The organism is Promicromonospora sp. NPDC110617, assembly GCF_055598465.1.
Genome location: NZ_JBVKBM010000005.1, coordinates 165,467 through 278,204 on the forward strand (window position 1 = coordinate 165,467; position 112,738 = coordinate 278,204).

Annotated in this window: 100 protein-coding genes, 2 pseudogenes and 1 riboswitch (2 of these 103 cut by a window edge); of the genes and pseudogenes, 38 read left to right on the forward strand and 64 right to left on the reverse strand. The window is 73.1% G+C overall.

The genetic code is table 11. The annotated features are described in order from the left end of the window. On the forward strand, positions 1 to 690 hold the 3' portion of the coding sequence (locus tag ACZ7LE_RS24780; protein ID WP_470405880.1) for an FAD-binding oxidoreductase. The gene continues 66 nt to the left of window position 1, outside the view; only the last 690 of its 756 coding nucleotides appear in the window; its start codon lies beyond the left edge, outside the window; its stop codon occupies positions 688 to 690. Here the strand turns inward: ACZ7LE_RS24780 and ACZ7LE_RS24785 are convergent. The 5 genes and pseudogenes from ACZ7LE_RS24785 to ACZ7LE_RS24805 all read right to left on the reverse strand — a co-directional run. After that, positions 685 to 1,335: a TetR/AcrR family transcriptional regulator gene (locus ACZ7LE_RS24785; RefSeq protein WP_470405881.1), complete on the reverse strand. Its 651-nt coding sequence runs from the start codon at positions 1,333 to 1,335 to the stop codon at positions 685 to 687. The two genes, ACZ7LE_RS24780 and ACZ7LE_RS24785, sit on opposite strands and share 6 nt — an antisense overlap. Positions 1,336 to 1,356: 21 nt before the next feature. Beyond that, complete coding sequence (locus tag ACZ7LE_RS24790; RefSeq protein WP_470405882.1) at positions 1,357 to 1,869, reverse strand: hypothetical protein; 513 nt, start codon at positions 1,867 to 1,869, stop codon at positions 1,357 to 1,359. Between the two features lie 140 nt (positions 1,870 to 2,009). Beyond that, positions 2,010 to 2,624, reverse strand: a complete 615-nt coding sequence (locus ACZ7LE_RS24795; protein ID WP_470405883.1) for an RNA polymerase sigma factor — start codon at positions 2,622 to 2,624, stop codon at positions 2,010 to 2,012. 217 nt (positions 2,625 to 2,841) lie between these two features. Next, positions 2,842 to 3,171 (reverse strand): hypothetical protein, encoded by a 330-nt coding sequence (locus ACZ7LE_RS24800; protein ID WP_470405884.1) that lies wholly within the window; start codon positions 3,169 to 3,171, stop codon positions 2,842 to 2,844. Between the two features lie 224 nt (positions 3,172 to 3,395). Further along, positions 3,396 to 3,734 (reverse strand): annotated as a pseudogene (locus ACZ7LE_RS24805) (transaldolase family protein); the annotation flags it as partial. A gap of 303 nt (positions 3,735 to 4,037) precedes the next feature. On the opposite strand from ACZ7LE_RS24805, the gene ACZ7LE_RS24810 reads away from it, so the two are divergent. From ACZ7LE_RS24810 to ACZ7LE_RS24830, 5 genes are all read left to right on the forward strand, one after another. After that, positions 4,038 to 4,286, forward strand: coding sequence for a hypothetical protein (locus ACZ7LE_RS24810; protein WP_470405885.1), 249 nt, complete (start codon positions 4,038 to 4,040; stop codon positions 4,284 to 4,286). Positions 4,287 to 4,488: 202 nt separating this feature from the next. Further along, positions 4,489 to 4,992: a molybdopterin-dependent oxidoreductase gene (locus tag ACZ7LE_RS24815; protein WP_470405886.1), complete on the forward strand. Its 504-nt coding sequence runs from the start codon at positions 4,489 to 4,491 to the stop codon at positions 4,990 to 4,992. A 38-nt stretch (positions 4,993 to 5,030) separates the two neighbouring features. Next, entirely contained in the window at positions 5,031 to 5,753 is a 723-nt protein-coding gene (locus ACZ7LE_RS24820; protein WP_470406032.1) for an FAD-binding oxidoreductase, read from the forward strand. Beyond that, on the forward strand, positions 5,753 to 6,010 hold the full coding sequence (locus ACZ7LE_RS24825; protein WP_470405887.1) for a DUF6510 family protein: 258 nt from the start codon (positions 5,753 to 5,755) through the stop codon (positions 6,008 to 6,010). The genes ACZ7LE_RS24820 and ACZ7LE_RS24825 overlap by 1 nt, the downstream gene beginning before the upstream one ends. Positions 6,011 to 6,073: 63 nt before the next feature. Further along, on the forward strand, positions 6,074 to 6,979 hold the full coding sequence (locus ACZ7LE_RS24830) for a ferritin-like domain-containing protein (RefSeq protein ID WP_470405888.1): 906 nt from the start codon (positions 6,074 to 6,076) through the stop codon (positions 6,977 to 6,979). Positions 6,980 to 7,048: 69 nt separating this feature from the next. On the opposite strand, the gene ACZ7LE_RS24835 is transcribed toward ACZ7LE_RS24830, so the two are convergent. Genes ACZ7LE_RS24835 through ACZ7LE_RS24845 form a run of 3 tightly spaced genes read right to left on the reverse strand, consistent with a single transcriptional unit; the run spans position 7,049 to position 8,992 of the window. Next, complete coding sequence (locus ACZ7LE_RS24835) at positions 7,049 to 7,993, reverse strand: NADP-dependent oxidoreductase (RefSeq protein WP_470405889.1); 945 nt, start codon at positions 7,991 to 7,993, stop codon at positions 7,049 to 7,051. Positions 7,994 to 8,015: 22 nt separating this feature from the next. After that, positions 8,016 to 8,627 (reverse strand): uracil-DNA glycosylase family protein, encoded by a 612-nt coding sequence (locus tag ACZ7LE_RS24840; protein ID WP_470405890.1) that lies wholly within the window; start codon positions 8,625 to 8,627, stop codon positions 8,016 to 8,018. 11 nt (positions 8,628 to 8,638) lie between these two features. Next, the gene (locus tag ACZ7LE_RS24845; protein WP_470405891.1) at positions 8,639 to 8,992 is read right to left on the reverse strand and encodes a GNAT family N-acetyltransferase; all 354 of its coding nucleotides are present in this window, start codon (positions 8,990 to 8,992) and stop codon (positions 8,639 to 8,641) included. Between the two features lie 269 nt (positions 8,993 to 9,261). On the opposite strand from ACZ7LE_RS24845, the gene ACZ7LE_RS24850 reads away from it, so the two are divergent. Next, the gene (locus ACZ7LE_RS24850; protein ID WP_470405892.1) at positions 9,262 to 9,828 is read left to right on the forward strand and encodes a GNAT family N-acetyltransferase; all 567 of its coding nucleotides are present in this window, start codon (positions 9,262 to 9,264) and stop codon (positions 9,826 to 9,828) included. Between the two features lie 69 nt (positions 9,829 to 9,897). On the opposite strand, the gene ACZ7LE_RS24855 is transcribed toward ACZ7LE_RS24850, so the two are convergent. After that, complete coding sequence (locus tag ACZ7LE_RS24855; RefSeq protein WP_470405893.1) at positions 9,898 to 10,266, reverse strand: GNAT family N-acetyltransferase; 369 nt, start codon at positions 10,264 to 10,266, stop codon at positions 9,898 to 9,900. A 103-nt stretch (positions 10,267 to 10,369) separates the two neighbouring features. Continuing rightward, positions 10,370 to 10,750 carry a thioredoxin gene (trxA, locus tag ACZ7LE_RS24860; RefSeq protein WP_470405894.1) on the reverse strand — a complete coding sequence of 127 codons (381 nt, stop codon included), beginning with the start codon at positions 10,748 to 10,750 and terminating at the stop codon, positions 10,370 to 10,372. 340 nt (positions 10,751 to 11,090) lie between these two features. Between trxA and ACZ7LE_RS24865 the strand changes: the two genes are divergently transcribed. The 3 genes from ACZ7LE_RS24865 to ACZ7LE_RS24875 are packed head-to-tail and all read left to right on the forward strand — an operon-like array spanning position 11,091 to position 13,662. Further along, complete coding sequence (locus tag ACZ7LE_RS24865; protein WP_470405895.1) at positions 11,091 to 12,008, forward strand: NADP-dependent oxidoreductase; 918 nt, start codon at positions 11,091 to 11,093, stop codon at positions 12,006 to 12,008. Positions 12,009 to 12,063: 55 nt separating this feature from the next. Next, the gene (locus ACZ7LE_RS24870; RefSeq protein WP_470405896.1) at positions 12,064 to 13,272 is read left to right on the forward strand and encodes an MFS transporter; all 1,209 of its coding nucleotides are present in this window, start codon (positions 12,064 to 12,066) and stop codon (positions 13,270 to 13,272) included. Positions 13,273 to 13,320: 48 nt separating this feature from the next. Continuing rightward, positions 13,321 to 13,662: a GNAT family N-acetyltransferase gene (locus ACZ7LE_RS24875; protein ID WP_470405897.1), complete on the forward strand. Its 342-nt coding sequence runs from the start codon at positions 13,321 to 13,323 to the stop codon at positions 13,660 to 13,662. Between the two features lie 175 nt (positions 13,663 to 13,837). On the opposite strand, the gene ACZ7LE_RS24880 is transcribed toward ACZ7LE_RS24875, so the two are convergent. Together ACZ7LE_RS24880 and ACZ7LE_RS24885 are read right to left on the reverse strand one after the other, a co-directional pair. Continuing rightward, entirely contained in the window at positions 13,838 to 14,308 is a 471-nt protein-coding gene (locus ACZ7LE_RS24880; RefSeq protein WP_470405898.1) for an ester cyclase, read from the reverse strand. A 101-nt stretch (positions 14,309 to 14,409) separates the two neighbouring features. Continuing rightward, complete coding sequence (locus ACZ7LE_RS24885; protein ID WP_470405899.1) at positions 14,410 to 15,150, reverse strand: SDR family NAD(P)-dependent oxidoreductase; 741 nt, start codon at positions 15,148 to 15,150, stop codon at positions 14,410 to 14,412. A gap of 204 nt (positions 15,151 to 15,354) precedes the next feature. Here ACZ7LE_RS24885 and ACZ7LE_RS24890 point away from each other — a divergent pair, with 204 nt between their 5' ends. Further along, positions 15,355 to 15,966 carry a TetR/AcrR family transcriptional regulator gene (locus ACZ7LE_RS24890; protein ID WP_470405900.1) on the forward strand — a complete coding sequence of 204 codons (612 nt, stop codon included), beginning with the start codon at positions 15,355 to 15,357 and terminating at the stop codon, positions 15,964 to 15,966. Between the two features lie 174 nt (positions 15,967 to 16,140). On the opposite strand, the gene ACZ7LE_RS24895 is transcribed toward ACZ7LE_RS24890, so the two are convergent. Continuing rightward, the gene (locus tag ACZ7LE_RS24895; protein ID WP_470405901.1) at positions 16,141 to 16,716 is read right to left on the reverse strand and encodes a TetR/AcrR family transcriptional regulator; all 576 of its coding nucleotides are present in this window, start codon (positions 16,714 to 16,716) and stop codon (positions 16,141 to 16,143) included. A gap of 99 nt (positions 16,717 to 16,815) precedes the next feature. On the opposite strand from ACZ7LE_RS24895, the gene ACZ7LE_RS24900 reads away from it, so the two are divergent. Continuing rightward, positions 16,816 to 17,844: an NAD-dependent epimerase/dehydratase family protein gene (locus ACZ7LE_RS24900; protein WP_470405902.1), complete on the forward strand. Its 1,029-nt coding sequence runs from the start codon at positions 16,816 to 16,818 to the stop codon at positions 17,842 to 17,844. A 12-nt stretch (positions 17,845 to 17,856) separates the two neighbouring features. On the opposite strand, the gene ACZ7LE_RS24905 is transcribed toward ACZ7LE_RS24900, so the two are convergent. From ACZ7LE_RS24905 to ACZ7LE_RS24920, 4 genes are read right to left on the reverse strand one after another with little or no spacing between them, the layout of a single operon-like run. Continuing rightward, complete coding sequence (locus tag ACZ7LE_RS24905; protein ID WP_470405903.1) at positions 17,857 to 18,510, reverse strand: NADPH-dependent F420 reductase; 654 nt, start codon at positions 18,508 to 18,510, stop codon at positions 17,857 to 17,859. Next, positions 18,507 to 19,424: an LLM class flavin-dependent oxidoreductase gene (locus tag ACZ7LE_RS24910; RefSeq protein ID WP_470405904.1), complete on the reverse strand. Its 918-nt coding sequence runs from the start codon at positions 19,422 to 19,424 to the stop codon at positions 18,507 to 18,509. The genes ACZ7LE_RS24905 and ACZ7LE_RS24910 overlap by 4 nt, the downstream gene beginning before the upstream one ends. After that, a complete protein-coding gene (locus ACZ7LE_RS24915; RefSeq protein WP_470405905.1) occupies positions 19,421 to 21,295 on the reverse strand; it encodes an FAD-binding oxidoreductase in 1,875 nt (624 codons plus the stop codon). Before ACZ7LE_RS24915 ends, ACZ7LE_RS24910 begins: the two co-directional genes overlap by 4 nt. Before the next feature lie 17 nt (positions 21,296 to 21,312). Next, the gene (locus ACZ7LE_RS24920) at positions 21,313 to 22,368 is read right to left on the reverse strand and encodes an LLM class flavin-dependent oxidoreductase (protein ID WP_470405906.1); all 1,056 of its coding nucleotides are present in this window, start codon (positions 22,366 to 22,368) and stop codon (positions 21,313 to 21,315) included. A gap of 118 nt (positions 22,369 to 22,486) precedes the next feature. Between ACZ7LE_RS24920 and ACZ7LE_RS24925 the strand changes: the two genes are divergently transcribed. Then, positions 22,487 to 23,119, forward strand: a complete 633-nt coding sequence (locus ACZ7LE_RS24925) for a TetR/AcrR family transcriptional regulator (RefSeq protein WP_470405907.1) — start codon at positions 22,487 to 22,489, stop codon at positions 23,117 to 23,119. 32 nt (positions 23,120 to 23,151) lie between these two features. Here the strand turns inward: ACZ7LE_RS24925 and ACZ7LE_RS24930 are convergent. Together ACZ7LE_RS24930 and ACZ7LE_RS24935 are read right to left on the reverse strand one after the other, a co-directional pair. Beyond that, positions 23,152 to 23,718 (reverse strand): annotated as a pseudogene (locus ACZ7LE_RS24930) (dihydrofolate reductase family protein); the annotation flags it as partial. Beyond that, positions 23,696 to 25,096, reverse strand: a complete 1,401-nt coding sequence (locus ACZ7LE_RS24935) for a helix-turn-helix domain-containing protein (RefSeq protein WP_470405908.1) — start codon at positions 25,094 to 25,096, stop codon at positions 23,696 to 23,698. The gene ACZ7LE_RS24935 and the pseudogene ACZ7LE_RS24930, both read right to left, overlap by 23 nt. A 436-nt stretch (positions 25,097 to 25,532) precedes the next feature. Here ACZ7LE_RS24935 and ACZ7LE_RS24940 point away from each other — a divergent pair, with 436 nt between their 5' ends. Beyond that, entirely contained in the window at positions 25,533 to 26,258 is a 726-nt protein-coding gene (locus ACZ7LE_RS24940) for a helix-turn-helix transcriptional regulator (protein ID WP_470405909.1), read from the forward strand. Positions 26,259 to 26,399: 141 nt separating this feature from the next. Beyond that, entirely contained in the window at positions 26,400 to 29,270 is a 2,871-nt protein-coding gene (locus ACZ7LE_RS24945; RefSeq protein ID WP_470405910.1) for an AfsR/SARP family transcriptional regulator, read from the forward strand. 16 nt (positions 29,271 to 29,286) lie between these two features. Here ACZ7LE_RS24945 and ACZ7LE_RS24950 read toward each other — a convergent pair whose 3' ends face one another. The 6 genes from ACZ7LE_RS24950 to ACZ7LE_RS24975 form a co-directional block, all read right to left on the reverse strand. Continuing rightward, positions 29,287 to 29,766 carry a S26 family signal peptidase gene (locus ACZ7LE_RS24950; RefSeq protein ID WP_470405911.1) on the reverse strand — a complete coding sequence of 160 codons (480 nt, stop codon included), beginning with the start codon at positions 29,764 to 29,766 and terminating at the stop codon, positions 29,287 to 29,289. After that, entirely contained in the window at positions 29,763 to 31,709 is a 1,947-nt protein-coding gene (locus ACZ7LE_RS24955) for an ABC transporter ATP-binding protein (protein WP_470405912.1), read from the reverse strand. The genes ACZ7LE_RS24950 and ACZ7LE_RS24955 overlap by 4 nt, the downstream gene beginning before the upstream one ends. After that, entirely contained in the window at positions 31,706 to 32,275 is a 570-nt protein-coding gene (locus tag ACZ7LE_RS24960) for a TlpA family protein disulfide reductase (RefSeq protein ID WP_470405913.1), read from the reverse strand. Before ACZ7LE_RS24960 ends, ACZ7LE_RS24955 begins: the two co-directional genes overlap by 4 nt. A 33-nt stretch (positions 32,276 to 32,308) precedes the next feature. Beyond that, positions 32,309 to 32,893 carry a MauE/DoxX family redox-associated membrane protein gene (locus ACZ7LE_RS24965; RefSeq protein WP_470405914.1) on the reverse strand — a complete coding sequence of 195 codons (585 nt, stop codon included), beginning with the start codon at positions 32,891 to 32,893 and terminating at the stop codon, positions 32,309 to 32,311. 889 nt (positions 32,894 to 33,782) lie between these two features. Then, a complete protein-coding gene (locus ACZ7LE_RS24970) occupies positions 33,783 to 34,004 on the reverse strand; it encodes a hypothetical protein (protein WP_377227561.1) in 222 nt (73 codons plus the stop codon). 85 nt (positions 34,005 to 34,089) lie between these two features. Further along, positions 34,090 to 34,344 (reverse strand): hypothetical protein, encoded by a 255-nt coding sequence (locus ACZ7LE_RS24975; RefSeq protein ID WP_470405915.1) that lies wholly within the window; start codon positions 34,342 to 34,344, stop codon positions 34,090 to 34,092. 82 nt (positions 34,345 to 34,426) lie between these two features. Between ACZ7LE_RS24975 and ACZ7LE_RS24980 the strand changes: the two genes are divergently transcribed. Continuing rightward, entirely contained in the window at positions 34,427 to 35,413 is a 987-nt protein-coding gene (locus tag ACZ7LE_RS24980) for a hypothetical protein (RefSeq protein WP_470405916.1), read from the forward strand. An 85-nt stretch (positions 35,414 to 35,498) separates the two neighbouring features. Further along, the gene (locus ACZ7LE_RS24985) at positions 35,499 to 36,116 is read left to right on the forward strand and encodes a hypothetical protein (RefSeq protein ID WP_470405917.1); all 618 of its coding nucleotides are present in this window, start codon (positions 35,499 to 35,501) and stop codon (positions 36,114 to 36,116) included. A 31-nt stretch (positions 36,117 to 36,147) separates the two neighbouring features. On the opposite strand, the gene ACZ7LE_RS24990 is transcribed toward ACZ7LE_RS24985, so the two are convergent. Genes ACZ7LE_RS24990 through ACZ7LE_RS25015 form a run of 6 tightly spaced genes read right to left on the reverse strand, consistent with a single transcriptional unit; the run spans position 36,148 to position 40,590 of the window. Next, positions 36,148 to 36,462, reverse strand: a complete 315-nt coding sequence (locus ACZ7LE_RS24990) for a CHY zinc finger protein (RefSeq protein WP_470405918.1) — start codon at positions 36,460 to 36,462, stop codon at positions 36,148 to 36,150. After that, positions 36,459 to 37,055 (reverse strand): energy-coupling factor transporter transmembrane component T family protein, encoded by a 597-nt coding sequence (locus ACZ7LE_RS24995; protein ID WP_470405919.1) that lies wholly within the window; start codon positions 37,053 to 37,055, stop codon positions 36,459 to 36,461. Before ACZ7LE_RS24995 ends, ACZ7LE_RS24990 begins: the two co-directional genes overlap by 4 nt. Then, positions 37,049 to 37,735, reverse strand: a complete 687-nt coding sequence (locus ACZ7LE_RS25000; protein ID WP_470405920.1) for an energy-coupling factor ABC transporter ATP-binding protein — start codon at positions 37,733 to 37,735, stop codon at positions 37,049 to 37,051. Before ACZ7LE_RS25000 ends, ACZ7LE_RS24995 begins: the two co-directional genes overlap by 7 nt. After that, positions 37,732 to 38,859, reverse strand: coding sequence for a thiolase family protein (locus ACZ7LE_RS25005; RefSeq protein WP_470405921.1), 1,128 nt, complete (start codon positions 38,857 to 38,859; stop codon positions 37,732 to 37,734). The genes ACZ7LE_RS25000 and ACZ7LE_RS25005 overlap by 4 nt, the downstream gene beginning before the upstream one ends. Next, positions 38,852 to 39,967, reverse strand: coding sequence for a class I adenylate-forming enzyme family protein (locus tag ACZ7LE_RS25010; protein WP_470405922.1), 1,116 nt, complete (start codon positions 39,965 to 39,967; stop codon positions 38,852 to 38,854). The genes ACZ7LE_RS25005 and ACZ7LE_RS25010 overlap by 8 nt, the downstream gene beginning before the upstream one ends. Continuing rightward, the gene (locus ACZ7LE_RS25015) at positions 39,964 to 40,590 is read right to left on the reverse strand and encodes a biotin transporter BioY (RefSeq protein WP_470405923.1); all 627 of its coding nucleotides are present in this window, start codon (positions 40,588 to 40,590) and stop codon (positions 39,964 to 39,966) included. Before ACZ7LE_RS25015 ends, ACZ7LE_RS25010 begins: the two co-directional genes overlap by 4 nt. An 85-nt stretch (positions 40,591 to 40,675) precedes the next feature. On the opposite strand from ACZ7LE_RS25015, the gene ACZ7LE_RS25020 reads away from it, so the two are divergent. The 3 genes from ACZ7LE_RS25020 to ACZ7LE_RS25030 are packed head-to-tail and all read left to right on the forward strand — an operon-like array spanning position 40,676 to position 43,141. Continuing rightward, positions 40,676 to 41,311: a TetR family transcriptional regulator gene (locus ACZ7LE_RS25020; protein WP_470405924.1), complete on the forward strand. Its 636-nt coding sequence runs from the start codon at positions 40,676 to 40,678 to the stop codon at positions 41,309 to 41,311. Beyond that, entirely contained in the window at positions 41,308 to 42,261 is a 954-nt protein-coding gene (locus ACZ7LE_RS25025) for an RNA polymerase sigma factor (RefSeq protein WP_470405925.1), read from the forward strand. The genes ACZ7LE_RS25020 and ACZ7LE_RS25025 overlap by 4 nt, the downstream gene beginning before the upstream one ends. A gap of 55 nt (positions 42,262 to 42,316) precedes the next feature. Beyond that, positions 42,317 to 43,141, forward strand: coding sequence for a GNAT family N-acetyltransferase (locus ACZ7LE_RS25030; RefSeq protein WP_470405926.1), 825 nt, complete (start codon positions 42,317 to 42,319; stop codon positions 43,139 to 43,141). A gap of 14 nt (positions 43,142 to 43,155) precedes the next feature. Here the strand turns inward: ACZ7LE_RS25030 and ACZ7LE_RS25035 are convergent, their stop codons facing one another. From ACZ7LE_RS25035 to ACZ7LE_RS25090, 12 genes are all read right to left on the reverse strand, one after another. Next, entirely contained in the window at positions 43,156 to 44,712 is a 1,557-nt protein-coding gene (locus ACZ7LE_RS25035; protein ID WP_470405927.1) for a glycosyltransferase family 39 protein, read from the reverse strand. A gap of 86 nt (positions 44,713 to 44,798) precedes the next feature. Further along, positions 44,799 to 45,542: an energy-coupling factor transporter transmembrane component T family protein gene (locus tag ACZ7LE_RS25040; RefSeq protein WP_470405928.1), complete on the reverse strand. Its 744-nt coding sequence runs from the start codon at positions 45,540 to 45,542 to the stop codon at positions 44,799 to 44,801. Further along, a complete protein-coding gene (locus ACZ7LE_RS25045) occupies positions 45,539 to 47,218 on the reverse strand; it encodes an ABC transporter ATP-binding protein (RefSeq protein WP_470405929.1) in 1,680 nt (559 codons plus the stop codon). The genes ACZ7LE_RS25040 and ACZ7LE_RS25045 overlap by 4 nt, the downstream gene beginning before the upstream one ends. Continuing rightward, positions 47,208 to 47,834, reverse strand: a complete 627-nt coding sequence (locus ACZ7LE_RS25050) for an ECF transporter S component (RefSeq protein ID WP_470405930.1) — start codon at positions 47,832 to 47,834, stop codon at positions 47,208 to 47,210. The genes ACZ7LE_RS25045 and ACZ7LE_RS25050 overlap by 11 nt, the downstream gene beginning before the upstream one ends. Next, positions 47,827 to 48,495 (reverse strand): YkoF family thiamine/hydroxymethylpyrimidine-binding protein, encoded by a 669-nt coding sequence (locus tag ACZ7LE_RS25055; protein ID WP_470405931.1) that lies wholly within the window; start codon positions 48,493 to 48,495, stop codon positions 47,827 to 47,829. Before ACZ7LE_RS25055 ends, ACZ7LE_RS25050 begins: the two co-directional genes overlap by 8 nt. A gap of 74 nt (positions 48,496 to 48,569) precedes the next feature. Then, positions 48,570 to 48,655, reverse strand: a riboswitch (TPP riboswitch). 126 nt (positions 48,656 to 48,781) lie between these two features. After that, on the reverse strand, positions 48,782 to 49,777 hold the full coding sequence (locus ACZ7LE_RS25060) for a LacI family DNA-binding transcriptional regulator (RefSeq protein ID WP_470405932.1): 996 nt from the start codon (positions 49,775 to 49,777) through the stop codon (positions 48,782 to 48,784). Positions 49,778 to 49,786: 9 nt separating this feature from the next. Next, complete coding sequence (locus ACZ7LE_RS25065) at positions 49,787 to 51,208, reverse strand: Gfo/Idh/MocA family oxidoreductase (RefSeq protein WP_470405933.1); 1,422 nt, start codon at positions 51,206 to 51,208, stop codon at positions 49,787 to 49,789. 34 nt (positions 51,209 to 51,242) lie between these two features. Continuing rightward, entirely contained in the window at positions 51,243 to 54,404 is a 3,162-nt protein-coding gene (locus tag ACZ7LE_RS25070; RefSeq protein ID WP_470405934.1) for a hypothetical protein, read from the reverse strand. A 30-nt stretch (positions 54,405 to 54,434) separates the two neighbouring features. Beyond that, positions 54,435 to 55,337, reverse strand: a complete 903-nt coding sequence (locus ACZ7LE_RS25075; RefSeq protein ID WP_470405935.1) for a carbohydrate ABC transporter permease — start codon at positions 55,335 to 55,337, stop codon at positions 54,435 to 54,437. After that, on the reverse strand, positions 55,334 to 56,245 hold the full coding sequence (locus ACZ7LE_RS25080) for a carbohydrate ABC transporter permease (protein WP_470405936.1): 912 nt from the start codon (positions 56,243 to 56,245) through the stop codon (positions 55,334 to 55,336). The genes ACZ7LE_RS25075 and ACZ7LE_RS25080 overlap by 4 nt, the downstream gene beginning before the upstream one ends. Beyond that, positions 56,242 to 57,645 carry an ABC transporter substrate-binding protein gene (locus ACZ7LE_RS25085; protein ID WP_470405937.1) on the reverse strand — a complete coding sequence of 468 codons (1,404 nt, stop codon included), beginning with the start codon at positions 57,643 to 57,645 and terminating at the stop codon, positions 56,242 to 56,244. The genes ACZ7LE_RS25080 and ACZ7LE_RS25085 overlap by 4 nt, the downstream gene beginning before the upstream one ends. A gap of 75 nt (positions 57,646 to 57,720) precedes the next feature. After that, complete coding sequence (locus ACZ7LE_RS25090; RefSeq protein ID WP_470405938.1) at positions 57,721 to 58,371, reverse strand: alpha/beta hydrolase; 651 nt, start codon at positions 58,369 to 58,371, stop codon at positions 57,721 to 57,723. A gap of 155 nt (positions 58,372 to 58,526) precedes the next feature. Here ACZ7LE_RS25090 and ACZ7LE_RS25095 point away from each other — a divergent pair, with 155 nt between their 5' ends. Both ACZ7LE_RS25095 and ACZ7LE_RS25100 read left to right on the forward strand, forming a co-directional pair. Further along, positions 58,527 to 60,140, forward strand: a complete 1,614-nt coding sequence (locus tag ACZ7LE_RS25095) for a UxaA family hydrolase (RefSeq protein WP_470405939.1) — start codon at positions 58,527 to 58,529, stop codon at positions 60,138 to 60,140. Positions 60,141 to 60,271: 131 nt separating this feature from the next. Further along, on the forward strand, positions 60,272 to 61,621 hold the full coding sequence (locus ACZ7LE_RS25100; RefSeq protein ID WP_470405940.1) for an ABC transporter substrate-binding protein: 1,350 nt from the start codon (positions 60,272 to 60,274) through the stop codon (positions 61,619 to 61,621). On the opposite strand, the gene ACZ7LE_RS25105 is transcribed toward ACZ7LE_RS25100, so the two are convergent. Then, entirely contained in the window at positions 61,602 to 64,826 is a 3,225-nt protein-coding gene (locus ACZ7LE_RS25105) for an ATP-binding protein (RefSeq protein WP_470405941.1), read from the reverse strand. The genes ACZ7LE_RS25100 and ACZ7LE_RS25105 overlap by 20 nt on opposite strands. A gap of 231 nt (positions 64,827 to 65,057) precedes the next feature. On the opposite strand from ACZ7LE_RS25105, the gene ACZ7LE_RS25110 reads away from it, so the two are divergent. Further along, a complete protein-coding gene (locus ACZ7LE_RS25110; RefSeq protein WP_470405942.1) occupies positions 65,058 to 68,264 on the forward strand; it encodes an ATP-binding protein in 3,207 nt (1,068 codons plus the stop codon). A 19-nt stretch (positions 68,265 to 68,283) separates the two neighbouring features. On the opposite strand, the gene ACZ7LE_RS25115 is transcribed toward ACZ7LE_RS25110, so the two are convergent. Further along, the gene (locus tag ACZ7LE_RS25115; RefSeq protein WP_470405943.1) at positions 68,284 to 69,111 is read right to left on the reverse strand and encodes an alpha/beta fold hydrolase; all 828 of its coding nucleotides are present in this window, start codon (positions 69,109 to 69,111) and stop codon (positions 68,284 to 68,286) included. Positions 69,112 to 69,321: 210 nt separating this feature from the next. Here ACZ7LE_RS25115 and ACZ7LE_RS25120 point away from each other — a divergent pair, with 210 nt between their 5' ends. Together ACZ7LE_RS25120 and ACZ7LE_RS25125 are read left to right on the forward strand one after the other, a co-directional pair. Continuing rightward, positions 69,322 to 70,560 (forward strand): MFS transporter, encoded by a 1,239-nt coding sequence (locus ACZ7LE_RS25120; RefSeq protein ID WP_470405944.1) that lies wholly within the window; start codon positions 69,322 to 69,324, stop codon positions 70,558 to 70,560. 22 nt (positions 70,561 to 70,582) lie between these two features. After that, positions 70,583 to 72,907, forward strand: coding sequence for an FdhF/YdeP family oxidoreductase (locus ACZ7LE_RS25125; protein WP_470405945.1), 2,325 nt, complete (start codon positions 70,583 to 70,585; stop codon positions 72,905 to 72,907). Here ACZ7LE_RS25125 and ACZ7LE_RS25130 read toward each other — a convergent pair. From ACZ7LE_RS25130 to ACZ7LE_RS25165, 8 genes are all read right to left on the reverse strand, one after another. After that, positions 72,904 to 73,878: an MsnO8 family LLM class oxidoreductase gene (locus ACZ7LE_RS25130; RefSeq protein ID WP_470405946.1), complete on the reverse strand. Its 975-nt coding sequence runs from the start codon at positions 73,876 to 73,878 to the stop codon at positions 72,904 to 72,906. The two genes, ACZ7LE_RS25125 and ACZ7LE_RS25130, sit on opposite strands and share 4 nt — an antisense overlap. Before the next feature lie 112 nt (positions 73,879 to 73,990). Continuing rightward, a complete protein-coding gene (locus ACZ7LE_RS25135) occupies positions 73,991 to 75,262 on the reverse strand; it encodes a glycoside hydrolase family 99 protein (protein ID WP_470405947.1) in 1,272 nt (423 codons plus the stop codon). A 61-nt stretch (positions 75,263 to 75,323) separates the two neighbouring features. Further along, a complete protein-coding gene (locus ACZ7LE_RS25140) occupies positions 75,324 to 76,355 on the reverse strand; it encodes an aldose 1-epimerase family protein (protein ID WP_470405948.1) in 1,032 nt (343 codons plus the stop codon). A 93-nt stretch (positions 76,356 to 76,448) separates the two neighbouring features. Next, positions 76,449 to 80,396, reverse strand: a complete 3,948-nt coding sequence (locus ACZ7LE_RS25145; RefSeq protein ID WP_470405949.1) for a glycosyl hydrolase family 28-related protein — start codon at positions 80,394 to 80,396, stop codon at positions 76,449 to 76,451. Between the two features lie 64 nt (positions 80,397 to 80,460). Next, entirely contained in the window at positions 80,461 to 81,435 is a 975-nt protein-coding gene (locus tag ACZ7LE_RS25150; RefSeq protein WP_470405950.1) for an NAD-dependent epimerase/dehydratase family protein, read from the reverse strand. Between the two features lie 50 nt (positions 81,436 to 81,485). After that, complete coding sequence (locus ACZ7LE_RS25155; protein WP_470405951.1) at positions 81,486 to 82,382, reverse strand: carbohydrate ABC transporter permease; 897 nt, start codon at positions 82,380 to 82,382, stop codon at positions 81,486 to 81,488. Beyond that, entirely contained in the window at positions 82,379 to 83,362 is a 984-nt protein-coding gene (locus ACZ7LE_RS25160) for a carbohydrate ABC transporter permease (RefSeq protein WP_470405952.1), read from the reverse strand. Before ACZ7LE_RS25160 ends, ACZ7LE_RS25155 begins: the two co-directional genes overlap by 4 nt. Beyond that, positions 83,359 to 84,762 carry an ABC transporter substrate-binding protein gene (locus tag ACZ7LE_RS25165; protein ID WP_470405953.1) on the reverse strand — a complete coding sequence of 468 codons (1,404 nt, stop codon included), beginning with the start codon at positions 84,760 to 84,762 and terminating at the stop codon, positions 83,359 to 83,361. Before ACZ7LE_RS25165 ends, ACZ7LE_RS25160 begins: the two co-directional genes overlap by 4 nt. Before the next feature lie 160 nt (positions 84,763 to 84,922). On the opposite strand from ACZ7LE_RS25165, the gene ACZ7LE_RS25170 reads away from it, so the two are divergent. Beyond that, on the forward strand, positions 84,923 to 86,227 hold the full coding sequence (locus ACZ7LE_RS25170) for an enolase C-terminal domain-like protein (protein ID WP_470405954.1): 1,305 nt from the start codon (positions 84,923 to 84,925) through the stop codon (positions 86,225 to 86,227). Positions 86,228 to 86,301: 74 nt separating this feature from the next. Here the strand turns inward: ACZ7LE_RS25170 and ACZ7LE_RS25175 are convergent, their stop codons facing one another. The 4 genes from ACZ7LE_RS25175 to ACZ7LE_RS25190 all read right to left on the reverse strand — a co-directional run bounded on the left by ACZ7LE_RS25175 (position 86,302) and on the right by ACZ7LE_RS25190 (position 90,757). Continuing rightward, the gene (locus tag ACZ7LE_RS25175) at positions 86,302 to 87,507 is read right to left on the reverse strand and encodes an ROK family transcriptional regulator (RefSeq protein WP_470405955.1); all 1,206 of its coding nucleotides are present in this window, start codon (positions 87,505 to 87,507) and stop codon (positions 86,302 to 86,304) included. A gap of 113 nt (positions 87,508 to 87,620) precedes the next feature. Then, entirely contained in the window at positions 87,621 to 89,210 is a 1,590-nt protein-coding gene (locus tag ACZ7LE_RS25180) for a GH39 family glycosyl hydrolase (RefSeq protein WP_470405956.1), read from the reverse strand. 94 nt (positions 89,211 to 89,304) lie between these two features. Continuing rightward, positions 89,305 to 90,051: a DUF4118 domain-containing protein gene (locus ACZ7LE_RS25185; RefSeq protein WP_470405957.1), complete on the reverse strand. Its 747-nt coding sequence runs from the start codon at positions 90,049 to 90,051 to the stop codon at positions 89,305 to 89,307. A gap of 88 nt (positions 90,052 to 90,139) precedes the next feature. Next, positions 90,140 to 90,757 carry a hypothetical protein gene (locus ACZ7LE_RS25190; protein WP_470405958.1) on the reverse strand — a complete coding sequence of 206 codons (618 nt, stop codon included), beginning with the start codon at positions 90,755 to 90,757 and terminating at the stop codon, positions 90,140 to 90,142. 27 nt (positions 90,758 to 90,784) lie between these two features. Between ACZ7LE_RS25190 and ACZ7LE_RS25195 the strand changes: the two genes are divergently transcribed. Together ACZ7LE_RS25195 and ACZ7LE_RS25200 are read left to right on the forward strand one after the other, a co-directional pair. Continuing rightward, positions 90,785 to 91,186, forward strand: a complete 402-nt coding sequence (locus ACZ7LE_RS25195) for a winged helix-turn-helix transcriptional regulator (protein ID WP_470405959.1) — start codon at positions 90,785 to 90,787, stop codon at positions 91,184 to 91,186. A 326-nt stretch (positions 91,187 to 91,512) separates the two neighbouring features. Then, a complete protein-coding gene (locus ACZ7LE_RS25200; protein WP_470405960.1) occupies positions 91,513 to 93,693 on the forward strand; it encodes a DEAD/DEAH box helicase in 2,181 nt (726 codons plus the stop codon). A gap of 28 nt (positions 93,694 to 93,721) precedes the next feature. On the opposite strand, the gene ACZ7LE_RS25205 is transcribed toward ACZ7LE_RS25200, so the two are convergent. After that, positions 93,722 to 95,008 carry a wax ester/triacylglycerol synthase domain-containing protein gene (locus ACZ7LE_RS25205; RefSeq protein ID WP_470405961.1) on the reverse strand — a complete coding sequence of 429 codons (1,287 nt, stop codon included), beginning with the start codon at positions 95,006 to 95,008 and terminating at the stop codon, positions 93,722 to 93,724. Next, positions 95,005 to 96,879: a heavy metal translocating P-type ATPase gene (locus tag ACZ7LE_RS25210; RefSeq protein WP_470405962.1), complete on the reverse strand. Its 1,875-nt coding sequence runs from the start codon at positions 96,877 to 96,879 to the stop codon at positions 95,005 to 95,007. The genes ACZ7LE_RS25205 and ACZ7LE_RS25210 overlap by 4 nt, the downstream gene beginning before the upstream one ends. A 164-nt stretch (positions 96,880 to 97,043) precedes the next feature. Here ACZ7LE_RS25210 and ACZ7LE_RS25215 point away from each other — a divergent pair, with 164 nt between their 5' ends. Further along, the gene (locus ACZ7LE_RS25215) at positions 97,044 to 97,709 is read left to right on the forward strand and encodes a PIG-L deacetylase family protein (protein ID WP_470405963.1); all 666 of its coding nucleotides are present in this window, start codon (positions 97,044 to 97,046) and stop codon (positions 97,707 to 97,709) included. On the opposite strand, the gene ACZ7LE_RS25220 is transcribed toward ACZ7LE_RS25215, so the two are convergent. Beyond that, entirely contained in the window at positions 97,696 to 100,101 is a 2,406-nt protein-coding gene (locus ACZ7LE_RS25220) for a glycoside hydrolase family 65 protein (RefSeq protein ID WP_470405964.1), read from the reverse strand. The genes ACZ7LE_RS25215 and ACZ7LE_RS25220 overlap by 14 nt on opposite strands. 129 nt (positions 100,102 to 100,230) lie before the next feature. Here ACZ7LE_RS25220 and ACZ7LE_RS25225 point away from each other — a divergent pair, with 129 nt between their 5' ends. Further along, on the forward strand, positions 100,231 to 101,175 hold the full coding sequence (locus ACZ7LE_RS25225) for an Acg family FMN-binding oxidoreductase (RefSeq protein ID WP_470405965.1): 945 nt from the start codon (positions 100,231 to 100,233) through the stop codon (positions 101,173 to 101,175). Positions 101,176 to 101,200: 25 nt separating this feature from the next. Here the strand turns inward: ACZ7LE_RS25225 and ppdK are convergent, their stop codons facing one another. Continuing rightward, complete coding sequence (ppdK, locus tag ACZ7LE_RS25230; protein ID WP_470405966.1) at positions 101,201 to 103,930, reverse strand: pyruvate, phosphate dikinase; 2,730 nt, start codon at positions 103,928 to 103,930, stop codon at positions 101,201 to 101,203. Positions 103,931 to 104,162: 232 nt separating this feature from the next. Between ppdK and ACZ7LE_RS25235 the strand changes: the two genes are divergently transcribed. Together ACZ7LE_RS25235 and ACZ7LE_RS25240 are read left to right on the forward strand one after the other, a co-directional pair. After that, a complete protein-coding gene (locus ACZ7LE_RS25235) occupies positions 104,163 to 104,591 on the forward strand; it encodes a ribonuclease domain-containing protein (protein WP_470405967.1) in 429 nt (142 codons plus the stop codon). Positions 104,592 to 104,677: 86 nt separating this feature from the next. Beyond that, positions 104,678 to 105,088, forward strand: a complete 411-nt coding sequence (locus ACZ7LE_RS25240) for a barstar family protein (RefSeq protein WP_470405968.1) — start codon at positions 104,678 to 104,680, stop codon at positions 105,086 to 105,088. A 23-nt stretch (positions 105,089 to 105,111) separates the two neighbouring features. Here ACZ7LE_RS25240 and ACZ7LE_RS25245 read toward each other — a convergent pair whose 3' ends face one another. Further along, positions 105,112 to 106,020 carry a hypothetical protein gene (locus tag ACZ7LE_RS25245; protein WP_470405969.1) on the reverse strand — a complete coding sequence of 303 codons (909 nt, stop codon included), beginning with the start codon at positions 106,018 to 106,020 and terminating at the stop codon, positions 105,112 to 105,114. A gap of 5 nt (positions 106,021 to 106,025) precedes the next feature. After that, complete coding sequence (locus ACZ7LE_RS25250; protein WP_470405970.1) at positions 106,026 to 106,595, reverse strand: SigE family RNA polymerase sigma factor; 570 nt, start codon at positions 106,593 to 106,595, stop codon at positions 106,026 to 106,028. Positions 106,596 to 106,845: 250 nt separating this feature from the next. Here ACZ7LE_RS25250 and ACZ7LE_RS25255 point away from each other — a divergent pair, with 250 nt between their 5' ends. The 4 genes from ACZ7LE_RS25255 (at position 106,846) to ACZ7LE_RS25270 (ending at position 110,476) form a co-directional block, all read left to right on the forward strand. Continuing rightward, a complete protein-coding gene (locus ACZ7LE_RS25255) occupies positions 106,846 to 108,084 on the forward strand; it encodes a carboxylate--amine ligase (protein WP_470405971.1) in 1,239 nt (412 codons plus the stop codon). Continuing rightward, the gene (cuyB, locus tag ACZ7LE_RS25260; protein WP_470405972.1) at positions 108,077 to 108,871 is read left to right on the forward strand and encodes a cysteate racemase; all 795 of its coding nucleotides are present in this window, start codon (positions 108,077 to 108,079) and stop codon (positions 108,869 to 108,871) included. The genes ACZ7LE_RS25255 and cuyB overlap by 8 nt, the downstream gene beginning before the upstream one ends. 162 nt (positions 108,872 to 109,033) lie before the next feature. Next, entirely contained in the window at positions 109,034 to 110,059 is a 1,026-nt protein-coding gene (locus ACZ7LE_RS25265) for a S1C family serine protease (RefSeq protein ID WP_470405973.1), read from the forward strand. A gap of 60 nt (positions 110,060 to 110,119) precedes the next feature. Continuing rightward, a complete protein-coding gene (locus ACZ7LE_RS25270; protein WP_470405974.1) occupies positions 110,120 to 110,476 on the forward strand; it encodes a VOC family protein in 357 nt (118 codons plus the stop codon). A 7-nt stretch (positions 110,477 to 110,483) separates the two neighbouring features. Here ACZ7LE_RS25270 and ACZ7LE_RS25275 read toward each other — a convergent pair whose 3' ends face one another. After that, entirely contained in the window at positions 110,484 to 111,056 is a 573-nt protein-coding gene (locus ACZ7LE_RS25275; protein WP_470405975.1) for a TetR/AcrR family transcriptional regulator, read from the reverse strand. 65 nt (positions 111,057 to 111,121) lie between these two features. Between ACZ7LE_RS25275 and ACZ7LE_RS25280 the strand changes: the two genes are divergently transcribed. Then, positions 111,122 to 111,937, forward strand: a complete 816-nt coding sequence (locus ACZ7LE_RS25280) for an MBL fold metallo-hydrolase (protein WP_470405976.1) — start codon at positions 111,122 to 111,124, stop codon at positions 111,935 to 111,937. A 121-nt stretch (positions 111,938 to 112,058) separates the two neighbouring features. After that, positions 112,059 to 112,738: the 5' portion of an alpha/beta fold hydrolase gene (locus tag ACZ7LE_RS25285; RefSeq protein ID WP_470405977.1), read on the forward strand. It continues 154 nt past the right edge of the window; the window shows 680 of its 834 coding nt (coding positions 1-680); the start codon lies at positions 112,059 to 112,061; its stop codon lies beyond the right edge, outside the window.

Below are 112,738 nucleotides of genomic sequence, written 5' to 3' on the forward strand. Positions count from 1 at the left end.
CGACGCCAGTCACGACACGCGCGAACCCTGACGTTCCGTGTACCGGGTTGGACGCCGCATCTCCCCGGCCAGCACGTCGAGATCCGGCTCACCGCGCCGGACGGGTACACCGCGCAGCGGCTGTACGCGCTCGCCGAACCGTACGCCCCTGATCGTGTGGCGATCACCGTGGACCTCCTTGCCCGCGGTGAGGTGTCCTCCTACCTGGTCCGTACCATGCAGCTGGGTGACCAGATCGATGTCCGCGGGCCGTTCGACGCCGGCTTCTCGTGGGATCCCGACGATCCGAGCTCCGTCGGCCGGCCGCTGCTGTTGCTCGGCGCCGACGCGGGCGTCGTACCGCTGATGACCATCCTGCGTGCCCGCGCCATCGTGGCGGACCGTCCCGCGGCGCTCCTGGTGTACTGGACCCGGGACGCGGCCTCGCACCTGTATCGAACAGACCTGGTCGCTCCCGACGCGGACGTCGAGGCTCGTGTGCGCTATGACCGACCCGTCCGTGCCGCGCCAGGTTCAACGGTGCGCGAGGTGGACCCGGACGACCTGCGTGAGCCAGCCGCGTGGCAGGGTCTTCCTCGTCCGGTGGCGTACGTGAGCGGACCGGACGGCTTCGTGGACGAGGTCGCCGCTGCGCTGTTCAGGCGTGGTTACGGCGACGAGCGGGTCAGGCTCCAGCGCTTCGGCCTATGACACCGCTCGGTCGGAGATGACGAGGCTCTCGAGGTGGGCGAGGGCGACGTCGATCGCGATGCCCATGGGCTCGACGTCACGTGCCGTCTGGGCGAGAAGGTAGCCACCCTGGAGGGACGCCAGGAAGCCGACGGCCAGGCGGGCGGTGTCGACGGACTCGTCCAGCACCCCGGTGCGCTGGATCCGGGCCAAGGCCCCGTCGATCAGGCGCTGCCAGGCCTGGAACAACTCGTCCAGCATCTGCCGGGCAACGGCATCATGGTCGGAGACCTCGCTCGCCAACGAGCCCAACGCACACCCATACATACCGTGCCGCAACGCGCTGGCCTTGACCAGGGAATCACGCCAGCGCCGCAGCCCAGCCAGCGTGGAGACCTTTCCCAGCATGTTCGTCTCCCGGGCGATGACGAACTCCCCCACATGCACCACCACCGCCCGGACCAACGCGTCCTTGTCCTCGAAGTGCCGGTAGAGCTGAGACTTGCTCACGCCGCTGGCGACCATCACGTCGTCCAGGGTCGTCCCACCGATCCCCTGCACACGCATCAGGTCCGCGGCCGCAGCGACGATACGGGCTCTTGTCCTCAACCCCCGCGCCGTCAGCCGGACGGCCGGGCTCTCGTCCGCGTTCGCGTTCGCGTTCACAGCGCCATCGTACTGAGCGGGCTATCGAGGCGATCGGTCGCCGGAACCGCTCGGTCCACGCGGCGAGAGCACCGGTGCCAGGGCGATGTCGAGTGCTGCTTCCAGCGGCCGGGCGTCCTCCGCCAGCCAGCTCAGCGTCGCGCCACCGTGCAGGGCCGCCAGGATCGCGATGGCCACGTCCTCAGGTCTGATGGACGTCACGGGGACGGCGGCCGGCTCACCTGGCCGGACTGGTTCGCTCAGGGTTATCCGATCGAGCATGCTGGTGATCAGTACCTGCCAGTCCCTGTGGAACTCGTTCAGGCGGCATACCCCCTGGTTGCGGCGAAGGGCCTGCGCGTAGGGCGACCTGCGATCCATGACTTCACGGATCAGGCGAGACCGCCAACCGGTGAGGTCCTCGGCGCGGCAGACATCGGCCAGCCAGTGCTTCTCCGTCTCAAGGACTGCCTGAAACGGCTCGGAGGTCTCCTTCTCGTGGGCCCCGGTGTCGCCGGCCCGCACAGACCGACTGCCGGCACGTCCGCTTGTCACCGCGCGTTCGTCTCCTCGCCTGTACGTCGGTCACTGGTCGCCGGCAGCTCCCACGGAAGTCTAACTGGACGAGATGGTCCTGTTCAACCGGAGGAACCCTGGGCGGGTGGGCCGCTCGTCAGCACAAGCCGGGACGAGCGCTACTGGGACAGATACCCGTTGGCGGCCAGTTCGGAACGCAGCTTCTTGCGCGCGTCGAACAGAACCTTGTACAGGGCATTCCTGCTCGAGCCGAGCTTTTCGGCCAGGACGTCCATGGGCACCTCCTGTACGACCGCAGCCATGAAGACGGTCCGTTGCCGGTCCGTGAGACAGCGCTTGATTGCCGCCGAGACAGCGTCGACGAACTCTGCCACCTCGATCTCCTGCCCAGGCGCCGCCTCGAACCGCGAGGCCATGCGGGACCAGTCCTCCTGGTCGTACGGGATGTCACGGTGCCGCCAGAAATGCCGGTTCACCTTCGTCGCAACGTCGAAGATGACGAACTTGCACGCCCACGTCGTGAACCTCGACTCACCGCGGAAGGTGTCCAGACGCCGACGGATCGCCATCAGCGCGTCCGCCGCGGCCTGATGTGCGATGTCATCCAGTTCAGGTCCGTACACCCGTAGGGATGCGGCACGACGGGCCACCTCGCGCCTGGCGACGCGATGGAGCAACGGGTAGAGCTCCTCGCAGGCCGTCTCGCGTTCAGAACCCGTCGCACCGAGGCCCTGCACCCACCTCTGGTTGTCCTGAGCGATCTGGAGATCCATCGCGTCCCACCCTTCTGGCCGCGCAGGAGGTGAGAGACCAACGCCAGCCATGTCCGTGCAGACCTCGAACCGAAGCCATCGCCACACCGTAAACCGGACCCTAGAGTCCAGACAAGAGGGTTTGTTGTTGGCAACACGGAATCATCTGGCCGACAGGGTCCACTTTGGCCGTGAGGCGCCTGACTTGTCCCGTTCTCGTTCGTCGCCGGATCGGTCGCTACCGGTAGAGGCCGTCGAACCGATTGCCGCCGCGGACCTCGGTGAAGCTGATCCCGATGCGGACGCCCTGCTGCACGATCCAGCGCACGACGTAGTCGGCGCGGTAGTCCGGCGGCCAGAACGACGAGAACTTGCCGTCGGCGAGCACCTCCCACGTGCCTTCGGTGTGCGTGCCACGCTCGACATAGGTGGTTCGATTCCCGTCCGTCGTGAACGTCTGGTTCGCTCCGTCGGCGTAGACGAGGGTTCCCGCGGTGAGCGCATCCGCCATCTCCTGTGCCGTGACGAGCTCCCCGTCCTGGGGTGCCTGGTGCCATGTGGGTGCCATGAGGTTGTCCTTCGTCTGGTGGTGTGGGTGCTGCCCGGCGGTGTCGGCAATGACTCAGGACCGAGGCTGTGCTCGCGCGGCGTGTGCGGCCGCGAGACGCTCCTCGACGATGGCCAGCGCAACCTGCCACGACTTCTGGAACTGCCGTACACCGTCTGCGAGCAGGCGGCAGCTCGGCCCAGGTGGCTGTCCCCATCGCCTCGGTGAACGCACGATAGGCGCGCGTCGACCTCCAGCGAGACCCATCCGTCCTGCCCGTCGGAGCGTCGGTGGACGGCGGCCAAGACATCACAGGCGTACCGCGCGTCCTCGGCCGCCAGCAGTCGAGCGGCTTCCTCCGGACCAGCACCTCGGGACGCCAGATCGTGAAAACTGGCGGCGTACGCAGACACCTCACCGGCGAGCGACTTGGCAAACAGCGAGGGATTTGTGGTCACGCCGGACACGCCCAGGTCGTCCCGCAGCGTCTGCAAGGTCCCCGAACGCAGTTCGTCGCGAGTGACACCATCCAGCCAGGGCGATACGCCGAGCTCACACAGTTGGCGAAGCAGGTTTGCGGACATCGGTTCTCCTTCGAGTCTCCGCCCGCGGGCGGCTGCGGGGCGCAGCCCAGGCCCGTCATCGGCCGGCCACGGTTCGCCGTTAGTCGCGAGAGCGCCGTGTGTCTTACCCGACCACGTGCTCGTCCGACACAGGTCGGTGAGTTCGAAACGGGAGGTAAGACCCGGTGAGCGGCTGTCCACTCATCTCGTGAAGGAACGGACGCTGCGGGGTACATGTCCTCGACATGTGTCGTGACCGCGCTGATGCGCTGCCCGTCAGCGCCAACACGACGAATGAACCACTCGGGTTGGCAGAGGAGACGAATGCTCAATAGCCCCAGCGATTCTGGTCGTGAACTCTGGAAGCGGCTGGACGCTCTCCTGCGGACCGACCCCGAGGACCCCGGTTGCAGCATCTGCCGGCTCGATATCGACGTCTACGCCGAGATCAGCGTCAAGGGTGGTGACCCAGCCGCTCGTCTTCCAGGTGTCGCAGCACACCTGGGCTCCTGTGCCGAGTGCCGCGACGACCTCGAAGGACTGATCGCCGCACTCACGCGCACGACCGGCTGACGCTGTGCGGGCATCCGGACCGGTCGGCATCGGAACCGTTCCCCCGCGATTCGTCTCGCAACCACACCAGGACACGCCCCGACCAGGGCACCTAGCTCAGATTGGAGTCGGCATGCCGTTCGCAACCCGCGGATTCTCCGGGCGTAGAGGCCACGCAGACACCCGCATACCACCCGGACAGACCATGGTCGAGAAGTGGCCGGTGCTCAGTGCCGGACCCACCCCGCACGTCGAGACCAAGGACTGGCAGTTCACCGTCCAGGACGAGACCGGCACCGACCACCGGTGGAGCTGGGACGAGCTCCTCGCGCTCGGCGTCGAGGACGTCACCGTGGACATCCACTGCGTCACCCACTGGTCCAAGCTCGGCATGGCCTGGCGCGGCGTCAGCCTCGACAAGATCCTCCAGGACGTCACCTCCGAGCACCGGTACGCGATGGCCCACTCCTACGGCGGCTACACCACCAACCTGCCGCTGGAGGACCTGGTGGGCGGCAAGGCATGGATCGCGATCGAGGCCGAGGGCGAGCCCCTGCATCCGGAGCACGGTGGGCCGGCCCGGCTGCTCGTCCCGCACCTGTACTTCTGGAAGAGCGCCAAGTGGGTGCGCGGCCTGACCATGATGCCGGGCAACGACCCGGGGTTCTGGGAACGGTACGGCTACCACATCTACGGCGACCCGTGGAAGGAACAGCGGTACCGGTGAACGCTTCTCCTTCCACGGCAAAGTCCGCCCAGCACCGCATGCGCAGCACCTGGCACACCGCCACGATCGTCGAGACGCGAGCAGAGACACCCCGCTCTGTCCGCCTGACGTTGGCTGTCCCGACGTGGCCCGGAAGCGAGCCTGGCTCGCACCTGGACGTGCGACTGACCGCACCCGACGGGTACCAGGCCAATCGTTCCTACTCGGTCGCGTCGTCGTCCCCGTGGGGGCACGTCGTCCTCGCGATCGATGAGCTGCCGGACGGGGAGGTGTCGCCGTTCCTGGTCAACGAGGCGCAGCCCGGTGACACGCTGGAGGTCCACGGACCCCTGGGGTCCTACTTCGTCTGGCGTCCCGGTGAGAGCGACCGGCCGGTCCAGCTCATCGCCGGTGGCTCCGGCGTCGTCCCGCTCTACGCGATGGCCGTGGCACACGACCTGGCCGAGGACTCGACGCCCTTCCAGCTGCTCTACTCGGTCCGGACGCCCGCCGACGTCTTCTTCGCCGACGAACTCAACGGGCTCGCCGGACCGTCGTTCCAGGTCACACGCGTCTACACGCGTGCGGCACCGGCCGGCTGGCCCGGCACCGTCGGGCGCCTCACGCGGGAGGCACTTGCCGCGTGCACGATCCCACCAGCCGAACGGCCCCGGATCTACGTCTGCGGGTCCACCGGGTTCGCGGAGACCGTCGCCGCCTGGTTGCTGGAGCTCGGCCATACGACCACGGACATCCTCACCGAACGATTCGGAGGTCTCTGATGTCGAACCACCTGGACGGGAACGCCCTCGCCGGCGTGCTGTCTGAAGTGTTCACCGTGGACGTCACCGCGGCGCGGGGCCGGTGCAGCAGCTGCGGGCGAACCGCACCTGTCGCCGAGGCGATGGTTTACCCCGACGCCCCAGGTCTTGTCGCACGCTGCGCGTCCTGTGACCACGTGCTTGTCGTCGTGGTCACCGCCGGCGAACGCCTCGTTCTCAGCCTCGCAGGACTGGACGCGATCGACCTTCGCGTCTGACGCATGTCGCCACAGGCACTGTGGCCACGACTGCGCCACAGCTATCTCAAAGGAGCACACCCCTTGTCCGACAACGACTTCCTCGCCCAGGCGGCGGCGCGCAGCGCCGAGACCGACGCCGACCGGCAGCGACTCGAAGGCATGATCAGCCAGGCCGCCGGCTCGACCGCACCGAGCAAGGACGCGGCCGGTCCCAGTGACGCCTCCATCCTCAACTTCGCGCTGAACCTCGAGTACCTCGAGGCCGAGTTCTACCTGCGCGCCACGGGAAGTGCACTGCCCGACGAGCTCACCACAGGAGTCGGCGCCCGAGGTGAGGTCTCAGGTGGCAAGCCGGTCCCGTTCAAGAACCCGGTCATCCGACGGTTCGCCGAGGAGATCGCCTCCGACGAGCGCCAGCACGTCACCTTCCTCCGTGGCGCGCTGGGCAGCGCCGCCGTGGCCAGGCCCACCATCTCGCTCGACCACAGCTTCACCCAGGCGGCCCGCGCCGCCGGTCTGATCGGCGAGGGCGAGACCTTCGACGCCTACGCCAACGAGGTGAACTTCTTGTTCGCCGCCTACCTCTTCGAAGACGTCGGCGTGACCGCGTTCAAGGGCGCCGCACCGTTGATCGAGAACAAGACCTACCTCGACGCAGCTGCCGGCCTGTTGGCCACCGAGGCCTACCACGCCGGCATCGTCCGGCTGGCGCTGTACAACCAGGGGGTCATCGACGACGCTGTGTTCACCGCTGCCCAGAAGATCTCCGACGTGCGCAACGCCGTCGGCCACGTCGGCGACGACGACCAGAGCATCGGAACCGCCGACCGGCTCAACCTCGTTCCGACCGACGAGAACGGTGGCGCCTTCGGACGCTCACCCGGGCACATCCTGAACATCGTCTACCTCACGCCAGAACGCGCCAGCAGCGGCGGCTTCTATCCCGACGGGCTCAACGGCGACCTCACCGAGAGCGACGACAGCTGACACCGCGGTGCGGAGCAAGGCTTGCCCTGCTCCGCACCGCCAGGCGCTCCCCCGCCGGGCAGACTCCGGTCAGTCGCGCACGCGGACGACCATCTTTCCGCGGGCAGGTTCGGGCGCGTTGAACGCGGCGACAGCGTCCTGGAGGCTCACCTCCTGGCCGATGTTCGCCCGCAGTCGGCCCCGCTGGACCCGGCGGGCGATCTCGTTCAACTGTGCCCGCTCGGAGACCACGACGAAGTCGACGGTCCGCCCGTCCGTCGGTCGCACCTGAGGGCTGCCCGCGATAGTCACCAGAGTCCCCCCGGGCCGCACCATCCGTGCGGACCGGTCACCGATCTCGCCCCCGAAGACGTCGAACACAAGATCAACCTCGCCGACGTCCTCGAGTGTCTCGTTCCCCAGGTCGACGAACTCGTGCGCACCGAAGTCGAAAGCCTCCTGGCGATGCGCGGCACGCCCGGTTCCGATCACGTGCGCGCCGCACTCACGTGCGAGCTGGACCGCCATCGACCCCACCGCCCCGGCAGCGCCGTGCACGAGGACGCTCTGCCCTGCGCTGAGGCGCCCGTGCTCGAACAGTCCCTGCCAGGCGGTCAGACCTGTCATCGCGACACCGGCGGCCGTCACGAAGTCGACGTCGCCCGGCAGCGGCGCCAGGTTCCGCGCCTCGACCACGACACGTTCGGCAAGGGTCCCGTCCCGGGTCCAGTCGGTCAGTCCGAAGACGCGCTGGCCCACGGACAGGCCTGCGGCACCATAGCTGAGCGAGGTGACCACCCCGGCGACCTCGTGGCCGGGGACGGACGGGGTTCGGTCACGGCCGAGACGGTCGACCCAGGTCGAGGGCCACTCGAGCTCGTTGCCCGTGAAGCCCGAGGCGTGCACCTCGACGACGACATCGCCGTAGTTGGCTCCTTCGAGGCCGGCCAGCCTTTCGACATCCGGGTCGGGCCGATCCACCAGCCGCATTCCGGCTCTGCCTGCAGCGCGGTCCGACACCACGATGGCCTTCATGATTCTCTCCTTCTGTCGTGCTCTACCGGGCGATCTTGCTCTCGGGCTGGCTCACCAAGGTCGACGCGACCCGTGCTCGAAGGACGGGAAGCACATCGGTGACGAACCATGGGTTGCGGGCCTGCCAGCGAAAGTTCAGCGGCGAAGGGTGCGCCAGGGGAAACATCGTGGGCAGGTACTCACGGAAGGCGTGGACGGTCTCGGTGAGGTTCCGTCTCGCCCGGCCGGCGAGATAGTGCTGCTGGGCATAGCTCCCGATGAGGATCGTCAGCCCGATCCCGGGCATGAGGTCCAGCAGCGGACGGTGCCATCGCGATGCGAAGTCCTTCCTGGGTGGCAGGTCGCCGGTGGCTCCTTTGCCCGGGTAGTAGAAATCCATCGGCAGGAGGGCGAACAGGGCCGGATCGCGGAACTCGTCCTCGGTCACGCCCAGCCATTCCAGCAGCTTCGCGCCGCTCGCGTCGTTCCAGGGCACACCACTCTCCTGCGCCGCGCGGCCAGGCGCCTGGCCGACGACCGCGACCCGAGCCTCGGCGCCGGCGGTGTACAGCGGCGCGTATCCGCGCTCCTTGGCCCAAGCATTCGCCGGATCCGCGACGATCGCTGCCCGGATCTCGTCGAAGCCGTCAGTCATGGGTGTTCCCGTCACCGCGGGGAGACCTTCACGACACCCGGGTGCTGCTGGTCGACGACATCCTGGTACTCGGTGTGCTTGTCGATGAAGGTCCGCACGATCGGGCACAAGACTGTGGCCTTCTTGCCCTGCGTACGAAGGTCGTCCAGGACGTGCCGGATCAGCTGGGTTGCGGCGCCGTGGTGACGGAACTGCGGCAGGATCGACACTGCGACGAGGACGACCCGACCGTCGTGGTCGCTGTAGGTCAGCCCGCCGACCTCTTGATCGCCGGCGGTCGCATCGTAGATTCCAGCCGCCTCGTCCTTGACGATCGTCAGTTCGAGGGACTGCGGGGTCGGTGCGTTCGGACGGGGGTCGGTCATGAGGAGGTCCTTTCCCAGGGTGGCCGGTGGCCATCGCGACGGTGTGCGACTTCAGACCCGCACACCATCGTTAGTGGCACGCGGAGCCACGATCCATACGCGTCACGTCCCCGCACCCGTGCGCGCCGTAGACGGGGCAGCGCCCGCCCTGAAGCGACCGGCCGCGCCAACTGGACGATAACGTCCAGTTCGCGTACGGTCGCGCCAGTTCGTCACGCGGGCCGTCCGGCATCCGGCGGACAGAACGCCCGACTGATCCAGGAGGAGACATGAGCCATCAAGTCACGATCGACGGCACCACGATCGAGACCCGTCGCCTGCGGCTGCGACCCTGGCACGCCGACGATGCGATGGCAGCGTTGGCCATCTACGGCGAGGCCGACGTCGCACGCTGGCTGGCGCCGGCGATGGGCCGCATCGACGAGCCGGGACGGATGCGCTCGATCGTCGAGCGATGGGCCACCGAGCACGATGCGGACACCGGAAGGCCCACCGGCCGGTGGGCGATCGACGACCTGGCCGACGGCAAGCTGATCGGGTCCGGACAGATCCTCGGCTTGCCGCCGGAGGGCGAGGACCTGGAGCTCGGCTACCAGTTCGCGCCCTCGGCGTGGGGTCGTGGTCTGGGTTCTGAGGCCGGCCATGCCCTGGCCCACTATGCGTTCTCTCACGACGAGGAAGAGGTGTTCGCCGTCGTCCGCCCCTCCAACGAACACGGGATCCGGACGGCACGCGAGATCGGGATGGAGTGGGTCGGCGAGACGACGAAGTACTACGACCTGAAGCTTCAGGTCTTCAGGCTCCGCAGGAGCGACCTCGACGTACCGAACCCGTGACGGGGAACGGGCGGCGTCCTCACCAGGCGTGTGGTGGTGAGGACATCGCCCGTTCGCCGTCTGTCCGACCTACGCCGGGACTGCGCCGTCACCGCGCTCGGCCGCGGTCCTGTTCGGGTAGCCGGGGTGCTTGGGGTCGACGACGTCCGCGTATCGCTCGCCACCTGCCAGATAATCGGCGACGAACGGGCAGATGGCGGTCACCGTTCCCTGGCGGGAGCGAACCTCGTCAAGGACGGCGTCGACGAGGATGCTGCCGATCCCGTGCCCTCGCTGCGCCTCGTCGACCTCGGTGTGCAGGAGCACGTACCTGTTGGGCTTGAGGTGCTTGTACGTCATCCACGCGATCGTCTCGCCGCCTCGCACGAGCTCGAACCGGTCGGCACCGACCTGGTCGGTAAGCACGTCCGGGTTGTGCACGTGGTCGGGGTCGTTCACTGGAGCTCCTTTTTCGTCGTCTCACTGGTCCAGGCTGCTCTCACAGGTCCGCTGATCGTGACGACCTTGCCGTTGGCTCGCGTCACGCGGGTCGCAGGCAGTGTCATCGGGCCTGTGGGGCACGATCGCCCTGCGCGGCCGGGTCCGTGTGGACCTGGTCCATGTCGAGGTTCTTGACCATGGTCACGACTTCCGCCAGAGCCTTGGCGGGCAGAGCACCGGCCTGGTTGAAGACCAGGTGGCCGTCGCGGAAGGCCATGAGGGTCGGGATCGCGGTGATGTCAGCGGCAGCTGCGGTCCTCCGGGCTTCTTCGGTGTCCAGCTTGCCGTGGACGATGTCGGGGTTGTTCGTCGCGGACTCTTCGAAGATCGGTGCGAACTGTTTGCACGGGCCGCACCAGTCCGCCCAGAAGTCGACCAGGACGATGTGGTTGTCCTTGATCGTGCTCGCGAAGTTGTCGTCGGTGAGCTCGATGGTTGTCATGCTCTCCCTCTCGTCGAAAGTGGTCGCGTGCGCGCCGGCAGTCGGGTCGCGACGTCTGCGTCATGGCGCCAGGGCCTCGAACCGAGGGTGACAGTCGAGGCGGGCCGGCAACCGAGCGCCGCACTGATATCTGCGGCCTCCCCGCACGCGGACGCCGCGACCCTTGACAGGTGGGTGACGTCGTTTCCCGTCGTCTTACCGGTGATGCGAGGCGAGTCAGCGAGCGGCGGCCGGACAAGATTCGTGATCGCCGGCTGGTAAGACGCCGGTGTCTCGCGCGGCTAACCCTGGTGAACCGAAATACGGTTGAGGACACACGAGCGAGACGGGGAGGCGCGCGATGCGAGCCATCGTGGTGACGGACGAGGCTGCGGGTACGGCCGGGATGACGCTGACGGACCGCCCCGAGCCGGAGCCGGCCGGGAACGACGTCGTCGTGCAGGTCCACGCGTCGGGATTCACCCCGGGCGAGCTGACGTGGCCCGGTACCTGGACCGACCGTCTGGGGCGTGACCGGACCCCCTCGATCCCCGGGCACGAGCTGGCCGGTGTCGTCAGCGCGCTCGGCTACGGCACGCGGGGCCTGTCCGTCGGCCAGCGGGTCTTCGGGCTGACCGACTGGACCCGTGACGGCACGCTCGCCGAGTACGTGGCCGTCGAGGCGCGCAACCTCGCACCGCTGCCCGGCGACGTCGACTTCACGGTGGGTGCGAGCCTGCCGATCTCGGGCCTGACCGCGTGGCAGGGCCTGTTCGTCCACGGCCGGTTCGAGGTCGGGCAGAGCGTCCTGGTGCACGGCGCCGCCGGCGGCGTCGGGTCCATGGTGGTCCAGCTCGCCCGGGAAGCGGGCGCCTACGTGATCGGCACCGGACGCACCGCCGACCGGCAGGCCGCCCTCGACCTCGGTGCCCACGAGTTCGTCGACCTCGGCGCCGACGCGCTGGAGGACGTCGGCGGGGTCGACCTCGTCTTCGACATGATCGGCGGAGACATCCAGCGACGGTCGGCAGCCCTCGTGCGAGCAGGCGGCACGCTCGTGAGCATCGCCGGCCCGCCCGAGGCACGACCGGCCGAGGGGCTGGCCGTCGACTTCGTCGTCGAGGCCGACCGCGCGCAGCTGAGCGAGCTCGCCCAGCGCGTCCGCGACTCACGCCTGCGCACGAACATCGCCCACATCGCGAGCCTCGACGAGGCGGTCGCCGCGTTCAACCCGACAGAGCGAGCCACGGGCAAGACGATCATCCGCGTACGCCCGTAACACCCGACAGCGACGTTCGACCGCCGTCCCGCTCGAGGAAAGGGCTTGTGGCCGGATGCGATATGTCCTACCGACGCTTGAGCAGGCGCCCCGGAGCAGAGACTTGCGGCTTGCCTTTCTCTCCGCGGTCGTCTCACTGACCGCTGCGTTCATGGCGCTGGCCGTGCCGATCCCGCTGTTCAACATCTATCGCGCCGAGGACGGGTTCACGCCTCCGGACATCTCCCGAGCAGTCGGGGTCTATGCCCTCGGCACCCTGACCGCGCTGTTGGTGGCGGGGCGGCTGTCCAATCATCTGGGGCGGCGACCCGTCGCGATGGCAAGCCTGGGTCTGCTCCTGCTGGGTTGTCTGCTCCTGCTGGACGTGCACGACGCCGGTACGTTGCTGCTCGCTCGCGGCCTCATGGGCCTCGGCGCCGGGCTGGCCAGCAGCAACGTCACCGCGTACATCGTCGACACCATGCCGGCCCGTCCCGCGTGGCTGGCCTCGGTCACGTCCAGCCAGACACCCATGCTCGGGCTCGCGATCGGCGCAGTGCTCTCCGGCACTCTGGTGCAGTTTGCTCCCTGGCCCCGCCATCTCGTCTATGTCGTCGTGATCGGCGCCCTGCTGCTGTCCACCGCCTTGATCGCGGTGAGCCCGGAGACAGTCGCCGGGACACCGGGTGCCTGGCGATCGCTGCGCCCCGACGTCGGCGTGCCAACCCGCATCCGCCCCCTGCTTCCCGGCGCGACGGCCGTGTTCCTGAGCACCTGGGCGACCGGGGCCTTCTACCAGGCCTTCGTGCCGGCACTGGTCGAAGGCCAGCTGCACAACCACAGCCCACTGATCCCCGGGCTTGCGTTCGCGGCCTACATGGCTCCCAGCGCAGCCGGTGCCCCGTTTGGCGGCAGCCTCACGCCGGCGATCGGGCAACGTACCGGCATGGTCGCGTTTGTCTTCGCGATGGCCGGCATCCTCACCGCTGTCACCATCGGTTCCCTCCTTCTGTTCTTCACCGCGACGGTCCTCGCCGGCGCGAGCCAGGGGATTGCTCTCAGTGCCACGACTCGCGGCCTGCTGCAGGGCAGCACTCCGACCGACCGCGCACCGATCTTCGGTGTGGTCTACCTGATCTGCTACAGCGCTGCCGCTTTCCCCAGCCTTGTCGCAGGTCAGCTCTCCAGCACCGTCTCGATGCCACACATCGCCCTCGGATACGGCGTGCTGGCACTCGTCTCGACCGCCGTTGCCGTAGCAACCGCACGGAATCCATCGACGTGACCGACGCACCATCATCAACTCACCCGACGAACTGGACGGCTTGTCATGATGGCTCACAGCAGACAAGAAAATGGCCGCGATTCCTGGAGCCTGCGGGACTCGACGTTCCTCCGGCAGTTCGAGCTGCTCCAGGACAGCATGGTCGTCGGGTGGATGAGGTATCGGCACGCAGCGCCGAACCACTACTCGCTCCTCCACACGGAAGTCCTCCGGTCGGACCGCGGCGAGGGGATCGGACGCATCCTGATCGAGGCCGTCCTGGACGAGATCCGCGCGCGCCGAGCAACAGCGACGGCGATCTGCCCTTACGTCGTGGACTATCTCGTCCAGAACGACCGCTACCGCGACCTCGCCGGACTGACCCAGCCGGACGTCGAACCGGGAACGTAGCGCCGCGCTGAGGCAAAGCTAGCGTCGGGCACGGCCGAGGGAGTCACGGTGCCCAAGGTTCCGGCCGGCGTCGACCTCCGCTCTCGCCTGCAACGTCGTCCAGCCTCCGTTCGGGGCGTCGGTAGGTGTCAGTTGAGGATGCCGGCCACCCGGCGAGCGTTTGCCGCGCGATCAGCTATACCGACGTGGCAGCCGTCCTGGCGGCCTCGACCGCCGACTCGAAGTCGGGGGCGGCCCCGATCTGAGCGAGCAGGACGTTCGCCGCGTTGTAGCAGTTGAAAGTTTCGACTCTCCCCTCGTGGAGGTACCAGAGGTCCGCCGCGGGCACGTCGATACGGTTACCGGTCGGACGGATATTGCCGACCGGGGTAGGAAACGCGCCGAGATGCGTTCCCTGAATCCGCAGTTCGACGGCGACGACGTCACCCATCGCGTGGACCTTGAGCAGCTCACGGTGGACGTCGGGAAAAACACTGGCGAGACCCGTCAACGCCTGGGGGATCTCGTCGCCGCGGAAGGTCAGCGAGTTCGGGACGTCGTTGAACGTGCCGTCCGCCGTGAACAACGCGCGAAAACCAGGCCCGTCGAGGACACTCCCCTCCGCCAGCCGGTAGGCCTCGCGGACAACCTCTTCATTGCTGTTCACTTCTACTCCTCCTTGATGGGTTGGTGCTGCTCCAGAACGACGTCGTGTTGCCACTCGGCACGAATCAGGTAGTCACGTCGTACCCGGAGCAGCGTCGGCTGTCATACCTGCGCGGAACCGCCGTCGGCGAAGAACTCGGCACCGTTGACATAGCTGGACGCGTCCGAGGCGAGGAACGTCATCACGGCGGCGATCTCCGCAGGGTCGGCGAGCCGCCCGAGGGGAATGCCACCGCCGGCCTCGGCCTGCTCGAACCACTCGGGCCCGAGCAGCTCACGCAGACCAGGGGTGCGCACTCCGCCCGGGGAGACGACGTTCACCCGGAAGCCCCGTGCGCCCGAGCTGTGGGCCCATCCGCGAGCGAGGTTGCGGACCGCTGCCTTCGACGCTCCATAGACCTCGAGCCCCGGGTTGGGCCGCACGCCGGCACTCGAACCGGTGAGGATCACCGACGCATTCGCACCGAGATGTGGCAGCGCTTGCTGGACCGTGAAGATCGTCCCCTTGACGTTGGTGTCAAAGGTGGCGTCGACCAGCTCCCCCGTCACCTCGCCGAAAGGGACAACAGCTCCGTAGCCCGCGTTCGCAACCAGCACATCGATGCGTCCGGCCTCGTCGCGCACCGTCTCGTAGAGCGCGTCAAGCGCCGCGGGCACCACGACATCGCACACCACGCCGTACACGCCGGCCCCTAGCTCGGCGACCGCCGAGTCGAGCGCATCCTTGCTGCGCCCGGTGATGAAGACCGTCGCGCCCTCGTCACGAAAAGCGCGGGCCGTCGCGAACCCGATGCCGGAGCTACCCCCAGTGATCACAGCGACCTTGCCTGTCAAGACGGCCATGCCGCCCTCCTTCGAGTTATGGACCGTTTCGCCCATAACTCAATCAGATCTGGACCACATAGTCAATAACTAACGTATCCGCCCGCGGCACCGCCGACCCGCCGCACCTCACAGGCAAGGCCGTGCCGACGAGAGCTTGAGCGCCTTGAGGCTGCATGCGACTCCATTATGGACCAAAGCGCCAATAACTGTTATGGTCCGCTCATGGCACGACCTCGGAAGTTCGTCGAAGGTGATGTGATCGCCTCGGCGAGGGAGACGTTCTCGACCAACGGCTACGAAGGAACCACGCTCGACGACCTGGTCCGGGCCACCGGGCTCGGCAAGCAGAGCCTGTACAACGCCTTTGGTGGCAAGCACGAGCTGTTCCTTCGAGCACTGTCCGCAGACGCAACCGATGCCGTCAAGGCGGTGGACGAGGCCCTGGCCCACAGTTCCGCGAGCCCTCTGGAGCGCATCCACGCCCACCTCCTCAAGCTCGCGATCACCTTGACGAGCGCAGGGACCCCGGGAACCCTGTCTGGCAAGGCGGCCATGGAGCTGGCCCACCGGGACGCGACGGTCGCAAGCACGACCCTCGAGGCATTCACAGCCCTCGAGACGGCATACCGGCATTGCATCGAGGACGCCCAGGCTGCCGGACAGGTCGACGCGAAGGCCGACGCAACGGCACTCGCCGGGTTCTTTGTCGCGGTCACCCGTGGGATGGAGGTCCTGGCGAACGCGGGCGCCACCCGGGCCAAACTCACCACCGTCGCGCTGGCTTCTCTCAACGCGCTTCCTCCCGGCCGGACCGCCAGCCAGGTGCATGCCTGAGCAAACCACCTGACGCACGACCCGCCTACCCGAGCACGATTCCGTTCTCGGTCCAACGCACCCCGGTGAGGTCCGGGACGACGGCGTCACAGCCGAGCCCGCGTGCCCCCCGGTGCCGAGGGACCCGTCATCGCATCACCAGGATCCGACCGGTGACGGTACCGGTCGGGGACGTTACGGATTCTCCGTCCCGATGCCCCGGAAGACGATGTCCGTCAGTCGTCGCCCCTGCGCGAGCCCGTCCTCGGTCCCAGGGACACGCCAGAGAAACCCCATGATCAGGAGCACGTCGGCAGGCTCGACACCAGCACGGACGGACCCCTCGGCTATGCACGCGTCGAGGAGCTTGGCCACCACGGCCGTCACCGGCGCCTGGCTCGCCGCCACCACCTCCTGCACGGCCGAGGTGTACAGCGCCTCACCAAGACCATGCTTGAGACGGGTCTGGGCTGCGAGGTCCTCGAACCAGACGATGAACGCGTCCCTCGCGGTCGGCTGGGTCCTCAAGGCCTCGTCGACGGATCCCAGCAGCCGGGCCAGCTCCTGCTCGTAGACGGCGAGGACGAGATCCTCCCGCGCCGGGAAGTGGCGGTAGAGGGTCCCCGCGCCCACCCCGGCCTGCTTGGCGATCTCGTTGAGCGACACCGTCGACGACTCCTCGAACAGCCGCTTCGCCGTGGCGACGATCGCCGCGCGCTTGGCCGATGCCGTGTCGCGCTGCCGCTTGTACCCGCCGTCGGACTCGCCCATCTCCCACCTCACCGTTGACGTGCGGAGAACTCTCCGCTAATGTCGCCACATGCGGAGAACTCTCCGCAATATCTCTCTACCCTAGCAGGAGAGCCAGTCATGAGTGCTGAACCTCAGCGGGTCCTCGTCACCGGAGGCAACGGCTTCCTCGCCGGGTGGGCCGTCGTCGAACTGCTGCTCCGTGGTTACATCGTGCGCGCCACGGTCCGGTCCACCGCCCGGGCGGAGGAGGCCCGCGCCGCCGTCGCCACCAGGATCGACCCGGGCGACCGGCTCGAGTTCGCGATCGCCGACCTCACCTCTGCCCGTGGTTGGGCAAGAGCAGTGGCCGGGGTCGACTACGTCATACACCCGGCCTCGCCGCTGAGCGGCCATGCCTTTGACAGCCCGGACGACTTCATCGTCCCCGCCCGCGAGGGCGTCCTGAACGTCCTGCGCGCCTCGACCGAGGCGGGAGTGAAGCGGGTCGTGATGACGTCCGCCGCCGCCACCGCGAGCCCGCGGTCGTACGCCGAGGCCGGAGTGTTCGACGAGACCGTCGTCTCCGACGACGACCCGGCACTGCCCGCGTACCGACGCTCGAAGATCATCGCGGAGAAGACCGCATGGGACTTCATGACCACCTACCAGGGCCCGACCACCTTGACCACGGTCCTGCCGGGCGCGGTCTTCGGCCCGATCCTCAGCACCGGGAACCTCGGCTCGGTCCAGATCTTCCAACGCCTGCTCGGCGGAACGATGCCAGGGGTGCCCAGGATCGGACTCGAGGTCGTCGACGTTCGCGACGTCATCGACCTGCACCTCCGCGCCATGACTGCCCCCGAGGCTGCCGGACAACGCTTCCTCGGCACCGGCGACTTCCTGTGGATGCGCGACATCGCGCGCATCCTGAAGGATGGTCTCGGCCCCCAGGGTTCCCGCGTGCGCACGACGCAGCTGCCGGACCTCGCGATCCGCCTGGCCGCCCGCACCGACCCGGGCCTGCGCGAGATCCTGCCCGGCCTCGGCCGGCGCAGCACGCACACGGCCGAGAAGGCCCGCGCGCTGCTCGGATGGCGGCCCCGCCCTGCGTCCGAGACGGTGCTCGACACCGGCCGCAGCCTCATCGAGTGGGGAGTCGTCCGATAACCCGCGCAGATGTCACATCTCATGTCCCGAGGCGTGACGGTCGAGCATCGCGCGGAGCGCGTCCGCCGGCACGCTCGCGCCGAACGCCGCCGTGCCCGGCTGGAGGCGCACGCCGTCCGAGAGGGCTCCCGCACGTACCGGGTCGAAGCCGAGCCGGTCCACGAGCCAGGCCACGGCGGCGACGGCGTCCGCGTCGTCCCCAGCGACGGCGATGCCCTTCCGGGCGGGGTCGCCAGCAGGGCGCGACTCGTCCTCGAGGTCGTGATAGCCCATGTGGTTGAACGCCTTGACGACCCGCGCGCCGGGCAGCGCACCACGGACGAGCTCGCTGGTCGACGCGCCGGGGCCGGACAGCTCAGCCCGGTCCCCGTCGGTCTCCCGCCAGTAGTTCATGGCGTCGACGACAAGCTTGCCGTGCAGTTCGGCGGCGGGGAGGGTCCGGTACCGCCCGAGAGGAAGGGCGAGGACGACGACGTCGGCCTCCCGGGCCGCGTCGGCGGCGCGGACCGCCGACGCGCCGGGCGCCACGATCCGCACCGTCAGCGCGATGCGCGAGGGATCGGCGGAACCCGCGATCAGCACACGAAAGCCGGCCCCCAGCGCGAGACGGGCGAGCGCGGTGCCGACCTTCCCTGCCCCGAGGATCCCGACGGTGGTGATGGTCATCGGTCCCGACCGCGTTCCCGGGCGACGACCGCGCGCACGGCCGGCGCCACCTCGGCCGCGAACCGCTCGGTGGTCGCCACGTCGTCGCCGCCGATCAGGTACGCCGTGACGCCGTGCTCCAGCGCGAGGCCGGCGAGCTGCTCGACCCACTGGTCCACCGGCCCGTCCAGGAGCCCGCGGCCGGTCGCGGAGAAGCGCACGTTCATGAAGTTCATGAGCCGCCTGACGTCGGACGGCGAACGCCCGGCCGAGACCGCTGCCTCGTCGATGCGTGCGTTGATGCCGGGCAGCGAGCCCACGCCGTCGGGCAGGTACTCGATGGTGGGCAGCCAGCCGTCGCCGATCTCGCCGGTCAGGGCCAGCATCCGCTTCTTGTACGCGCCGATCCAGACCGGGATGTCGTGCGCCGGGGTGGGACCGCGCTTGGCACCGGCGGCCTGGTAGTAGGTCCCGTCGAGCCGCACCCCGCCGCGGGTCCCGGTGTCCCAGATCTCGCGGATGATCGTGACGGCCTCGCGGAGCGCGTCGACACCCTGGCCGGGCGTCAGGCGGCGTCCGCCCATCGCGGCGATGCCGTCCCAGAAGGCGCCCGCGCCGATGCCGAGCTCCACCCGGCCCCCGCTGAGCCGGTCCAGGGACGCGGCGGCGCGGGCCAGCACGGCCGGCGGACGCAGCGGCAGGCTCAGCACGTTGCCGCTCAGGTGCACCCGCTCCGTGCGGGCCGCGGCGTAGGTGAGCAGGGTCCAGGTGTCGAGGAAGGTCGGCTGGTAGGGGTGGTCCTGGAAGGTCACCAGGTCCAGCCCGGACCTGTCCGCCGTCACGGCGAGGTCGAGCACGTGCCCGGCCTCCTGGGCGCTGGGTGTCACGAACGTGCCGAAGAGCAGGTCGTGCCCGTAGTCGGTCATCTCTGTCATCCCTCCTCGTCCGCGCGGACGGCGTCGGAGCCGTCGCGCGGGTCGATGTTGTAGTTGTCGCGGAACAGGTTCTGTGGGTCGTAGCGGCGCTTGAGGTCGCGCAGCCGGGTCAGGACGGGCGGTGGGAACGCGTCGCGCAGGCGCTCGGGCCGCCGGTCGGTGTCGAAGCTCAGGTACAGGCCGTCGAAGTGGCCGGAGAGCCGGTCCCACCGCGCGTCCAGGTCGTCCTGGTCGACGCCCATCGCGGTGACCTGGAACGCCGGCGTGCGGTGGGCGAACGCCGTCTCGTGGGCGGGGACGTCCGCGATCGCGCCGCCCATGGGACGCAGCTCGTAGAAGAAGACACGCCCGCTGTGCAGCAGCTCGGCGGTGTCGTGTGCGGCCTCGGGTGTGATCGCGGGCAGGAACGCGGAGCGCGAGACAGGCTCGCCCTGTCCGTGGTGCCCGTCAGGCCCCACGTCCGCCGCCTCCCCCATGATGTCCTTGTACCGCGTCAGGTAGACCTCCTGCTGCACCAGCGCGCCGAGGTCGAGGAACGGCGTGAGCCGCTCGACGACGACCTGCGGGTCGGGCGAGTCGACGATCGCGTAGAGCTGGATCATCGACTGCCCCTGCCGGGGCCGCCCGGTCACCAGGAAGACGGTCGTGTCCCGCGGCGCGGCGGTGGCGACCTCGCCGAACCGCAGCAGCGACTTCTCGATGTCGGTGCTGACCAGCGAGAGCTTGGCCCAGCCCACCTCCCCCACGTCGTCGACCTCGAACTCGAACGCGGTGGCGACGCCGAAGTTCGCCCCGGCCCCGCGCACGGCCCAGAAGAGGTCGGGGTGGTCGTCGCGGGTGGCCCGCACCGCGGTGCCGTCGGCCAGGACCAGCTCGACCGCTCGCAGGTGGTCGATCGTCAGTCCGTGCGCGCGGCCGAGCAGCCCGATGCCGCCGGCCGTGGCCAGCCCGCCCACGCCGACGCCGCCGTAGTCGCCCGACCCGAGCGCCCACCCGTACGGGTCCAGCGCCGCCGCGACCTGCTTCCAGGTGGCCCCGGGGCCGATCCGCACCAGCCGCCGGGCCTCGTCGAGCACCTCCACGTCGTTCATCCGACCGACGTCGACGATCACTCCGCCGTCGTTCGTCGAGCGGCCGCTGACCCCGTGCCCGCCGCTGCGCACGCCCAGCGCAACGTGGGTGTGCGCCCGCGCGAACGCCAGCGCGTCCGCGACCTGCTCGGGAGTCTCCGGCCTCAGCACGAGGCCCGGCGCGCCGCCGCGCAGATAGTTCGAGCTCACGGCCAGGTACTCGCGGTCGCCCGGCTCCACCGCCGTCGCGGCCAGGGAGGCGGGCACCGCGTGGTAGTCGATGCCGGGGCGCCGCAGCGCCCTGGCGACCGCGGTCCTGCGCCGCCCGCCGACGGGGCCGTCCGCGGCGACGATGTCCGTGAGGCGCGCGACGTCGTCGCCGTCGCGCACCGGGACCACCACCGGCAGACCGCGCTCGGCGAGCGCCGCGAGCTCTGCACGATCGGCGCCGGCGGGTGCGACCACCCAGCCGGAGCCGGAGACGAGCCGCGGTCCCGCGAGCAGTGCGGCGCTCTCCCCTGCCTTGTCGACCACGGAGGGCACCGGTGCCTCCGGGTCGGTCGCCGCGGACGGCCCGCCCTTCCCTGCCGGGACCATGCCGATCCCGATGCTTTCGGTGGCGCCGGCCACCCAGACGACGGCGGTCCACGGGTCGATCCCCGCCGTGCCGTCGCCCGCGTCCGTGCCGCGCACGACGACGAGGTCGAGGCCCCCGGCCTCGGCCTGGCGTGCGAGGCCCGCCGTCAGGTCAGTGCCGGCGTCCGCCGAGGGTTCCAGCATGATCCCCAGTGCGAGTTCCATCGTGCTCTGCTTCCTTCTCATTCGTCGTCCACGTTCGCGGACTCGCCGATCTCCGCGTCGACGAGCGGCTTGACCTTCGTGCCGAACAGCTCGATCGCGTGCAGGTGCTCCGACTGCGACAGCCCGCCCCAGTCCATGTGGATGAACTGCCGCACGTGGCCCCACCGCTCGTGCAGGCGGACGATGCGCTCGGCGATCTCCTCCGGGGAGCCGACCAGGAGCGCGCCGTCGGACGCCGTACCGGCGTCGTAGGCCTCACGGCCCGGCGGACGGAACCCGCGCTGCTCACCCACGACCCGCATGAACTGGTGGTAGTGCGGCCACCACCGTTCGCGCGCGGCGTCCCCGTCGTCCGCGAGGAAGCCGGGCGTGCCGATCATCACGCGCGTCTGCTCAGGGGTGTTGCCAAGCTGACCCGCCGCGGCACGGTAGAGGTCGGCGAGCGCGGCCGAGCGGAACGCGCTGCCGGCCAGCAGACCGGTGGCGAGCGGGAGGCCCAGCTCCGCCGCCCGGACGGCGGACGCCGGTGTGCCACCCACCCCGAGCCAGACCGGGAGCCGTCCGTGCTCCACGCGCGGCGGGACGTACTCGCCGTCCAGGCTCGCGCGCGTGGTGCCGCGCCACGTCACCCGGGGCGCCCGGTTGATCTCCAGCAGCAGCTCGAGCTTCTCGGCGAACAGGGCGTCGTAGTCCTCCAGCGCGTACCCGAACAGGGGGAACGACTCGACGGAGGATCCTCGTCCGGCGATGATCTCCGCCCTGCCGTTCGACAGGGCGTCCACCGTCGCGAACTGCTCGTAGACCCGCACCGGGTCGTCGGTGCCGAGCACCGTCACCGCGCTCGAGAGCTTGATCCGCGACGTCCGTGCGGCGACGGCCGCGAGGATCGGTGCCGCGGCCGACGCCGGGAACTCCGGCGTGTGGTGCTCCCCGACGCCGAACCAGTCGAGCCCGACCTCCTCCGTCAGGACCGCTGCCTCCTGGATGTTGCGGATCGCCTGCGCCTCCGAGACCCGTTCCCCGGTCCCCGGGTGCGCGCCGGCGTCACCGAACACCGCCACCCCCAGCTCCATGTCCTTCTCCTTCATCACCGGTCCGCCAAGCGGACCGCGGTCCGAATCCTGCCGTCGGCTGTAACGGACCACGGTCCGGATCTGTTCCCGTGCACTTGGCCATGGTTAGGCTCGTGGGATGAGCGCACCGAGACCGCCGGAGATCGCACTGGTGGGCCAGCCGCGCCGAGAGCGATCTGACGCGGCGCGCAACCGCAGCCGCCTGCTCGACGTCGCCGCCCGGCTGGTGGCCGAGCACGGCGCACAGAACGTCACCATGGAGCAGGTCGCCGCAGGTGCCGGTGTCGGCAAGGGCACGGTCTTCCGTCGCTTCGGCGACCGGACGGGCCTCATGCGCGCCCTGCTGGATCACGCCGAGAAGGTGTTCCAACAGGCATTCCTCACCGGACCCGCTCCCCTGGGTCCGGGTGCCGCTCCGGCGGACCGCCTCCGCGCCTTCGGTGTCGCGGCGATCGAGCACCGCCTCCGGTACCGCGACATGTATCTGGCCGCCGAGGAACCGGCTGCCGTGCGCTACGCGGACGACCCGCCGCGGGACCTGCTCGGGCGGCACATCACGACGCTCCTCGCTGCGGCGGGCACCACGGGCGACCTCGAGCTGCTCACCGAGAGCCTGCTCGCCTACCTCGACATGCCCCTGCTGAACCACCTCAACACCCGGCGCGGGATGTCCACGGAACGCATTGCCGCGGGATGGGTCGAACTGGCAGGGCGGGCGATCGGACCAGCCGCGGCGTCCGGACGCGTGTAGGTCAGGGCGAGGTTGCCCCGGGGGAATGACTTGACGTCGATCAGCTGCAACCGGGTGAGCTCGGTGAACAGCGGGCTGCCGCCGCCGTGGGCGAAGGGGCTGACCAGCAGGTGGTACTCGTCGACGAGGTCCGCGAGGACGAGCGCCTGGGCGAACCGCACGCCGCCGTGCGCGAGGATCGGGCCGCCGTCCTGGGCCTTCAACCTGGCGACCTCGGTGGCCAGGTCCCCGGAGCAGACGGTCGTCGTCGCCCACGGGGTGTCGATCGGTGAACGAGAGAACACGACCTTGGGGACGGCGTTCATCGCGTCGGCCTCGGGCCCCGTCTGGAACGGCCAGTACCCGGCCATGCCGCGGTAGGTACGAGCGCCCATCGCGTGGACGCCGGCCGAGCCGAGCACGGTGGCCATGTGCGCGACGAACTCCTCGTCCTGGTCGTACTCGAGGAAGAAGTCGTCGCGCACGCCCGCGGGCGCCGCGGCATACCCGTCAAGGGAGAGGCTGTGTCGGAGGATCAATGGACGCACGACGACTCCAAGGACCGAATCACCCCCGCTCTCGTGCAGGGCGGTGACCTCACCGTACTCGTCCTCCTGCATGACGAGGTTGCACCGGCAGTAGCGACGGCCGGCGCGGCGCCGGGTTCGGCGTCGCCCACCGGCTGCCGTCGTCCGCCGGCGCGACGTCGTCGTCGAGACCTGCCTCCCGGACGAACTCCCGCAGCAGGTCGTGCATCGCGTACCGGCCCGGGAGCGGTTCGTCGAGCAGGTGTGCCGAGGTCAGCTCGGCGAGCACCCGGTGGGCGGCCCGGGGCGCCAGGCTCCAGCACGCCGCCAGCGCGGCCTTGGTCATTCGTGTCTCCGGAAGGGCGCCGGCGAGGTGAAGGCACCGCGCGGCCGCCGGCGTGAGCCGCCGGTAGGACCCGGAGAGGACGGCGCGCAGGTCGCATCCGGCGTCGTCGGCGGTATGGAAGGCGTCGAGCACCACCGGTTCCGACAGCCAGGCCGCGAGCGCGGCCTGCGCCTGCGCGGCGGGACGGCGGGCCAGGTGGTCGCCCGCGATGCGGAGCGCGAGCGGCAGGCCGGAGCAACGGCGCACGATCGCGTCGGTCGCCGCAGGCGCGGACCGCAGGTGCGCGGCTCCCAGCATGCTCCGCACCAGCTCGGCGGCGTCGTCGTCCGGGAGGGGGCCGACGACGAGGTGGCGTGCCCCGTCCCGGATGCTCAGCCCGCGCAGCTGGTACCTGCTGGTGACGACGACCGCGCAGCCGCCGGGCCCGGGGAGTAGCGGACGGACCTGCTCGGCGGAGTCGGCGTCGTCCAGCACGACCAGCACCCGCCTCGCGGCGAGGGTCCCGCGGAGGAGCGCGGCGCGGGCGTCCGCGGACGACGGCCCGGACGGGGTCGCGACCCCGAGATCGGCGAGGAGCTGGTCGACGACGGCCTCCGGCGTGCGCGGCTGCCCCTCGCAGGATCCCCACAGGTCGACGTACAGGACCCCGTCGGGGAAGGCTTTCTGACGTGTGTGGGCCCAGACGAGCGCGAGCGCGGTCTTGCCGACACCGGCGAGACCCCCGAGGACCGCCAGCCGTGGGTTGCGGTCGGCGTCGGTCAGCATCGCGTCGAGCGCGGTGAGCTCCGCTGCCCTGCCGGTGAACAGGCACGGCTGTGGTGGGATCTGCAGGAGGACGACGGGGTCTGGTACGTCCGGGACCAGGGCCGGTTCCGGGCGCACCTGTGCGCGTCGTCGCGCCCGGTAGGACTCGAGAAGGTCGGACAGCTGCGCGTCGTCCAGGCCCAGGCCCGTCCCGAGCGCATGCAGCGTGCTCACGCGCGGGACGGTCACGGCGCCGCGCTCGAGGTTGCGGACGGAACGGACCGACAAGCCTGCGCGCTCGGCGAGCTCCTCCTGCGTGAGTCCCGCTCGACGGCGGAGCCGCGTGAGCGGTTCGCCGGAGGCGGGCTGACCCTCCGTCATGACCGGCACCAGCACCGTCAGTGCTCGTCCACAAGGGCGCCGGCGGCCGTTGATCGCGTTCGCATGGGTGTTCCTTCCGATCGAGCGGGCACCACCAGCGTGGCCGCGCCGTCTACATCGGATCTACCTCCGACCTCTGCCTGCGATGCGGTGCTCAGAGCCCCTCGCGATCCAGCCTCGTCACTCGCGACCCCACCAGTTTCGGAGCGTCGGACCGCCCGTCCGGATAAAGTCGAACGGCCCGTGGGCGCCGGACCGCACAGGTCCGTAGCGCGCCCGCCCGGGCAGGTCTTTCGTCGGCGGGTGTCTAACCGGGGTGATCACGTTGAACGTCAGCGCTACAGCACGATCGGCCGCAGGGACGCGGGCCTACCCCAACCTCGACTTCTCCGCGTACCCCAGCGCGGGCAGCCTCTCGTGGCCGAGGAACCAACGGGTGTTCGAGGCGCTGGTGCGCCTGCACACCGAACGTTCCAGGGTCGCGAGCAGCGTGGAGTGCCATCAGCGGGTCGCGGCACGCCTCTTCGGCCGGGGTACACGGGGGATCAACGAGAACATGGCGCGGGCCGCGGGATCCTGGCGGACGCTGGAGTCGATCCGTCACTCGGGCACGGCCCAGCAGCTCGCGACGAGCCTTCCGAACAACGCGTACTTCGTGGAGCACGGGCTGCGGATGACCAGCGTGTGGAACTATTCGGGCCTCGACCCCGACGCGCGCCTCATGCTGTCCGGCGAGGACCCCTCGGTGTACTTCTTCGGCTTCGCGCCCGTGCAGCTGAAGATCATCGACGGGGACAGGGTCCTCCTGGACGGTCCCAGCATCCGAGGCGAGGCGACCGTGATGGAGGTGCGCGACGACGCCTGCCTGGCGGCCGCCCGCGGCTACTGGGATGCCGTGGTGAGCACCATGTACCCGTGCGAGGCCGAGACGGCGCCGCTGGCCGACCTGTCGCGGCGGCAGCGCCGCATCGTGACACTGATGCTCACCAGCTCGTCCGACGACGAGATCGCGCGGAAGATCGGGGTGAGCGTCCGGACGGTACGGGCCGACATCGCGGCCGTCCTCGACCTGCTGGACGCGCCGACCAGGTTCGTGGCCGGTCTGCGGCTCCGCGAGCGCCTGGGCATGGCTGCTGCGCAGCCGTCCGAGCACGCACGATGAGCGTGGCGGCTCCGCCGAGGACGCACGCCGCGGGTGCAGGTTGCTGCAACCCGCACCCGCTCTCCTGTAGCACGCTCTGACCTCGTGGTGCTCTCGCACCGCACGGAAGCGTCGCCGCAACAACGCCGGAGGGAGCCTCGGGTGCGAGTCAGAGTCCTGGGACCGATCGAGGTGTCCGACGGCGAGACCTGGTCGCCGGTGGCGGCCGCACGCTGTCGCGCGGTGCTCGGAACGCTCGTCGCGCACGGACCGCGCAGCGTGCCGGTCGAGAGCATCGTGCACGACGTGTGGGGTGACTCACCGCCGCCGTCGGCCGCCGCGCAGACCTATGGCTACGTGCACCGGCTGCGCCAGCTGCTCGGGGACCACGACGGCACGGCCCTGCGCCGGTCCGACACCGGGTACCTCCTGGTCGAGCAGCACGCGGGCGTCGACGCCCGGCACTTCGAGGCAGCGGTCGCCGACGGGCTGAAGGCGTTCGACGACGGGAGCTTCGAGCAGTCCGCCGAGGTCTTCGAGCGGGCCCTGTCCTGGTGGCGGGGCGACCCGTTCGCGGGTGTGCCGTCGGGCGGAGCCGCCGTCGAGCTGACGCATCGGCTGACGAACCTGCGGACCGCCGCCGTCGAGCGCAGCTTCCAGGCACGGATCAACCTGGGACGGCACCGGGCGGTCGTCGAGGAGATCGAGGCGCAGATCGCGGCGTCCCCCTTCCGGGAACCGTTGTGGCGGCAGCTCCTGGTCGCCCTGTACCGCAGCGGTCGGGCCGCCGAGGCGCTCCAGCAGTACGACCGCCTGCGCCGCACGTTCACCGAGGAGCTCGGCACGGACCCGAGTCCCGCGACCCGGGCGATCCACCAGCAGATCCTCGACGAGACGCTGCCGCTGTCCGCGCCTTCCTCCCGTACCGCGACGGCGCCCTCCGGCGAGGGCCGGCCGGCTTCGACCGCGGAGAACCAGCGGGTCGTGCGCCAGCTCCCCTCGGACGTACCGGACTTCAGCGGGCGCGCGGCCGAGACCGACGCCGCGGTCCGCACCATCACGACGCACGACCGCCCCGGCTCGCCCGTCGTCCTCGTGCTCCACGGCGCGCCGGGGGCGGGCAAGTCGAGCCTCGCCCTGCACGTGGCGCGCCTGGTCCAGGACCGATATCCCGACGCACAGTTCCATCTGGGCCTGGCCGGCACGACCAGCAGCCCCCGCGGGGCCGACGAGCTCCTGGCGGCGATGCTGCGCGGCCTCGGCGGGTTCGGGCACCCGCTGCCCACCAGCCCCGACGACCGGGCCGCCCTGCTCCGCTCGCAGCTCGCCGAGCGCCGCACGCTCGTCGTGCTCGACGACGCGGCGCACGCCGGTCAGGTCCTCCCCCTTCTGCCGCCGAACGGCCGTTCCGCGGTCATCGTGACCAGCCGCCGCATGCTCGCGGACCTGCCCGGGGCCCAGCACCTCCAGGTCGACGCGCTCACCCCTGCCGACGCGGACGCGCTGCTGGCGCGGATCGTGGGCGACGAACGGGTGGCACGTGAGCTGGCCGACGCCCAGGCCATCGTGCGGCTGTGCGGGTATCTCCCGCTGCCGATCCGCATCGCCGGCGCCAAGCTCCTGAGCCGCTCGGCCTGGCCGCTGCGCCGGCTGCGCGAACGGCTGGAGGACGAGACCCGGCGGCTGACCGAGCTGAGCATCGGCGGACTCGACCTCCGCGCGACCCTGGACCTCTCGCTGCGCTCCCTGTCGGACGACGCCGCCCTGGCCTTCGACCTCTTCGGCCTCCTCGGGCCGGGCGACCTGCCGGGCTGGGTGTTCGGCGCATTCCTGGAGACCGGCGCCTGGGAGCACGTCACGGACGAGCTCGTCGACGCCGCGCTCCTCCAGCAGGTCCGCTCCGACGCGGTCGGGCAGCCCCGCTACCAGATGCACGACCTGCTGCGGGTCTACGCGCGGCAGCGGGCGCGGGACCGTGGGCCCGATACCTGCCGGCTGGCCGTGCACCGGGCCGTGCACAGCTGGACCCTGCTGGTCGACAAGCTGCGCCGGAACCGGCCGCACAGCCTCTTCGACCCCCTGGACGAGCCGCGGTCCGCTCCCCCGGCGGCCTTCCCCGCCTGGCTCCCGTACGACGAGGAGAACCCACCGGACCAGGCCATGGGGACGGCGTGGACGGCCGTCGAACGCCAGTCGCTGCTCGATGCCGTGGGGCTCGCGTGCGCGCACGACCTCGCCGACGACGCCGGGCGCCTGGCCGGTCTGCTCGGCCCGCTGTACGACCAGCACGCCCTGTACGAGGACTGGCGCACGAGCCACCAGACCGTGCTCGACCACCCCGACGTCGACGACCTCGCGGCCGCCGCCCTGCGCCGAGGCCTGGGCCAGGTCCACATCTACCTCGGGGACTTCGCGACCGCCGCCGAGTTCCTTCGCGACTCCCGGAGCACGTACCAGCACCACGGTCATGATCTCGGCGCCGCCCTGGCGCACGCCAGCCTGGCCAGCGTCCACCGGTGCCGGGGAGAGCACGACGCCGCAGAGACGACGCTCCGCGAGGCGCTCGACGTCGTGGCCGCATCCGGCGACGCCCCGAAGGAGGCGCTGCTCCGCGGTGCACTGGGCCGGATCCTCACCACCCAGGGCAGGCTCACCGAGGCCCGTACGTGGCTCGACGACGCCGCGACCCTGGCCCACCGCATCGGGGACACCCACCGTGCGGCCGTCATCCTGCGCGACCTCGGAACCCTGGAGCTGGCCGACGGACAACCCGCCGCGGCCCTACGGACCCTGGAGCACGCCGCCCAGATCTTCTGGGACCTGAACGACGAGCGCTGCGCGGCCAAGACCCTGCTGGAGACGGCACCCGTGCTCGTCGCCCTGTCCGAGCGCGAACGAGCGGTCGCGTCCCTCACGGAGGCCACCGCGTACTTCCGCAGGCACGGCCTGCACGACGACGAGGCTCGTTCCCGACAGCTGCTGGCCGACGTCGCCGAGGCTCCTGGCGGCGAGGACCCTCGCTCACCTCGTTGATGGCCGAGGTGAGTGGTCACGACATCCGTCGCGTGACGCGGCCCATGACCTGGTGGTCGGGGCAGGGCCCCCACCGGCGGGAGTCGACGCCGCGGGGGTTGTCACTGAGCAGGACGATGTGGCCCGCGGGCACGCGCCCCTCTCCCCTGTCCCAGGGGGCCGGGTCGATGCCGTCGGGCCATGGTTCGCCGCCGGTCGCCGCCACACGTTTGATCAGCCAGCGCCTGCCCAGTGGCAGGCCCGACCGCTGCGCGGGCGCCGTCGTCGGCCATCCGTGCTTCACATCGGGCTTGCGCACGACGACGACGTCACCGCGGGCGGGCGCGCGCCCACCGCGCCGCACGAGCACACGGTCACCGGGCTCGTACGTGGGATGCATGCTCGTGCCGTCGACGGCGACGACGACGTAGTGGTGTCGCAGGTGCCGGTACCCGGCCGACCCGGCAAGCACCGCTCCGGCCAGCGCGAGCGCAAGGACCACGGCCGTCCCTGTCATGCGGACACTCCTTCCCCGGCCGGGACCGGGTCCTGGTAGCCGGTCGCCTGCAGCGTGAACAGGCGGGCGTACTCGCCGCCCGCCCGCATGAGTTCGTCGTGCGTGCCCTGCTCGGCGACGACGCCGCCGGCCAGGACCACGATCTGCTGCGCGTCCCGGACCGCACCGAGCCGGTGCGAGACCAGCAGGGTCGCGGTCCCGGTCCGCAGAGTGCCCAGCAGGTCGCGGACCTCGTTCTCGGCCTGCGGGTCGAGGCCCGACGTCGGCTCGTCGAGCACCAGCAGGTCGCGGCCGGACCGCATGAGCGAGCGAGCAAGCGCGAGGCGCTGCCACTGACCGCCGGACAGCGTGGTGCCCACCGACGTCGTGTCGTCCCCGACCTCGTCGTCGTTCCAGAACGCCCGGGACAACATCGTGTCGTACCCGTGCTGCAGCCCGGCCACGATCCGGTCCGCACCCGCTGCACGCGCCGCGGCGTGCACGCGGGCGTCGTCGTCCAGGTGCTCGAGCGCGCCGAGCGCGATGTTCTCGCGTGCGGACAGCTCGTACTGCACGAAGTCCTGGAAGACGGCGCTGACCCGGGAGCGCAGGCCGTCGACGTCATACCCACGGATGTCGGTATCGTCCCACAGGATCGCGCCGCGGGACGGGTCGTACATGCGCATCAGCAGCTTGACCAGCGTGCTCTTGCCCGCGCCGTTCAGGCCGACGACGGCGACGGAACCGCGCACCGGGATCGTCATGCTCACGCCGCGCAGCACCCAGGGGCCGTCGTCGGTGTAGCGGAACCAGACGTCCTCGAGGCGGATCTCGTGCTCGAGCGGGCGGGCGGGGACGGGGGCGGCGGGGGCGATCAGATCCTGCGGGGTGGCGAGGACGTCGTCGTAGTGCGCCACGAGCAGCAGCGTCGAGTGGATGCGAGCGAGGCACATGACCAGGCCGGCGGCCGCACCCTGGACTCCCCCGGTCGCACCGACGAACGCGGTGACGTCGCCGGCGGTGAAGTCGCCGCGCAGCGCGCCGAGCACCACCCAGACGAGACCACCGCCGGAGACGACGGCGCCCGCGACCATGAGCGGGGCGTGCGCGAGGAAGGTCTTGCGGTCGAGGCGCTCCTCGGCGGCGTTGATCGCGCGCAGCTCCCGGTTCATGCGGCCGGTGAGGAAGCGCCCGGCGCCGAAGATCCGCACCTCGGCAGCCGCGACGGGATGCATCATGAGGTCCTGGTAGAAGGCCAGGCGCCGCGAACGCGGGCTGATGCGCCACAGCACGTCGGCACGTTCCCGGTTGAGGACGAGCTGCACGATCAGCCCCGGCATCGCAGCGACCACGACGAGCACGGCGACCACGGGACTGATCATGACCAGCACACCGAGGGTACTCGCGATCGTGATCACGCCGCGGACCGTCCCGAACAACGAGTCGATGACCTCGTCGGGCGCGTCGGAGGCGGACGTCTGGGCCATGCGGAGCCGGTCGCGGAATGCCGGGTCCTCGAAGTGGCGCAACCCGGACAGCCGTGTGACGGTCGTGAACAGGCGAGACGTGACCAGCAGGGTGACGGCGCGGCGGATCCGGCCGTTCACGTACTGGCTGACGTGCGACATCAGCGCGCCCGCGAGGGTCATGACCGCGAGGCCTACCACGATCAGGACGGGACGGTCCCTCAGCGGCTGCGGCACGCCGGGAGCGTCGGAACCGAGCTGGAGGACGTCGAGCAGCCACTTGGTGGCGAGCACGCCGCCGGCGGGGAGCAGCGCGTCGGTCAGCGTGACGAGTACGAGGACCGCGAGAGCACCGGGCGCCGCCTGGGCCCCCAGGGCGGCGACCCGGAAGGCGCGGACGGTGCCGGAGCCGATCGCGGTCAGCGCGCGGTGACCGCGGCGGGGCCGGGTGTCGCCGCCTGATACGGCGTCGCGCCCGGCGCCGTCGTCGTCCCTCATGCCGGCACGAGTACGGTGTCCAGGTCGCTGACCTCGACCCCCGAGCGCGTGACCTGCCCGGACCCGTCCACGAGGACGAACGCCGGGTAGCCGCCGGCGTCGAACGGCAGATCGATCGCGTCGCGCCGGTGCACGACGACGGTCACCGTGTCGCCGAGCGTGGCCAGGTACTCCTCGCGCTTCTCCGCCTTGCCGTGCTCGTCGTCGTGCACGACGAACGCGATGACCTGGTGCGGGGTGAAACCCTCGCGGCGGGTCATGTCGACGAGCGGCTGTAGTTCCTTGGCGCAGGTGCTGCAGCTGGTGTCGAAGAAGGCGTAGACGGCGGTGTCGCCGTATCGGTCCTCGTAGGAGATCTCCTCGCCGGTGGTGGTCGTGGCGGAGAAGGGGCGGATGGCTGCGCCGGCCTTGACCTCGTCCAGGTCGGGGAATGTGGGCTTGCCGTGCGCGTGCCCGGCGTCGGCTGCCGGTGCGGTACGGACGCGGCGCGCGATCGCCGCGGTCAGCACGAGGTTGAACACGGTCAGGACGCCGAGCAGGACGACGGCGGCGGTGAGGACTGCCATGGGAGGCTCCGTTCTCCGGTGGATCAGGGTGGTTCAGCGGGTAGGAACGCGCGTGCCGGAACGGCGCGGGTCCGGAGGGGCGAACACGTCGACGACGTCGTCGAAGAAGTAGGTGAGTGCGGTGACCGCGGCAGCGCCGACGATGGCCAGTGCGGCGGAGCCGAGGTCCGGAAGCGGGTCGGCGACGGCGTCGGATGCGGCCACCAGGCCACCGACCGCCAGCACCGTGAGCGCGACGTTGCGGACGACGTGCGGCCAGCCGAGCGACGTCGTGCTCCTGCCGAAGCACGAGCACGTGACCGCGGCGCCGGTCGCGGAGTAGAGAGCGATGCCCGTGAAGCCGGTGAACATCAGCGCCGCGGCGGCCAGCGCGGGAGCGGCGACAGGTGCGAGGGGCGGGGCGATGGCCACGAGGAGCGCAACGGCCAGCAGGATCTCGACGCCGATGTGGAGCGAGGACACCACGTCCACGGGCAGACGGCCGAGCAGACCGGGCGCCCGGTCCAACAGTGCCTTCCAGGTCTCCCGATTGGCATCGCCGCGCACCTTCGCGACGCCGGACGCGAGCAGAACGCCGGCAACGGCCAGCTGCAGGAACAGTGCGAGGGTGACGAGCAAGGGTGAACTCCGCGGAGGTAGTGATCACATCGAGTCGGGGGACTGCCGCCATGCGCCGTCGCCTGGCGGCAGCTGGGTCAGCAGCCGCAGGAGTAGTACGCCCAGCTGGTACAGGGCGAGCTGCAGCCCACCGGGCAGTCCGTGAACAGCCGTGGCCTCACCAAGACACCGGAGGGGCCACGGCTGCTCTGCCCATCGGCCGTGGGTACGACCGATCGACCTCAGCAGACGGCGCTGCAGCTGATGTTCCTCCAGGCGGTGCACGTGCCGGCCTTCTCGCACGTGGAGCCGCTGTAACACGTACGGGCCTGGTGGAGGATCCCGGAGGTCCCGCTCGACGTGAAGCACCGTGTATAGCATCGGTACTGAGTCGAGGAGGTGCAGAGGGCCTCGGCCACCTCCTGAGGCGCGACCTTCTGCAGCATCGCCTCACCAACCCGCGCGAACAAGTTGCTCATGGTTCCCTTTCTCTCCGTGAATGCTGATGACGCCATTAATCCAGCCTGTCGCCCGGACCACCAGGAACGGCAACCGGCACATTCACCGGCAGAACGGCCGCGGCTCACAACAAGACCGGTGGAGCAACGATCCACGGGTCAGTCGTCACCTGTCCGTCGGCACGACAGAAAGATTCTCAGGCGCAGCAACCGACGGTGGCCCAGGAGGTACATGCGGTGTGGCAGTTCGTCGTCTGCTGGTAGCAGTAGCGCTTCTGCCACCTGTGCGCGCCTGTCCCGCATACGGTCGTGTTACAGCGGTACTGGTAGTAACCGGAACAGGCGGCCTCGGCCGTCTCGTTCCGTGCCGCCTTCCCGAGGATTGCGTCACCGAACTGCGTCAACAGATTGCTCATTCCACTCCTTCTTTCGTCAGGGTCTTGCGCCGGCGTTCAGCAGCAGCCGTTGTCGGCCCAGGCGGTGCAGCTGGGCGGGCAGGAACCCGTGTAGCAGGCGCGCCGCTGACGGTTGCCCGTCGTCTGCGGCTGGGCGCGACACCTTTCGCTGGACTCGCACCGGTACTGGTAGTTGGTGATGCAGACGGCCTCAGCCGTCTGCTCCGGGGCGATCTTCTGGAGGATCGCGTCACCGAACTGCTTGACGAGGTTGCTCATCCCGCTCCTTCTTTCTCCGGCATTGCGGACGGCACCATTCGATCCAGCCGACGGCCATGGCGACCAGGAAGTTCGACCGGCAACTTCACGGCAACTTCACCGGGAATGGCACCGGCCGGCGCGAAACCGGGTTCGGCATCGTCCAGCGGCTGACGTCGGTGAGCGGCTCGATGTCCTCGTCGAAGCCAGCCTCCTGGACGAACTCCCGCACCAGGCCGTGCATCGTGTACTGGTCCGGTAGCGGCTCTTCGAGCAGGTGCGCCGAGGTCAGCTCAGCAAGCACACGATGAGCGGCCCGGGGCGTCAGGCTCCAGGACGCGGTCAAGGCGGCTCTGGCCATCCGTCCCTCCGGAAGCGCGCTCGCGAGGTGGAGGCAACGCGCGGCCTGCGGGGTGAGCCGCCGGTACGGCTCGGCGAAGACGGTGCGCAGGTCGCATCCGGCGTCGTCGGCGGTGTGGAAGGCGGGCGCTGCGCTACCGGACCGGGTTCACGGCGCCGTACGCGGCAGGCGCGTCGCGTCCGTCGTCCTCGACACGGCCGACGGCCGGTGGTTCTTCGGCCGGACCGCCTGGACCGGCTACGCCGTCGCCGCGCTGTTCTCCCTGATCACGCTCGCCGTGCGGCCGGACCTGCTCCCGCTCTCGACGGACGCGCTCATCGTGGCGGACTTCGGGATCAGCGCGCTCGTCGTGCTCCCTGTGGGCTGGTCGATCACCCCGCTGCACGAGTACTGGCACTGGCTCGCGGTGCGGGCGCTGGGCCTGCAGTCGAGGTTCGGGATCAACGTCCGGTACGGGGTCCTGCTCGTGTTCGAGACGGACCTGACGCAGATCTGGAGCGTCGAGCGGCGCCGACGCTACGGGCCCCAGCTGGCCGGGATGGCGGTCCAGGGCGTGCTGCTGGCCGTGACGCTGCTCGCCGAGGTGCTGTGGCGCGACGCGCCGTTCCTGCGGCTGCTCGTGCTGCTCAACCTGGCGACGCTGTTCTGGCAGGCCATGATCTTCCTGCGCTCCGACCTGTACGCCGTCCTGGTCACCGCTACGGGGTGCACCAACCTGTGGGAGACGACCCAGCTGCGCGCGAAGGCGATGTTCCGCCTGATCAGCACATCGGAACGGCACCCCCTGGACGACGCCTCCCCGGCGGACCGCCGGGTGAGCCGATGGTTCGTCCACGTGTGGTTGATCGGACCGGTGTTCGCCTTCGGCTACCTGGTCTGGTACCTCCTCCCCTGGATCGGGCAGGCAGCTGCCTGGACCGCGGCGGGGCTCACCACGTCCCCGGCTTCCGGCACGTTCTGGTGGACCGTCGCATCCGCCGTCGCGCTGTTCGGTCCGCTCGCCCTCACGGCCGCCGTCGCGACGAAAGCAGGGATCAGGGCACTGCGGGCGCACAGGGACCCCGGGTAGTTGACCCTGCCCTGACGGCATGGTCTGAAGTAGCGCTCGGCCGTCCGATCCGGCGGCCCTGTCGACCACTTCACGGAGCATGCGCATGCGACTCTTCCGGCACGCCCTCCAGACCATCCAGGCGAACCGCCGCGCGTATCTCGCCCTGAACGCGATCCTGTACGGCTCGGTCCTCGCCGGCTTCGCGGCGGGCCTGCTCCTACCCGACCTGGCCGCCGCACAGAGGGAGTCCTTCGAGGGCAGCGACTCGGCCGACCTGATTCGGTCCCTGCTCGAGAGACCCTGGCTGTTCGCCCTCGTGATCCTCGCCAACAACGTCCTGCGAGCCGGCCTGCTCAACCTCGTCCTGCCGTCGATGATCGTGCCGTTCGCGGGGATCGTCTGGTACACCTACGTCCTGTTCACGGTCGGCCTGATGCTCGCACCGGTCAACCGGGACGGCTGGCTGACGCTCGTCCCGCACTCGCTCACCGTGGTGATGGAGGTTCAGGCCTACGTGCTGCTCTCGCTCGGGGTCTATCTCCTCGGCAGGGCGTGGATCTGGCCGCGGGCAGTCGGTGCCGGGAACCGTCGGCAGGCCTACGTCGGCGGGCTGCGCCAGCTCGGCGTGCTGAGCGTGCCGGCGCTCGCCCTGCTCGTGGTCTTCGCGCTCTACGAGTCGCTCTCCGTCATCCACCTGGTGCCGTTGCTCACGGAGGGCTGAGCGCTCAGGCGCCGTCGTCGCCGGGTCGGCACTACTCGAAGTAGGTCGGGTGGTGCGCCGCGCAGCGCGGGTTGAACGCGGCGCTGCAGCGCGGGCAGGACGGCGCCCCGCGGTACTCGGCGATCGTGAGCTCCGTCCGGCACACCCCGCAGAGCACGGCGCGCTCGTGGCCCGATCCCGCGGACCACGGGCGCGAGGCGTGGTCGGCGGTCTCGTCGTGGCAGGAGTAGCACGGGTAGTACCGGCCGCAGCAGACGAACCGGATCGCGATCACGTCGAGCTCCGTCCGGTAGTGGACGCAGCGCGTCTGGTCGTCCACGGTCGGCCCGTGCACCGCCGGGGTCATCGCACACCCCTGGCGGTCAGCGCGTCGCCCAGCCCGTCCGCGTGCTTGAGCGCGACGACCAGGAACGGGAGGGCGAACAGGCGCAGGCTCCGCCCGCCGCCGCGGGCCCGCTGCGCCTCGCGGACCTCGCGCTCGATCCGCGCGAGCACGGGCAGCGTGCTCACTGTGACCGCCACCGTCAGGGCCGCCCGGTCGGGGTCGATCCGCAGCAGCGCCAGCGGCCGCAGCGCCCGCTCCAGCACGTCGAGCAGCTCGCCGAGCGGCGTCGTCGACGTGAGCAGCCCGCTGATCACCACGGCCGCGGTCACCCGGGCGACGTTCGCGACGGCGTCCTCGGGGCCGGCGAACACGAGCTGCCCGACGGCGATCACCACGATCATCCAGCGCACGACGACGAGCTGCCGGACGAGCTCGCGCATCCCCGCGCCCGGCACGCCGTAGCAGGCGACGCAGACCGCCGCGGTGACGCCCGCGCCCCACCAGCTCGACGGGAGCAGGCACACGCCGAGCACGACGAGCATCAGCACGACCGCCTTGGGCCCCGCCGGCAGCCGGTGCCACGGGCCGTCGCCGGGCCGGTACAGGGTCAGCACGCCAGCTCCTCCTCGTAGGCCTCGACGATCGCGGCGGGCGCCCCGACGGCGGCGATCGTGCCATCCTTGACGAGCACGGCGCTCTCGCAGCGCTGGGCGAGGGCGAGGTCGTGCGTCACCAGGAGCAGCTTGTGCTCGCCGTCGGCGAAGAGGTGGTCGGCGACCCGCCGGGCGTTGCGCGCGTCGAGGTACGCCGTCGGCTCGTCGGCGATCACGAGGTCGGGGCGGCGCACGAACGCGCCGCACAGCGCGAGGAGCTGCTTCTGCCCGCCGGACAGGTCGTGGGACGCCCGGTCGGCGACGTCGGCGAGGCCGAACCGCCGCAGGGCCTCGTCGACCCGCCGGTCCCTCTCCTGCCGGGGCAGCTTGTCGGAGCGCAGCGAGAACGCGACGTCCTCCGCCACGGTCGGCATCACGATCTGGGTGTCCGGGTTGCTGAACACGACGGCGACCCGACGGCGCAGCCGGGCGGCGTCGCGGGCCGGGTCGAGACCGAGCACGCGGACCGTCCCGCTCGTGGCGTGGGCGAGCCCGCCGACGAGCCGCGCGAGGGTCGACTTGCCCGACCCGTTCTCGCCGACGACGGCAACCGTGCGTGCGTCGAGCGAGCACGTCACGCCGCGCAGCACGTCCGTGTCCCCCAGGCGCACGCCGACGGCATCCAGATCGAGGTAGCTCATCGGACCACCTCGACGACGGCCGCGACACCCATCCCGCCGCCGACCGAGGCGGCGGCCACGCCGAGGGACCCGCCCGGCGCGCCTGCGCGGACCAGCCGGCTGAACAGCCGCACCATGCCGACCGCGCCGCTGGCGCCCCACGGGTGCCCCAGCGCGAGGGCGCCGCCGTCGGCACAGACCCGCGGGTCGTCATCCGCCAGCCCGAGCCGGTCGAGCACCGCCAGCGACTGCGCCGCGAAGGCCTCGACGATCTCCACCGCGGCGAGGTCGCCGATCCCGACACCGGCGGCGTCGAGCGCCGCGAGCACGGCCGGGGCCGCGCCGATCCCCGGCAGGGCCGGGTCGCAGCCGACGACCGCGTGCCCGCGGACCACGAGGCCCGCGGCGTCGCCCCTGAGCCGGCGCGGGACGACGGCGACCGTCGCGGCGCCGTCGCTGATCCGTGTGGACGTCCCCGCGGTGACGGTGCCGCCCGGGAAGAGGGGGCCCAGGCGGGGCAGCAGGGGTTCGGCCACGCCGATCGAGTCGTCGGCGAGCACGCCGTGCACGGGGACGAGCTCGGCGTCGAACCGTCCGCCGTCGCGGGCCGCGCGGGCTCGCTCGTGACTGCGGGCGGCGTGCGCGTCCTGCCGCTCCCGGGTCAGGGCGTCGGCCCGGGCGAGGTCCTCGGCCGCCTGGACCATGTCCGGGTCGGGCCAGCCCGACGGCGTGAACGGGGCCCGGTCGTAGGGCACGCCGTCGAGCGATCTGGTCGGGGCGGTCGACGCGCTCTCGACGCCCCCGGCGATCCGCGGCCGGTCGTCGCCGGCGCGGATCGCGGTCACCGCGTCCAGGACGGCGGCCAACCCGCTGCCGCACTGCCGGTCCACGGTCACGCCCGGCACGCCGGCGCCGAGCCCGGCGGCGAGCGCGGAGACGCGGGCGGGGTTGCCCCCGGGCCCCAGGCAGTTCCCGAGCACGACGTCGGCGACCGTGAGCGCCTGCCCGGTGGCAGCCGCGGCGTCCGCGAGGGTGGCCCGGATGACGGGGCCGGCGAGCTGTTCCACCCTGACCTGGGCGAACGCCCGGCTGCGGGTGCCGATCGGGGTGCGTCGCGCGGCGACGACGACGGGCTGCTCAGCCAAGCCGGCTCACCTCGCCCGAGCCGATCCGGCGCAGCACCTCCGCGCGGGCCGGCTTGCCGGACGCCGTGCGCGGCAGCGGACCCGCGAACCACACCCGGGGCCGGTGGGCGGGGGCGAACCGGGTCTCGGCCAGCGAGCGCAGCCGGCTCGCCGTGGGCGGCGGGGCGTCGTTGTCCAGCTCGACCATGGCGGCGACGAGGGCGCCGACCCGGGGCGTGGGAATCCCGAAGACCACGGCGTCGGCGACCCCCGGGAGCGCGCGCAGGCCCGCCTCGACCTCGTCGGGGACGACGGTGGCGGACGCGGTGAGGATGGCGAAGTCCGCGCGCCCGCGCACGGTCAGCGTTCCGTCGTCGTCCACGGTCGCGAGGTCGCCGACCGTGCTCCAGGCGCCGCCGGTGCGCAGCGGGCCGGGCTCGCCGAGGTAGCCGAGGGCGGTGTAGGGCGAGCGGGCCCACAGCTCGCCGTCCCGCACGTCGATCTCCACCCCGGGAAAGGCCCGCAGGCCACGGCCGTCGTCGACCGCGACGAAGGAGAGCTCCGCCGCCCCGTAGTACGCGACGACCCGGATGCCGCGCGACTCCGCGTCCGCGCGCAGCCGCGCGTCGAGGTGGGAGCCACCGATCAGGGCCGTCCGGAGCCGTGGGGCGGCGCCGGCGTCGAGCAGGGCGCGCAGCGCGTGGGGCGTGCCGTGGACGAGGGTGGCCTCCTCGGCGCCCGGTCCGCCGGGGAAGACCGGCCGTGGGCCGCCCCCGAGCGCGTGGGCCAGCGAGAACAGCGTGAGGGACGACGCCGGAGGGGCGGGCAGGAGGATCTTTTCCGCACGCCCCGTGGTCTGGAGCAGGCCGGAGACCGCGGCGAACGACCGCTCCCACGACGCCGCGGTACGCAGCACAACGCGCGGGGCGCCGCTCGTGCCGGAGGTTGCCGTGGCCCAGGCCGCGCCGTCCGGGACCGGACCGGCGACGAGCTCGTGCACGGCGGCCCAGTGCGCCGCGGGCCACCGGTCGTCGCCGACCAGCGGGATGTCGCCGTCGGCGCGCACGGCGCGGATACGGTCGAAGATCTCGTCGGGCGCACCACGCAGCACCACGATGCGTGCGGTCATCGCGTCGCGTCCGGGGCCGGGGCGTCCTCGCGCCGCGGTGGGAGCCACGTGCGCCGGAACGCGCGGGGGTACGCCCGCAGGAGCGACGTGACGGTCAGGGTCGCGAGGGCCGCCTTGACCAGGTCGCCGGGGACGAAGACGAGGCTGGTCAGCGCGGTCTCCCCCAGGGACAGGCGCGTCACCAGGCTCTGCACCGGGATGCCGAACGCGTAGACGACCACGATGCCGCCGACGAGCATGGCGGCCGCCGTCCGCCAGACGGCAGGCTTCCGCGCAGAGGCGTGCACGATCAGGCCGGTCACGAACGCCCCGGCGACCCAGCCGGCCAGGTAGCCCGCGGACGGCCCGACGAAGACGCCGACGCCGCCGCGCCCTCCGGCGAGCAGCGGGAGGCCCACCGCGACGAGGGCGAGCAGCACGGCGACGGCCAGGGCGCTCAGCCGCGGCCCGAGGACCGCGCCCGCGAGCATCACGCCGAACGTCTGCGCGGTGATCGGGACGGCGCCGAGCACGCTGAAGCTGCCCGGCAGGCCGAGCGCCGCGATGATCGCGACGAAGACGGCCAGCCGGGCGATGTCGGTCGCGTCGATCGCCCGACGTCGTGGGCTGGGTGCTTCGGGCATGGCTGTGGTCTCCTGGTGAGAAGGTGCACTGAACGGTGTTCACCTGAACGGCGTTCATGAATATAGTGGCAACATGGTGGCTTCGGTGAACTCGCGTCGACGGAGCCGCGACGACGTCGCCGAGATGGCACTGCGCCTCCTGGACGAGTACGGCCTGCCCGACCTGACCATGCGACACCTGGCGACCGCCCTCGGCGTGCAGCCGAGCGCCCTGTACTGGCACTTCCCGAACAAGCAGGCGCTGCTCGCGGCGGTCAGCGAGCGGATCCTCGCGCCGATGGCCGAGGTGTCGGGCGACGGGACGTCCATGCACGACGCCGTGCGTGTGGTCGGCACGAGGATGCGTGCGTGCCTGCTCGCGCACCGGGACGCCTCCGAGCTGGTGTCGAGCTCGCTCGCCCTCGGGCTAGTGAGCTCACCCGTGCGGCCACGGCTGCTGGACGCCGCCCGCCGCCAGGGCGTGCCCGACGCGCTGGCCGAGGTGGCCGCCGAAGCGGTCATGCACTTCGTGGTCGGCTTCACCTTTCACGAGCAGCAGCGCCTGGCCGCGGACCAGCTCGGGCTGCTGCAGGAGACCGACGCCGCACGCCTGGAGGAGGCACGCGTGGGCTCCCCCGTCGACAGTGACTTCGCCGAGGCGCTGACGATGATCGCGCACGGCCTCGAGGTGTCGATCGCCCAGCACAGGGAAGTGCAGAGGCAGGTGCAGCACCAGACGTGACGCCCCGGAACCTGAGGACCGTCCCTCCCGGCGCCCCGTCCGACGGGGACCTGGTCCGCGCCGCGCGGGCCGGCGAGACGAGTGCGGTCGGCCTCCTCCTGGCCCGGCACCGACCCGCGATGCTCGCGGTCGCGACCGGCGTGCTGGGTCACGTCCCCGACGCCGAGGACGCCGTCCAGGAGGCCGCGCTCGTGGCCCTGCTGCGGATCGCCGACCTGCGGGACGTGGACGCGGCGGGACCGTGGCTGAAGTCCGTCGTGCGCAACGCATGCCGGATGCGGCGGCGCGCGCGGTCCGACCTGCCCCTGGACGAGCAGCACGCGGACCGGCTCCCGGGCGTCGAGCCGGACCCCGCGGACCTGCTGGACCGGTACGCGAGCCGCGACTGGTTGTGGGCCGCGCTCGGCGAGCTGCCCACGGACCTGCGGCTGACCCTCGTGCTGCGGCACCTCGGCGGGCTGCCGGCCTACCGTGACATCGCGACGACCCTGCAGATACCCGTCGGCACGGTTCGCAGCCGGCTCGCGGAGGCCCGGCGACGCCTGGCGACCGCGTTGCTCGCCACCGCCGAGGCCGCGCACGACGACGTCGCCGCCACGACTCGCGCGCGACGCGGCGAGGCCGCCGAGATGCTGACGGCGGCCGACCAGGGCGACTTCGGCTCGGTGCTGGGCGACGCCTGGTCGCCGCTCGTGGAGTCGACGTGGCCACGCGGACACACCACGACGGGGCACGACTACATCCTGCGGGCCATGGCGGCGGACGTCGCCGACGGCGTGCGCCATCGGCTCGCCGACGTCGTGGCCGGTCATGACCTCGTCCTGTGGGAGATCGAGCTGCTCAGCCCGCCGGAGGACCCGGAGCACTGCCCGCCCGGCGCGCTGTGGGTGCTCCGCCTGGAGGACGGCCTGGTCCGGCGGGCCCACCTGTTCCACCGCCCGCGGGTGTGACGCACCTCACTCCCCTGGCACCGAACTTCCTGGCGCCGGGGAGCATCGTGCAGGTGTGAACACACGGACGACGGACCCGACCGAGCTCGCGGAGAGCATCGAGGCCGAGATGATGTACCGCTACGAGACGAACGCGCCGGCCCTCGCGCAGGAGGGGCTCGGGATCGCGACGACCCGGATGGGCGGCGGCGTGGTGCTGTCCGCCCGCCTTGACCCGTTCGACTACTGGAGCAAGGCGCTCGGGTTCGGGTTCGCGGAACCCGTCACGCACGACCTGGTCGACCGGGTCGTCGCCTTCTATCGCGAGCACGGCACACCCACCGCCGTCCTCCAGGTGGCGCCGTCGGTGCTGCCGCCCGACTGGGCGCGGATCCAGGACGCGCACGGGCTGCAGCCGGCAGGATCGTGGCTGAAGCTGGCGGCGCCGGTCGCCGACGTCCGGGCCGAGGCCCGCACCGACCTGCGGGTGGGACCGGTCGGCGAGGCCGACGCGCACGAGTGGGCCGCCGTCGTCGCCCGGGCCTTCGGCATGGAGAACGCCGCCATGGTCGCGATGCTCGCCGAGAGCGTGCGGCACCCGGCCGCCACCCCGTTCGCCGCCTGGGACGGCGACACGATCGTGGCCGGCGCGAACCTCTACGTCCACGGCGCGGTCGCCTCCCTGAACTCCGGCGCGACGCTGCCGGACCACCGTGGCCGCGGCGCCCAGTCGGCGCTGATCGCCGCACGCCTGACCGCCGCGCGTACCGCCGGCGCCACCTGGGTGGTCTCCGAGACCGGTGCCCCGGCACCGGGCGAGCAGAACCAGTCCCTCGCCAACCTGCGGCGCGCCGGCCTGCAGGTCCGCTACGCACGCCAGAACTGGCGCTGGCGCGCCTAGTCGCTCCGGCCTGGTCAGTCCAGGTGCCGCAGCTCCGGCCACAGGGCGTCCCAGCCGCCCGCCGGGCTGCGGCACTCCAGGATCGACACGCCCTGTTCCTCGTTGTCGACGCCCACACCGTTGTCGAGCCGCCCCCGGACCGCGCACCCCTCGAACCGGTGGTCCCAGGCGCCGGGGGCCTCCGTGAGGACCAGGGCGACGGTCGAGGACGCCGGCGGCGGCCCGTACTCCCACAGCTCGTTGTGCCCCGAGTACACGGCGGGCAGCCCGAGCTCGGGACCGTACCGGTCCACGGCCCCGGCCTCGCCGTAGTTCTGCGTCAGGATCACCGCCCGGTCGCGGTCCTCGGCGGGGAGCGCCGCGTGCACGTCGGCGACCTGCCGTACGTACTCGGGCCAGCCGACGGCGTCCTGCGCGGCGGAGTTGATGTCGGGGATCGGCGTGCTGCCCAGGGCCGCCACCGGCACCAGCGGCAGGCTGATGACCAGGCAGATCGTCGCGTTCACGGCCACCGTCACGACGACCGCCCGCCGCCAGGTGGTCCCGGCCCAGTCGACGACCGGCACGCAGCCCGCGGCGAACAGCACCGACAGCAGGCCCGTCGCGTAGTACGTCTGGGACCCGGCCAGGTAGGTGAACGCGAGCAGCACCGGGTAGGCGACCACCAGGAAGCGCAGCAGGGGCCGACGGCGCCACACCCACACCAGCCCCACGAGCCACACCAGGGTCAGCGGCACGCCGAGCGTGAGCGCCTGGAACAGCCACATCTCGCTGCGCACGTCGGCGGCGTTGTTCTCGCCGAGCGCCGCGCCCATCGCGAGCTGCGGCCAGCCGTTCGTGGCCTGGAACACCACGTTCGGCAGGCCCACGAGGAGCGCGACGACGGCGCCGGCCCACGGCCAGGGGGTGGCAAGGGGCCACCGGACCACGGCCTTCGAGTCCCGCAGCGCCCGCCACGGCCACGCGACGACCAGTCCCAGCAGGATCCCGCCGAGCAGCGCCACCACGAGCAGCTTGTTGTACAGCGCGACTCCCGTGACCAGCCCGGCGGCGAGCCACCAGCGGGGGTCGCGCTGCACGGCCCGGATCACGCACAGGAGCACCGCCGGCCACATGAGCAGGTCCAGGCTGGACGTGAGCAGCGTGTGCGCGAACGCCACGGGGATCGCAGCCGTCGCGTATCCCCAGGCGGCCAGCGCCTGCGCTCCCGCGCGCCCGCCCAGCTCACGGGCGACGAGCGCGATCACGACGATCGCGGCCAGGTGCGCGAGCGTCGCGGGGATGCGCATGACGAGCAGCGTGTCGCCGAACAGCTCGGCGAAGGTCCGCGCCAGCCACGGTGTCAGCGGCGGCTGGTCCACGTAGCCCGAGCCCGGCGCCAGCATGCGGAAGTACAGCTCGTCCCGGTGATACCCGTACCAGGTGCTCGTCACGGTCAGCAGCACACCGAGCACCAGCACAGCGGCACCGACCGGACGCCACGCCACGGCGGGCAGCGGGCCGGTGGGCCGGACCTCGGCGGCGTCGGCCGGGCCTCGGAGCGAGTCGGGTGGTGCGGACGCGTCCGCCATGGTCGGGAGCGTACCGACGGCGCCGGGCGGCGCGCCAGGAAACGCCGCGCCAGGAGACGGGTGACCCGGACTGGCCCGGCCGGACGTCAGAGCCGGAGGTCCACCACCACGGCCGCCACCCACGCGGCCGTCACCACCAGCGCGAGCACGACGTCCCCCCGGCCGATCGGGACGGGACGCCACACGGTGCGGGGGCGCTCGCCGAGGCCCCGGGACTCCAGCGCCAGCGCGATGCGTTCGGCCGACCGGATCGAGGTGACCAGCAGCGCGAAGGCGGCCCGCCCGGCGTCGGGCAGGCCGAACCGGGGACGCCCGCGGCGCAGGGGCGCGCGCACCGCCTGCGCCGCCCGGACGGTGGCCCACCGCGCGGGCATCGCCGTGAGCATGCGGTGGCCCGCCAGCACCGGGTAGGCGTACCGGGGGCTGAGGCGGGCGTGCTGCACCAGGCTCACCATCAGGTCTCGGGGCGGCGTGGAGGCCAGGAACCCGATCGTGAGCACACCGATGACGAGGCCGCGCAGCGCGAGGGCGACGCCGACCGTCAGCCCCTCGACGCTGACGGGCGCGCCCGGCACGAGCGGGGTGCCCGGCCGGCTGAGGCCGTTGACGGCGACAAGCCCCACGCCGAACACGACGAACGGCACCTGCCCCAGCACCAGGGTGCGCGGCGGGACGCGGGCGGCGACCCCGACCGCGACGACCGCGAGCGCGTAGAGGCCGAGCAGCGGACGCGGGTCGAGGAAGCCGAGGGTGGCGAGCGAGGCGGCGAGCAGGATCGCCGCCTTGACCGACGGGTTGCGGCGGCCCAGGTAGGGGGTGGGGGCCGTCACGCGGCCACGCCCAGCGTCAGGGCGGCGGCGTCCATGGCGCGCAGCGCCTCGGCCAGCTCGTGCCCGTCGCGGACCTCGTGCGCCAGCCGGCGGAGCAGGGCGGGTGGGCGCAGTCCCGCGCGCGCGAGCAGCGGCTCGTCGCGGAGCAGGTCGAGCGGTGTCGTGTCGGCCAGCAGGGTGCCGTCGGCGAGCACGAGGACCCGGTCGGCGTAGCCCGCGACGGCCCGCAGGTCGTGGCTGGAGAACAGCACGCCGCGGCCGTCGGCGGCGGCGTCGCGCAGCGCCCGGAGCACGCCCACCGAGGCGTGCCGGTCCAGGCCGAAGCCGGGCTCGTCGGCGAGCAGGAACGGGTGGTCGTGCACGAGCATCGCCGCGAGGCTGAGGCGGCGCTTCTGCCCGCCGGAGAGCCGGTAGGGGTTGTGGTCGGCGAGCCGGGTGAGCCCGAAGCGGGCCAGGGCCTCGTCGACCCGGGGCGCGGCGTCGGGCGGCAGGCCGTGCGCCACCTCCTGGCGCACCGTCGTGGCGGTGAGCTGGTGCTCCGGGTTCTGGAACACGAGCCCGGCCCGGGGGCCGTCCACGCTGCCCGCGGCCGGCCGGTCGAGGCCCGCGAGGCAGGTCAGCAGCGTGGACTTGCCGCTGCCGTTGGCGCCGACCAGCGCCGTCGTGGTCCCCGGGTGGAGCTCGAGGTCGACCCCGCGCAGCACCTCGCGGCGTCGGCCCCGGGGGCCGCGCGCCACGGACAGGCCGCGGGCGCGGAGGGTGGGGCCGTCGGGCGGGGTGAGGCGGGACGGGACGTCGTCCCGGCCGAGCTCCCGCAGCAGCCGCGCCGCCAGGGACCCGCCCGCGACGTCGCCCAGGAGCGCTGCCAGCTCCAGGTCGAGCGGGAGCCAGCAGCCCTCGCCGACCAGGTCCCGGAGCAGCGGCACGGTGAGGTCGCCGACGGCGACGTCGTGCCGGACGCGGCCGTCGGCGCCGAGCACGATCCAGCGCTCCGGGAGGGCCGCTGCCCCGGCGTCGCCCGCCAGCTCGTCGAGGCGGTGCTCCACGAGCACGCAGGCGGCGCCGGTCTCCCGCCGCACCACGTCGAGCGCGCTGCGCACGGCGTCGATCCCGGCGGCGTCGAGCATGGAGGTCGGCTCGTCGAGCAGCAGCAGGCGGGGCGACGGCGCGACGGCCGCCGCGAGCGCCACACGCTGCAGCTCCCCGCCCGACAGCTCCGCCGTCGCCCGCCCGGCGAGGCCCGAAGCCCCCGCCCGGTCGAGCGCCGTGCGCACGGCGGGCTCGATGAGGGCGGGGTCGATCGCGAGGTTCTCGAGCGGGAACGCGACCTCGTCGAGCACGTCGGGGAGGCACACGCCCGACTCCGGGTCCTGGGCCACGACGCCCACGACGTCGGCGAGCCCCGCGATCCCGGTGTCGGCCACGGACCGGCCGGCGACGTGCACCGCGCCGTCCACCTGCGCGTGGACGGCGTGCGGGACGGCGCCGTGCAGCAGCCGGAGCAGCGTCGACTTGCCGGAGCCCGACGGGCCGAGCACGAGCACGCTCTGCCCCGCCTCGATGCGCAGGTCGACGGGTCCCACCCCGTCGCCGGTGCCGTAGACCGCCTCCAGTCCGGCGGTCTCGACGACGGTCGCCCCGACGTCGGCGGCCGCCACGACGGCGTCAGCGCTCACGGCGCGCCACGGGTCCGCGGAGCGCGGCGTCCGCCCGGCCGATGGCGAACTCGTCGAGCACGCCGGTGCCGTGCAGGCGGTCGACGATCACCTTGGCGAGCAGGCCGCCCAGCACGAGGCCGGAGACGAGCTGGATGCCCAGGCGCAGCGCCAGGATGTCCTGTCCGTACCAGCCGAACCGGAACGCGGACCACACGAAGACCAGGCCCGCGCCCAGCAGGCCCGAGACCGCGTACACGCCCCACCCGAACCGACGGTAGCGGGTCAGCGCGAACGGGAGCTCGCTGCCGGCGCCCTGGATCGCCGCAGCCACCAGCAGGAGCGGCCCGACCGGCGAGCCGAGGAACACCACCTCGACGACGGAGGCGATCACCTCGGCGATGATGCCCACGAACGGCCTGCGGATGATCGCGACCGCGATCGGCGCCACGAGCAGCCAGCCGCCCAGCAGCACGTGCTGGGCCAGGTCGCCCGCCGGTCCCATCGCCACGGCGAGCCCGTTCCACGCCTGCACGAGCGCCCAGTACAGGAATCCGAACACCACGCCGAGCATCACCATGAGCACGATGTCGCGCAGCGGCAGCCGCGCCCGGCGGCGCGTCGTCGGCTCACTCACCGGTGCCGCCCGGGGCGCGGACGTGGCTCGGGCTGTTCACCGAGAGGGTGAGGTGGCTGGTGACGTGCTGCACCGTGCGGCCCGCCAGGACCCAGCCGGCGAAGGCGCTGGCGAGCACCCGTCCGGCGTCGCCCTCCAGGCGGGTGACGAAGTGCTGCGAGCCGCGGAACGTGCCGTTGTCCTTGGCCAGCTCGATCGCGGCGTAGATGTCGCGCATGTGGTCCGGCGTGACGTCCGCGCGGACGTCGTCGGCCAGCGGGTACAGCGCCCACTCGGCCGAGACGAACCGGCCGGTGTCGCGCCCCCGGGGCACCTCGGTGACCCGCGGGCCGGCCCCGCCCGGCAGGTCGCAGGCCACCTCGCCCGGGCAGCCCCGGGACAGGTGCACGGTGATCGCGGCGTGCTTGCCCGACGCCGCGATCCCGGCCGTCAGGTCGGTCACGTACCGCAGCAGGTCGGCCTCGGCGCCGCCCACGTAGGTGCTCACGTCGCCGGTCTCGACGACCAGACCGGTCGCGTCGGCCTGCCGCAGCGCGCCCAGGATCACGTCGACGTAGTCGTCCGACATCACCGCCGCGGTGATCCGCGCGCCGACGCCGAAGCGCATCGGGTCGCCGCGCAGCTCGGCGGTCTCGTCCGTTGCCGTGGCGTGGTTCGCCATCAGGTCCTCCCCTGTCCGTCGGATATCCGTCGGGCACAGGAGGACGGGGACCGGTACGGCCACGCCCTGAGGTCGCTTCCTGCGCCGGCATGATCCGGATCAGGTTCAACGGTCGGAGTTCGATTACTCCCTCTCAGCCCGGCCTACCGGACTCCCGTGCTCGGCGCCCACCATAACAGCCGCGAATGTCCGAATAGTGAGAGCAATCGCCCAGGCTCTGGTCAAGCCCGGGACGCGCGCCTACCCGACCCGCCCAACGTGCTCACGGCCATCGCCCCGGGCTCGGTCAGGTGGACGGCCCCTGGACGAGGATCGGCTCGACGAACCGCTCTCCCCCGGTCGCGGCCGGCTCGATGACGTTGTCGGCCGCGACCCGCCCCACACCCATGAGGTCGAGGTCGATCGTGGTGAGGCGGCGCAGCTTCTGGTCGATCACGACCTCCTCCCAGTTGTCGACGCCGATCACGGACACGTCGTCCGGCACCCGGCGACCCTGCGCCTCCAGGGCGTCGAGCACGCCGAACCCGATGTGGTCGTTGCCGCAGAACACGGCGTCGAAGGGCAGGCCGCCCTCGTCGAGAAGGTGCAGGGCCTGCTCGCCCCACTCACGGCGCCAGGATCCGTGCAGGGTCGTGACGGGTGCCAGACCGGCCTCCTCCAGCGCCCGTGACAGGCCGGCGGCGCGCCGCCGCACCGCGAGGTCGTCGGCCTGCGCGGTGACGTGCGCGATCCGGGTCCGGCCGCGCTCGACGAGGTGCCGCCCGGCGAGATACCCGGCCTGCTCGTTGTCCGGCAGGAAGACGTAGTCGCCGGGGTCGTCGGTGGCGGCGAAGGCGTAGGTGACCGGGACCTCGAACTGGTGCGTGATCGACGGGGTCACGCGCGCGTAGCCGGACCCGACCACCAGCAGCCCGTCGATGCGCCGGTCCTGCAGGGTCCGGATGCTCTCGGTCATGTCGCGGTGGGCGTCTATGCGGCCGTCGAACACGAGCGCGGCACGCTCCCGGCTCCCGAGCCGCAGGACGGCGCCCATGACGACCGGCCGGGAGAAGGTCGCCGTCGCGCGGTGGGTCAGCAGCCCGACGGTCCGGCTCCGGCCCGACGCGAACGACTGGGCGAGCGCGTTGGGCCGGAAGTCCAGGCGCTCGGCGGCCTCCAGCACGCGGGCCTTGGTCGCCGGCGAGACCACCGGGCTGTCGTTGAGCGCCTTGGAGGCGGTCGCCTTCGAGACGCCGGCCACCGCGGCGACGTCGCTCAGGCGCACGGCGCGTTGTGTCGCCATCCGATGATCCTAGCGAGCCGTCGCCGCAGGTCCGGGCACCTCGGCGGGCACGTCGGCCAGGTCGCCGCCGAACGCCTCGCGCGCCGCGCCGAACGGGAGGTCGCGGACGACGACGGGCCCGCCGCCGGCCAGCGACGCGTTGCCCGCCACACCGACCGCGAGCGCCCGGACACCGTCGAGCCAGGACGCGGCGCGGCCGAGCTCGTCGCGGTCGGCGCCGTCGCCCGCACCCAGGAACAGGTCGCGGAGCAGTGCGTCGTCGGCGCCGCCGTGCCCGCCCGTGGCCTGCGGCACGGGAACCTCGCGGGCGGTGCCAAAGTGCGACTGGACCAGCAGCCGCTCCCCCGTGGGGCGCAGGTCGTCGCCCTCCGCCGGGTCGCCCTGCGCCGACGGGTCGACGGGCCGTGCGGCGGCCCGGGACGAGACTGCGCCGCGCTCGACGACCGAGAGCTCCGCGCGTCCCCGGGTGCCGTTGATCGCGACCGTATAGCCCTCCCAGGGGGCGTGCGCGTTCAGTGCGTACGTCATGGTCGCGCCCCGCGCATAGTCGACGATCACCGACAGGTTGTCCTCGATGTCGATCCCGGCGGAGAACACGTCCTGGTCGCGCAGGTACCCGTCGTGGCCCTCCTGCTCGTGGTACAGGCCGCGCAGCAGCTCGTGGTCGCGCAGGTCGAGCGCGAACGGGTCGAGGTGGGCGCCGTCGTGGGTGCCGCGGGCGGGGCGCGGGCCCAGCCCGCGCCGGGCGGCGTTGACGTCGCCGTAGAAGCGGAGCCCGCCGCTGGCGTAGACGCGCGTCGGGAGGTCGGCGAGCCACCAGTTGACGAGGTCGAAGTGGTGGGACGACTTGTGCACGAGCAGCCCGCCCGAGCTCTCCTTGCGCCGGTGCCAGCGGCGGAAGTAGTCGGCGCCGTGCGAGGTGTCCAGGAGCCACTCGAAGTGCACGGACGTGACCTCGCCGAGGTCGCCGCGCGCGACGACCTCCTTCAGCGCGGCGTTGCGGGGCGAGTAGCGGTAGTTGAAGGTCGTGACGACGTCGCGCCCGGTGGCCTCGACGGCCTCCGCGATGCGGCGCACGCCCTCGGCGTCGGTCGTCAGCGGCTTCTCGACCACGACGTCGGCCCCGCCGTGCAGGGCGGCGACCACGAGGTCGGCGTGCGCGTGGTCCGGGGCGGTGACGATCACCCGGTCGATGCCCGCGTCCGCGACGTAGGCGGTGATCGCGCCCAGGTCGATGCGTTCCGGCGCCGGATACCCCGCCTCGGCGAGCCGCCGCTCGTTCCAGTCGAGCCGCCCGGCGTTGGTGTCGCCCCAGGCGACGAGCTCGGCCTCCGCGGCGTAGGGGCCGGTGAGCGCGTCGAGGTAGAGCTGGGCGCGGCCTCCCGTGCCGATCAGGGCGTACCGCGAGCGGCGGTCGGTGGTGCGTGTCATGGCTGTGTCCTCCGGGTTCGTGGGAAGTGAGGGGTCAACGGACCGGCACGACCGGGACGAAGAACGCGGCGTTCTTGCTCGGCCCGATGCCGCTGCCCCACTCCAGGAACCCCTGGCGGGTGCCGCCGTCGTTGTCGTTGGCCAGCAGGGAGAACGAGAACGCGCCGTCCTTCGGGTCCACGCCGAGCTCGGCCCAGGGCACCACGACGTCGTACGTCGTGGTCCCGGCCTTGCGCACGACCTTGGCCCTGACCGTGCTGACGGTCCCGGCCGGGGCCGTGTACCGGTAGACGGACGCCGTCTCGCCGGGGTGGATGCCGAGCTCGACGCGCGAGGCCGGGTCCTGCCCGGGTAGGCCGCGCGCGACGGCGAGCTGGATCGAGTCGCCCGCCCAGAGCCGGTCCACCGCGGCGGAGGGAAGGTGGTCCTCGTCGCGCAGCACCGCGCGGACCCGCAGGCCGCGGTCGCTCCACGACAGCGCGAAGGTGCCGCCCAGGTCGTCCGCGTCCGGCGTGCCGCCGCTGAGCGCGACGTAGGTGCCGCGGGCGCGCCAGTCCACGACGGCGGCGCGGTGCGGCTCCTTCGCGACCGGGGCCAGCGCCGTGGTGCCGGTGAGCTTCCGGGTCTCGCCCGCCGCCGTCAGCGAGACCGCGAACTTCGTGGGCTGCCACGGGGTGAGCGCCGCGCCGTCGATCGCCGACGTCGCGGTCTGCCCCGTGCCCACGGAGAAGGCGGGGACGGTGCCGGACGCCTCGCCGACGGTCCAGCCGACGTCGGCCACGTCCACGGCGTCGCCGCCCGGCAGGTTCCGGGTGCCGAGCGCGAGCCCGACGCCGCCCTTCCGGTCCGCGACCGGCCCGAAGGACAGCACGGGGTTCTGCACGACCTCGGTGGTGTCGCCGACGTAGGCGACCACCGCGTCGCCGCTGCGCACCGTGTAGGCGACGGGGCGCTCGCCCGCCTCGCGCATCGGCTCCAGGTCGAGCACGCCCTGCACCTCGGTGCCGGTGCCGGTCAGGGTGACCCCGCCCCCGACCGGGCCGACGACGCTCACGTCGCCGGTCACGCCCAGGGCCGCGCGGTCCACGGTCACGGGGACCGAGGCGCCGCCGCCGAGCGGGATCTGGTCGGGCGTGGTGACCTGCGCCGCCGCGTCGGCGACGACCGCCGGGGTGCCGGCCGCGCCGGTCACGTAGACGGGGTCGCCCCCGACCGTGAGCTCGACGGTCGCGTTCGGCAGGGCACGCCAGGACCGCCCGTCGCCCCGGACCAGCCGCGAGGACGGACCGGTCTGCACGGCCACGGTCACCGGGTCGCCCGTCGCCCACACCATGCGGACGACGCCGCCGGCCGCGTCCGCGAAGTCGGCCACCACCGCGCCGTCGAGGCGCCGGAGCTCGGTCAGCGTGCGCCCCGCCGTCTGCCGGTTGTAGACCGCGAGCGCCGGGTAGGCGGGCTTGGGCGTGAGCGCGGTGCCGCCGCCCGTGGGCAGCCGGCTGATGCCAAAGTTGTGCTCGGGCTCGGCGCGGTTGGCGCCGGAGTCGATGAGCTCGTAGTAGACGGTGCGCTCGACGCCCGCGGCCTCCAGCAGCGCGGCCGAGCGCACGACGTAGGCGGCCTGCTGCTGCTCGGTCGTGCCGCCGGTCGTCGTCGGCCAGCCGTGCTCGCTCAGCCAGATGGGGATGTCGGAGCCGGGCGCGTACTCGTCGATCAGGCCCCGCAGGGTCGCCACGCCGGCCTCGGTGCGGCCCTCGGGCGCGCCGGGGAAGTCGTAGGTGTGATAGCTGACGGCGTCCAGGTGGTCCAGGCCGCCGAGGGCGAACAGGTCCTCCATGAAGTCCCACCGCGCGCCCGCGCTGACGGGTCCGACGACGCGGGCACCGGGGGCCGCCTCGTGGATCGCGGCGGCGGCCGGTTCGAGCAGCTCGAGGTAGCAGGCGGCTGTCATGCCGCAGGCACCGGTGTTGAAGGTGTGGTTGAACTCGTTGTAGACCTCGTAGTCGACGCCCGAGCCGTAGTGCTCGGCGGCGGCCGCGGCGTAGCGCGCGTAGGCGGCGATGCCCTCGGGCGAGCTGGGCGTCTTGCCACCGTCGTACCAGCGGCTGAAGTAGGCGAGGATGACGATCGGGCGCTCGCCGCGGGCCTTCGCGGCCGCGATCTGGGCGTCGAACAGCGCGGGGAACTCGTACACCCCGGGCGACGTCTCGATGGTGTCCCAGGACGGTCCCTCGCGGACTGTCCCGGCGCCGAGCGGCCCCATGAGCGCGTCGATCTGGTCCACGGAGTAGCGGTTCACGTGGGCGGCGACGCCTACCTCGGTGTTCGGCCCCGACGAGCCCAGCGGGTCGACGACGGCCAGGGTGCCGGTGCGGGTCAGGGGCTCGGGCTCCGTGATGGAGAGGGTGAGGCCGTAGTAGCCGGCGGGCAGCGCCGACAGGTCGACCGAGGCCACGCCCGCCGTGGCGGCCGCCGTCCCCGTGTCGAGCCGCTGCCCGGAGGAGGCGCGCAGCTCCCACGCGACGCCGTCGGCGACCGTCTTGATGCCGACGTGCGCGTCGCCCGTCTCGTACACGAGAGCGGTGTCGGCGAACGCGAGCGTGCCGGGCGGCGGCTCGTGCTGCTCGAACGACGGGTTGACCACGAGGTTCTCGTCGTCGCCCGCCACGGACATGCGGGCGTCGTCGAACCAGACGGTCCCGGTGCCGCGCACGAGGAACCGCAGGACGAAGGTCATGCTGCCCGCGGGCTGGGTATAGCTCCACTCCAGGCGGGTCCAGCCGTTCGTGCCGGTGGGCAGCTCGACCCGCTGGGCGTGGTCGCCGCTGAGCACCACGTACGCGGCGTCGGACGCGGAGAGGTCCTGCGTGCGCACCCAGACGCTCATGTCGTAGGTGACGCCGCCGTTGGCGCGGATGTTCTGCCGCAGGTCCACGTACGAGGCCGAGTACGGGGAGTCGAAGTCGACACGGGCGGCGGCCGCGCCGTCCTGGGCTCCGGCGGTGTCCGCGGTGACCACGAACTCGGGGCTCCCCGAGACCGTGGTGGTCCACCCCGGGAACGAGTCGGAGGCGGCGAGGTCGGCGCGTGCGGACGGCGGGGCAACCAGCATGAGGCCTGCGAGCAGTCCGACGAGCAGGGTGGTCGAGGTGAGCAGGGCGAGGACGGCAGAAAGGGGCCATCTTGAGGCAACACGCATCAGGTTCTCCCTCCGGCTGACCGTCATCGGTCAGCCCTTCACGGCGCCGGCCTGGCCGGCGCTCCGCAGGAACTGGCGCTGGAACACGAGGAACAGCACGACCGGGATGACCACCGAGATGAACATCCCCGCCATGAGCAGGTTCGTCGGGGCCGTGTCGGCCACGCGGTACAGCCCGACCGACAGCGGCTGGAGGTCCGGCGACGGCAGCACGAGCAGCGGCCAGAGGAACTCCTTCCACGACGCGACGATCGTCAGCAGGGACACGACGCCGATCACGGGGCGCGACATGGGCAGGACGATCGACCAGAACACGCGGAACACCCCCGCGCCGTCGATCCGCGCGGCCTCGAACACGTCCCGCGGCAGGCCGTCGAAGAAACGCGCCACGAGCAGCACGTTGAACGCGCTGGCCGCCGACGGCAGCCAGACCGCCCAGAACGTGTTGACGAGGTTGACGCCGATCAGCGGCACGTCGAGCACCGTGACGTAGAGCGAGATGAGGGAAACGACGCCGGGGATGAACAAGGTCGCCAGCACGGCCCCGTTCACGACCCGGGCGTACCGGGGCCGCAGCACCGCGATGCCGTAGCCGCCGGTCAGGGCGACCAGCAGCCCGAAGAACCAGCACCCCGCGGCCACCCACACGGTGTTGAGCAGGTACTGCCCCACGTGGATCTGCGACCACGCGTCGCCGAGGTTCTGCCACTGCACGCCGCTGGGCCACCACGCGAACGGCTCGCGCAGGATGTCCTGGCTGGTGGACAGGGCGGCCTTGAACAGCCACAGCAGCGGACCGAGGGCGACGAGGCACAGGGCGGCCACGAGCAGCACGGCGAGCACCCGCGTGGTGATCCGCACGGACCGGCGCGACCGGTCGAGCGTCGAGACGTTCGAGCGCTCCTCGGCGTCGGCGGTGGTCAGGGTGGTCATGACTCGCTCCACTTCCGGGTGAGCCGCAGGTAGACGGCGGACAGGAGGCCCAGGCCGACCGCGAGCAGCAGGCTGAGCGCCGTGGCCTTGCCGAAGTCGCCCGAGAGGAAGGCGTAGTTGTACACGAGCATCAGAAGGGTCACGGTGCGGTTCTCCGGGCCGCCGCCGGTCATGACGAACGGCTCGGTGAAGACCTGCATGGTGCCGATGAGCTGGAGCAGGAGCATCAGCAGGATCACGCCCCGGAGCTGCGGCAGCGTGACGTGCCACGTGCGCTGCAGGATCGACGCGCCGTCGACCTCGGCGGCGTCGTACAGCTCGGTGCGGATCGACATGAGCGCGGCGAGGTAGATGATCGTCGCGGTGCCCGCCGACGCCCAGGTGGACTGGATCACGATGCTCGGGATGGCGAGCGCCGGCTCCTGGAGCCAGCCGACGGGCTCGATGCCCAGCCGGGCGAGCCCGCTGTTGAACAGGCCCGTGTCCGACGGCTCGTAGAACTGCTTCCACAGCAGCACGCTCACCACCGGCGGGATGATCACGGGCAGGTAGGCGAGCACGCTCGTGATCTGCCGCGTGCGCCGCAGCTCCGCCATGACCACGGCCATCAGGATGGGCAGGGGGAACCCGATCACCAGGGCGAGCACCGCGAACCAGGCCGTGTTGCCGAGCGCGGTCCACAGGAGCGGGTCGGCGAGCACCCGCTCGAAGTTGCTCAGTCCCACCCAGGTGGGCTCGGTGATGAGGTCCGTGCGCTGGAAGGCGAGGATGAGGCTCTTCGCGATCGGCCACCACGCGAAGTACCCGAAGGTGAGCAGCAGCGGGAGGAACATCACGAGGGTCCCGACCCCGCCGCCGCGCACCCACGACAGCAGCGTGGCGGCCGGTGACACGTTGTTCTTCCTCATCCGGCGTCGACGAGGTCCTGCACCTGCGCCTGGGCGGCCTGGAGCAGCTCGGCGGGGTCGGCGTCCTCGCGCGTGAGCACGGCCTGCGCCACCGGGTCGAGGGCGGCGTACAGCTCCTGCGCCTTGACCGCGGGCTCGGGCACGATGGTCGCGTCGGGCAGGCTGTCGATGTAGGCCTGGTAGTTCTCCCGCGGCACGTTGACCTGCGGCTCGATCCAGCCGAGGAAGGTCTCGTACTGCTCCTCGGAGACGACGGGCACCTCGGGCAGGCCCACGGGCAGGTCGTCGGCCACCTGCGACTCGGCCCAGGTGGTGGCGGCCTCCTCGTCGACGTAGCGGTCGAGGAAGTAGTACTTGGTCCACTCGAGCGCCGCGCAGAGCTGGTCCGGCGTCGCCTTGGGGTTGAACCACTGGATGTTGCCGCCGCCCAGCACGCCGACGGCGTCGTCGCCCGCCGGGAAGGGCGCCAGCCCGAAGTCCTCGGCGGGCATGCCGCGCCCGATCACGACGCTGTTGTAGAGGTTCGCGCCGTTCAGGCTCTGGCCGATGTAGCCCGCCGCGAGGTCGTCCCGGACGGTGTTGTTGTCGTGCAGGAAGTTGTCGCCGGCGGCGTCCTGCCCCCAGCGCACGTCGTGCAGGAACTCCAGGCTCTCCCGCATCCCCGGGGTGTCGAGGGTGACGGTCGTCGTGTCGCCGTCCGTCTCCTGGACGAGGCTGCCGTTCGAGTACGCCATCGAGGTCAGGAGCCAGCCGCCCACGTTGCCGGTGGTGGGGATGACGAAGCCCGTCTCCCCCGTCTTCTCGGAGATGGTCGCGGCGGCGTCCAGCACCTCGTCCCACGTGGCCGGCGGCGCGTCCGGGTCCAGGCCAGCCTGCTCGAACAGCGCCCGGTCGTACACGAGACCCATGGTGTAGGCGGCCCGGACGACGCCGAAGGTGTGCCCCTCCGCGTCCTGCGTGACGCCGGTGACCTGCGGGTTGAGCTGGCTCAGCACCTCGTCGTCCGCGACGTAGGTGGTGATGTCGGCGGCCTGCCCGCGCGCGATGAGCGCCTGGATGTCCGTGAACGGCACCTGCAGGGTGGTCGGCAGGGTCCCGCCGACCAGCAGCGCCGAGAACGTCGAGACGTCGTACTTGGTCTCCTCGTCCTCGATCGTGATGTTCGGGTGCAGCTCCTCGAACGCGGCGATCGCGTTCTCCCACGCCTCCAGCGTGGCCGCCTGGTCCGACGTCGGCCGCTCGCCCACCGTGATCGTCACGTCGGCCTCGGGGTCGCAGGCCGCCCCGACCTGCGCCTCCGTACCCGTGGCCGCCCCGTCCGAGCAGCCGCTCACCATGACTCCGACGAGCGCGAGACTCGAGACCACACCGCCGACGCGGCTCCAACGACGCTGTCGCATCCTCTACCCCTTCGTAGATTCCGGCTCTTCGATAAAACCGGTTTCACGAAGACTGCCCGCCGCAGCGCCGGGCTGTCAACCCCCGATCTCGCGCCGGGCCGTCCAGCGCTCCCGGACGAGCCAGGCCTCGCACGCCCGCGCCCACCCGAGCCACGACACGTCGAGACCCACGCCGTGCCCGCCGACGGGGTACAGGTGCAGCTCGTGCGGCACCCCCGCGCCCCGCAGCGCGGACGAGAGCAGGAGCGAGTGCTCGGCCGGCACCTTGTGGTCGTCGAACGAGTGGAAGACGAAGAACGGCGGCGCGGCGGGCGTCACGAGGGTGTCGAGCGACAGCGCCGTGCGCCGTGCGGGGGTGTCCTCCACACCGAGAAGGACCTCGGCGGAGTCCCGGTGCACGTGGTTCTCCAGCGTCACGACCGGGTACCCGAGGACGACGCCGTCGACGTGGGCGACCGGGTCCACCGGGGCGAGCGCCGCCAGCCCGGCGGCGTGGCCGCCCGCGGAGAAGCCCACCAGCAGCACCCGCTCGACGCCGCGCGACCGGAGCTCGGCGACCCGGGCGGAGACGGCACGGTGGGCCACGGGGTGCGGCTGCCCGACCGGGTACCGCAGCACGCTGGCCGGCAGGCCGAGCCCGCGCAGCCACTCGGCCACCGGCTCCGCCTCGTGCGGGGCGTGCCTCCGGTAGCCACCTCCGGGGAGCACGAGCGCATGATCTGTCATCGTCTATCCTTGAAACCGGTTTTAGGGAAGGGCTAGCGTGGCACGGGTCGCCGGAGGCCGGCAAGTCGTCGCGCGCGGGCTCCCGCCCTGTGCTCGCCCACGTCGGAGCCGGTGTCGCCGAGCCCCGCAGTCCGTCGCCACCGGAGGTTGTTGCCATGTCACATGATCTGCTCGTGCTGCGGGAGGGTGACGACGTCGCCGTCGCGACGCGGGACCTGAGTCCGGGTGATCGGGTCGCGGTTCCCGGGAGTGGCCTGGTCGAGGTCGGGCACCTCGACGTCGGACAACTCGTGCCGCGCGGGCACAAGATCGCCCTCCGTCCCGTACCGACCGGCGGTCAGGTGCGCAAGTACGGGCAGGTCATCGGGGTCGCCACCGCTCCCGTCGCTCCGGGGGATCACGTGCACTCGCACAACCTCGGGTTCGAGGACGGGTCACGGGAGGCGCCGCTGGGCGGCACGCATCACGAGCTCCGGGTGCCGGACGACGAGCCCCGGCCCACCTTCCGCGGGTACCGCCGGGCCGACGGCCGGGTCGGGACCCGCAACTTCGTCGCGATCCTGACCAGCGTGAACTGCTCGGCCTCCACGGCGAAGATGATCGCGGACCAGTTCCGCGGCAGCGTGCTGGACGAGTTCGACAACGTCGACGGTGTCATCGCCCTGACCCACACGAGTGGCTGCGGGCTGGTGCCGGACTCCGAGGGCGGGCAGATCCTGCTCAGAACCCTGCGCGGCTACGCCGCCCACCCCAACGTGACGGGCCTGCTGGTCCTCGGGCTGGGCTGCGAGATGGTCCCGGGCGCCGCGTTGTCGGCCCGGTCGGGGCAGGTCGCCGACCTCGGCATGCCCGGCATCGGCGCCCCCGACGAGACCCGGTCCGGGCTGCTGGCCGCGATCGCGGACGACACCGTGGTGCGGTCCTTGACCATCCAGGAGACCGGCGGCGTGCGGGCGTCGGTGCGGGCCGGGGTCGCCGCGATCCGCGAGATGCTGCCCCTGGTCAACGCCCGCGAACGCGTCGAGTGCGACGTGTCCGACCTGGTCCTCGCACTGAACTGCGGCGGGTCGGACGGGTACTCCGGCATCACCGCCAACCCGGCCCTCGGCTGGGCGTCGGACCGCCTGGTCGCCTACGGCGCGACGTCGGTGCTGGCCGAGACCCCCGAGGTCTACGGCGCCGAACACCTCCTCACGGCCCGCGCCACCGAGCCCGCTGTCGCGAAGAAGCTCCTGGACCGCATCGACTGGTGGCGCACCTACGTGGCCGCGGGCGGCGGCACCCTGGACAACAACCCGTCACCGGGCAACAAAGCCGGCGGGCTCACGACCATCCTGGAGAAGTCCCTCGGGGCCGTCGCCAAGGGCGGGCAGGCCGACCTGGGTGCCGTGTACGAGTACGCCGAACCCATCACGCAGCGCGGGTTCGGCTTCATGGACACCCCCGGGTACGACCCGGTCTCCGTGACGGGCCTGGTCGCGGGCGGCGCGAACGTCGTCGTGTTCACCACCGGGCGTGGGTCGGTGTTCGGGTGCCGACCGACCCCGTCGATCAAGGTGGCGACGAACACCCCGATGTACTCGGTGATGGCCGAGGACATGGACCTCAACGCCGGCGTCATCGTGGACGGCACCGCGACCGTGGCCCAGGTGGGCCGGCAGATCTTCGACCACATCCTCGCGGTCGCGTCCGGACAGCAGACCGTCGGCGAGGAGCTGGAGATCGGCGCCGAGGAGTTCATCCCCTGGCACCTCGGCGCCGTCACCTGACAGGTGCCTTCCGCTGCGTCCGCGCACACCACGGTTCCCCCGTGCGCGCCATGCCCAGGATCCTTCGAGGTGGCGCTACCGTACGGGTGCCTGCCTGGCAGACGTCGACGCCGACCCGAAACGGAGCTCCTGTGGCACGAGGCACCGGCATCCCCCGCCGCACCGGCGCGCTGCTCGCCGCGACGGGGCTCGCGGCGGCAGTCCTGGCCGGGTGCGGGTCTTCGCCCGTCACCGGCGCGGCGGCCGACCTGTCCCCCGACGCGGTCTCCGCCGCGCTCGAGGAGGGCGGCGACCTGCTGGTCTGGGCGTGGGAGCCCACGCTGGACCAGGTCGTCGAGAGCTTCGAGGCCGAGTACCCGAACGTGAACGTCGAGCTGGCGAACGTCGGCACGGGCAACGACCACTACGTGGTGCTGCAGAACGCGATCAGCGCGGGTTCCGGCGTGCCCGACGTCGCGCAGGTCGAGTACTACGCCCTGCCGCAGTTCTCCATCGCGGGGTCGCTCGCGGATCTCGCCCCGCTGGGCGCGGGCGACCTCGACGGCACCTACTCCCCCGGGACCTGGGGTTCGGTGACCGACGGCGACGCCGTGTACGGCCTGCCGATGGACTCCGGCCCGATGGCCCTGTTCTACAACGCCCGGACCTTCGAGGCCGCCGGCGCCGAGGTACCGGCGACCTGGGACGAGTTCGTCGAGGCGGCGCGCACGATCCACGCGCACGACAGCGACACCCACCTCATCGCGGACGACGGCAACGCCGGGTTCGCGACGTCGATGATCTGGCAGGCGGGCGGGACGCCGTTCACCGTCGACGGGACCACGGTGACCGTCGACCTCGCCGACGAGGGCTCGGCGCGGTTCGCCGGGATGTGGCAGCAGCTCCTGGACGAGGACCTCGTGGCCAAGGTCCCGGAGTGGTCGGACGAGTGGTTCCAGCGGCTCGGCGACGGGTCGATCGCCGCCCTGGTGACGGGCGCGTGGATGCCCGCGAACCTGGAGTCCGGCGCACCCGCCGCCTCGGGCGACTGGCGCGTCGCGCCCCTGCCGCAGTGGACGGCGGGCGCCACCGCGACGGCCGAGAACGGCGGCTCCGCGCTGTCGGTCACCGAGGCCAGCACCCAGAAGGCCCTGGCCTACGGGTTCCTGCAGTACGCGAACGCCGGCGACGGCGTGCAGGTCCGGCTCGACCACGGGAACTTCCCGGCCACGACGGCGGACCTCACCAGCCCCGAGTTCCTGGGCAAGGAGCCGGAGTACTTCGGCGGGCAGAAGATCAACGAGGTGCTCTCGGCGTCGGCCACCGGCGTCGTCCCCGGCTGGCAGTACCTGCCCTACCAGGTCTACGCGAACAGCGTGTTCCCCGACACCGTCGGCCAGGCGTACACCGGCTCGACGCGGCTGGCCGACGGCCTGGGCGCCTGGCAGGACTCCATCGTCAAGTACGGCAACGAACAGGGCTTCACCGTCTCGGGACCGTGAGCGAGGCCAGGAACGCGTCGGCCCGACGGACGAACAGGTGCGCCTCCCGTTCGGCCGACACCCGGCGCGCGCGCCAGGCCGCCTCGCGGACGGTGGCGACCGGCCGGCCCTGCGCGTGCAGCAGCCGGGCCCGGAGCAGCAGGATCAGCCCCTCGGCGTACCGCTGCCCGTGGGCGTCCAGGCGGTGCTCGGCGCGGTCCAGCGCGACTGCTGCCAGACGGAGCTGTCCCGACGCGAGCCGCATCTCGCCGAGCAGCCCGTACCAGGTGGAGACGCAGGAGCGGACCGGGTCGACCAGGTTCGTCTCGATGATGTGCTGGGCCTCGTCGGCGGCGGCCGCCGGGTCCTCGCCGGTGATCGCCCGGCCCCAGCACCGCGCAAGCCGCTGGTAGGTCCCCAGGAAGGCGTAGGACAGCTCCGGGTCGACGGCGATCCCCCGCTCCGCGGCACGGAGCGCCCACTCCGGCTCGCCCGCCAGGGCCGCGATGCGCGTGCTCCAGGTGGCCCACGCCGTGACGGTGTACCGGTCGTCGACGGGTTCGAGCCGGTCGAGCAGGGCACGCGCGCCCGCCAGGTCGCCGTGCAGCGCCGTGGTCTCCGCCAGCATCCCCGTCAGCAGCAGCTGGAGACCGGCCCGGACGGGGTCCGTCGGCGGTCCGGCGGCGTCGGCGAGGAGTGTCTGCCCGGACCGGCTGAGGTAGCGGAAGCCCTCGCCGATGTTGCCGACGTGGTACTGGTGGATGCCCCAGGCCTGCAGGCCGTAGGTCCGGATGATCGGGTGCTGCGAGTGCTCGGCCTGCTCGCGCAGGCGCGCGGCCAGCGGGCCGCACTGCGCCAGGTCGATGCCCTGGACGTGCGCCGCCCAGCGGGAGTAGAGGATCCCGGCGGCCTCCACCTCGCGGCCCAGGCTCCGCGCCAGGTGCTCGGCCCGTTCCAGGAGCTGCAGCTCCGCGCCCGCGTACATCGACCGCATCCCGATGACCGCGGTGAGCTCGGTGAGCGCGGCCAGCTCGACGTCCGCCAGGCCCGCGCCCCGCGCCACCCGCACGGCCGGCCGGAGGTGCTGTTCCGCCGCCTCCAGCGCCGACCTGGCCGCGGCCCGGCGCCCGGAGCGCACCAGCGCGGCGGCGGTGCGCGCCGGCTCCGCCAGCGGCCCCGCCGACCAGAGGTGGTGCGCCACGCGCTCCGGGACGGTCTCGCCGTCGGGCGCGTGCTCCAGCGCGTCGGCGATGCGCAGGTGCAGGCGTGCCGCGCGCCGGGACGCCGTCATCTCGCAGACGGACTCGCGGACGAGGTCGTGGGCGAACCGCACCGCGCTGGGGTTCCCGGGCGCGAGGGCGACCAGCCCGAGATCCTCGGCCGGCTCCAGGCGGGCCAGGCAGGTCGTGCCGTCGAGCCCGGCGGCCCGGGCCAGCAGGTTCAGGTCGACCTCACGGCCGATCAGGGCCGCGAGCTCCAGCACGTGCCGCGCGTCGTCGTCCAGCCCGGCCAGCCGGTCGCGGACGACGTCGCGCACCGTCGACGGGATGCCGGCGCGCGCCGCGGCGTCCGCGTCGAGCCGGCCGGCCCCGGCGGCCGACCGCGCCAGCTCCTGGACGAAGAACGGGTTCCCCGCGGCGCGGGCGTGCAGCGCGCGTACCGCGGCCGGATCGGGGTCCTGGCCCGTCTCGGCCCGCAGGAGCTCCCCCACCTCGTGCACACCGAGCGGGCCGAGGCGCAGGCGGCGGTAGCCCGCGGACCGGCTCAGGCCGGCGAGTGTCCGCGCCAGCTCGGTGGCGGGCGCCGGGGCCCGGTCGCGCAGCGCCCCGAGCAGGACGACGCCGGCCGGCTGCCGGGCCGCCACGTGACCGAACAGCCGGAGCGAGGCCGTGTCCGCCCAGTGCAGGTCGTCGACCACGAGCACGACCGGCCGCCGTGCGGCGGCGTGGGCGACGAGCGCGACGACGTGCTCGAACAGGCGGAACTGGCCGCTGCCGCCGGACAGGACCTGCCCGGTCAGGGCGTCGTCGTGCGGGTCGAGGAGCGGGCCGAGCCCCGCCGCCAGCCACCGCTCCCGCTCCCGCTCGTCCAGGGCGTCGAGGAGGGTGCGGACCACCTGCACCCACGGCCACAGGGGTGGCGCGCCCTCGCCGTCGGTGCACCGGCCCCAGACCTCGAGGGCGTCGTGGCCGGTGCGGGTCGCCTCCTCGAGCAGGCGGGTCTTGCCCGCCCCCGGCTCCCCCTCGACCAGCACCAGCGCGGTGCCGCCGGCGCGCGCACCGTCCAGCACGGCGCGCAGGACGGCGAGCTCGGCGGACCTGCCCACCAGGGCGCTCCCGGGCGGTGGCGCGACGTCGGCGTCCGCTCCGCCCGCCTGCGGCGTCGCGGTCCCGGAGGGCGCCGCCGGCACGACGTCCTGGCGCAGCACCCTGCGGTGCGCCGTCTCGAGAGCCGGACCCGGACGGATGCCGAGCTCCCCCGCCAGCCGCGCGCGGACGGTCCGGAACACCGACAGGGCCTCCGCCTGCCGGCCCGCTGCCGCGAGGACGGTGACGTGGGCGGCCTGGACCGGCTCGTGCAGCGGGGCCATCGAGGCGGCCAGCCGTAGCGACGGGAGCACGAGCTCGGGCCGGCCACGGGACACGGCGACGTCGGCGGCCTCCGTGCACGCGTCGAGGAACTCACGGTCCAGCCCGGTGAAGACGGGCGCGGCCTCGGGCCCGTGGGTCAGCCCGTCGCCGGCCGGCCCCTGCCACAGCCTCAGCCCCTGGACGTACCGGCCGAGCGCCTCGTCGTGCCGTCCTCGGTCGCGGGCGCCCCGTGCGGCGCCGACCAGCTCCCGGAACGTCGCGAGGTCCAGGGTCGCGTCGCCGGACTGCCACAGGTAGCCGTCCCCGCGGCGCAGCAGGAAGGAGCTGTCGCCGCGCCGCGCCAGCCCGGGCTCCAGCAGGCGCCGCAGCGCGCTGACGTACTTGTGCACCACGTTCGGCGCGCTGCCCGGGGCGCGGTCGCCCCAGATCAGGTCGACGAGCTCGCCCTGGCCGACCGGGGCGCCGTCGTGCGCGAGCAGGAGCGCGAGCAGGAGCGCCTGCTGCCGTGGCCCGGTGTCCAGCTCGACGCCGCCGCGCCAGATCCGCAGCGGCCCGAGGAGCTGGAGCCGCAGCGCGGTCCCGGCGGCCGCACGTGCCTCCGCGCCGACAGCCACGGCGACGGGCTGAACATCCACTTCCACCATCCACACCCCGATCGGCGCGACACCCGCATCCTGTGCGGCCGGATGGTGGTCGGACCGTCCAGGCTACGGTCAGACTCTAGCGTCCGGAGCGCCGTCGCACCGGGAAAGATCACCCGCCTCCGGGACCGGGGCAGGTCCCACCCACCGGCATAGACTCTGATGTCGCGCGCGGCGCCCCTGACCCGCGCGCGAAACGAAGACGCCGAGCGGGGAGGTGGGCCCATGGACGTGCCGTCCGGCCCCGGCGCCCGCGACGACCGTCCCCGGTCACCCGCCTCCGGGCCGTTGCGGCTGCAGGTGCTGGGACCGCTGCGGATCTGGCGCGGCGACGTCGAGCTGGACGCCGGACCGCGGCAGCAGGCCTGCCTCCTGGCGGTCCTGCTGGCCCGCGTCGGACAGCCGACCGGGACGGGCGAGCTGATCGAGTCCATCTGGGGCGACGCGGCGCCCGCGAGCGCCCTCAACACGATCCACAAGTACGTCGGGGCGCTGCGACACCTGCTGGAGCCCGAGCGCCCCACCCGGGGGGCGAGCTCCTACCTGGTGCGCCGTGGCGACTCCTATCTCTGCACAGCGGGTCCGGAGACGCTGGACCTCGTGGCGTTCCGGCGGCTCACGGACCGGGCCGCGGGGGCAGCCGGCGACGGGCGGCGGGCGGGCGCCCTCGATCTGTACGCCGAGGCGCTGAGGCTCTGGACCGGCCCCGCCTGCGAGGGCCTGCTGCACGAACCGGTCGCGACCGGGCTCCTCGCGGGCCTGGACGCGGAGTTCTTCGACACCTGCCTGGTGGCCGCCGAGCTCGCGGCGGACCTGCGCGAGCCGGAGCGGGTCCTGCCGCACCTGCGCCTGGCCGCCGCGATGGAGCCGCTCCACGAGCCGGTCCAGGCGAGTCTCGTCACCTCCCTGGCGGCCGCCGGGCGCACGGCCGAGGCGATGTCGGTGTACGAGGCGGCGCGGGACCGTCTCGCCGACGAGCTCGGCATCGATCCGGGGCCTGCGTTGCGTGACGCGCGCGAACACCTGCTCCGCGGGCCGATGCCCACGGCCGGAGGCCCGGCCGCGACGCCGCGTCCGGGGACCGGCATCGTCGGCCGGGCGGACGAGATCTCCGTGCTGCGGGAGGTCCTGGAGCCGGCGTTCGGCGCAGGCTCGGGTCTCGCGCTCGTGGAGGGCGAGCCGGGGGTCGGCAAGACGCGTCTGCTCAAGGAGATCTCGGCCGAGGCGCAGCGGCGCGGCGCGCTGGTCGTGTGGGGCAACTGCCTCGACGGAGCGGGCGCGCCGACGATGTGGCCGTGGATCCAGGCCGTCGGGGCGCTGTTGGACAGCCTGCCCGCGGACGCACGCGCGGAGTCCCTGGCCGGCGAGCTCGGCCAGCTGCTGGAGCCGCACGACAACCTGCTGGCCGGGGACATCATGCCGGACAGCAACCTGCAGTTCCGGCTGTTCGAGCAGGTGGTCGCGGTGATCGGCGCGGCGGGTACGGACCGGCCGCTGGTGCTGGTGATCGACGACCTGCACTGGGCGGACGCCACCTCCCTGCGGCTGCTCGCCCACCTGGCGACCCGGCTGCCCGGCGGAGCCGTCGTGATCGGCGCCCTCCGGGACCAGCGGGCGGGGACCGACTCGGAGCTGGCCCGGACGCTCGCGGCGGTGAGCCGTGCGCCGGGACAGCGCCGGATCCGGCTCGGGCCGCTGCGCCCGGCTGACGTGGCGGAGCTCGTCCGCCGGGAGACCGGGCAGGCGCCCGGTCCCGAGGTCACCGCCGACCTCCACGCCCGCACCGGCGGGAACGCGTTCTTCGTCCGGGAGCTGTCTCGGCTGCTGGCCGAGAGCGGCGCGCTCACCCCCGAGGCCGTGGCGCGAGCCGGCGTGCCGTCCTCGGTGGTGGACGTCGTCCGCGGCCGCATGGCCGCCCTGGACGACGAGGCCAGGGACCTGCTGCGGCTCGCGGCCCTCGCCGGGCGGAACATCGACGTGGCGCTCCTGGCCGAGGCCGCCGGCCTTGACGTGCCGACCTGCCACGACCGGCTCGAGCCCCTGGAGGCCGCGGGTCTGGTCGAGCCGATGCCGGGCAACCCGTTCGCGGTCCGGTTCACGCACGACGTCGTGCGCGAGTCGGTCGCGGGAACCGTCACCCCGCTGTACGCGGGCCGGCTGCACCTTCGGCTGGCAGACGCGCTGGAGCGCACGAGCCCCGACCACGAGCCGGTCGCCGAACGCCTCGCGCACCACCTGTGGGCCGCCGGGCCGCTCTCCGACCCCGCCCGCACGGCGAACGCCCTGGTGGAGGCGGGCCGGTGCGCGGCCGGGAAGTCGGCGTTCGAGGCGGCGGCGGAGCACCTGCAGGCGGCCGCCCGCATCGCGCGTGCCGCGGGACTGGCCGAGCTGGAGCTGTCGGCGCTGTCGCAGCTCACGGCGGTGGTCGGGATGCGCGCCGGGTACGTCGCCTCGGCCATCGACGTGCTGGAGCGGGCCGAGCACCTGGCCCGGGAACTGGGGCACGAGGTCGTGGCCGCCGACTTCCTCTTCTCCCGGTGGGCCGGGTACTCCCAGGGGATCGAGCTCGACCTCGCCGGCCGCCTGGCCCGCCAGCTCCTCGACCACGGCGAGACCTCGGCGAGCCCCGTCGTGCGGGCGTACGGGCAGCACGCCTGGGGCATCCACCAGTGGGACGTCGGCAACATCGGCGAGGCCTTCCGGTACCTGAGCAAGTCCCGCACCACGATGCTCGACGACGCCGTGGGCCGCGAGGACCAGCTCCGGCACGACCTGCAGCTCCTCTCGCCCGTGATGCTCGCGCTGATGACGGCCCTGCACGGCGACGTCGACGCGGCCCGCGAGCAGCTCGACGCCCTGGAGGCCGCCGCCGCGGACGACCCGTACGCGATCACCGTCTGGGCCGCGTTCGCCGTCACCGTCGCGGCCCTCGCCGGGGAGCCCGCCTGGGCCCTGCGGGCGGCGGACCGGGGCATCGCCATGGATCCCGAGTTCTCCTTCGTCTTCCTCGGCAGCTACCAGCGGCTGGCCCGGTGCTGGGTGCAGGCGCTGACCGGCAGGGACGCGGCCGGGTCCGCGCGTCGGGCGGAGGAGCTCATCGCCACCGCGCTGCTCGACCCGCCGCGGTCCGGCCTGGCGACCTGGTACGGGCTGCTCGCCGAGATGTGGCTGTCGGCAGGGAGCCTGACCCAGGCGGCCGCAGCGCTCGACCGCGCCGACGAGGCGCTGGAGGCCCACGGCCAGCGCTACCCCGAGGGCTTCCTCCTGCTCGTCCGCGCCCGGCTGCTGCGGGCCTCCGGCGAGCCGGACGACGTCGTCCGCGCGGCGGCCGAGCGAGCCCGGGCGCTCGCCACGGAACGGGAGGCCCACCTGTTCGCCCACCGCGCCGAGCAGCTCCTCCGGGACCTGCCGGGCGGGGCAGCCGACCGCTGACCCCGCCCGCCGGCCCCCGTCAGTCGGCCGTCTCGCGGACCGCCCGCTCGATCAGGCCCACGGTCGTGTCCGGGCGGGACACGAAGACCATGTGCGACGCGCCGCGGACCTTCTGCACCGTCGAGCCGGCGCGCTCGGCCATGAACTCCTGGGCGGCCGGCGGGATGATCTGGTCGGCGCCGCTGATCAGGTAGTAGCTGGGGATCGAGTGCCAGGCCTGCGTGCCCGACGCGGGCTCGCCGAGGGCAGCGTTGGTCGCGGGCCGCTGCGAGATCGCGTAGAGCGCGGCGTCCTTGGCGGGCAGGTCGCCCGCGAAGCGCTCGGGGAACACCGCCGGGTTGATGTAGAGGTCGACCAGTCCGTCCGACAGCGGGACCGGCTTGAGGGACTCGCCCACGGTGCTGCCGGGGAACTTGCCGACCAGCGCCTCCACGCTCTCGCCGGTCTCCGGGACGAACGCCGCGACGTAGACCAGTGCCCGGACGTTCTCGTTCCCGGTGGCGGCCGAGGAGATGACCGCACCGCCGTAGGAGTGCCCGACCAGCACGATCGGCCCCTCGATGCTGTCGAGCAGCGCCCTGACCTGGGCGGCGTCGGCGGCCACCCCGCGCAGCGGGTTGGGCGCGGCCACCACGGGGTAGCCGTCCGCCAGCAGGCGGCGGCTGATCGCGTTGAAACCGCTGCTGTCCGCGAACGCGCCGTGCACCAGCACGATCGTCGGCTTCTTCGCCGGCTGGCCGTGGTGGCCGCCCGGGTGCGCGTCCGCCGTGACGGCGAACAGTCCCATGCTCGCGGCGACGAGGACCGCCGAGCCGGCGGCAAATGCCTTCAGAGTCTTTCCGAACACGATCGAACTCCTCCTGCTAGACCTTGCGGGCCTCGAACGCTACGAAGCCGCGGTGGACGCGGCCTGGACCGGGCGCGCGCCGCGACCCCGCCCCACTGGATCGGCACTGGACGGTGGGGCCGGGCCGATCAAGTAGCCGTCCATCGGGCTGCGCGAACATCGCACCCAGCGACAAGTCAGCGCGGCCGGCCCGACGAAAGACACCCACCCATGCACCAGCAGGCGTTCGAGAGTCAGTGCACAGCCGAGGAGAAGCGGCACGAGACCGCCACCTCACCGATCCGCAACCCACGCCTGGCGTTGTTCGCCCTGGCCCTGGGCACCTTCGCGATCGGCACCGGCGAGTTCGGCAGCAACGGGATCATCCAGCTCTTCTCCGCCGACCTGGGCGTGTCGATCCCCGTGGCCACCTACGCGATCACCGCCTACGCCTTCGGCGTCATGATCGGCTCGCCCGCCATCACGCTGCTGGCGGCGCGGATGAACCGCCGCACCCTCCTGCTCGGCCTGGTGATCCTCTTCCTGGTCGGCAACGCGCTCTCCGCGTGGGCGCCGAACATCGGGCTGCTGGTCGTCGCGCGGTTCCTGACGGGCTGCGTCCAGGGCGCCTTCTTCGGCGCCGGCGCCGTCGTCGCCGCCTACGTGTACGGCCCCGGCCGGGGTGGCAAGGCGTTCGCGACCGTCATGGGCGGCCTGACCGTCGCCACGATCTTCGGCTCACCGCTCGGCACGTTCATCGGCCAGAACGCCGGCTGGCGCGCCATGTACTGGGCCGTGGTCGTCATCGGCCTGCTCGCGGGCGCCGCGCTGGTGGCGTGGCTGCCCCGCACCAGCGACCTGCACGGCGGCTCGGTGCGCAACGAGCTGGGGGCCCTGCGGCGGGTCAACGTCTGGCTGATGGTCGCCGTCGCCTCCCTCGGTATCTCCAGCATCTTCGCCGTCTACACGTTCATCGGGCCGTTCATCACCGACGCCGCCGGCCAGGACGCGTCCGTCATCCCGCTCGCCCTGGCCGTCTTCGGCGTCGGCATGGCGGTCGGCAACAGCTGGGGCGGCCGGATCGCCGACCGGTACCAGAGCCGGGGCCTGCTGTACGGCTACGGCGGCGTGCTGGTCTTCCTGGTCCTGATCGGGCTGGCGGGCAGCAACCTCGCCGTCCTGCTCGTCTGCTTCTTCGGCACGGGCGCGACGATGATGTTCGCCATCCCCACCATCCAGGTGCGGCTGACCGGCTTCGCCCCCGACGCCCCGACCCTCATGGGCGCCCTGAACCTCGCCGCCCTCAACCTCGCCAACTCCCTGGGCGCGATCGGCGGGGCCATCACCCTCGACGCCGGCTGGGGCACCCTGTCCACCGTCTGGGCCGGCGTCGTGCTGACCAGCGTGGGCCTGCTGCTGTACGTCACGACCGTCGGCCGGCAGCGACCCGTGCTGCCCGCGGGCGCGTGAGCGGCACCAGGAACCGACGCAGATGACCGAACCCGAGACGCCGGGCACGTCGTGGTCCCAGGCCGACTACCAGCACCCGGCGGCAGGCTGGGGCGCGGCGCGCTCGGTGGCCGCCTTCCTCGCCACCGAGAAGGCGGTCGCCAAGGGCCCGGCGGCCATGCTCCGGATGAACCACGACCGGACCGGCTTCGACTGCCCGGGGTGTGCCTGGCCCGACGACCTCAAGGGTCTGGCGCTCGACCTGTGCGAGAACGGGGTCAAGCACGTCACCTGGGAGATGACGTCACGGCGCGTCGACCGGCACTTCTTCGCGCAGCACACCGTCGCCGAGCTGCGCACCTGGCGCGACGCCGACCTGGAGAAGCAGGGACGCCTGGCCGAGCCGATGGTCTACGACCCGGCGACCGACCGGTACGTGCCCATCACCTGGGCGGACGCGTTCGCGATGGTCGGCCGGGAGCTGCGTGCGCTGGACAGCCCCGGCCAGGCCGCCTTCTACACCTCCGGACGGCTCGGCAACGAGGCGACGTTCCTGTACCAGCTGCTGGCCCGCGAGTACGGCACCAACAACCTCCCCGACTGCTCCAACATGTGCCACGAGGCCTCGGGGCGCGCCCTCCAGGCGGCCCTCGGCACGGGCAAGGGCACGGCCGACCTGCACGACTGGGAGGCCGCCGACGCCCTGTTCGTCCTCGGCGTCAACGCGGCGTCGAACGCGCCGCGGATGCTGACCGAGCTCACCAGGGCCTACGACCGGGGTGCCCAGATCGTCCACGTCAACCCGCTGGTGGAGGCCGCCGCCCGGCGCGCCGTCATCCCGCACGAGGTCGCCGACATGGCCCTGAACCGGGCCACCCGCACCGGCACCCTGAACCTCCAGGTCCGGCCCGGCGGCGACCTCGCCCTCCTGCGCGGCATCGCGAAGGCGGTGTTCGAGGCGCACCGCACCGACCCCACGGCCCTCGACGAGGCGTTCCTCGACCAGCACACCCACGGCCTGGGCGAGTATCGCGCGCTGGTCGAGGCCACGCGCTGGGACGATCTGGTCGCCCAGTCCGGCCTGAGCGAGGCCGAGCTGCGCGGGGCCGCGAAGATCTACCTCGCCGCCGGGCGCACGCTCATGACCTGGTGCCTGGGCGTGACCCAGCACGAGCACGGCGTCGACACCGTGCGCGAGATCGTCAACCTCCTGCTCCTGCGCGGCAACCTCGGCCGCACGGGCACCGGCCCGTCACCCGTGCGGGGGCACAGCAACGTGCAGGGCAACCGCACCTGCGGCATCGACCACCGCCCGACGCCGGAATTCCTGGACCGGCTCGCGGCCGCCTGCCACATCGACCCACCCCGGGAGCACGGGCTGGACACGGTGGCGACCATCCGGGCGATGCACCGCGGCGCGGTCAAGGTCTTCGTCGGGATGGGCGGCAACTTCGTCCGCGCGGCGCCCGACACCCGCTACACCGCGGTCGCGCTGCACCGGTGCGACCTGACCGTGCAGGTCAGCACCAAGCTCAACCGCAGCCACCTCGACCACGGCCGCAAGGCGCTCATCCTGCCGTGCCTGGGGCGCACCGAACGGGACCTCCAGCGCGGCGGCCCGCAGTCCGTCTCCGTCGAGGACGCGATGAGCATGGTGCACCTCTCCCGCGGCAACCGGAAGCCCCCGTCCCCGCACCTGCTGTCCGAACCCGCGATCATCGCCGGGATCGCGCGGGCCACGTTGCCCGGCAGCGCGACACCGTGGGAGTGGTACGTCGAGGACTACGACCGGATCCGCGACGTGATGGCGCGGGCGCTCGCCGGCTTCGAGGACTTCAACCGGCGGGTCCGGCTGCCCCGCGGGTTCCGGCTGGAGCAGCCCGCGCGGGAGCTCGTGTTCCACACCCCCAGCGGCCGGGCCGAGTTCGCGTCGAGCCCGCTGCCCGACGTCCTCCCGGCGTCGGACGACGTGCTGGTGCTGCAGACGATGCGCTCGCACGACCAGTGGAACACCACGATCTACTCGGACGACGACCGCTACCGCGGGGTCCGGAACCTCCGGACCCTGATCCTGATGAACGAGCAGGACATGACGGCGCGGGACATCCGCCAGGGCGGGCTGGTCGACATCGTCGCGACCTCGAAGGACGGCTCCGTCCGCGAGCTGCGCGGCTACCGCGCGCTCGCCTACGACCTGCCGCGGGGCAGCGCCGCGGGCTACATGCCCGAGATGAACGTGCTGATCGGGATCGGCGACTACAGCACCCAGAGCGACCAGCCCCTGATGAAGCACCTCCGGATCCGGGTCCGGCCGTCGTCGGACGGCGGGTCGGACGGCGGCGCCGCGGGTGCCGGACCTGCGAGCTAGCCGAGCACCAGGTCGCGCAGCGCGGCGTCCGAGGCTGCCTGGGCGGCCCGGTCGTACGTCGAGCTGAACGCCATGATCTCCTCCGTCCCCGTGACCTCCGCCAGCCGGTCCAGGTGGCCACGCACCGTGGCGGGAGAGCCGACGGCGCCCTGCGCGAGCTGAGCGTCGACGCGGTCGCGGAGCTGCCGGGACCAGGGCTGGGCGCGGATCACCTCGACCGGCTCCAGCGGGCCGAACTCGCCCGTCTGCCGGGACCTGGCCATCGCCCACGCCTCCGGCAGGGCCAGCTCGCGCGCCTCGGCGTCCGTGTCCGCCACGAGGACGTCGAGCGAGACCGTCACCGACGGCTCGGGCGCGCGGGGCGAGGGGCGGAACTCCCTGCGGTACGCCGCGAGCGCGTCCGGCAGCGCGGGGCTGCCGAGCACGGGCCCGCCGACAACGACCGGTAGCCCGAGCCCGGCGGCGACGGCGAGGCCCCGCCCGGTGGCGAGCACATAGACCGGGATGGTGCGTGCGGCGGCGGGCCGGGCGGTGATCGCCGCGGTGCCGTCGAGGTGGTCGCGCAGCTCCTCGATGTCCGCCGGGAAGGTGTCCGGCGCGTCCGACCCGTGCCGGAGCGCCCGGCGCACCGGTGCGGTGAAGCCGAGGGTGCGTCCGACGCCGAGGTCCACCCGGTCCGGGTAGAGGGCGTCGAGCAGCAGGAACTGCTCGGCCACGACCAGCGGCTGGTGATGGGGCAGCATCACGCCACCCGAGCCAATCCTGATCGTGCTGGTGCGGGCGCCGAGGGCGCCGAGCAGCACGGGCGGCGACGCCGAGGCGATCCCCGGCACGGCGTGGTGCTCGGCGACCCAGAAGCGGTGGTAGCCCAGCCGCTCGGCCGCCACCGCGCGCTCGACGGTGTGGCGCAGCGCGGCGGCGTCGGAAGATCCGGCTCGGGTGCGGGAACGGTCCAGGAGGGAGAGCCTCACACGAGCCCCAACCGCGGCGGGCCCCGGGCGCTTCCCGGCGCCGCGCCGCGGCGCGGCGCCGTGCCGTGCCTGAGGTTGCCGCCGCGGGTACGGCGGCGGCAACCCCGCCCCGCTACGGCTGCGGGCGCGTGGGCCGCGTCGCCGTCACCGGCAGCTCGCCCCGCAGCATGCGGCCCCCGTCGTTCGTCAGGCGCAGGTAGTAGTCCGAGGAACAGGCCGTCCCGTCCTCGTCGAGCGCCCAGATGCCCGAGCCCGCCGGCACGTCTCCCGCCGTCGCGGCGGTCTTGGCGATCTGGTTGCCCTCGTTGTACTCGTCGAACATCGAGATGTACGCGCTGGCCACCCCTGCCCGGGCGTGGTTCCAGAACTGCCGCCACATGAAGTCGCCGTGCGCGCGCTGCCGCTCCTGCAGGTCTCCGGGCAGCACGCAGGGCTGGTAGTCGATGCCCAGGCGGGTGCACTCCGCCAGGTCGGGGACGGTCGCGCGCGCGTAGAAGTCGTCCGCGCCGGCGACGTTGCCGATCCGCCCGACGAGCCAGGGCGAGATCATGTCGAACGACCGGTAGACGTCCGCGAAGCCGTCCCGCGAGTCGTCGCCCTCGGTGCGCCACCAGGTGGGCACCCCGCCCATGACGTAGCAGCCCTGCGCCTGGAACCAGTCCACGACCTCCTGGCACTCCTGCGGCGTGAACGGCCGCTGGGGGTCGTCGAACCCGAAGCCCCAGATGCCCACGACCGGCTTGCCGTTCTGCCGCGCGTAGGCCGACGAGCCCGTGTGGGCCGACATCTTCCCCGCCCAGTCCTGCGTGATCTGCGTGCGCATCTGCAGCCAGTCGCTCACGTCGTACATGACGTAGTACTTCACCCCGGTCCGCTCCGCGGCCGACCGGACCCGCCCGGCGACGGCGTCGCGCGTCGGTCCCTCCGCCCCGAACGGGTTGAACCGCTGCAGCGCCGCCGTGTGGATCCCGTTCTCGGCCATCCAGCGCAGGTGGACGTCGACGGTCTGCTGGTCGTAGGAGGAGAAGAGCCGCGCGGCGCGGCCGTCGTTCAGCGCGGGGAACGCGGTCGCGTACGTGGCGGAGTACTCGCGGACGTCGGGCCACGACTTGATCGCGGAGTTGCCGGGCGACGGCGGCTGGTCGGCCTGGCGGGCCCAGTGCCACCACAGGTCGATCGGGGCGCCGTCGCCCCGGCAGGCGAACCAGCCCTGGTAGCCGGCGGTGATCTTGCCGACGACGTCGCCGGGCGGGCTCACGGCGGCGGTGCTCGCCGCCGCGGCCGCGGTGGGCGTCGCCGCGGCGGACGACACGGCGCCGGGTGCGGCAGCCGCCGTCGCGACCGCCGCGGAGAGGCTGAGGAAGGAACGTCGGGAGATGCTCATGTGGTGTCCGTTCGTCGAGGTGGCGGGGCGCGACGTCGTCGTCGCGCCCCGGGTACGTCGATCACGTGCGGTGCGGCGGAGCGGTGGGTGACCTCCCTTCAGCCGGGATCCGGTCGACGTCGAAGCGCAGGGAGTACGAGACGGACTCCCCCGGCGCGAGCACGGGCAGGCTGCCAGCCTCGCGCGCGGCCGCGCGGCCCTGGATCGCGGGGGCGTTCGCCGGTTCGAGCCCGAGGACGTTCTGCCCGGGGGCGAACATCTTCCACTGGTAGAGCACGGGCAGCGTGGCGGTCGGGAACGTCAGGGTCAGCCGCAGGCCGAGCGCCGGGTTGGACACCACCGCCCGCCCCGTACCGGGCACCAGGTCGTGCCGGTGCACGCGCTGGCGGTAGCCCGGTTCGGGCGCCGAGACCTCGCGCCACGGGTCGCCCACCGCGTCCGGGCCGTCGGGCTCGACGCGCTCCGAGGAGACGTCGAGCCCAGCGGCCTCGGACACCAGCGGCCACCCGAGGTTGGCGTGGTAGAGCACCAGGTGCGGCTCGGGGCGCCACCCCTCGTTGGTCACGGTGTCCTCGACCGTCACCCACGTGGACCCGAGGCCGGCCCTGATCCGGCGCCGGAGCACGAGGTGCTCCTCGTGGAGGGCCGCCTGGCGCACGACGCCCTCCACGACGAGCTCGTCGCCCACGACCGCGGCCCGCTCCACGCTCGCCGGCAGCGAGGTGAGGCGGCCGTGCTGCGGGAACCGCCGGCCGCCGTCGACCACCGGCGAACCCACGTGGTCGAGGCCGCAGGTGACGAGCAGTCCGCCGCCGAACGACGTCCCGAAGTCGTCGGCGCGGTAGAGGCCGGGGGCGGCGAACCCGGCGGGCGCGAGCCATGCGAGCTGCACCCCGTGCACCGTCAGGGCGCCGAGGTCGAGCGCCCGGTCCGGCAGGACGTCGAGCTCGAGCCCGCCGCCGGTCACCAGCCGCAGACGCCGGGCGCCGCGAGCAGGCCCGTCCGCGTCGACGACCTGCTCGACCCGCGCGACCTGCCCGAGCCACCCGGTGCGCCGCCGGGCCTCGTCCGGCGCCGCGCCGTGGATCGTCACGGGCGCCTCCCTCGCTGCCACCATCACCTGTGTCCCCTCGTCCTGCTCCGTCTTCCTGGTCCCGCCGGGCACCGTGCCCGGCGGGATCTCGGGTCAGCCGCGGCCTGCGGCGCCCCGCGGGGCGAACCCGGCCGTGAGGGCCACGTCGCCCGCGACCTCGAACGCGTACCGCGCGTCGCGCGAGACGACGGCACCGGACGCGTCGCGCCAGCCGGTGAACACCCGCCCGCCGCGCGGCGCGGCGACCGCGACCACCGTGCTGCCGGACTCGTAGCGGCCGGGCTCCACCTCGTTGCCCTCGACGCGCACGTCGCCCGCGCCGTCGGCCGCGACCGAGACCGCCGCGGTCACCATGTTGATCGCCAGCGTGTTGGCGATCGTGACGGGCCCGCGGCTGGTCGCGCCGTTGTAGCGCATGACGTTGACGGCCCGCACCGCGCTGGAGGCGTCCGCGTCCACCGTGTAGCCCGGCCCGAGGTTGTCGGTGCCGAGGTTGAACGCCGTCACCGTGGCCCCGTCGCGCGCGACGAGACCGTCGTGGGTGCCGTACGCGAACGTGTCGATCACGGTGAGGTCCCGCGATCCGGTGGCCCGCACCAGCACCTCGCGCTCGCGCGCGACCGGGTCGATCACCTGGCCGAAGAGGTCGGCGCCCTCGACCCAGCCCGGCAGACCGTAGGCGATCCGGGTCATGACGTTCCCGTTCGAGAGCACGTTCTCCACGGTCCCGCCCGAGCTGGCCCCGACGCGCACGCCCTCGGACAGGAACAGCCCGACGGCGCGGCGCACGAGGAAGCCGTCCGCGGCGCGGGTCATGTCGATCCCGTTCCAGGCGTTCGTGAGGCCGACGTTGACCACGTACGCCCCGGGGGCGGCGCCGCGCACGGCGAACGGGTAGGCGCGGACGCCGTCCGGGCCGGCGGGGTTGTTCTCCGGGTGGAAGACGCGCAGCCCGCGCAGGCCCGCGTCCTCGCCCGCGAGGGTGACGAACGCCGTCCGCCTGGTCGACGGGTCGGGCGCGCCGGGCTCCGCCGGGGTGCCGCCGCCCTCGTACGCGAGGAGCACCGTGCCGCCGCTCAGCTCCAGCGAGTCGCGGTTGGCCACGCCCGCCGAGCCGCGCAGCTCGACGCCCGCGGGGACCGTGAGGTGCCCGCGCACGGTGTACCAGCCGGCCGGCAGGTACACGACGCCGCCGCCGGCATCCGCGGTGTCGTCGAGGGCGGCCTGGATCGGCGCGGTCACGTCGACGTCGGAGAACATCCCGGGCGTGCGGGGGACGTCGTACGGCGCCTTCGTGACGTCCACGAGCCGCGCGTCCGGGCGCGCCGGCAGCTTCGTCCTCGGGACTGCCGGAAGGTGCCGGGGCCCGTCCAGGACGTGCACCGTCCCCTCCAGGCCGCCGGTCGTGTCCACGCCGGTGAGCTTGACGTAGCCCCCGGAGGTGTTGCGGACGGCGGCCTCGGAGCCCTCCAGGACCCCGCCGGCGAACGCCGTGCCCCACCGGTCGTCGGACACGTCGACCTGCACCGCGACGCCTGAGCGCCGCACCTCGGCGTCGACGAACGACCCCGTGAAGCTCGCGCGCTGCCCCTTGACCACGTGGATGCCGACGGCATAGTCCGCGACGGAGACGCCGACGAACTCGTCCCACTCGAGGTCGCCCAGGACGAGCCCGGTCCCGTGCTCGCGCGTCCAGGCGTCGAGGACCGCGCGGTCGGGCGCGCCGTACTCGGCGCCCGCGCCGGCCCACACGCCGTTGTCGAGGCGCACGTCCTGCCAGGTCCCGACGTCGGCCCCGTTGTACGCGACCACCCCCTCGAACAGGGCGGTCCCGACCACGTCGCGGACGTTGGCGATCTCGTGCACCTGGGATCCGGGGCCGCCCGCGCCGCGGTCGTGCGCCATGGTGGAGATCCCGATGCCGCGGTAGGAGTTGAGCATCGTGACGTGCTCGACGCTGCTCATCATGTAGTTGTGCTCGCCCTGCCACGCGCGGCCGGGGATCTCGAACGTGAAGCCGTACGGGACGGGGTGCGCGGCGTCCTGGCCGGGGTAGTAGGTGGTGAGGCCGGTGACGCCCGCGTTGCCGCCGATGCGGAACAGGCTCGGCCCGTCGTCGCCCGACGGCAGGTCCGCGACGACGACGGTGCCCCCCAGCGGGTCGCCCTTCGCGGAGATCGCGCGGTCGGGGTGGTCGCCGCGCAGCGTGCAGTGCGCGAACACCTCGAGGGTGCCGGTCACGCGGTACGTGCCCGCGGGCAGCCACACCGTCCCGCCCGTCGCGTCCTGGCACGCGTGGAGCGCGTCCTGGATCGCCGCGGTCGAGTCCGCCACGCCCGAGGGGTCGGCGCCGAAGTCGGTGGCGACCTGGTCCGCGACGACCACGTCCTCGGCCCGGAACGTCGTGCGCACGACGCGCGGGTGGACCGCGGCGGCCGGCGCGCGGCGCACCTCGAGGTCCGTGAGCGCGTACGCCGCGCGCTGCGTGGCGCGCTCGTCCAGCGCGAGGCGCACGAACCGCGCCTCGACCGGCTCGAACCGGGTGCGCACCCCCGTGGCGTCGATCGCGCCGGCGCGCGCCACCTCCTCGAAGGCCGCCCCGTCGGTGGACACCTCGATGCGGTAGACGTGCGCGTAGTCCGCGGTCCACCGCACAAACACCTCGTCGATCTCGGTGGGCGCCCCGAGGTCCACCTGGACCCACGCGCTCTCCTGCTCGCGTGCGGAGGTCCACGCGGTGGCGGGGTCGCCGTCGGTCGCGGCGGCGGTCGCCTCCCCCGAGCTCGCGGTGACACTCCTGGTGCGCGCGAGATCGGTCGTCACCTGGGAGCCGAGGAACTCCGCGAGCGCGTCCTCGAGCGCGGTCGTCGCGGCGTCCACCACGTCCCCGTTCGCCCCCGGGTCCTGGGCGACGGCGTCCGCCGCGTCGATCGCGTCCCGCAGCTCCGCGCGCGAGCCGGCGGGGTACTGCCCGTCCCGGCCGCCCTCCCGCGCGGCGTCGTGGGTCACCTCTGCACGCTCGACGAGCCGGCGCAGCGCGACGGCGGGGTCCACCGCGCGCGGCACCACCGTGACGGCGAGCGAGTCCACCCGCACGTCCCGCGACGAGCCCTCGACCGAGAGCCGGAAGTCGGAGCCGTTGGACCGGTTGGTCAGGACGGCGTCGTCGAGCAGCCACGAACGCGAGCCCCACGTCCCGTCGTCGCCCAGCTCGTGGCGCGCCGACGGCTTGAACATGTCCGGGATCGTGTCCCCCGGCGAGTCGTACTGGAGGAACATCGACCCCCCGCCCTGCTGCACGGTCGCGTCGACCAGCACCCGGTCGCGGACGTCGAGCGCGTAGGCGTCGGAGACGTTGGCGTACACGAAGCTCGTGCCCTGCTCACGGCCCGTCTGCCAGTACCCGCGGCCGTCAGCGGTCCCCGTGACCAGCCCGGCGGTGGCGTCGCCCGCCCGCACGGCGATGCCGCTCTCGGCCACCGCCGGGCCGAGGTCGACGCTCGTGCCCCGGGCCACGACCCGCACGGCCGCGACGGTCAGCTCGCCGTCGGCGCCCGCGAGCTCCACCTCGGGGCCCGAACCCATCTCGAGCGTCGCGGCCGGCAGCGCGATCACCGTGGTCGTCCAGCCGTCGCCGTCGGCGTCGGGCTCCGGCTCGCCCGGCCCCAGCGTGCCGCCGCCGCCCGTGGCGACCACCGCCTCGCCCGTGCGGTGGTCCACCACGAGATAGGCCGGGAGGTCGGCGAGCCGGCCGACGTACTCGTCGGCGAGGTCCAGCGCGAGGCGCTCGGCCCCCGCCGCGGCGTCGGTGCGCCAGTAGGCGCGCGCCCCGACCTCCCCCGTGACCTGGCCCCCCGCAGTGGGCGCCGTCGCGACGGAGACCCCGTGGGTGCGCGGGGTCGCCGACAGGTCGGCCCCGACCCCCGTGGGATAGCGGTCGACGTCGACCACGGGCCCGGCTGCGGCCGGGGCGACGAGCCCCGCCGTCGTGAGCACCACGACCGCGGCCGTGGCCAGCACCCGGCCTCTTCCTGGGTTCATGTTCATCCTCAACACCTTTGTTCGGACTGACGTGAGTGGGACGTGCGGTTCTTGACGTGGCCGGTCAGACGCTCAGGCCCTCGGCGACCGCCGTGACGTCGGGGTCGAGCGCGTCGCCCGTGCGCCACGAGTGCACGGGCACGAAGCCGAAGAGCTCGCGCACGGCCGTCGTGTCGATGACGGTCGCGGTGCCCTCCAGGGGGCGCGCCACGCGGGTCCCGGGGTGGAACCGGGCGAGCAGCTCCGCCGTCGGGATGTCGCTGGTCGTGTCCGGCGCCGCCACGTTCACGACGTGGTGGCCGTCGACGCCGGACTCCAGCACGGCACGCACCACGCCCGCGGCGTCCCGCGTGTCGAGCCAGGTCCACAGCTCCTGCCGCATCGCCCCCGGGTCGCGGCGGGCGAGCTCGACCATCTCCCGCAGCCGGTCGCCCGTGCCCACGAACGGGATGCGCAGCAGGGTGGTCGGCATGCCGTACCGGCGCGCGGCGTACGCGCCGACCTGCTCGGACGCCAGCTTGGACAGGGCGTAGGCGTCCATCGCCACCGGCTCCTGCGCCTCGTCGACCGGCACGTACGCGGGCGACAGGTGCCGCCCCGCCCACGGGTAGCCGTACGCGGAGAAGGACGACGCCGCCACGGCGACGCGCACGCCCGCCCGGCCGGCGCCGTCGAGCACGCAGAACGTGCCCTGCGCGTTCTGCGTGAACGTCTGGTCGTCGGGCACCTGGCCCGGAGACGCGATGGCCGCCAGGTGCACCACGCCGTCGACCGCCACCGCCCCGGACCCTGCCCCGGCCCCCGCCCGCAGCGCCGACCCCACGAACGCCGGGTCCCGCGTGTCCCCGACGAGCACGACCTCGGCGGACGGCGCGTCGAACGGCATGCGGTCGGTCGCCACGACGCGGTAGCCGGCCGCCGCGAGCGCCGGGACGACGACCCGGCCGATGCCGCCGGCCGCGCCGGTCACCAGCACGGCGTCGCCGGGGCGGAGCCCGCCGGCGCGGCCGGTCGGGGGCAGGGGCAGGGTGTGGTTCATGACGGGGTGGGTTCCGATCTGTCGTGCGGCCGGGGCCGGTGGGTGGTGGGTCATCCCTTGACCGCGCCGGCGAGCCCGTTGACGAAGTACCGCTGGGTGGCCAGGAACAGGATGATCACGGGGATCACCACGATCAGGGCGCCGGCCATGAGCTGGTTGTACTGGACGACGTTCGACGACTGGAGCTGCTGCAGCGCGATGGGCAGGGTGAACGTGGCCGGCTCGTTGAGCGAGACCCGGGACAGCAGGTACTCGTTCCATGTCGGGATGGCGGTGAGCAGCGCGACCGTGATGAGGGCCGGCCGGGCGAGCGGGAGGTAGATCCGGGTGAAGATCCGCAGCTCGCCTGCGCCGTCAACCCGGGCGGCGTCGCGCAGCTCGTCCGGCAGCGACCGGAACGAGTTGGTGAGCAGCAGGATCGACAGCGGTGCGGTGCCGTTGACGAACGGGAGGATCAGGCCCAGGTGCGTGCCGAGGATCCCCATCTGGTTCTCGAGCAGCACGATCGGCAGGAGGGTGACCACGCCGGGCACGAACAGCAGCACCAGGAAGAGCCGGAAGAACGCCTGCCGGCCCGGGAACCGGAGCACCGCGAACGCGTACGAGGCGGCGGAGTAGACGACGACCACGCCGAGCGTCGTCAGCCCGGTGACCTTGAGGCTGTTGAGGAAGTAGTCGAAGAAGTGCAGCTGCGCCCAGGTGTCCACGATCGTGCCGAGCGTGGGGTCGTGCGGGATCAGGTGCCCGCCCTGGATGACCTCCTGCTGCGTCTTGAAGGCCGCGGAGACCATCCAGAGGAACGGGTACAGGCTCACGACGGCGTAGCCCGCGAGCAGCACCGCCACGACGGAGCGGGCGACGACCACCTTGGCGGGGGTACGACGGCGGCGCGGCGTCCGCGGGACGGCCGGAGCCGCCGGGACCGTGCGGTCGGTGACGGTCGTCATGGCTTCTCCCGGGTGACGCGCTGGTTGACGATCGCGACGGCGAGCGCGGCGAAGAACAGGAGCCAGCCCAGGGCGCTGGCGAGGCCGAGCGTGGGCGCGAGCTCCTGCTGGAAGGCCAGGTCGTAGGTCTCCAGCCCGAGCACGTTGGTGCGCCCGGCCGGACCGCCGTTGGTCATGATCAGGAAGATCTGGAAGCCCTGGAGGGCCTCGCGCACGTTCAGGAGCGTGATCACCGCGGTGGTCCCGGCCAGCAGCGGCCGCACCACGGACAGGTTGGTGCGCCACCAGCCGGCGCCGTCGAGCTGCGCGGCCTCCAGCAGCGAGGAGTCGATGGACTGCAGCCCCGTCAGGTACAGCAGCATGGCCACGGGCACGCCCGACCAGACCATGATGACCACGAGGGTCGGCATCGCGGTGGCGGGGTTGCCGAGCCAGCCCTGCGGCTGTTCGAGGCTGCCCAGCCCGAGCGTGCGCAGCAGCAGGTTGACGGCGCCGTTCGGCTCCAGCACGTACTGCCAGGCCATGTACACCGCGATGCCCGCCGTCACGTACGGCACGAAGTACACCGAGCGCAGCACGCCGGCGAACCGGCGCGCCTGGTTGAGCACCACCGCGAGCGGGAAGGAGACCACGACGGTCAGCAGGGGCACGGCGACCATCACGCCGAGCGTGTTCAGGGCTGCCCGGTGGACGACCGGTGCGTACACCGGGCTCGCCCACAGCAGGTCGGCGTAGTTCTTCAGGCCGACCCACTCCCAGGTGGGCGTCAGGCCGTTCCAGCGGACGAACGAGAGCTGGGCGCTGAAGAAGAGCGTGTAGACGCCCATGACGAGGAAGAGCAGGAGGGCGGGGGCGATGAAGACGTAGCCCCACGCCACCTCCTGGCCGCGGTGGTGCACCGGGCGCCGGCGGCGGCCCCGCCGGCCGCCGCCGTCGTCCCCGGCGGGGACGACGGCGGCGATCGCGGTCGACGTCGTCACTTCGACTGGGACCAGAAGGTGTCGACGAGCGTCGCGACGTCCTTGCCCACGGTGGTGACGTCCTTCGTCTCCAGCGGGGTCAGCTCCATCACGGCGTCACCGATCTGTGCCGCGTCGTACGCCGCCGGGCGGTACGAGGTGTCCCCGGGGTTGTACGCGTCCTCCCCCTCGCCGAAGGCGCCGATCATGGCACCGAGCACCGGGCCGACCGTCGCGGTCGGGTCGTCGCCCAGGTCGACCGGCGGCACGTCGAGCGCGTCCTGCGCGAAGGCGGCGGCGACGTCGGTCTCCGAGAGGTACTCGATCCACTGCAGGGCGCCGTCCTTGTTGCCCGTCGAGGCCGAGACCGAGAGCCCGGTCAGGCCGAAGGGCGCGAGCTCCAGGTCGTCGATCGCGCCGTCCTCGGGCGCCGGCACGGGGAAGGTGACGATGTTCTCGGGGTCCATCCCGTTCTGGTCGAGGAAGGCCAGCGTGAACGTACCGCCGATGTCGAAGGACGACTTGCCCTGCGCAAACGCGATGTCGGCGTCGTCGATCGTGAGCGACTGCGTGCCGGGCATCCAGTAGGGCTGGACCTGGCTGTAGGCCTCCAGCACCTGCGTGCCGTTGTCCGACGCGAAGTTCTTCGCGGGGTCCTGCCCGAACAGGGCGCCGAAGTCCTCCTTGCCGAGCTGGCCGTAGGCCATGGGCTGCATGAGCCACTCCAGCCCCGTCGTGGAGGACTGGAAGCCGATGCTCACGCCGCCGTCGTCCGGCCGGGCGGTCTGCACGGCGTCGAGCGCGGCGACGAACTCCTCCCAGGTGGTCGGGGCCGCGGTGATCCCGGCCTCCTCGAGCCGCTCCTTGTTCGCGTAGACGATGCCGAACGTGCCGATGGTCAGCGGCACGGAGTACCGCTGGCCCTTCTCGATCCCGGCGGTCTTGGACCCCTCCGCGAGCGACTGCTCGTAGTAGGCGTCGGTGACGGTGCCGTCGTTCGCGACGGCGGGCAGGAACCGCGAGGTCCACTCGTCGTCCACGTCGTCGGAGAGGTCCTCGAGCAGGCCCGCGCCGCCGAACGTGAAGTCGTCGCCGTGGGTGTGCACCTCCAGCACGTCGGGCAGGTCGCCGGTCTGCGCCGCGGCCTGCACCTTGGTGATGAAGGCGTCGTCCGGCGTGTAGGCCTGGACGTCGACGGCGATGCCCGTCTTCTCCTCGAAGGACTTCGCGGCGTTCTGCAGCGGCCCGACGTGGGACTGCTTGAAGGTCCACATGGTCAGGGTGTCGGGGTCGCTCTCCTGCGAGCCCCCGGCAGCACCGCCGACCGGACCGCTGCACGCGGCGAGCGCGCCGACGAGCAGGACGGAGGTGGCGGCGGTGGTCAGGCGTGCAGAGGACGGACGACGTCGGTGTCGTATCACGGGCTGTGCCTCTCGGTCATCAGGCGGCACCGGGCGGTGTCGCGGACCATCGGAAGATAAATCAATTCGATGTACAGTGTCAACGGGCGCCGCCGCCGGTGCCCGCCCCGCGCGCGGGAACGGCCCGCGCGAACCGCTCGTCCCCGGATCGAGGTCACCGATGACACCCCTGCAGGCAGTCGACGCCGACGCCCGCGACACCCCTCCCGACGTGCTCGCCCCGGCACCCTGGACCGCCGCCGACGGCGTGCGCGTCACCGCGGTGCGCACGTTCCTCACCGGCCCGCAGGGCTGCCCCTACGTGGTCACCCGGGTCGAGACCAACCAGCCCGGGCTCTACGGGCTCGGCGACGCGAGCGACCCGCAGCGCCCGCTGGCGACCCGCACGCTGATCGACGAGTACCTCGGGCCGCTGCTCGTCGGCCGGGACCCCGCCGACATCGAGGACCTGCACAGCCTGCTGCTCAACAGCGGGTACTGGCGCGGCGGGTCGATCGAGCACAACGCGCTCGCGTCCCTCGACCTGGCCCTGTGGGACCTGAAGGGCAAGGTCGCGGGGCTGCCCGTCCACCAGCTCCTCGGCGGCCGGGCGCGGGAGCACGCCGACGCCTACACGCACGTCGACGGGGCCGACGCGGCCGAGGTGGCCGAGAAGGTGCTGGAGGCGGCCGGCCGCGGCTACCGGCACGTGCGTGTCCAGGTCGCGGTGCCCGGCCGGGACACCTACGGCACCGCCCCGCGCGACGCCGCGGAGGCGGCGCGGCGCCGGGCCCGCACAGACCGCTGGGACACGCTGGCCTACCTGCGGCACGTGCCCGGGATCCTCGCGGACGTCCGCGACCGGGTGGGCCCCGACGTCGAGCTGCTCCACGACGCGCACGAGCGCATGACCCCGGCCGAGGCCCGGCAGTTCGTCCGCGCCGTCGAGGACGCCCGGCTGTACTTCCTGGAGGACGCGCTCGCCCCTGAGGACGCCGCCCACTTCCCCGAGCTCCGGGCCGCCGGCACGACGCCGCTGGCCGTCGGCGAGCTCTACCACGACCCGCGCGCGTACCTGCCCCTGCTGGCCGGCCGCTCGATCGACTTCGCGCGCCTGCGCCTCCCCACGCTCGGCGGGCTCACCCCGGCGCGCAAGCTCGTGGCCGTGTGCGAGATGTTCGGCGTCCGCACGGCGCCCCACGGCCCGGGGGACGTGACGCCGGTGGGCATGGCGGCCAACATGGCGCTCAACATCTCCTCCCCCGCGTTCGGCGTCCAGGAGGCGGCGACGTTCCGCGACGCCACGCTGGAGGTGTTCCCGGGTGCTCCGGTCCCGGCCGGCGGGCACCTGCTCGCCTCCGAGGCGCCGGGGCTCGGCGTCGACTTCGACGAGCAGGCCGCGCGCCGCTACCCCGTGGGCGCCCCGCTGGAGCACGACCGCTGGGCGCTGCTGCGGGCCACGGACGGGAGCGCGCACCGCGCGTGACCACCCCGGTGTCAGACGCTCAGGTCACCCGGGTGACCTGGGCGTCTGGCACCTGGCCGGCCCGGCCAGGGCCGTCAGCCGATCAGGAGCGCGTGGGGCTGCGGCGAGAGCGTCTGGTCGAGCACCAGGCACGCCGCGCCGACCGCGCCGACGTCCTCGCCGAGCCGCGTGTTGACCACCTGGATCTCGTGCATCTTCTCGACGAACGGCCAGCTCGTGATCACCGGCTCGACCACCGCCAGGAACCGCTCGGACAGCATCGGCCAGATGGGACCGCCGAACACCACGAGCTCGGAGTCGAGCAGCGTCGCCGCGGCCGCGACCCCGGTGCCCACGCGGCGCGCCCACCGGTCGATGATCACCTGGGCGCCCCGCTCCCCCTCGGCCGCGAGGTCGGCGAGCCGCCCGAGCTGCTCGGCCACGGCCTGCGGGCCGGGCGCCGGGGCGACCTCCAGCACGCCCGCCGCCACGGCCTCGTCGACGAGTGCGCGCGTGGTGCAGTTGGCGTCGAGCCCGCCCACCTCGCCGGCGTTCCCGGACGCGCCGCGCAGCACGACGTCGTCCGCGACCACGCCCATGCCGGAACCGGTGCCGAGGTAGAAGAAGAGGAAGTTGCCCGAGTGCGTCGCCGCGCCCGCCCAGCGCTCGGCCACCGCGGCCGCGATGACGTCCTTGTCCATCAGCACGGGCAGCCCCGTGGCCTCGACGAGCCGGTCCCGCAACGGCACCCGGCCCCAGCCCTTGAGCTGCGGCGGGTCGACGACGGAACCGGTCGCGAAGTCGACCGGGCCGGGCACGGCGAGGCCGAGACCGAGGATCCGGTCGCGGGCCGCACCCGACTCCTCGATCACGGTCTCGATGGTGTCGCTCATCTCGGCGATCGTCGACTCCTGGTCGACGACGGCGGGCGTGGGCCGGTGCACGCTGTGCACCACCCGGCCCGCGAGGTCGAGGACGACGTACGTGATGACCGCCGGGTCGAGGTGCACGCCCAGCGCGTACCGGCCGCCGGGCACGACCTGGAGGACCGTGCGCGGCTTGCCCGCACGCCCGCCCTTCTTGCCGGTCTCGGCCAGGAGCCCCGCGTCGAGCAGGCGCCGGCAGATGTTGGAGACCGTCTGCGCGGACAGGCCCGTCGCGCCGGCGAGCTCGACGCGGCTCAGCCCGTCGGGCGCGCGCCGGACCGCGTCGAGGATCACCGACTCGTTGAAGTCGCCCATCCGCGGGAGGTTGGTGCCTCGCCGGGCGGTCGCCGGCGCGGCCGACTGGTCGATCGTCACGCCATACCTCCTGCTCGATGACCGGCCGGCGGGCGACCCGGAGGCCCGCTCCCGCACATCTTCGCACCCCGGGTCCTGGTCGGGCGCACTGTCGGGCGCACTGCCGCGCGCACTCAGGCGACCTGACGCACGAGCAGGAGCGACCAGGGCGCGAGCGAGCGCTCGACCCGCAGCACGCCGTCCCCGGGGACGACGAGCGACTCGCGGCGCGTCGCGCGGGCGGCGGCGTCCAGCGCCGCGGTCTGCTCGCGCGTGGGCGACGACGGCGCCCCCATCGCGCGCCACGCGGCCACGGGGTTGGCGTTCGACGGGTCGAGCGTCTCCAGCTCGACGACGGCGCCCGGCGTCAGCCCGTCGACGGTGATCTCGGTGTCGCGGACCGACCCGACCGCCTCGGTCGCGTCGGCGACCGTCCGGTCGTCGAACGAGGCCGGCACGGAGCGCGTGACCTCGTGCGGGTAGTGGTGCACGAGCGCGACGACCCGGCCGGTCGCCTCGTCCCGCGTCACCACGCCGTCGTCGCCTGCCGCCAGCAGCGTCCCGCCCAGCGCGTTCAGCATGCGGTACGCGTGGAACGTCGGCTTGGGCACGCCCTGGAGGGTGAGCATCCCGAACCCGCCGTGGAACATCTCGTCGCCGGCCCCGCCCTCCTCGAAGACGTCCGTGAACGTCCAGTAGGCCAGGGAGTCGACCGTGCCGATCGAGCGCAGGACCGACCGGACGACGTAGACCGCCGCCGGAACGGTGTCGTGCGTGAGGTCGCGGGGCGACGACGACGAGTTCCACTCGGTCAGGTGGATCTCCGCGTCGGGGAACGGGCTCGCGTCGACCAGGCGGCGCAGCAGCGCGAGATCCTTCGGCGTCGCGTCGACCTCACGCGTGAGCCGCTGTCCCCGGCCGTGCTCGTCGAGCGCCCAGTCGGTCGGGTACGGGTGCGCCGAGACGAAGTCGACGGGCAGGTCTTCGTCCGCGCAGAACGCGAGGAAGGCCTCCAGCCACACCGGCTTCCACTCGAGCGCGTCCAGGTCGGCGCCGAGCGTCGCCTCGTGCACCCGGAAGTCCTCGGTCTCGCCGTCGAACCGGGCGTCCGGCACGAAGTTGGACGTCGCGGGACCGCCGACCCGCAGGGCGGCGTCGACCGACTTCACGGCGCGCGCCGAGGCGGCGTAGAGCGCGAAGTACTCGCTGCGCGTGCCGCGGAAGAAGCCGCGCAGGTTCGCCTCGTTCCAGACCTCGAAGTACCACTGGCGCACCTCGGCGAGGCCGTACCGGTCGACCCAGTGCGCCACGAGCGAGCGCACCAGCCAGGACCACCGGTCGAGGTCGGTCGGCGGGGCGCCGTGCGCTCCCCACCAGAACACGGTCTCCGTCTCGCGGGCCAGCGCCCGCGGGCTGAAGCCGAGCTCGACGAACGGGCGCACGCCGGCGTCGAGCAGGGCGTCGAACAGCGCGTCGACGTACTGGAAGTTGAGGACCGGCGTGCCGTCGGCACGTTCGGTGTACACGAACATGTCGTCGTGCAGCAGGCCGTGGAAGCGGACGTAGTCGAACCCGCAGTCCTCGCGCACCGTGGCGAGATGACGCTGCCAGTCGGCCCGGAGGCCCTCGTTCGCGCGCCCCGCACCGACCACGGTGCTCCAGAAGTGGCGCAACGGGCGCCCCGGCCCGGTCGCGGTCGCCCGCAGGTAGATCGGCTCGGCCACACGTCCTCCAGTCGTCCACGCCTCGCCGGATCACGAGACGGCGCGCAGCGCGCACCGTCAGTGTAAATCAAACTGATTGACTATCACCGCGCGCCTACAGCGCGGCGACCTGGTGCGCCATGAGCACGGCGAACCGGCGCTGCTCGCGCGTCGGGAAGACCGCGTGCGACACCGCGGTGACGAGGAAGTAGCCGACGACCTCCGCGCCCCGGCGCACCGGGATCGCCACGTACTCGTCGACGGGCAGCCCGATCCGGTCGACGTCGACCGGCCGGCCGTTGCGGGTCAGCGCCCCGTCGTGGTCCAGCACGGCGAACCGCACGTCCCCCACCGGTCCCTCGACCCAGCGGGAGTCGTCGGCCTCCAGCACCTCGGTGATCTGCCGCGCCACGACGTCGACCACCGTCCTGGCGGGCGTGGTGCCCTCGGCCACCGCGCGGGCGGCGCCGAGCACCCCCTCGAGGTAGCCCGACCGGCGGGCCTCCCGCCCCAGCTGCCGGTAGCCCCACAGGGCGATCTCGGTCACCGCGAGGCTGATCAGGACGAGCAGGGTGGTCGCCTCGATGTCCTCGGCGTCGGAGATGACGAAGCGCAGGTAGGGCTCGGTGAGGAAGAAGTCGAACCAGACCCCGGCCGAGAAGGCGGCGAGCAGGGCCGCCGGCCGGTCCCCCGTGGCCGCGGCGGCGACCACGAGGAGGACCAGGACCAGCACGCCGGTCGCGGCGGCGACGTCGTCCCGCACCAGGTACAGGATCGCGCAGACGACCAGCGGCGCCACCACGGCCGCCACCCGCACCGCGGGACGCCACCACGTCGCCGAAGGCCAAGCCGAGACGCTCATGGTCATGGTGCTCCTGTCCCCCGAACATCGTGGCGCGCTCCGTGACCCCGCGCGAGCGCTGGCCGCGGACCGGGCGGACCCGGGAGCCTCAGCGCCGTACCCGGTGGTCCACGGCGACCCAGTTCGTCTCCCAGGTCTGCCCGCCGTCGGCCGAGAACGCCTGCTCGAACCGCGCCTCGTCCCGGCCCGCCCGGGTGACGAGGAACCGCACCTTGATCGGCAGGTCGCCCAGGACGTCGTCGCCGTAGAACTCGCCGACGCCGTCGCGGAACCCGCCGTACACCGCCGGGGTGAGCAGGCCGTCGCGCATGTTGACGAAGGTCAGGCTCCACCGCTGCGCCTGCGGCTCGTACAGCCGCAGGTTGATCGCGTCGATGGTGCCGGCCGGCCCCGACACCTGGAACTCGACGACGTTGGCCCGCCGGTCCACGAGCGGGCGCACGGTGCTGGTGCCGGAGAACTCGAGCCACTCGTCCGGCGACTCCGAGAGCGGGTCGGCGAGGACCCGCACGGTGGTGCGCCAGGTGCCGATCTCCCAGTCGAAGTCCCGTTGGCCGTCGACGGCTGCGGACGACGCGGGAGAGGCGAGAGATGCGGCGGGCGGCGCGGCCGGAGACGGCGCGGCGGCGCCCGAGGCGGCCGTCGCGAGCAGCAGGACGACGGCGGAAAGGCTTGCGGTGAGGAACCTTCGGTGTGAAATGGTCATATTTCGACTATCGAGCGGAGCGCGACCGTGAACAAGAAGGCACCTGCGGGTAACCCCTCTCGTCCCAACCCGCTGCCGGGCTGCCCGATGGCGGCGGCGTTCACCGCGATCGGCGGGAAGTGGAAGCTGACCCTCGTCTACTGGCTCGCCCACGGGGAGTCCCACTTCGCCGGCCTGCGCCGCAGGGCCGCGCCCATCACGCCCAAGGTGCTGGCCGAGCAGCTGCGGGAGCTCGAGGCCGACGGGCTCGTGGAGCGCGACGTGACCGGACCGGTCCCGGCGCCGGTGATCTACCGGCTCACCCCCTACGGCGCCACGGTGCTGCCCGTCGTCGAGGGGGTCCGGGTGTGGGGCGAGGCGCACCTGCGGCGCACCGGCGGCGAGACCGCGACGGAGTCGGCGATGAGCTGCGCCACCACCATCGCGTAGGCGGACCGGCGCGGCGGCGCCGGTCGGGGCGGGGACGGGAGCGGCGGTAGACTGCGTGTCCTCCGGTGATCGTGCAGGGCCACGACCACCGCCCGCGGTGGTTCGCGGAGACGTCCGGCGGCGTGTCACCATCATCGTGAGCACGGGGCCATCGTGAGCACGAGGCCGCGTGCGGGGACGCCGCGGTGATCCCGCGGCCGATCGGAACGCCCCGGCCAGGGGCCACCTGCCCACGGCCCGGCCAGCCGGCCGTCGGCCGGCCCGGGGCGTGCGGGCGTGGCGTGGTACCGCCGTGGTCGCAGTACGCAGGCAGCGAAGGAGAAGATGTGGCTCGAGCAGGCCAACGCCGGTCCGGCCGCGCGCGGAACGGGTCGGGCGCACAGCGCGGGTCCGGCGCACAGCGCCGCCGCGCCCCGCGTCCCGCCGAGCAGGGGATGATCCCGGTGCTGGCCGAGGCCGCCCGCGAGGTCGACGGTGCCGTCCGGAGACCGCCGACCCGCCCGGCGACGCGGACGAAGTTCCAGGTCGTCGCACTGCTCATGCGGGAGGAGCGGACCCGGGTCCGCGAGGACGGCGCCCTGACCGAGCCGCAGCGGGCCAAGCGGCTCAAGCAGCTCGACGCGGTCGGGACGCTGCTCGCGAAGATCGCCGCCCGCGACACCTCGCTGCTCGAGCTGCTCGCCGAGGACGCCCGGGTCTCCGACGCGGCCCGCGACTTCAAGGCGACCATGATGCGGGCCGGCGGCCTGGAGCCGCCCGAGGAGCCCCCGCCGCCCCCGCCCGCCGCCTCGGCACCCGGCGCCGAGAAGCGGGTGGTGCCCCGTTCGGTGATCTCGCGCCAGCTCGCGAACCCGTTCCTCGCCCCGGACTTCGCGGCCGCGGCCGAGCGGCAGGCCCCGCGGGTCCTCCGGCTGGCCGGCTGGGAGCTGCTCGAACCGCTCTTCCGGTCCTTCGAGTACGCCGGGCCCGGCGCGGCCGCCTGCATGCCCTTGCCCGAGCCCCGCTCGTTGTCCGCACCCGAGGGCCGGCAGCTGATGCCGCACCAGGCCCAGGTCGTCGAGGCCACCGCCCGCGGGCACCGCACCTTCCTGCTCGCCGACGAGCCCGGCCTGGGCAAGTCCGCCCAGGCGCTGCTCGCCGCCCAGGCGGCCGACGCCTACCCGCTGCTGGTCGTGGCGCCCAACGTGGTCAAGACCAACTGGGCGCACGAGGTCGAGCTGTGGACGCCGCGGCGCCGGTCCACCGTCGTGCACGGCGACGGCGAGCGGGTCGACGGGTTCGCCGACGTCGTCATCGTGAACTACGAGCTCCTGGACCGGCACGTCGGGTGGCTCGGCGACCTCGGCTTCCGCGGCATGGTCGTGGACGAGGCGCACTTCATCAAGAACAAGGGCAGCCAGCGCTCGCAGCACGTGCTCGCCCTCTCCGAGCGCATCCGCGCCCGGGCCGGCCGGCCGCTCCTGATGGCCCTGACCGGCACCCCGCTGATCAACGACATCGAGGACTTCCGGGCGATCTGGCAGTACCTCGGCTGGATCGACGACGCCAAGCCGCTCGGCCCGCTGCTGGGCGCCCTCGAGGAGACCGGGCTCACCCCGGCCGACCCGGGGTTCTACGCCGCCGCCAGGACGAGCGTGATCGACATGGGCATCGTGCGGCGCCGCAAGGCCGACGTGGTCGCCGACATCCCCGCCCGCCGGGTGGCGGACATGCCGGTCGAGCTCGACGGCGCCGCCGGCCGCTCGATCCGGGCCGCCGAGGACGCGCTCGCCAGCCGCCTGGTCAGCCGGTACCGGTCCGCCCTGCAGGCGCGCGCCGAGAGCTCCGTCGTGGACGACGTCGTCGTGGACGGCGTCGACGTCGACCTCGCCCGCCGGGTGGCGGCCGCCGAGCTGAAGGACTCGAGCTCGAAGGCCAAGGGCGAGAACGTGTTCACCATGGTCCGCCGGATCGGCCAGGCCAAGGCCGCGCTGGCCGCCGACTACGCCGCGCAGCTCGCCCGCAACGTGGGCAAGGTCGTGTTCTTCGCCAAGCACGTCGACGTGATGGACCAGGCCGAGAAGATCTTCGCCGACCGCGGCATCGGCTACGCCTCGATCCGCGGCGACCAGACGCCCCGGGCGCGCGAGAAGGCCATCACCGCGTTCACGGACGACCCCGACGTGTCGATCGTGGTGTGCTCGCTGACGGCCGCCGGGGTGGGGCTGAACCTCCAGGTCGCGTCCAACCTGGTGCTGGCCGAGCTGTCCTGGACCTACGCCGAGCAGACCCAGGCCATCGACCGGATCCACCGGATCGGCCAGTCCGAGCCCGTGACGGCCTGGCGGATCATCGCCGCCCAGACCATCGACTCGACGATCGCCGCGCTGATCGACAGCAAGTCCGACCTGGCCGCCCGGGCCCTGGACGGCGCGGGCGACGAGGATGCCGCGTCCTCGACGGACGTCCAGCTCGAGGCGCTCGTGGCGCTGCTCACCGAGGCGCTCGACGCCGAGGGCGGCGCCTGAGGCACCGGGTATCGGTGAACCAGGCACGTCAGCCGAGCGCGGCGATCCCCGCCAGCTCCTCCCCGAGGGTCCGGGCGAGGTCGGCGGCCGGGAGCGCGTCCGCGTCGCAGTGTACGGCGCAGCGCAGCACGCCGTCGTAGGAGATCGCCGCGACGCCCAGGCGCACGTTGCCGCCGAGCGCGGCGACGGGCCAGATCCGCTCGACCGGCGCGCCCGCCAGCGCGAGCGGACGCCGGGGGCCGCGCACGTTCGTCACGAACAGGACGACGAGCCGCTGCCGGCGCGCGAGCCGGCCGAAGAGCCAGGCGCCGACGCGCGTGCGCGTCAGCTCGTACGTGCCGCGCGAACGCGCGTCGTCCTTGGCGGCGCGGGTCAACCCGGCGACACGGCGCAGGCGGCGGGCGAGGTCCGCCTCGTCGGTGGGCAGCGGCACCAGCATCACGCCGACGGCGTTGCCCGACCGCCCGCGGTACGGCAGCGCGACCGGCACGCTCGCGGGCAGGACGTCCGGTGGCTCCTCCCCGCGCGCGAGCAGCGCCGCCCGCGCGGCCGCGGCGGCCGCGACGAGCAGGGCGTCGTTCACGGTCGCCCCCGCCGTCCGGGCACCTGCGGCAAGACGGTCGAGGTCGACGTCGACGAACGCCACCGCCCGGCGTCGGCCGACCCGTCCGAGCAGCACGGTGGGCAGCACCGCGCGCCGGAACATCGCCGTCGTCCGCCCGACCCCGGAGGCGAACGCACGCACCCGGACGCGCCACCCGCGCGCCGCGCTCGTCTCCACCGGCCCGCCCCCGAGATCCGCCGGGTCAGTCGTCGGGTCCGGCGCCACGGGATCCATCAGGGCCTGCGCGAGCCGGACCGCCGCGATCCCGTCGGCCATCGCGTGGTGCACGCGGAGCACGAGCCCGGCGCGCGCCGGGGCGACGCCCGGGACGACCAGCAGCTCCCAGAGCGGGCGGTCGAGCGGGAGCGGGGTGACGACGAGCCGCGCGCACAGGGCCTCGAACCCGCTCCGGCCGTCGACCGCGGCGACGCGCCGCACGTGGGCCGCCAGGTCGAGGGGCACCGGCTCCCACACGAGCGCGCGTCCGGCGCGCCGCACCCGCTGGGCGAGCCGGGGCACCGCGGGGACCCGCTCGGCGATCGCGCCGCGCAGCGCGTCGAGATCGACCTCGCCGTCCGGCCCGACGCACCCGCCGCGGGCGAGCACGCCCGCCATCAGGAACGCGTTGACGTGGTCCCGCGCGTCCAGCACGACGTTGAAGGCGTCCGCCGACGTCAGGCGCTCTGCCAGGGTCCTCGCCTCCCCGGTCACCCGTCGTCCACCGCCCGGGGCGCGAGGCCCGTGGGCGGCCCGCCGAGCGCGCGCAGCGCGTACAGGATCGTGGCCAGGTCGACGAGCTCCTGGACGAGCGCGCCGGTCACGGCGGGGATGACACCGGTCATCGCCACGACCATGAGGGCCAGGCTCAGGCCGATGCCGAGCCAGATGGCCGCAAGGGCCGTGCGCAGGGTGTGCCGGCCGACGGACACCGCGGCCACGAGCCCGTCGAGCGAGTCGACGAGCAGCACCACGTCGGCGGCGTCCCCGGCGGCGGTCGCGCCCCGCGCGCCCATCGCGACCCCGACGTCGGACGCCGCCAGCACGGGCGCGTCGTTCACGCCGTCACCGACCATCATCAGCGGTCGCGGCGTCAGCCCGGCCGCGAGCAGCACCTTCTCGCCGGGGAGGAGCTCGGCCCGCACGTCGTCGATACCGACCTGCCGCGCGACCGACACCGCCGTGGGCCGCGCGTCCCCGGTCAGCATCGTGACGTGCGCGACGCCGTTCGCCCGCAGCCAGGACACCACGGCGGCGGACTCGGGCCGGGGGTCGTCCGCGAGGACGACGGTCCCGGCGAACCGCCCGTCGACCGCGACGTACGCCGCGGCCTGGCCGGGGCCGAGGTCCGCGACGACGGTGTCCGGCGCGACGGAGCGCACGTAGCCCGGCTTGCCGACAACGACCCGGCGCCCCTTGACCGTGGCGACCACGCCGTTCGTGGCGACCTCCTCGGCGTCGTCGGCCGCGAGCAGGTCGAGGCCGCGCGCGGCGGCGGCCCGGCGGACGCTGTCGGCGAAGACGTGCGACGAGTACTGCTCGGCGGAGGCGGCGAGCAGGAGCAGCTCGTCGGCGGCGAAACCTGCGGCGGGCCGCGCCGCGACGAGGTCGGGCCGGCCCTGGGTGAGCGTCCCCGTCTTGTCGAACGCGGCGGACCGCAGGCGCGCGAGCTGCTCGACCACGGTGCCGCCCTTCATGATGACGCCGAGCTTCGCGGCCCGGGACAGCCCGCTGAGGAACGCCACCGGCGCCGCGATGAGCAGCGGGCAGGGAGTGGCCAGCACGAGCACCTCGGCGAAGCGCGTGGAGTCTCCCGAGAGCGCCCAGGCCGTGCCCGCGAGCACCAGCGAGACGGCGGTGAACGGCACGGCGAACCGGTCGGCGAGCCGCACGACCGGGGCGCGGGACTCCTGCGCCTCCTCGACCAGGGCGACGATCTGCTGGTACTGGCTGTCCGCGCTGCGCCGCGCCGCCCGCAGTCGCACGGCACGGGTCCCGTTCACGGCGCCCGACAGCACCTCGTCGCCGGCCTCCCGGCCCACCGGGAGGCTCTCCCCGGTCAGCGACGACTCGTCGAACGTGCCCCCGCCGTCGAGCAGCACACCGTCGACCGGCACGATCTCACCCGGACGGACCAGGAGGACGTCGCCCACCGCGACGTCGTCGACCGCCGTGTCCCGCACGCCGTCGAAGCCCGCGGAGCGCGGGTCGTCGATCACGTGCGCGGTGCGCGGCGACCGGTCCAGGAGGGCGGTCAGGTCCCGCCGCGCCCGCCGGGCGGCGAAGTCCTCGAGCGCCTCGCCGCCCGCGAGCATCAGCACGATGACGAGGGACGCGACGTACTCCTGGACGGCGAGCGTCGCGACCATGGCCACCACGGCGAGGATGTCGAGCCCGACGTGCCCCCGCAGCACGTCGCGCACCATGCCGACGAGGGTCCATACGACGAACCCGGCCACCCAGGCCGTCGCGACCCACCGGGCCGCGACGGGCTCGCCGTCGGTCAGGAGGACGAGCACTGCCGCGAGCACCACGGCGGTCGCCGTGATCGCCGGGTAGCGCGTGAACGCTCGCAACGCCCGCATGCCCGCAGTCTTTCCCGGAACCGCGGAGGCCGCCCCCCGGGCTTCCGTCCCGGCGGGGAGGGCCGTTGGTCCCTGGCCTGACGGCCCGGCGCGGCGGGAGGCTGGGATGGACGCCGCCAGGTGCACCTGCAGCGGTAGTCCGGACCGCACCGAGGAGGACAGCCATGGGACCCGAGGTCGTCGTCGACATCACGCCGCACGCCGCGCAGCCCGCCGCCGAACCGCCCGGGCAGCGCACCTTCCTGCCGGAGACGCGGCGGCTGCTGGTGGTGTGCGCGCACCCGTTCGACGCCACGGTGACGCTCGGCGGCGTCATCGCCGCGTTCGCCGACGCCGGTACGGCCGTGCAGGTGATCTGCCTGACCCACGACCAGTGTGCCTCCGCGGAGGGCGGGCGCCGTCCCGTCCGCGCGGCCGAGCTGCTGCGCGCCGCGGGTCTGCTCGGCGCCCGGGAGGCGACGCTGCTCGAGCACCGCGCGGCGCAGCTCCAGTGGAACCCGCCGGAGGTGCTCGCCGCCGAGCTGCGGTCGGTCGCCGGCCCCGTGGACGGGGTGCTGACGATCGATGCGAGCGCCCCGGGCAGCCACCCGGACCTGGTACGCGCCATGCGGGCGGCCCGCCGCGTGGCGGCGCGGCTGCGCTGCCCGCTCTACGCCTGGGTGCCGCGCACCTGGGAGTCGGCCGACCCGCCCGCGAACGTGCTCGCGGTGAACTGCGACCGCGCCAGGCAGCGTGCCGCCATCGCCTGCCTCGACACGCCCCGGGCGGACGATCCGTGCGCCGCCCGGACCGGGACCGACGAGCCGCACGACTACCTCACGGTGCTCTGACCCGGCTCACCCGCCAGGTCTCCCCCGGCGCCAGCACCCGCTGCTCGCCGTCGACGGCCACGGTGATCGGCGGCTGCCGCGAGCGCGACAGGCCGATGCGGACGGCGTCGTCGGCGCACCGCACCTCGATCCCTGCGTGGTCGCGGTAGCGCAGCCGGAACTTCAGCTCGGCCAGCTCGGGAGGCAGCCGGGGTGCGAGCCGGAGCACGCCGTCGGTGAGGTCCAGGCCGGTGTAGCAGCGCCGGACCAGGTCGACGGCACCGGCCATCGCGCCCAGGTGCACGCCTTCCGCGGTGGTGCCGCCCTGGACGTCGGCGAGGTCGCTGTCGAGGGCCTCGCGGAAGAAGCGCCACGAGGCCCCCGGGTCCCGGCTGGCCAGCACCCAGGCGTGCACCACCGCGCTCAGCGTGGACCCGTGGCTGGTCCGCGCCAGGTAGTGGTCCACGGTGCGGTCCAGCGCCGCGCGGTCGAACGGGTAGCCGAGCGCCGCGAGCGCGTCGACCAGCCCGCGCTCGCCCAGGAGGAAGACCAGCATCAGCACGTCCGCCTGCTTGGACGCCTGGTAGCGGTTGACCGCGTCGCCCTCGGCCTCCAGGATCCGGTCCAGCCGCCGGACGGACGGGTAGCGGGCCCGGTAGGCGGGCCAGTCGAGCTCCGCGAGCTGGTCGTACCCCTCGAACTGGCTGATCACCCCGTCGCCGTGGAACAGCACCCGCATGCGGCGGGCGACCCGCTCGAAGAGGTCCGTCTCGTCGTCGCCCAGCGCGAGACGCTCGCGCAGGGCGGCGCGCTCGCGGTCGGGCAGCAGCGCCAGGGCGTCCAGCGTGTACCGCAGCAGCCGGGTGACCATGACGTTGGTGTACGCGTTGTTGTCGATCCCGGGGCGGTCGGCACCCGGGTAGGCGTCGTGGTACTCGTCCGGTCCCATGACGCCGCGCAGGTCGTACCGGTCCGTGGCGGCGTCGTACGTGACCAGGCTGCACCAGAACCGGGCGATCTCCACGAGCATCTCGGCGCCGTGGCCGTGCAGGAACGCGATGTCGCCGGTGGCCTGGTAGTACTGCCAGACGTTGTGCGCCACCGCGATGCCCACGTGCCGCTGCAGGTGCGAGTGGTCCTCGACCCACCGGCCGGACGCCGGGTTGAGGTGCACCCGCTGCGTCTCGTCGCGGCCGTCGCTGCCGCTCTGCCACGGGTACATCGCGCCCCGGTAGCCGGCGTCCGCGGCCGCTCGCCGCGCCCGGGGCAGCCGGCGCCAGCGGTACATGAGCAGCGACCGGGCCACGCGCGGGAAGCTCAGGAGCAGGAACGGGAACACGAACAGCTCGTCCCAGAAGACGTGGCCGCGGTAGGCCTCGCCGTGCAGCCCGCGGGCCGGCATGCCGACGTCGAGGTGCGCGGTGTGCTCGGACAGGGTCTGGAGCAGGTGGAAGACGTACAGGTCCAAGGCCTGCTGGGGCTCACCGGGGACGACGATCGCGCTCGTGCGCCACAGCCGGTCCCACACGGCGACGTGGTCGGCGAGGAGGTCCGCGAAGGACGGGAGACGGGCGGCGTGCTCTCGCGCCGCGGCCAGCGACTCGGAGATCGCCCGGTCCTGCGACGTGTACAGCGCGACGCGCTTCTCGACCGTCAGCGGCACGCCCCGCACCAGGTCCGGCCGGACCCGGACGGCCGACCAGCCCGGCGTGCGCTCGGCGGCGGCGGCCGGCCCGGCACCGCCGTCGACCACCAGCCGCGCCGCCTGGGCGACACGGATCTGCGACGACGCGGTGCGCACCTGCAGCCAGACGACGCCCTCGCGCTCGTCGTACCCCTCCGCGACGGGGACCAGGTGCCGCCCGTCGAGGTCCCGGTAGCGCGCCACGCCGGCGTTGACGACCCGGCCGTCGAGCCCCGCCCACACCTCGATCGGCCCGGACCAGTTCTCCGCGAGGAAGGTGGTCTCCAGCGCGGCCACGTGCGGGTCGTGCATGGAGACGAGCCGGCGCTGGGTGACGGCCAGCACGCGGCCCTCCGGATCGAGGAACCGGGTGTGCCGGGTCAGCACCCCGCGCCGGGTGTCCAGGTCCTGCCGGTGGTCCAGCACCTGTCCGCCGTCGAGGGTGAACCAGTCCTGCCCGGGGGTGCGGAACCGCAGCGGCAGCCAGTTCGGCGTGTTGACCAGGTCCTCGTTCTCCACCTCGCGGCCCGCCACCACCGACGTCAGACGGTCGTAGCACCCCGCGACGTACGTGCCCGGGTAGTGCACGCCGTCCGCCGTCGACTCCGGGGCGGCGCCGCGCGTGGCGACGTACCCGTTGCCCAGGGTGCACAGTGCCTCGCGCAGACCCTCGGCGGCGGGGTCGAAGCCCTCGTACGACAGGATGCTGGGTTCCGCTGCGTCTCCCACGGTCACCACGGTGCCGCGCCCCGAGCCTGACCACGAGGGACCAAGGCCAGGTGAAGACGGGACCACCTTCCCTTCCGGCCGCACCGCCCCGGTGGTGGGCTGGGCGGAGAGAGCGAGAGGAGACCGGCCATGGACGTCGTCGACACCCGGCTGGAGAGAATTCTGAGCGCGGCCGGAGACGCCCCGAGCGTCCTGAACACCCAGCCGTGGCAGGTGGAGGTCGCGGACGGCGTGGTCCGGGTCCGCGCCGACCGGTCGCGACAGCTGCGGCACGCCGACCCGCAGGGCCGGGAGATGCTGATCAGCTGCGGCGCCTTCCTGTTCAACGCCCGGGCGGCCGCCCGGCGCGAGTCGCTGGACGCGGTGGTCACGGTGCTCCCGGACCCGGACGACGAGCTGCTCGTCGCCGAGCTCGTGCTGGAGCCGGGCGAGGATCCGGGCGAGGACGAGCTCGAGCTGTCCGTCGCGATCGGGCACCGCGTGACGGCGCGCGTCCCCTTCGACGACCACCCTGTCCGCTCCGACGTGTTGATCGCCGTCCAGCGGGCCGCCGACCGCGAGGGGGCAGGGCTGCGCACGATCCAGCCCACGGACCCCGACCGGCAGAAGGTGCTGGAGCTCGTGCGGCGGGCCGAGGCGCTCGCCGCCGAGGACATGGCCGGCCGCGACGAGGAGGCGGCCTGGACCCGCACCGCGCCGGGGCGCGACGACGGCATCCCGACGCCGTACCTCGGGCGGGCGCCGAGCAACGCCGACGCACCGGCCCGCCGGCTCCACGAGAGCGTGGGCCGGGAGCCGTTCGAGCGCGACTCGACGCTCGCCGTCCTGAGCACGCCGGGCGACACCCCCCGGGACTGGGTCACGGCCGGTCAGGCCCTGGAGCGCGCGCTGCTGGTCGCGGCGACGTACTTCGTGCACGCGTCGTTCGCCACCACCGTGCTGGAGAACCCGACGACCCGCCACGACCTGCGCCACGCCCTCGCCCTCGGCGGCCACCCGCAGATGCTCCTGCGGCTCGGCAACATCCCGTGGCCGGAGCACGCGCCGCGCCGCCCGCTGACGGCGGCGCCGTAGGCGGCGCCCGGGCCCCGGGCCGGCGTCACTCCTCGCCCGGCGCGCCGTCGAGCCGCGCCTGCGCGGCGGCCAGCCGGGCGACCGGCACGCGGTAGGGCGAGCAGGACACGTAGTCGACGCCGAGCTCGTCGAGCAGGGCGATCGACGCCGGGTCGCCGCCGTGCTCGCCGCACACGCCTGTCTCCAGCCCGGGCCGGGCCCGCCGCCCCCGCTCGACGCCGATCCGGACGAGCTCGCCCACGCCGTCGGCGTCCAGCGAGGCGAACGGGTTGGTCCGCACGACGCCCGCCTCCAGGTAGGCGGCGAGGAACGAGCCCTCGGCGTCGTCGCGCGAGATGCCCACCGTCGTCTGCGTCAGGTCGTTGGTGCCGAACGAGAAGAAGTCGGCGTGCTCGGCGATCTCGCCCGCGGTGAGGGCGGCGCGGGGCAGCTCGATCATCGTACCGACGCGGTAGTCCAGGTCCGCCGCACCGGCGGCGGCGAGCTCCTCGTCCGCGGTGGCGACGACGATCTCGCGCATCCGCCGCAGCTCCTCGGCGTACCCGACCAGGGGCACCATGATCTCCACGCGCGGGTCCAGGCCCCGCCCCCGCACCGCGAGCGCCGCCCGGAGGATCGCGCGGGTCTGCATGACGCCGATCTCGGGGTACAGCAGCGACAGGCGCACGCCCCGGGTGCCGAGCATGGGGTTGGCCTCGGACAGGCGCCGCACGTGGGCCAGGAGGGCGCGGGCCCGTTCCAGCTCGTCGGGTGCGCCGTCCGCCTCAGCACCGTCCGTCTCCAGGCGCTGCACCAGGAGGGACTGCTCGACCAGGTCGGGGAGGAACTCGTGCAGCGGCGGGTCGATGAGCCGGACGGCGACGGGCAGGCCCGTCATCGCCGTGAAGATCTGCTCGAAGTCGGCCTGCTGCACGGGCAGCAGCTCGTCGAGCGCGGCCTGCCGCTCGGCGGCGTCGTCCGCCATGATCATGCGGCGCACCACGGGGAGGCGGTCCGCGGCCAGGAACATGTGCTCGGTGCGGCACAGGCCCACGCCCTCGGCGCCCAGCTCGCGGGCCCGGGCGGCGTCCTCCCCGGTGTCGGCGTTGGCGCGCACGCCGAGGCGCCGCACGTCGTCGGCCCAGCCGAGCACGGTGGAGAAGTCGTCGGTGACCTGCGGGGGCACGAGCGGGAGCGCGCCCGGGTAGACGTCACCCGTGGTGCCGTCCAGGGTGATGGTGTCCGCCTCGGTGAGCACGGTGTCGCCGATCGAGACCGTGCGGGCCGCGACGTCGATGCGCAGCTCGCCCGCGCCGGCCACGCAGGGTTTGCCCATGCCGCGGGCGACCACCGCGGCGTGCGACGTCATGCCGCCGTGCGCGGTGAGCACGCCCTGGGCGGCGGCGACGCCGTGGATGTCGTCGGGTGTCGTCTCCCACCGCACGAGCACGACGTCGTCGCCGGCCCCGCCGCGCGCGGCCGCGGTGTCGGCGTCGAACACGAGGGCGCCCACCGCGGCACCCGGGGACGCGTTGAGGCCGTGCGTGAGCGGTGCCGGGGCCTGGTCGGGATCGAGCGTCGGGTGCAGGAGCTGGTCGAGCTGGGCGGGGTCGATCCGCCGCAGCGCGGTCCTCCGGTCGATCGCGCCCTCGGCGACCAGGTCGCGCGCCACCTTGAGGGCCGCCGCCGCGGTGCGCTTGCCGGTGCGCACCTGGAGCAGGTACAGCGTGCCGTCGTCGATCGTGAACTCGATGTCCTGCATGTCCTGGTAGTGCTGCTCCAGGCGGTCCATCGTGTCCAGGAGCTGCGTGTACACCCCGGGCAGCACCGACTCCAGCTCCGGGAGGCGCAGCGGGGTGCGGATGCCCGCGACCACGTCCTCCCCCTGGGCGTCCAGGAGGAACTCGCCGTACCGCTCCCGGGCGCCCGTGGCGGGGTTGCGCGTGAAGCACACGCCGGTCGCGGAGGTGTCGCCCTTGTTGCCGAACACCATCTGCATCACGTTCACGGCGGTGCCGAGGTCGTCCGGGATCTCGTTCAGCTCGCGGTACACGCGCGCCCGCGGGCTGTTCCAGGACCCGAAGACGGCGTCCACCGCCCGGCGGAGCTGCTCGTGCGGCTCGGTCGGCAGGTCGCGGCCCGCGCTCCGGCGGACGACGCCGCGGAACGTCGTCACCAGCTCCCGCAGGTCGTCCGCGGTCAGCTCGGCGTCCCGCCGCACCCCCCGGCGCTCCTTCAGGGCCGTCAGCTCGTCCTCGAAGGCCTGCCCCGGCACGCCCTCGACCACCGTGCCGTACATCTGCACGAACCGGCGGTAGGTGTCCCAGGCGAAGCGCGGGTCGTCCGACTCGGCGGCCAGGCCGCGGGCCGCCTGGTCCGACATGCCCAGGTTGAGGACCGTGTCCATCATCCCCGGCATCGAGACCACCGCCCCCGACCGCACCGACACCAGCAGCGGCCGCTCGGCCGCCCCGAGGACCCGTCCCGTGCGGCGCTCCAGGTCCGCCAGGTGCGTCCGGATCTCGTCCCACAGTCCACCGGGCCAGGCGCCGTCGTCCTCCATCGCGGCGACGCACGCCGCCGTGGTGACGGTGAAGCCGTCCGGGACGGGCAGGCCGATGCGCCGCATCTCCGCGACGCCGGCGCCCTTGCCGCCGAGCAGCGCGCGCATCCCGGCGTCTCCCTCGGACAGGTCGTAGACGTACCGCGCGCCCGGCGCCCGCGCGGACGCGTTCTGGGTGGCGGCTCCGGCGCGGCTGTTGGTGTGGGTGGTCATGACGGCTCCGTGGGCAGGCGCTCGGTGCACCCGCGCTCCGTGTGCGGGCGCGTCTACCCGGTCAGCGTCCCTCGTACGCCGTCTGCCGCACCAGGGACGAACGGCCCGGAGTCTCCGCCGGACGGGACAGAAAGGAAAAATTCACCCACCGGTCGGTGCGTCGTCGGGTCCGCGTCGGCCGGGTGGGCGAGGATTCCCCCCGACCAGTTCCCCCACCGAGAGGGAGATCAGCGTGTCCGAGCAGACCAGCACCAAGACCAGCACAGTGTCCAGCCTGATCAGAATGCTCGTCGTCCTGTCCGCCATGGTCAGCCTCGTCGCCGGCGGCGTCACCGTCGCCCCGGCGGCGAACGCGACCGTCTACGGCTCCTGCACGCACAGCGGCTGCGCGGAGGCGTACTCCTCGAAGTCGATCTGGAGCTCCAAGGGCTACCCGAGCACCCGAGGCTGGGTCAGCTGGCCGAACGGCCAGTGCAACTATGCGGGTGGCACGCACCAGAACCGCGAGGGTCAGCTCCCCGCCGGCCACTCCTACCTCGAGTTCGACGTGACGCCGCGGGCGTGCGGCGCCGCGCGGCAGTCCTACCGGCTCATCCTGGACCGCACTACCGGGGTGACCTACTTCTCGCCCAACCACTACGGCGACTTCTACCGGATGTGACCCGGTCCCGTGCGCGGTGTCCGGCCCAGCTCCGGGCCGGACGCCGCGCACGGGCCCGGCCCGAGCGGGACGGATAGCCTCGAACCATGACTCGTGACCTCCCCGTGCTCGTCGTCGACGGAACGCGGTTCGGCGACCTCGACGGCTTCGCCCGCGAGTTCTCCCGGCTGCTGAGCGGGTACACCTGGCGCGGAAACCTCGACGCCCTCGACGACGTGCTCCGCGGCGGCTACGGGACCCCGGCGAACGGCTGGACCCTGCGGTGGACCAGCTCGGAGACCTCCCGCGCGGCGCTCGGCCACCCGGAGACGGCCCGGCGGCTGGAACGGATCCTGCCCGGCGTCGACCCGTCGAACCGCGCGGCCTTCACCGCGCGGCTCGACGCCGCACGCCGCGGCGAGGGTCCGACGCTGTTCGACGAGATCGTCGCCATCGTCCGCGACCACGGACCCGGTGGCCGGGAGTCGGCGGACGGGATCCTGCTGGAGCTGGTCTGAGGCGGGTCAGCGCCTGAGGCGGGTCACCGCCGGAAGTCCAGGGTGCCCAGGAAGGCGTGCAGGTCCTGCCAGCCCTGCTCGGTGCCGTCGAACTCGACCACGAGGAAGAGGTTCTCGCCCCGGTCGCTCTGGTGGAGGTAGATCTGGGCGTCGTACCTCTCCGGCTCGCCGTCCAGGGTCAGGACCGACGGCTGGACCTCGGCGTAGTCCGCACCGGGGACGGTGATCATCTGGGACCACGGCGCGGGGTCCGTCTGCGCCCACCAGTTCCCGCCCGGCTTGCCGCCCTGCACGTACACCCGCTCGTACTCCGGGTGCTCCTTCGTCGCCGCCTCGAGCTCCTCCGCGGTGAGGTCGGGCGCCGCCGGCAACCGCGCGTAGAGGTCCTCGAGATCCTCGGGATCCACGCCCCCGTTCACGTGCGTCACCGTCGGGCCCGTCCACTCGACGCCGGGCGTGAACTGCCCTTCCGTAGCCTCGGAGGTCCAGGACTCCGGCACGGCGAACGACAGACCGTTGAGCTCCACCTGCTTCCAGCCCGCCGGCACCACGTGGTCGAGCGGTTCGAGCACGGGGTACTCGATGCCACCGACCGGCCGGCTGCTCGGGTCCCGACCGGCCTGCGCACCGTCCGACGGGTCGATGGACGGACCGGCCGACGGGGTCGGGTCGGCCGACGCCCGGTCGCTGCCCGGCAGCAGGTCACCGCGGTGGTCGCCGGCCGCGCCGAGCACACCGAGACCCGCGCCGGCGAGCACCAGCGCCGCGACGCAGGCCCCCGCCGCCGTGACCACCCTGCGGCGCCGCACGTTCCGCACGGCGGTCGTCACCAGCAGCGCCGGGTCGAGGTCGTCCGGCGTCTCGATCATGGATCCCGCCGTGCGGATGCCGGCCGCGAGGGCCGCGTCCTGCGCGGGGTGGGTGTCGTGCATGGTCATCATCGTTCTCCCCCGTTGGGCACCAGCACGGTGCGCAGGCGTCTCAAGGCGTAGGCAGCGCTGGACTTGACGGTGCCCTCGGAGATGCCGAGCTCGGCGGCCGTCTCCGTCACCGAGCGGTCGAGCATGAACCGGAGCACCACCACGCGCCGCTGCTTCACGGTGAGCTGCATCAGCGCCCGGACCAGGCGGTCACGGTCCACCACCTCCCCCTCGAAAACCAGCACGTCCGGGCTGCGCACGCTGCTCGCGGGATCGTCGGTGAGCACCTCGCGTCGGGTACGGCGCCAGGTGTCGATGCGGGCCGTCGCCAGCACACGGCGCGCGTAGGCGAACGGGTCGCCCTCTCCCACCTTCTTCCAGACCCGGAAGGTGCGCTCGAGAGCGACCTGCACCAGGTCCTTCGCGCGGTGCTCGTCACCGCACAGCATGTACGCGATCCGGTACAGCGCCGGGGTCTTGGCGTGGGCGAAGACCGTGAACTGCGCGACGGGGTCTGTATCGCTCCGGACGACCCGGACGTCCGTGGTGACCGTCCCGCGGACGGTGCCCACGGTGGTCCCGCTCATCCGCTCCACCGTCCCCGGCAGGAGCGGTCAGCGTCCGGTGTCGGTACTGCGTCGCGGCGTCGTGGACCCCGCATGGTTGGCGTCATGCACCATAGACGCAGGCAGGGTCAGGTGCGGTTCTGTCCAGTTTCCAGGAGATGCGGGGAGCCGCGACGGAGCCGGACGGGTGCCCGCTTTTTCCACTTCACCCCCTCTGTGACACAACGTTTCCCGCGCCCCGGACGTGTGAGGTGGCATGAGGAACAAAGCGGTGCACCCAGTCATCCTCGGTGGCGACGCCGGCGCGTACAGCCTTGCCCGTGCCTTCCACGAGGGCTACGGGGTCCGGTCGACCGTCGTGTCCATCCGCCCGACGCCGAACGTCGCGCACTCCGGCATCATCCGCAACGTCGTCGAACCGCGCCTCGACGAACCCGACGTCCTGGTCGAGCTGATCCGTCGGATCGCCGCCGCCGGGCCGGGCCCGGTCATCGTGCTGACCTGCGTGGACTGGTACGTGCGGGCGCTCGCGGAGCACCGCGAGCGCCTGGAGGACGTGGCGATCGTGCCCTACCCGTCGGTCGACCTGCTCGACCGGGTGATGGACAAGCGGCGGTTCTCCGAGCTGTGCCAGGAGGTCGGGGTGCCGCACCCCCGCACCGAGGTGCGCGACGGCGGGGAGCCGGTCGGCGACCTCGACCTGCGCTACCCGCTGATCGCCAAGCCAGGCGACAACACGGCGTGGCACCAGGTGTCGTTCCACGGCAAGGCGAAGGTGCACCTGGTGCAGGACCGCGAGGAGCTGGCCGCGCTGCTGACGGCGGCCGGGGAGGCGGGCTACCGGCGGCCGATGATCATCCAGGAGTACGTGCCCGGCGACGACTCGCAGATGCGGATCATGACCACCTACTCCGACCGCACGGGCGCGGTGCGGATGGCGTGGGGCGGCCGGGTGCTGCTCGAGGAGCACACGCCCGGGACGCTGGGCAACCCCGCGGCGATCCTCACCGGGCCGCTCCCCCAGGTCGAGGCGGACGCCCGCCGGCTGGTGGAGCACCTGGGCTGGACGGGGTTCGCCAACTTCGACGTGAAGGTGGACCCGCGGACCGGCGTCGGCCACTTCTTCGAGCTGAACCCGCGCACGGGGCGGTCCAACTACTACCTGACGGCGAGCGGCCTGAACCCTGCCGCCTACTGGATGGGCGACCACCTGACCGGGTTCTGGCCGCCGGCCGCCGAGCCGCTGGAGGTGCTGTACCGGATCGTCCCGGGCTTCCTCCTGGACCGGTACGTGCAGGACAAGCAGGTGCGCGCCGAGGTGCGCCGCGCCCGCACGGTGCACCCGCTCAAGTACGGCCGGGACCGGTCGCCCCGCCGCGACGCCTGGGTGCGTCTCGCCGAGCTGAACCAGGTGCGCAAGTTCTCGCAGTACCACCCCGCGCCGGAGCCGGGCGAGGCGAACGGACGGCCCGAGGAGCCCGTCCCGTCCGGGGAGCGCGACGTTGCCTGACGACGGCGGACCGTCGCCCGACGACGGCAGACCCGGCGCCGGCACCGCGGGGACGCTGGTCGGCGTGCTCGGCGGGGTCGGGCCGCTCGCGACGGTCCTGTTCATGGAGCGCGTCGTGCGGCTGACCGACGCGGCACGCGACCAGGACCACGTCGACATGGTGGTGCTCCAGCACGCGACCGTCCCGGACCGGACGGCGTTCGTGCTGGGGCGCTCCGCCGACGACCCCGGGCCGGTGCTCGCCGCCGACGCGCGGCGCCTGGCCGGGCTCGGGGCCGACCTCCTCGTGCTGCCGTGCAACACGGCGCACGCCTTCGCCGGCGCGGTCGCCGCGGCGACGTCGGCCCCGCTGCTGACCGCGGTGGACGCGACGGTGTCCGCCGTGTGCGGCGCCTGGACCGGTCGCTTCAGCGGGTCGCGGCCGGAGGCCGTCGGCCTGCTGGCGACCGAGGGGACGATCGAGTCGGGCGTCTACCTGGATGCGTTCAGCGCCCACGGCGTCAAGACCCTCGTGCCGGACGTCGCCGGCCAGGCGGCCGTGACCTCGCTGATCTACGACGGCGTCAAGGCGGGCCGCGGCGGCGACCTGACCGCGCTGGCGGGCGTGGTGGGCGACCTGCGGTCGCGCGGCGCCGGCGCGATCGTGCTCGGGTGCACCGAGCTGTCGGTCGCGGCGGAGGCGACTCCCGCGGAGCGCCTGCCCGAGGTCGTGCTCGTGGACGCCCTCGACGAGCTGGCCCGTGCGACGGTGCTGCGGGCGGGACGGCGGTTGCGCCCGGCCGGCTGACGACGGGCCGCCGTGCCGTCGCCGCCGGGCCGTTCCCGTGCGAGCCTGAAGACGCTCCTGCGCCCGGCACCGCACGTCCGTGCGCGACCATCCCCGGGAGGAACGATGTGCGCGCAGCCGTCCCCCGAACACCGGCGCCGACGTTGGCGGGGCCCGGCCCTGGTGACCGGGGCCGCCCTCGCGGTCCTGGCGCTGGGCCTGGCCGGAGGCGTGCTCGGCGCCCGGCTCGCGGCGGGCCCGGACGCGTCCGAGCCGGTGGGTGGCTGCGACGTGGCCGAGGTCGCCCCGCGCGTGCTGCCGACGATCGTCACGATCAGCGCGACGGGCGCGGAGTCCGGCACGGGCAGCGGCGCGATCCTCACCGCGGACGGCGCCGTCGTCACCAACGACCACGTCATCACGCCGGCCGTCCCCGACGGCCGGATCGAGGTGATCCTGGCCGACGGCGAGCGCCTGCCCGCCGAGCTCGTGGGACGGGACCCGCAGACCGACCTCGCCGTGCTGGCCGTCGAGCACGAGCGCGCGCTGCCCGCCATCGAGCTCGCCGGCTCGGACGACGTCGCGATCGGCGAGCCGGTCGTCGCCCTCGGTGCGCCGCTCGGCCTGTCCAGCACGGTGACGGCGGGGATCGTCAGCGCGACCGGCCGCTCGGTGACGGTGCCCACCGGCGAGGGCGGCACCACCGTCCTGACCGGGGCGATCCAGACGGACGCCTCGATCAACCCCGGCAACTCCGGCGGCGCGCTGGTCGACTGCGACGGGCGCCTGGTCGGGGTGAACACCGCGATCTCGACCGTGCCCGACAGCGCGGGACAGCCGGTGGGCGGCAGCGTCGGGATCGGGTTCGCGGTGCCCGTGGGCACGGTCCGGGCGATCACCGACGAGCTGATCGAGCACGGCCGGGTCGCGCACCCGTCCTTCGCGATGACCGTCTCCGCGCTCCCGCCGTCCGCCGCCGCGCGGTTCGGCGTGCCGCCGGGCCTCGTCGTCACCGCCGTGACGGACGGCGGGGCCGCACAGGCGGCCGGCCTGAGGGTGGGCGACCTGATCACGCGCCTGGCCGGCCAGGCTGCTCCGACCGACGCGACGCTCGCACGGGTCGTCGTCCATGCCGCCGACGGCGACGAGGTGGCGGTGGAGGTCCTGCGCGACGGGCAGACGCGCCAGGTGACGGTGACCCTGCACTGAGTCACGTCGCCCGCGACCCGGCACCGATCAGTTTCGCCGGGACGGGCCGTCCACCCGTGCATGAGCGAATTCCTCTCCGACGGTGACGAACTCTTCGCGGCGAGCTGCGTGGACAGCTACGCGGCCACCTACCCCTGGTGGGAGACGCTGCTCGGCGCCCCGCCGTCGTTCAAGGCGACACCGACCGAGGCGGTGTGGGAGGTGGCACCCCATCGCTGGATCGTGCTCGAACAGCGCCCGGAGCGCGCCGGCAACGCGACGCACACGCTGTACGTGAACGACCTCGACGCCCGCGTCGCAGCGATCTCCGCCCGCGGCATCGAGCCGAGCGACACCGAGGTCTACGGCGACGTCCGCAAGGTGGTCTACCGCGACCCCGAGGGCAACGAGATCGGGTTCGGCGGCAGCCCGGGGTGAGCCGGCCTTAGCCCGCCCGTGGTGTCGTGGAGGCCAGCACCCGGTCGATGAGATCGTCGAGCGCCGCGGTGCCCACCGGCCGGCCCTCGAACGTGACGAGCACGAGCACCGCTCCCGTCAGGAGCGCGAGCGCGGGTTCGACGTCGCGCTGCGCGACGTGGGACTCGAGGACGGCACGCAGCCCGCTGGTCCCCGTCTCGTACAGCCGCGTGCGCAGCCGGCCGACGACCTCGCTGTCGTGCGCACGCTCGACGACGCCCGCCAGCAGACGGTCGAGGTGTCCGTGCGTGAGGTCGTCGGCGAAGTCCGCCAGGCCGGCGCGCAGGTCGGCCCGCAGGTCTCCGGTGGCCGCCGGGTGGTCGGCCTCGTCGCAGATCTGCTCGATCGACGCGCTGATCAGGTCGAGCCGGGTGGGCCAGTGCGTGTAGACGGTCGCCTTGGAGTACCCGGCACGCCGGGCCACCGCGGCGTGCGTGACGGCGTCCCAGCCCTCGTCGAGCAGGAGCGCGCTGGTCGCGGCGACGACGTCGCGCCGCGTGCGGGCGATGCGCGGGTCCAGGGCTGCGGTCTCGCTCGTCATGGCGCGATCCTACGAGTACTGGACTGCGTTGACACTGTTGAACACATCGTCCAATACTGGCATCTATGACCAACAAAGCCATCCCGTCCACGGAGTTCCCCGCGGAGATCGAGGTCTTCCAGCTCCCCACCGGCACCTACGAGACCCCGGCCGCCCTGGCCTTCCGGGGCGGCCGCTTCCGGGACCGCCGGCAGTTCGCCGCCACGTGCGTGCTCGTCCGGCACCCGAGGGGCGACGCCCTGATCGACGCCGGGTTCGGCGCGCACGCCGAGGAGCACATCCGCTCGCTGCCCGCGTTCCGGCGCTCGCCGCACCGCCTCGGCGCGACGGCGAGCGAGCAGCTCGACGCCGCCGGCTACGACCGGGGCCGGCTGCTCGGCGTGCTCCTGACCCACTCGCACTGGGACCACGTCAGCGGCCTGGACTCGCTCGACGTGCCGGTCCTCGTGACCGCCGAGGAGCTCCGCTACGCGGCCGGCAGCCGGGGCGACCGGGTGTTCAGCCGGGTCACACCCGGCCACGACCTGCGGGTGTACGCCTTCGACGGCCCGCCCCACCGGGGCTTCCCGGCCAGCCACGACCTGCACGGGGACGGCTCCGTCGTGATCGTGCCGGCACCCGGCCACACCACGGGCTCGGTCGCGGTCCTCGTCACCGCGGGCCCGGACCGGCGGTTCGCCTTCGTCGGCGACCTCGCCTGGCAGCTCGACGGGATCGAGCGCGGCGCGCAACGGCCGCTCCTGATGCGGCTGCTCGCCGACAGCGACGCGGCGCGTGTCCGCCAGGACCTGACCCGGGTGGCAGCCCTCCCGCCGGACGTGCGGATCGTGCCCGCGCACGACGCGCGGGCGTACGCGGACATCCCGCTGCTGGGCTCGTAGGACGCGGCGCGCACGGCCTGGTCCGCCCCGGATCGGACCCGGGCTGTTTGCATGTCGGGCTCATCGGACGTACGGTGGAGTGACTAGTCAGTCTACCTAGACAAGCACGAGAGGCACTCCCATGAAGTTCAGGACCTCCACGCGCCGCCTCGGCGCAGTCGTCGGCGTCGCGGTCAGCGCGGCACTCGCCCTCGGCGTCGGGGCCGGCGCGGCCCAGGCCGACAGCGGCCACCGCCCCGACCGCGACACGACCAAGCCCACCGTCGTCCTCGTGCACGGCGCCTTCGCCGACGCGAGCGGCTTCGGCGGCGTGATCGACCGGCTGCAGCGCGACGGCTACCCCGTGCTCGCCGTCGCCAACCCGCTCCGCGGGCTCGCGTCGGACTCGGCGTACGTGCGCAGCGTCGTCGACTCGATCGACGGCGACGTCGTGCTGGTGGGCCACTCCTACGGCGGCGGCGTCATCACGAATGCCGCCACCGGCGCCGACAATGTGGACGCCCTCGTCTACATCGCTGGACACGCACCCGACAAGGACGAGACCGTCGGCCAGTTCAACGACCCGACCCAGTACCCCGGCAGCCAGCTGGAGCCCGAGGCACTCGTGCTGCGCCCGTTCCCGGGCGGCGTCGACGCGACCATCGACCCGGCCGACTTCCGCGAGGTCTTCGCCCAGGACCTGCCCGCACAGCAGGCCCGCCTCCTGGCCGCGACGCAGCGCCCCGCCAACGTCGCGGTCCTCGAGGAGCCGTCGGGCGAGCCGGCCTGGAAGACGATCCCGAGCTGGTACCAGATCTCGGC

Bases quoted from the DNA above. Each gene is read 5' to 3' on its own strand.
- ACZ7LE_RS24865 (WP_470405895.1), top strand. From the start codon at position 11,091: ATGCGAGCCATCGTGGTGACGGACGAGGCTGCGGGTACGGCCGGGATG.
- ACZ7LE_RS24870 (WP_470405896.1), top strand. From the start codon at position 12,064: ATGCGATATGTCCTACCGACGCTTGAGCAGGCGCCCCGGAGCAGAGAC.
- ACZ7LE_RS24920 (WP_470405906.1), bottom strand. From the start codon at position 22,368: ATGGAGCTGGGGGTGGCGGTGTTCGGTGACGCCGGCGCGCACCCGGGG.
- ACZ7LE_RS25090 (WP_470405938.1), bottom strand. From the start codon at position 58,371: ATGACAGATCATGCGCTCGTGCTCCCCGGAGGTGGCTACCGGAGGCAC.
- ACZ7LE_RS24955 (WP_470405912.1), bottom strand. From the start codon at position 31,709: ATGAGGGACGACGACGGCGCCGGGCGCGACGCCGTATCAGGCGGCGAC.
- ACZ7LE_RS24840 (WP_470405890.1), bottom strand. From the start codon at position 8,627: ATGACTGACGGCTTCGACGAGATCCGGGCAGCGATCGTCGCGGATCCG.
- ppdK (WP_470405966.1), bottom strand. From the start codon at position 103,930: ATGACCACCCACACCAACAGCCGCGCCGGAGCCGCCACCCAGAACGCG.
- ACZ7LE_RS24810 (WP_470405885.1), top strand. From the start codon at position 4,038: ATGCTCAATAGCCCCAGCGATTCTGGTCGTGAACTCTGGAAGCGGCTG.
- ACZ7LE_RS25150 (WP_470405950.1), bottom strand. From the start codon at position 81,435: ATGAACCACACCCTGCCCCTGCCCCCGACCGGCCGCGCCGGCGGGCTC.
- ACZ7LE_RS25095 (WP_470405939.1), top strand. From the start codon at position 58,527: ATGTCACATGATCTGCTCGTGCTGCGGGAGGGTGACGACGTCGCCGTC.
- ACZ7LE_RS24900 (WP_470405902.1), top strand. From the start codon at position 16,816: ATGAGTGCTGAACCTCAGCGGGTCCTCGTCACCGGAGGCAACGGCTTC.
- ACZ7LE_RS24795 (WP_470405883.1), bottom strand. From the start codon at position 2,624: ATGGATCTCCAGATCGCTCAGGACAACCAGAGGTGGGTGCAGGGCCTC.
- ACZ7LE_RS24885 (WP_470405899.1), bottom strand. From the start codon at position 15,150: ATGGCCGTCTTGACAGGCAAGGTCGCTGTGATCACTGGGGGTAGCTCC.
- ACZ7LE_RS24895 (WP_470405901.1), bottom strand. From the start codon at position 16,716: ATGGGCGAGTCCGACGGCGGGTACAAGCGGCAGCGCGACACGGCATCG.
- ACZ7LE_RS24825 (WP_470405887.1), top strand. From the start codon at position 5,753: ATGTCGAACCACCTGGACGGGAACGCCCTCGCCGGCGTGCTGTCTGAA.
- ACZ7LE_RS25125 (WP_470405945.1), top strand. From the start codon at position 70,583: ATGACCGAACCCGAGACGCCGGGCACGTCGTGGTCCCAGGCCGACTAC.
- ACZ7LE_RS25075 (WP_470405935.1), bottom strand. From the start codon at position 55,337: ATGACCACCCTGACCACCGCCGACGCCGAGGAGCGCTCGAACGTCTCG.
- ACZ7LE_RS24905 (WP_470405903.1), bottom strand. From the start codon at position 18,510: ATGACCATCACCACCGTCGGGATCCTCGGGGCAGGGAAGGTCGGCACC.
- ACZ7LE_RS25225 (WP_470405965.1), top strand. From the start codon at position 100,231: ATGGACGTCGTCGACACCCGGCTGGAGAGAATTCTGAGCGCGGCCGGA.
- ACZ7LE_RS24950 (WP_470405911.1), bottom strand. From the start codon at position 29,766: ATGACAGGGACGGCCGTGGTCCTTGCGCTCGCGCTGGCCGGAGCGGTG.
- ACZ7LE_RS24835 (WP_470405889.1), bottom strand. From the start codon at position 7,993: ATGAAGGCCATCGTGGTGTCGGACCGCGCTGCAGGCAGAGCCGGAATG.
- ACZ7LE_RS25245 (WP_470405969.1), bottom strand. From the start codon at position 106,020: ATGCACGACACCCACCCCGCGCAGGACGCGGCCCTCGCGGCCGGCATC.
- ACZ7LE_RS24970 (WP_377227561.1), bottom strand. From the start codon at position 34,004: ATGAGCAACCTCGTCAAGCAGTTCGGTGACGCGATCCTCCAGAAGATC.
- ACZ7LE_RS25210 (WP_470405962.1), bottom strand. From the start codon at position 96,879: ATGCGGGCGTTGCGAGCGTTCACGCGCTACCCGGCGATCACGGCGACC.
- ACZ7LE_RS24845 (WP_470405891.1), bottom strand. From the start codon at position 8,992: ATGACCGACCCCCGTCCGAACGCACCGACCCCGCAGTCCCTCGAACTG.
- ACZ7LE_RS25080 (WP_470405936.1), bottom strand. From the start codon at position 56,245: ATGAGGAAGAACAACGTGTCACCGGCCGCCACGCTGCTGTCGTGGGTG.
- ACZ7LE_RS24960 (WP_470405913.1), bottom strand. From the start codon at position 32,275: ATGGCAGTCCTCACCGCCGCCGTCGTCCTGCTCGGCGTCCTGACCGTG.
- ACZ7LE_RS25240 (WP_470405968.1), top strand. From the start codon at position 104,678: ATGACTCGTGACCTCCCCGTGCTCGTCGTCGACGGAACGCGGTTCGGC.
- ACZ7LE_RS24875 (WP_470405897.1), top strand. From the start codon at position 13,321: ATGGCTCACAGCAGACAAGAAAATGGCCGCGATTCCTGGAGCCTGCGG.
- ACZ7LE_RS24890 (WP_470405900.1), top strand. From the start codon at position 15,355: ATGGCACGACCTCGGAAGTTCGTCGAAGGTGATGTGATCGCCTCGGCG.
- ACZ7LE_RS25035 (WP_470405927.1), bottom strand. From the start codon at position 44,712: ATGGCGGACGCGTCCGCACCACCCGACTCGCTCCGAGGCCCGGCCGAC.
- ACZ7LE_RS25275 (WP_470405975.1), bottom strand. From the start codon at position 111,056: ATGACGAGCGAGACCGCAGCCCTGGACCCGCGCATCGCCCGCACGCGG.
- ACZ7LE_RS24820 (WP_470406032.1), top strand. From the start codon at position 5,031: ATGCGCAGCACCTGGCACACCGCCACGATCGTCGAGACGCGAGCAGAG.
- ACZ7LE_RS24850 (WP_470405892.1), top strand. From the start codon at position 9,262: ATGAGCCATCAAGTCACGATCGACGGCACCACGATCGAGACCCGTCGC.
- ACZ7LE_RS24915 (WP_470405905.1), bottom strand. From the start codon at position 21,295: ATGGAACTCGCACTGGGGATCATGCTGGAACCCTCGGCGGACGCCGGC.
- ACZ7LE_RS25155 (WP_470405951.1), bottom strand. From the start codon at position 82,382: ATGACGACCGTCACCGACCGCACGGTCCCGGCGGCTCCGGCCGTCCCG.
- ACZ7LE_RS25085 (WP_470405937.1), bottom strand. From the start codon at position 57,645: ATGCGACAGCGTCGTTGGAGCCGCGTCGGCGGTGTGGTCTCGAGTCTC.
- ACZ7LE_RS25060 (WP_470405932.1), bottom strand. From the start codon at position 49,777: ATGGCGACACAACGCGCCGTGCGCCTGAGCGACGTCGCCGCGGTGGCC.
- ACZ7LE_RS25000 (WP_470405920.1), bottom strand. From the start codon at position 37,735: ATGAGCTACCTCGATCTGGATGCCGTCGGCGTGCGCCTGGGGGACACG.
- ACZ7LE_RS25010 (WP_470405922.1), bottom strand. From the start codon at position 39,967: ATGACCGCACGCATCGTGGTGCTGCGTGGTGCGCCCGACGAGATCTTC.
- ACZ7LE_RS25170 (WP_470405954.1), top strand. From the start codon at position 84,923: ATGACACCCCTGCAGGCAGTCGACGCCGACGCCCGCGACACCCCTCCC.
- ACZ7LE_RS25070 (WP_470405934.1), bottom strand. From the start codon at position 54,404: ATGCGTGTTGCCTCAAGATGGCCCCTTTCTGCCGTCCTCGCCCTGCTC.
- ACZ7LE_RS24935 (WP_470405908.1), bottom strand. From the start codon at position 25,096: ATGACGGAGGGTCAGCCCGCCTCCGGCGAACCGCTCACGCGGCTCCGC.
- ACZ7LE_RS24990 (WP_470405918.1), bottom strand. From the start codon at position 36,462: ATGACCCCGGCGGTGCACGGGCCGACCGTGGACGACCAGACGCGCTGC.
- ACZ7LE_RS24975 (WP_470405915.1), bottom strand. From the start codon at position 34,344: ATGGCCAGAGCCGCCTTGACCGCGTCCTGGAGCCTGACGCCCCGGGCC.
- ACZ7LE_RS25055 (WP_470405931.1), bottom strand. From the start codon at position 48,495: ATGGCGAACCACGCCACGGCAACGGACGAGACCGCCGAGCTGCGCGGC.
- ACZ7LE_RS25065 (WP_470405933.1), bottom strand. From the start codon at position 51,208: ATGACACGCACCACCGACCGCCGCTCGCGGTACGCCCTGATCGGCACG.
- trxA (WP_470405894.1), bottom strand. From the start codon at position 10,750: ATGACAACCATCGAGCTCACCGACGACAACTTCGCGAGCACGATCAAG.
- ACZ7LE_RS25190 (WP_470405958.1), bottom strand. From the start codon at position 90,757: ATGACCATTTCACACCGAAGGTTCCTCACCGCAAGCCTTTCCGCCGTC.
- ACZ7LE_RS25135 (WP_470405947.1), bottom strand. From the start codon at position 75,262: ATGAGCATCTCCCGACGTTCCTTCCTCAGCCTCTCCGCGGCGGTCGCG.
- ACZ7LE_RS25145 (WP_470405949.1), bottom strand. From the start codon at position 80,396: ATGAACCCAGGAAGAGGCCGGGTGCTGGCCACGGCCGCGGTCGTGGTG.
- ACZ7LE_RS24910 (WP_470405904.1), bottom strand. From the start codon at position 19,424: ATGACAGAGATGACCGACTACGGGCACGACCTGCTCTTCGGCACGTTC.
- ACZ7LE_RS25250 (WP_470405970.1), bottom strand. From the start codon at position 106,595: ATGAGCGGGACCACCGTGGGCACCGTCCGCGGGACGGTCACCACGGAC.
- ACZ7LE_RS24800 (WP_470405884.1), bottom strand. From the start codon at position 3,171: ATGGCACCCACATGGCACCAGGCACCCCAGGACGGGGAGCTCGTCACG.
- ACZ7LE_RS25280 (WP_470405976.1), top strand. From the start codon at position 111,122: ATGACCAACAAAGCCATCCCGTCCACGGAGTTCCCCGCGGAGATCGAG.
- ACZ7LE_RS24985 (WP_470405917.1), top strand. From the start codon at position 35,499: ATGCGACTCTTCCGGCACGCCCTCCAGACCATCCAGGCGAACCGCCGC.
- ACZ7LE_RS25185 (WP_470405957.1), bottom strand. From the start codon at position 90,051: ATGAGCGTCTCGGCTTGGCCTTCGGCGACGTGGTGGCGTCCCGCGGTG.
- ACZ7LE_RS25110 (WP_470405942.1), top strand. From the start codon at position 65,058: ATGGACGTGCCGTCCGGCCCCGGCGCCCGCGACGACCGTCCCCGGTCA.
- ACZ7LE_RS24925 (WP_470405907.1), top strand. From the start codon at position 22,487: ATGAGCGCACCGAGACCGCCGGAGATCGCACTGGTGGGCCAGCCGCGC.
- ACZ7LE_RS25120 (WP_470405944.1), top strand. From the start codon at position 69,322: ATGCACCAGCAGGCGTTCGAGAGTCAGTGCACAGCCGAGGAGAAGCGG.
- ACZ7LE_RS25270 (WP_470405974.1), top strand. From the start codon at position 110,120: ATGAGCGAATTCCTCTCCGACGGTGACGAACTCTTCGCGGCGAGCTGC.
- ACZ7LE_RS25215 (WP_470405963.1), top strand. From the start codon at position 97,044: ATGGGACCCGAGGTCGTCGTCGACATCACGCCGCACGCCGCGCAGCCC.
- ACZ7LE_RS25015 (WP_470405923.1), bottom strand. From the start codon at position 40,590: ATGCCCGAAGCACCCAGCCCACGACGTCGGGCGATCGACGCGACCGAC.